This is a genomic window from Streptomyces sp. NBC_00576 (assembly GCF_036345175.1).
Classification (GTDB): Bacteria; Actinomycetota; Actinomycetes; order Streptomycetales; family Streptomycetaceae; genus Streptomyces.
In genome coordinates this window covers 5,978,331-6,093,673 of the sequence record NZ_CP107780.1, presented here as the reverse complement: position 1 = coordinate 6,093,673, position 115,343 = coordinate 5,978,331, and the positions used below count along the sequence as shown (strand labels likewise).

Annotated in this window: 103 protein-coding genes and 4 pseudogenes (2 of these 107 cut by a window edge); 45 read left to right on the top strand and 62 right to left on the bottom strand. The window is 69.1% G+C overall.

Features of this window, described 5'->3' with window-relative positions; all coding sequences use genetic code 11:
• A protein-coding gene (locus OG734_RS26390; protein ID WP_330289964.1) for a type I restriction endonuclease subunit R crosses the window boundary here: on the top strand, positions 1-1,923 show its 3' portion. 1,356 nt of this gene lie to the left of the window's left edge; the window shows 1,923 of its 3,279 coding nt (coding positions 1,357-3,279); the start codon falls outside the window, past its left edge; its stop codon occupies positions 1,921-1,923.
• 157 nt (positions 1,924-2,080) lie between these two features.
• On the top strand, positions 2,081-3,337 hold the full coding sequence (locus tag OG734_RS26385; protein WP_330289963.1) for a hypothetical protein: 1,257 nt from the start codon (positions 2,081-2,083) through the stop codon (positions 3,335-3,337).
• A 70-nt stretch (positions 3,338-3,407) separates the two neighbouring features.
• Here OG734_RS26385 and OG734_RS26380 read toward each other — a convergent pair.
• From OG734_RS26380 to OG734_RS26355, 6 genes and pseudogenes are all read right to left on the bottom strand, one after another.
• A pseudogene (locus OG734_RS26380) lies at positions 3,408-3,688 on the bottom strand (aminotransferase class I/II-fold pyridoxal phosphate-dependent enzyme); the annotation flags it as partial.
• Between the two features lie 115 nt (positions 3,689-3,803).
• Entirely contained in the window at positions 3,804-5,051 is a 1,248-nt protein-coding gene (locus OG734_RS26375; protein WP_330289962.1) for a hypothetical protein, read from the bottom strand.
• Positions 5,051-6,562, bottom strand: coding sequence for an N-6 DNA methylase (locus tag OG734_RS26370; protein ID WP_330289961.1), 1,512 nt, complete (start codon positions 6,560-6,562; stop codon positions 5,051-5,053). The genes OG734_RS26375 and OG734_RS26370 overlap by 1 nt, the downstream gene beginning before the upstream one ends.
• Positions 6,559-6,750, bottom strand: coding sequence for a hypothetical protein (locus OG734_RS26365; protein WP_330289960.1), 192 nt, complete (start codon positions 6,748-6,750; stop codon positions 6,559-6,561). The genes OG734_RS26370 and OG734_RS26365 overlap by 4 nt, the downstream gene beginning before the upstream one ends.
• Positions 6,751-7,112: 362 nt before the next feature.
• Entirely contained in the window at positions 7,113-8,435 is a 1,323-nt protein-coding gene (locus OG734_RS26360; RefSeq protein WP_330289959.1) for a 7-cyano-7-deazaguanine synthase, read from the bottom strand.
• Positions 8,432-9,220: a hypothetical protein gene (locus tag OG734_RS26355; protein ID WP_330289958.1), complete on the bottom strand. Its 789-nt coding sequence runs from the start codon at positions 9,218-9,220 to the stop codon at positions 8,432-8,434. Before OG734_RS26355 ends, OG734_RS26360 begins: the two co-directional genes overlap by 4 nt.
• A gap of 470 nt (positions 9,221-9,690) precedes the next feature.
• Here OG734_RS26355 and OG734_RS26350 point away from each other — a divergent pair, with 470 nt between their 5' ends.
• Positions 9,691-10,158: a hypothetical protein gene (locus OG734_RS26350; protein ID WP_330289957.1), complete on the top strand. Its 468-nt coding sequence runs from the start codon at positions 9,691-9,693 to the stop codon at positions 10,156-10,158.
• A gap of 93 nt (positions 10,159-10,251) precedes the next feature.
• Positions 10,252-10,443 (top strand): hypothetical protein, encoded by a 192-nt coding sequence (locus tag OG734_RS26345; RefSeq protein ID WP_330289956.1) that lies wholly within the window; start codon positions 10,252-10,254, stop codon positions 10,441-10,443.
• 88 nt (positions 10,444-10,531) lie between these two features.
• Here OG734_RS26345 and OG734_RS26340 read toward each other — a convergent pair whose 3' ends face one another.
• The 8 genes and pseudogenes from OG734_RS26340 to OG734_RS26300 all read right to left on the bottom strand — a co-directional run bounded on the left by OG734_RS26340 (position 10,532) and on the right by OG734_RS26300 (position 16,036).
• Entirely contained in the window at positions 10,532-11,002 is a 471-nt protein-coding gene (locus tag OG734_RS26340) for a DUF5615 family PIN-like protein (protein ID WP_330289955.1), read from the bottom strand.
• Positions 10,999-11,643, bottom strand: a complete 645-nt coding sequence (locus OG734_RS26335; RefSeq protein ID WP_330289954.1) for a DUF433 domain-containing protein — start codon at positions 11,641-11,643, stop codon at positions 10,999-11,001. The genes OG734_RS26340 and OG734_RS26335 overlap by 4 nt, the downstream gene beginning before the upstream one ends.
• Positions 11,644-12,477: 834 nt before the next feature.
• Positions 12,478-12,757 (bottom strand): annotated as a pseudogene (locus OG734_RS26325) (transposase); the annotation flags it as partial.
• Between the two features lie 26 nt (positions 12,758-12,783).
• Entirely contained in the window at positions 12,784-13,194 is a 411-nt protein-coding gene (locus tag OG734_RS26320) for an Imm10 family immunity protein (RefSeq protein WP_330289953.1), read from the bottom strand.
• A 94-nt stretch (positions 13,195-13,288) separates the two neighbouring features.
• Positions 13,289-13,969 carry a hypothetical protein gene (locus OG734_RS26315; RefSeq protein ID WP_330289952.1) on the bottom strand — a complete coding sequence of 227 codons (681 nt, stop codon included), beginning with the start codon at positions 13,967-13,969 and terminating at the stop codon, positions 13,289-13,291.
• Positions 13,953-14,369 (bottom strand): hypothetical protein, encoded by a 417-nt coding sequence (locus OG734_RS26310; RefSeq protein ID WP_330289951.1) that lies wholly within the window; start codon positions 14,367-14,369, stop codon positions 13,953-13,955. The genes OG734_RS26315 and OG734_RS26310 overlap by 17 nt, the downstream gene beginning before the upstream one ends.
• Positions 14,370-14,474: 105 nt before the next feature.
• Complete coding sequence (locus tag OG734_RS26305) at positions 14,475-14,873, bottom strand: hypothetical protein (RefSeq protein ID WP_330289950.1); 399 nt, start codon at positions 14,871-14,873, stop codon at positions 14,475-14,477.
• Positions 14,873-16,036, bottom strand: a complete 1,164-nt coding sequence (locus OG734_RS26300) for a hypothetical protein (RefSeq protein ID WP_330289949.1) — start codon at positions 16,034-16,036, stop codon at positions 14,873-14,875. Before OG734_RS26300 ends, OG734_RS26305 begins: the two co-directional genes overlap by 1 nt.
• A gap of 862 nt (positions 16,037-16,898) precedes the next feature.
• On the opposite strand from OG734_RS26300, the gene OG734_RS26295 reads away from it, so the two are divergent.
• Together OG734_RS26295 and OG734_RS26290 are read left to right on the top strand one after the other, a co-directional pair.
• Entirely contained in the window at positions 16,899-18,104 is a 1,206-nt protein-coding gene (locus tag OG734_RS26295) for an AAA family ATPase (protein WP_330289948.1), read from the top strand.
• A 14-nt stretch (positions 18,105-18,118) separates the two neighbouring features.
• Positions 18,119-18,700, top strand: coding sequence for a DUF4276 family protein (locus OG734_RS26290; protein WP_330289947.1), 582 nt, complete (start codon positions 18,119-18,121; stop codon positions 18,698-18,700).
• Positions 18,701-19,123: 423 nt separating this feature from the next.
• Here the strand turns inward: OG734_RS26290 and OG734_RS26285 are convergent.
• Positions 19,124-19,665 (bottom strand): annotated as a pseudogene (locus tag OG734_RS26285) (IS701 family transposase); the annotation flags it as partial.
• A gap of 214 nt (positions 19,666-19,879) precedes the next feature.
• On the opposite strand from OG734_RS26285, the gene OG734_RS26280 reads away from it, so the two are divergent.
• From OG734_RS26280 to OG734_RS26255, 6 genes and pseudogenes are all read left to right on the top strand, one after another.
• Complete coding sequence (locus OG734_RS26280) at positions 19,880-20,629, top strand: maleylpyruvate isomerase family mycothiol-dependent enzyme (RefSeq protein WP_330289946.1); 750 nt, start codon at positions 19,880-19,882, stop codon at positions 20,627-20,629.
• A 226-nt stretch (positions 20,630-20,855) separates the two neighbouring features.
• Positions 20,856-21,137 (top strand): annotated as a pseudogene (locus OG734_RS26275) (phosphorothioated DNA-binding restriction endonuclease); the annotation flags it as partial.
• Positions 21,138-21,421: 284 nt separating this feature from the next.
• Positions 21,422-22,651 (top strand): PP2C family protein-serine/threonine phosphatase, encoded by a 1,230-nt coding sequence (locus OG734_RS26270; protein WP_330289945.1) that lies wholly within the window; start codon positions 21,422-21,424, stop codon positions 22,649-22,651.
• Positions 22,652-22,813: 162 nt separating this feature from the next.
• A complete protein-coding gene (locus tag OG734_RS26265) occupies positions 22,814-23,926 on the top strand; it encodes a sugar ABC transporter substrate-binding protein (RefSeq protein WP_330289944.1) in 1,113 nt (370 codons plus the stop codon).
• A gap of 54 nt (positions 23,927-23,980) precedes the next feature.
• A complete protein-coding gene (locus tag OG734_RS26260) occupies positions 23,981-24,757 on the top strand; it encodes an ATP-binding cassette domain-containing protein (RefSeq protein WP_330289943.1) in 777 nt (258 codons plus the stop codon).
• Complete coding sequence (locus OG734_RS26255; protein ID WP_330289942.1) at positions 24,754-25,950, top strand: sugar ABC transporter permease; 1,197 nt, start codon at positions 24,754-24,756, stop codon at positions 25,948-25,950. Before OG734_RS26260 ends, OG734_RS26255 begins: the two co-directional genes overlap by 4 nt.
• Positions 25,951-26,001: 51 nt before the next feature.
• Here the strand turns inward: OG734_RS26255 and OG734_RS26250 are convergent, their stop codons facing one another.
• Entirely contained in the window at positions 26,002-27,171 is a 1,170-nt protein-coding gene (locus OG734_RS26250) for an FAD-dependent monooxygenase (protein WP_330289941.1), read from the bottom strand.
• Between the two features lie 205 nt (positions 27,172-27,376).
• Here OG734_RS26250 and OG734_RS26245 point away from each other — a divergent pair, with 205 nt between their 5' ends.
• The 5 genes from OG734_RS26245 (at position 27,377) to OG734_RS26225 (ending at position 33,121) form a co-directional block, all read left to right on the top strand.
• Positions 27,377-27,958 carry a hypothetical protein gene (locus OG734_RS26245; RefSeq protein ID WP_330289940.1) on the top strand — a complete coding sequence of 194 codons (582 nt, stop codon included), beginning with the start codon at positions 27,377-27,379 and terminating at the stop codon, positions 27,956-27,958.
• Between the two features lie 2 nt (positions 27,959-27,960).
• Positions 27,961-29,241 (top strand): peptidoglycan-binding domain-containing protein, encoded by a 1,281-nt coding sequence (locus OG734_RS26240; protein ID WP_330289939.1) that lies wholly within the window; start codon positions 27,961-27,963, stop codon positions 29,239-29,241.
• Positions 29,238-29,999: an ABC transporter ATP-binding protein gene (locus OG734_RS26235; RefSeq protein ID WP_330289938.1), complete on the top strand. Its 762-nt coding sequence runs from the start codon at positions 29,238-29,240 to the stop codon at positions 29,997-29,999. The genes OG734_RS26240 and OG734_RS26235 overlap by 4 nt, the downstream gene beginning before the upstream one ends.
• Positions 29,996-31,207 carry an ABC transporter permease gene (locus OG734_RS26230; RefSeq protein WP_330289937.1) on the top strand — a complete coding sequence of 404 codons (1,212 nt, stop codon included), beginning with the start codon at positions 29,996-29,998 and terminating at the stop codon, positions 31,205-31,207. The genes OG734_RS26235 and OG734_RS26230 overlap by 4 nt, the downstream gene beginning before the upstream one ends.
• Positions 31,208-31,501: 294 nt before the next feature.
• Positions 31,502-33,121 carry an ATP-binding protein gene (locus tag OG734_RS26225; protein WP_330289936.1) on the top strand — a complete coding sequence of 540 codons (1,620 nt, stop codon included), beginning with the start codon at positions 31,502-31,504 and terminating at the stop codon, positions 33,119-33,121.
• A gap of 78 nt (positions 33,122-33,199) precedes the next feature.
• On the opposite strand, the gene OG734_RS26220 is transcribed toward OG734_RS26225, so the two are convergent.
• Positions 33,200-33,904, bottom strand: coding sequence for a response regulator transcription factor (locus OG734_RS26220; RefSeq protein ID WP_330289935.1), 705 nt, complete (start codon positions 33,902-33,904; stop codon positions 33,200-33,202).
• A gap of 423 nt (positions 33,905-34,327) precedes the next feature.
• Between OG734_RS26220 and OG734_RS26215 the strand changes: the two genes are divergently transcribed.
• Positions 34,328-38,488 carry a WD40 repeat domain-containing protein gene (locus OG734_RS26215; protein WP_330289934.1) on the top strand — a complete coding sequence of 1,387 codons (4,161 nt, stop codon included), beginning with the start codon at positions 34,328-34,330 and terminating at the stop codon, positions 38,486-38,488.
• A 103-nt stretch (positions 38,489-38,591) separates the two neighbouring features.
• Here the strand turns inward: OG734_RS26215 and OG734_RS26210 are convergent, their stop codons facing one another.
• The 7 genes from OG734_RS26210 to OG734_RS26180 all read right to left on the bottom strand — a co-directional run bounded on the left by OG734_RS26210 (position 38,592) and on the right by OG734_RS26180 (position 45,905).
• On the bottom strand, positions 38,592-39,476 hold the full coding sequence (locus OG734_RS26210) for a GNAT family N-acetyltransferase (RefSeq protein ID WP_330289933.1): 885 nt from the start codon (positions 39,474-39,476) through the stop codon (positions 38,592-38,594).
• 245 nt (positions 39,477-39,721) lie between these two features.
• Positions 39,722-41,065, bottom strand: coding sequence for a benzoate/H(+) symporter BenE family transporter (locus OG734_RS26205; protein ID WP_330289932.1), 1,344 nt, complete (start codon positions 41,063-41,065; stop codon positions 39,722-39,724).
• Positions 41,025-42,140 carry an aminotransferase-like domain-containing protein gene (locus OG734_RS26200; RefSeq protein ID WP_330289931.1) on the bottom strand — a complete coding sequence of 372 codons (1,116 nt, stop codon included), beginning with the start codon at positions 42,138-42,140 and terminating at the stop codon, positions 41,025-41,027. Before OG734_RS26200 ends, OG734_RS26205 begins: the two co-directional genes overlap by 41 nt.
• A gap of 109 nt (positions 42,141-42,249) precedes the next feature.
• On the bottom strand, positions 42,250-43,326 hold the full coding sequence (locus tag OG734_RS26195) for an alpha-hydroxy acid oxidase (RefSeq protein ID WP_330289930.1): 1,077 nt from the start codon (positions 43,324-43,326) through the stop codon (positions 42,250-42,252).
• An 80-nt stretch (positions 43,327-43,406) separates the two neighbouring features.
• A complete protein-coding gene (locus OG734_RS26190; RefSeq protein WP_330289929.1) occupies positions 43,407-44,174 on the bottom strand; it encodes a sulfite exporter TauE/SafE family protein in 768 nt (255 codons plus the stop codon).
• A 75-nt stretch (positions 44,175-44,249) separates the two neighbouring features.
• Positions 44,250-45,245 carry a TauD/TfdA family dioxygenase gene (locus tag OG734_RS26185; RefSeq protein ID WP_443064911.1) on the bottom strand — a complete coding sequence of 332 codons (996 nt, stop codon included), beginning with the start codon at positions 45,243-45,245 and terminating at the stop codon, positions 44,250-44,252.
• 447 nt (positions 45,246-45,692) lie between these two features.
• Complete coding sequence (locus OG734_RS26180; protein ID WP_330289927.1) at positions 45,693-45,905, bottom strand: DUF397 domain-containing protein; 213 nt, start codon at positions 45,903-45,905, stop codon at positions 45,693-45,695.
• A 560-nt stretch (positions 45,906-46,465) separates the two neighbouring features.
• Between OG734_RS26180 and OG734_RS26175 the strand changes: the two genes are divergently transcribed.
• Both OG734_RS26175 and OG734_RS26170 read left to right on the top strand, forming a co-directional pair.
• Positions 46,466-47,401 (top strand): helix-turn-helix domain-containing protein, encoded by a 936-nt coding sequence (locus OG734_RS26175; protein ID WP_330289926.1) that lies wholly within the window; start codon positions 46,466-46,468, stop codon positions 47,399-47,401.
• A 173-nt stretch (positions 47,402-47,574) separates the two neighbouring features.
• Positions 47,575-47,922 carry a hypothetical protein gene (locus tag OG734_RS26170; RefSeq protein WP_330289925.1) on the top strand — a complete coding sequence of 116 codons (348 nt, stop codon included), beginning with the start codon at positions 47,575-47,577 and terminating at the stop codon, positions 47,920-47,922.
• A gap of 268 nt (positions 47,923-48,190) precedes the next feature.
• Here OG734_RS26170 and urtE read toward each other — a convergent pair whose 3' ends face one another.
• The 6 genes from urtE to OG734_RS26140 all read right to left on the bottom strand — a co-directional run bounded on the left by urtE (position 48,191) and on the right by OG734_RS26140 (position 54,437).
• Positions 48,191-48,889 (bottom strand): urea ABC transporter ATP-binding subunit UrtE, encoded by a 699-nt coding sequence (gene urtE / locus OG734_RS26165; RefSeq protein WP_330293794.1) that lies wholly within the window; start codon positions 48,887-48,889, stop codon positions 48,191-48,193.
• A gap of 5 nt (positions 48,890-48,894) precedes the next feature.
• A complete protein-coding gene (gene urtD, locus OG734_RS26160) occupies positions 48,895-49,686 on the bottom strand; it encodes an urea ABC transporter ATP-binding protein UrtD (RefSeq protein WP_330289924.1) in 792 nt (263 codons plus the stop codon).
• Positions 49,683-50,822, bottom strand: a complete 1,140-nt coding sequence (gene urtC / locus OG734_RS26155) for an urea ABC transporter permease subunit UrtC (protein ID WP_330289923.1) — start codon at positions 50,820-50,822, stop codon at positions 49,683-49,685. The genes urtD and urtC overlap by 4 nt, the downstream gene beginning before the upstream one ends.
• Positions 50,819-51,706, bottom strand: coding sequence for an urea ABC transporter permease subunit UrtB (urtB, locus tag OG734_RS26150; protein ID WP_330289922.1), 888 nt, complete (start codon positions 51,704-51,706; stop codon positions 50,819-50,821). Before urtB ends, urtC begins: the two co-directional genes overlap by 4 nt.
• A gap of 222 nt (positions 51,707-51,928) precedes the next feature.
• The gene (gene urtA, locus OG734_RS26145) at positions 51,929-53,182 is read right to left on the bottom strand and encodes an urea ABC transporter substrate-binding protein (RefSeq protein WP_330289921.1); all 1,254 of its coding nucleotides are present in this window, start codon (positions 53,180-53,182) and stop codon (positions 51,929-51,931) included.
• Positions 53,183-53,333: 151 nt separating this feature from the next.
• Positions 53,334-54,437, bottom strand: coding sequence for a substrate-binding domain-containing protein (locus OG734_RS26140; RefSeq protein WP_330293793.1), 1,104 nt, complete (start codon positions 54,435-54,437; stop codon positions 53,334-53,336).
• Between the two features lie 137 nt (positions 54,438-54,574).
• On the opposite strand from OG734_RS26140, the gene OG734_RS26135 reads away from it, so the two are divergent.
• Positions 54,575-55,228, top strand: coding sequence for a precorrin-8X methylmutase (locus OG734_RS26135; protein WP_330289920.1), 654 nt, complete (start codon positions 54,575-54,577; stop codon positions 55,226-55,228).
• Positions 55,229-55,263: 35 nt separating this feature from the next.
• Here the strand turns inward: OG734_RS26135 and OG734_RS26130 are convergent, their stop codons facing one another.
• The gene (locus OG734_RS26130; RefSeq protein ID WP_330289919.1) at positions 55,264-56,394 is read right to left on the bottom strand and encodes a HoxN/HupN/NixA family nickel/cobalt transporter; all 1,131 of its coding nucleotides are present in this window, start codon (positions 56,392-56,394) and stop codon (positions 55,264-55,266) included.
• Between the two features lie 80 nt (positions 56,395-56,474).
• Positions 56,475-57,239 carry a cobalt-precorrin-6A reductase gene (locus tag OG734_RS26125; RefSeq protein ID WP_330293792.1) on the bottom strand — a complete coding sequence of 255 codons (765 nt, stop codon included), beginning with the start codon at positions 57,237-57,239 and terminating at the stop codon, positions 56,475-56,477.
• A gap of 21 nt (positions 57,240-57,260) precedes the next feature.
• Between OG734_RS26125 and OG734_RS26120 the strand changes: the two genes are divergently transcribed.
• Both OG734_RS26120 and OG734_RS26115 read left to right on the top strand, forming a co-directional pair.
• A complete protein-coding gene (locus OG734_RS26120; protein ID WP_330293791.1) occupies positions 57,261-58,400 on the top strand; it encodes a cobalt-precorrin-5B (C(1))-methyltransferase in 1,140 nt (379 codons plus the stop codon).
• Positions 58,401-58,570: 170 nt separating this feature from the next.
• Positions 58,571-60,502, top strand: a complete 1,932-nt coding sequence (locus tag OG734_RS26115; RefSeq protein WP_330293790.1) for a potassium channel family protein — start codon at positions 58,571-58,573, stop codon at positions 60,500-60,502.
• Between the two features lie 160 nt (positions 60,503-60,662).
• Here OG734_RS26115 and OG734_RS26110 read toward each other — a convergent pair whose 3' ends face one another.
• The gene (locus tag OG734_RS26110) at positions 60,663-62,483 is read right to left on the bottom strand and encodes a S9 family peptidase (RefSeq protein WP_330289918.1); all 1,821 of its coding nucleotides are present in this window, start codon (positions 62,481-62,483) and stop codon (positions 60,663-60,665) included.
• A 128-nt stretch (positions 62,484-62,611) separates the two neighbouring features.
• On the opposite strand from OG734_RS26110, the gene OG734_RS26105 reads away from it, so the two are divergent.
• Together OG734_RS26105 and OG734_RS26100 are read left to right on the top strand one after the other, a co-directional pair.
• A complete protein-coding gene (locus OG734_RS26105; protein ID WP_330289917.1) occupies positions 62,612-63,049 on the top strand; it encodes a nuclear transport factor 2 family protein in 438 nt (145 codons plus the stop codon).
• A gap of 52 nt (positions 63,050-63,101) precedes the next feature.
• Positions 63,102-63,947 (top strand): SURF1 family protein, encoded by an 846-nt coding sequence (locus OG734_RS26100; protein WP_330289916.1) that lies wholly within the window; start codon positions 63,102-63,104, stop codon positions 63,945-63,947.
• Between the two features lie 57 nt (positions 63,948-64,004).
• Here OG734_RS26100 and OG734_RS26095 read toward each other — a convergent pair whose 3' ends face one another.
• The 4 genes from OG734_RS26095 to OG734_RS26080 form a co-directional block, all read right to left on the bottom strand.
• Positions 64,005-65,069, bottom strand: a complete 1,065-nt coding sequence (locus tag OG734_RS26095; protein ID WP_330289915.1) for a hypothetical protein — start codon at positions 65,067-65,069, stop codon at positions 64,005-64,007.
• A 311-nt stretch (positions 65,070-65,380) separates the two neighbouring features.
• A complete protein-coding gene (locus tag OG734_RS26090; protein WP_330289914.1) occupies positions 65,381-66,046 on the bottom strand; it encodes a SigE family RNA polymerase sigma factor in 666 nt (221 codons plus the stop codon).
• Between the two features lie 347 nt (positions 66,047-66,393).
• Positions 66,394-67,476, bottom strand: a complete 1,083-nt coding sequence (locus OG734_RS26085; protein ID WP_443064910.1) for an aspartate-semialdehyde dehydrogenase — start codon at positions 67,474-67,476, stop codon at positions 66,394-66,396.
• Positions 67,477-67,757: 281 nt separating this feature from the next.
• Positions 67,758-69,038: an aspartate kinase gene (locus OG734_RS26080; protein ID WP_330289912.1), complete on the bottom strand. Its 1,281-nt coding sequence runs from the start codon at positions 69,036-69,038 to the stop codon at positions 67,758-67,760.
• 202 nt (positions 69,039-69,240) lie between these two features.
• Here OG734_RS26080 and OG734_RS26075 point away from each other — a divergent pair, with 202 nt between their 5' ends.
• Positions 69,241-69,948 carry a response regulator transcription factor gene (locus OG734_RS26075; protein WP_330289911.1) on the top strand — a complete coding sequence of 236 codons (708 nt, stop codon included), beginning with the start codon at positions 69,241-69,243 and terminating at the stop codon, positions 69,946-69,948.
• Positions 69,945-71,303 carry a sensor histidine kinase gene (locus OG734_RS26070; RefSeq protein WP_330289910.1) on the top strand — a complete coding sequence of 453 codons (1,359 nt, stop codon included), beginning with the start codon at positions 69,945-69,947 and terminating at the stop codon, positions 71,301-71,303. The genes OG734_RS26075 and OG734_RS26070 overlap by 4 nt, the downstream gene beginning before the upstream one ends.
• Positions 71,304-71,377: 74 nt before the next feature.
• Here OG734_RS26070 and OG734_RS26065 read toward each other — a convergent pair whose 3' ends face one another.
• Positions 71,378-71,878, bottom strand: a complete 501-nt coding sequence (locus tag OG734_RS26065; protein ID WP_330289909.1) for an SgcJ/EcaC family oxidoreductase — start codon at positions 71,876-71,878, stop codon at positions 71,378-71,380.
• A 222-nt stretch (positions 71,879-72,100) separates the two neighbouring features.
• On the opposite strand from OG734_RS26065, the gene OG734_RS26060 reads away from it, so the two are divergent.
• Entirely contained in the window at positions 72,101-72,820 is a 720-nt protein-coding gene (locus OG734_RS26060; RefSeq protein ID WP_443065102.1) for a TSUP family transporter, read from the top strand.
• A 37-nt stretch (positions 72,821-72,857) separates the two neighbouring features.
• Positions 72,858-73,511: a hypothetical protein gene (locus OG734_RS26055; RefSeq protein WP_330289908.1), complete on the top strand. Its 654-nt coding sequence runs from the start codon at positions 72,858-72,860 to the stop codon at positions 73,509-73,511.
• Here the strand turns inward: OG734_RS26055 and OG734_RS26050 are convergent.
• The 5 genes from OG734_RS26050 to OG734_RS26030 form a co-directional block, all read right to left on the bottom strand.
• Entirely contained in the window at positions 73,492-74,073 is a 582-nt protein-coding gene (locus tag OG734_RS26050) for a Uma2 family endonuclease (protein ID WP_330289907.1), read from the bottom strand. The genes OG734_RS26055 and OG734_RS26050 overlap by 20 nt on opposite strands.
• Positions 74,074-74,123: 50 nt before the next feature.
• A complete protein-coding gene (locus tag OG734_RS26045) occupies positions 74,124-74,363 on the bottom strand; it encodes a hypothetical protein (protein WP_330289906.1) in 240 nt (79 codons plus the stop codon).
• Positions 74,360-75,376, bottom strand: coding sequence for a hypothetical protein (locus OG734_RS26040; protein ID WP_330289905.1), 1,017 nt, complete (start codon positions 75,374-75,376; stop codon positions 74,360-74,362). The genes OG734_RS26045 and OG734_RS26040 overlap by 4 nt, the downstream gene beginning before the upstream one ends.
• A 286-nt stretch (positions 75,377-75,662) precedes the next feature.
• Positions 75,663-75,914: a DUF397 domain-containing protein gene (locus tag OG734_RS26035; protein WP_330289904.1), complete on the bottom strand. Its 252-nt coding sequence runs from the start codon at positions 75,912-75,914 to the stop codon at positions 75,663-75,665.
• Positions 75,911-76,732 (bottom strand): helix-turn-helix domain-containing protein, encoded by an 822-nt coding sequence (locus OG734_RS26030; RefSeq protein WP_330293788.1) that lies wholly within the window; start codon positions 76,730-76,732, stop codon positions 75,911-75,913. Before OG734_RS26030 ends, OG734_RS26035 begins: the two co-directional genes overlap by 4 nt.
• A gap of 84 nt (positions 76,733-76,816) precedes the next feature.
• Here OG734_RS26030 and OG734_RS26025 point away from each other — a divergent pair, with 84 nt between their 5' ends.
• Positions 76,817-77,269 carry a hypothetical protein gene (locus OG734_RS26025; protein ID WP_330289903.1) on the top strand — a complete coding sequence of 151 codons (453 nt, stop codon included), beginning with the start codon at positions 76,817-76,819 and terminating at the stop codon, positions 77,267-77,269.
• A gap of 83 nt (positions 77,270-77,352) precedes the next feature.
• Here OG734_RS26025 and OG734_RS26020 read toward each other — a convergent pair whose 3' ends face one another.
• The 3 genes from OG734_RS26020 to OG734_RS26010 all read right to left on the bottom strand — a co-directional run bounded on the left by OG734_RS26020 (position 77,353) and on the right by OG734_RS26010 (position 79,080).
• On the bottom strand, positions 77,353-78,012 hold the full coding sequence (locus OG734_RS26020) for a DUF5063 domain-containing protein (RefSeq protein ID WP_330289902.1): 660 nt from the start codon (positions 78,010-78,012) through the stop codon (positions 77,353-77,355).
• A complete protein-coding gene (gene recR, locus OG734_RS26015; RefSeq protein ID WP_330289901.1) occupies positions 78,005-78,604 on the bottom strand; it encodes a recombination mediator RecR in 600 nt (199 codons plus the stop codon). Before recR ends, OG734_RS26020 begins: the two co-directional genes overlap by 8 nt.
• A 128-nt stretch (positions 78,605-78,732) precedes the next feature.
• The gene (locus OG734_RS26010) at positions 78,733-79,080 is read right to left on the bottom strand and encodes a YbaB/EbfC family nucleoid-associated protein (RefSeq protein WP_006373444.1); all 348 of its coding nucleotides are present in this window, start codon (positions 79,078-79,080) and stop codon (positions 78,733-78,735) included.
• A gap of 366 nt (positions 79,081-79,446) precedes the next feature.
• Between OG734_RS26010 and OG734_RS26005 the strand changes: the two genes are divergently transcribed.
• On the top strand, positions 79,447-80,217 hold the full coding sequence (locus OG734_RS26005) for an SLATT domain-containing protein (RefSeq protein WP_330289900.1): 771 nt from the start codon (positions 79,447-79,449) through the stop codon (positions 80,215-80,217).
• Between the two features lie 61 nt (positions 80,218-80,278).
• Here the strand turns inward: OG734_RS26005 and OG734_RS26000 are convergent, their stop codons facing one another.
• The 3 genes from OG734_RS26000 to OG734_RS25990 all read right to left on the bottom strand — a co-directional run bounded on the left by OG734_RS26000 (position 80,279) and on the right by OG734_RS25990 (position 88,383).
• Positions 80,279-80,626: a hypothetical protein gene (locus OG734_RS26000; RefSeq protein WP_330289899.1), complete on the bottom strand. Its 348-nt coding sequence runs from the start codon at positions 80,624-80,626 to the stop codon at positions 80,279-80,281.
• 660 nt (positions 80,627-81,286) lie between these two features.
• A complete protein-coding gene (locus tag OG734_RS25995; protein WP_330289898.1) occupies positions 81,287-86,143 on the bottom strand; it encodes a ricin-type beta-trefoil lectin domain protein in 4,857 nt (1,618 codons plus the stop codon).
• Positions 86,144-86,631: 488 nt separating this feature from the next.
• The gene (locus tag OG734_RS25990) at positions 86,632-88,383 is read right to left on the bottom strand and encodes a serine/threonine-protein kinase (protein WP_330289897.1); all 1,752 of its coding nucleotides are present in this window, start codon (positions 88,381-88,383) and stop codon (positions 86,632-86,634) included.
• A gap of 143 nt (positions 88,384-88,526) precedes the next feature.
• Between OG734_RS25990 and OG734_RS25985 the strand changes: the two genes are divergently transcribed.
• From OG734_RS25985 to OG734_RS25970, 4 genes are all read left to right on the top strand, one after another.
• Positions 88,527-89,894, top strand: coding sequence for an aspartate aminotransferase family protein (locus OG734_RS25985; protein ID WP_330289896.1), 1,368 nt, complete (start codon positions 88,527-88,529; stop codon positions 89,892-89,894).
• Between the two features lie 127 nt (positions 89,895-90,021).
• Positions 90,022-90,948, top strand: a complete 927-nt coding sequence (locus OG734_RS25980) for a GntR family transcriptional regulator (RefSeq protein ID WP_443064909.1) — start codon at positions 90,022-90,024, stop codon at positions 90,946-90,948.
• Entirely contained in the window at positions 90,945-93,380 is a 2,436-nt protein-coding gene (locus OG734_RS25975) for a dolichyl-phosphate beta-glucosyltransferase (RefSeq protein ID WP_330289895.1), read from the top strand. Before OG734_RS25980 ends, OG734_RS25975 begins: the two co-directional genes overlap by 4 nt.
• A 162-nt stretch (positions 93,381-93,542) precedes the next feature.
• Positions 93,543-94,193, top strand: a complete 651-nt coding sequence (locus OG734_RS25970; RefSeq protein ID WP_330289894.1) for a hypothetical protein — start codon at positions 93,543-93,545, stop codon at positions 94,191-94,193.
• Between the two features lie 60 nt (positions 94,194-94,253).
• Here the strand turns inward: OG734_RS25970 and OG734_RS25965 are convergent, their stop codons facing one another.
• The 5 genes from OG734_RS25965 to OG734_RS25945 all read right to left on the bottom strand — a co-directional run bounded on the left by OG734_RS25965 (position 94,254) and on the right by OG734_RS25945 (position 96,986).
• Positions 94,254-94,544, bottom strand: a complete 291-nt coding sequence (locus OG734_RS25965; RefSeq protein ID WP_330289893.1) for a DUF3303 family protein — start codon at positions 94,542-94,544, stop codon at positions 94,254-94,256.
• 133 nt (positions 94,545-94,677) lie between these two features.
• Positions 94,678-95,130 carry a hypothetical protein gene (locus tag OG734_RS25960; protein ID WP_330289892.1) on the bottom strand — a complete coding sequence of 151 codons (453 nt, stop codon included), beginning with the start codon at positions 95,128-95,130 and terminating at the stop codon, positions 94,678-94,680.
• Positions 95,127-95,390, bottom strand: coding sequence for a hypothetical protein (locus tag OG734_RS25955; protein WP_330289891.1), 264 nt, complete (start codon positions 95,388-95,390; stop codon positions 95,127-95,129). Before OG734_RS25955 ends, OG734_RS25960 begins: the two co-directional genes overlap by 4 nt.
• A gap of 117 nt (positions 95,391-95,507) precedes the next feature.
• Positions 95,508-96,413: a hypothetical protein gene (locus OG734_RS25950; protein ID WP_330289890.1), complete on the bottom strand. Its 906-nt coding sequence runs from the start codon at positions 96,411-96,413 to the stop codon at positions 95,508-95,510.
• A gap of 138 nt (positions 96,414-96,551) precedes the next feature.
• Positions 96,552-96,986, bottom strand: a complete 435-nt coding sequence (locus OG734_RS25945; protein ID WP_330289889.1) for a hypothetical protein — start codon at positions 96,984-96,986, stop codon at positions 96,552-96,554.
• 124 nt (positions 96,987-97,110) lie between these two features.
• On the opposite strand from OG734_RS25945, the gene OG734_RS25940 reads away from it, so the two are divergent.
• The 3 genes from OG734_RS25940 to OG734_RS25930 are packed head-to-tail and all read left to right on the top strand — an operon-like array spanning position 97,111 to position 98,577.
• Positions 97,111-97,947, top strand: coding sequence for a helix-turn-helix domain-containing protein (locus tag OG734_RS25940; protein ID WP_330289888.1), 837 nt, complete (start codon positions 97,111-97,113; stop codon positions 97,945-97,947).
• Complete coding sequence (locus OG734_RS25935; RefSeq protein WP_330289887.1) at positions 97,944-98,198, top strand: DUF397 domain-containing protein; 255 nt, start codon at positions 97,944-97,946, stop codon at positions 98,196-98,198. The genes OG734_RS25940 and OG734_RS25935 overlap by 4 nt, the downstream gene beginning before the upstream one ends.
• Before the next feature lie 28 nt (positions 98,199-98,226).
• Positions 98,227-98,577, top strand: a complete 351-nt coding sequence (locus OG734_RS25930) for a hypothetical protein (RefSeq protein WP_330289886.1) — start codon at positions 98,227-98,229, stop codon at positions 98,575-98,577.
• 192 nt (positions 98,578-98,769) lie between these two features.
• Here OG734_RS25930 and OG734_RS25925 read toward each other — a convergent pair whose 3' ends face one another.
• Positions 98,770-99,813, bottom strand: coding sequence for a HEAT repeat domain-containing protein (locus OG734_RS25925; protein WP_330289885.1), 1,044 nt, complete (start codon positions 99,811-99,813; stop codon positions 98,770-98,772).
• A gap of 392 nt (positions 99,814-100,205) precedes the next feature.
• On the opposite strand from OG734_RS25925, the gene OG734_RS25920 reads away from it, so the two are divergent.
• A complete protein-coding gene (locus tag OG734_RS25920; RefSeq protein ID WP_330289884.1) occupies positions 100,206-102,272 on the top strand; it encodes a cell wall-binding repeat-containing protein in 2,067 nt (688 codons plus the stop codon).
• 279 nt (positions 102,273-102,551) lie between these two features.
• Entirely contained in the window at positions 102,552-103,661 is a 1,110-nt protein-coding gene (locus tag OG734_RS25915; protein WP_330289883.1) for a hypothetical protein, read from the top strand.
• 124 nt (positions 103,662-103,785) lie between these two features.
• Here OG734_RS25915 and OG734_RS25910 read toward each other — a convergent pair whose 3' ends face one another.
• Entirely contained in the window at positions 103,786-104,244 is a 459-nt protein-coding gene (locus OG734_RS25910) for a PaaI family thioesterase (protein ID WP_330289882.1), read from the bottom strand.
• Positions 104,245-104,291: 47 nt separating this feature from the next.
• Positions 104,292-104,453: a hypothetical protein gene (locus OG734_RS25905; RefSeq protein WP_443064908.1), complete on the bottom strand. Its 162-nt coding sequence runs from the start codon at positions 104,451-104,453 to the stop codon at positions 104,292-104,294.
• 152 nt (positions 104,454-104,605) lie between these two features.
• Here OG734_RS25905 and OG734_RS25900 point away from each other — a divergent pair, with 152 nt between their 5' ends.
• Together OG734_RS25900 and OG734_RS25895 are read left to right on the top strand one after the other, a co-directional pair.
• On the top strand, positions 104,606-105,409 hold the full coding sequence (locus OG734_RS25900) for a hypothetical protein (RefSeq protein ID WP_330289881.1): 804 nt from the start codon (positions 104,606-104,608) through the stop codon (positions 105,407-105,409).
• Positions 105,402-105,875, top strand: coding sequence for a GntR family transcriptional regulator (locus tag OG734_RS25895; RefSeq protein ID WP_443064907.1), 474 nt, complete (start codon positions 105,402-105,404; stop codon positions 105,873-105,875). Before OG734_RS25900 ends, OG734_RS25895 begins: the two co-directional genes overlap by 8 nt.
• Before the next feature lie 98 nt (positions 105,876-105,973).
• Here the strand turns inward: OG734_RS25895 and OG734_RS25890 are convergent, their stop codons facing one another.
• Complete coding sequence (locus OG734_RS25890; RefSeq protein WP_330289880.1) at positions 105,974-106,645, bottom strand: DUF4097 family beta strand repeat-containing protein; 672 nt, start codon at positions 106,643-106,645, stop codon at positions 105,974-105,976.
• Positions 106,646-106,907: 262 nt separating this feature from the next.
• On the opposite strand from OG734_RS25890, the gene OG734_RS25885 reads away from it, so the two are divergent.
• The gene (locus OG734_RS25885) at positions 106,908-107,663 is read left to right on the top strand and encodes a GbsR/MarR family transcriptional regulator (protein WP_330289879.1); all 756 of its coding nucleotides are present in this window, start codon (positions 106,908-106,910) and stop codon (positions 107,661-107,663) included.
• Between the two features lie 13 nt (positions 107,664-107,676).
• Here the strand turns inward: OG734_RS25885 and OG734_RS25880 are convergent, their stop codons facing one another.
• From OG734_RS25880 to OG734_RS25870, 3 genes are all read right to left on the bottom strand, one after another.
• Positions 107,677-108,462 (bottom strand): hypothetical protein, encoded by a 786-nt coding sequence (locus OG734_RS25880; protein WP_330289878.1) that lies wholly within the window; start codon positions 108,460-108,462, stop codon positions 107,677-107,679.
• 16 nt (positions 108,463-108,478) lie between these two features.
• Entirely contained in the window at positions 108,479-109,414 is a 936-nt protein-coding gene (locus OG734_RS25875; protein WP_330289877.1) for a hypothetical protein, read from the bottom strand.
• A gap of 149 nt (positions 109,415-109,563) precedes the next feature.
• Positions 109,564-110,496, bottom strand: coding sequence for a LysR family transcriptional regulator (locus OG734_RS25870; RefSeq protein ID WP_330289876.1), 933 nt, complete (start codon positions 110,494-110,496; stop codon positions 109,564-109,566).
• Between the two features lie 138 nt (positions 110,497-110,634).
• Here OG734_RS25870 and OG734_RS25865 point away from each other — a divergent pair, with 138 nt between their 5' ends.
• A complete protein-coding gene (locus tag OG734_RS25865; RefSeq protein WP_330289875.1) occupies positions 110,635-111,891 on the top strand; it encodes an MFS transporter in 1,257 nt (418 codons plus the stop codon).
• Between the two features lie 137 nt (positions 111,892-112,028).
• On the opposite strand, the gene OG734_RS25860 is transcribed toward OG734_RS25865, so the two are convergent.
• Positions 112,029-113,864, bottom strand: a complete 1,836-nt coding sequence (locus OG734_RS25860) for a bifunctional metallophosphatase/5'-nucleotidase (protein ID WP_330289874.1) — start codon at positions 113,862-113,864, stop codon at positions 112,029-112,031.
• Positions 113,865-114,542: 678 nt separating this feature from the next.
• Between OG734_RS25860 and OG734_RS25855 the strand changes: the two genes are divergently transcribed.
• A protein-coding gene (locus OG734_RS25855) for a DUF2637 domain-containing protein (RefSeq protein WP_330289873.1) crosses the window boundary here: on the top strand, positions 114,543-115,343 show its 5' portion. It continues 30 nt past the right edge of the window; 801 of the gene's 831 nt are visible here — the first part of the coding sequence; its start codon is at positions 114,543-114,545; its stop codon lies off the right edge, out of view.

Here is a 115,343-nt window from a genome sequence, read left to right as displayed (position 1 = left end):
CTCGCCTTCACCGGAACGCCGATCTCCGAGGCCGACCGCAACACCCGCCAGGTCTTCGGCGGCTACATCGACATCTACGACCTCAAGAGGGCTGCCGACGACGGCGCGACGGTCAAGGTCTTCCACGAGGGCCGGGTCATCAAGCTCGTCCTCGGCAAGGACGTCGACCCGACGGAGATCGACGAGGAGGCTGACCGCATCACCGACGGACTCGACGACACCGAACGCCGCCGGGTCGAGACGGCCGTGGCCACGATGAATGCCATGTACGGCTTGCCGGCCCGTGTCAGGGATCTCGCCGAGGACCTGGTGGCGCACTGGGAGGAGCGGCGCGAGCGGATGCGGCCGTTCGTCGGCGTCTCCGAGAAGGGCGGGGCGGCCGGCAAGGCGATGGTCGTCTGCGCGACCCGCGAGATCTGTGTCCGGGTCTACGACGCCCTGCGCGAGCTGCGGCCGGAGTGGCACAGCGACGAGCCGTCCAAGGGCGCGATGAAGATCGTCTTCTCCTCGAACTCCCGCAAGGACGAGGACCACCTGCTCGTCCATGCACTGCCCGACGGCCAGCGTAAGTCGGTCATCAACAGGGCCAAGGACCCTGACGACGAGCTGGAGCTGCTCATCGTCAACAACATGCTGCTGACCGGCTTCGACGCCCCGCCGGTCCACACCATGTACCTGGACCGTCCGCTCAAGGGCGCCAACCTGATGCAGGCCCTCGCCCGGGTCAACCGCCGCTTCCGCGGCAAGGAGGACGGTCTGCTCGTCGGCTACGCGCCGCTGACGGAGAACCTGCAGAAGGCGATCGCCGAGTACACGGACGCCGACCAGGAGGACCGCACCCTCGGCCAGGACCTCGGCCGCGCGCTGGATGAGCTGCGCAACGAGTACGACATCCTCAGCGACATTCTGCGCGGCTTCAACTGGCGAGCGCGACTTGAACAGCCGACCACGAAGGCGTTCGTCAACGCCGCCGGCGGAGCCGCCGAGTACCTTAGTAACCCGCGTACCCCCGGCAATGACCCGGAGAAGCTCGACGACCCCCGCCAGACCCTCGGCCGGCGCTTCCGCGACCGCTCCCACCGCCTGGAGCGCTTCTACGCGCTGTGCGCCAGTGCCACGAACATCGGCGAGCGTTTCCCGGACCACCCAGCCTGGCGCCGGGACATCCAGTTCTTCGTCGAAGTCCGTGCCTACATGGCCAAGCTCGACGCGCTGAACCGCGAGGCGCGTGGCCTGCCTGTCGCCCGCGACGTCGAGCTGTACCTTGCCCAGCTGACCTCGTCCGTGGTCGAGACCGGCGGGATATCGGACCTGTTCGCAGAGGCCGGCCTGGAGATGGCCGACCTGACGCACCTAAACGACGCGCTCGTCGCCAAGCTCCAGGGCAGCGACACCCCGCACCTCGCGGCGGAGGCACTGCGGCGGCTCATCGAGCAGAAGATGCGTGAGGTCACGCGTCACAACATCGTCCGCCGCACGGCCTTCTCCGACCGTCTGCAGGACCTGATGATCCGGTACACGCGGCAGCAGTACACGAGTGCCGAACTCATCGCCAAGCTGGTCGAGATGGCCAAGGAAGTGGTTGAAGACGCTCGGCGCGGCGAGAAGTTCGAGCCGCCGCTGAACTGGCGCGAGCTCGCCTTCTACGACGCTGTGGCCGAGCACGGCACGGCTCAGGAACTCATGGGCGACGAGATCCTGGCGAGCATCGCCCGTGACCTCGTCGCGGAGGTCCAGAAGAAGCTCAAGCCGGACTGGATCGCCCGCGAGCCGGTCCGTGCCGGTCTCCGCAGCGCCATCAAGCGCCTGCTGGCCCGCCACGGCTACCCGCCGGACCGCCGTGCGGAGGCGGTGAAGCTGGTCCTGAAGCAGATGGAGCACTTCGCCGACGAGTGGGCCACCACCGGTATGCCCGACAGCTGAGCCCGCGCGGCCACGTCGGCGCAAGAGCAGTGCACCTACATCCCGACCGTGTCGTGGCCGAGGTCTCCCGCCCTCGGGAGACCTCGGCCACGGCCCGGCGATCACTCTGCGAACCTCGACCACCTTCGACGGCGAGAAGCCACTGCAGGAGCGGACCATGGACAACGAGATTCAGCTGATCAGCGACGGGGATGGGCTGACAGTCATCGGGAGCGCGAAGGATGTCGAAAACTTCCTCGCTTCGGAGGGACTGCCGTCCAAGAGCCTCGGACCGCGCTGGTACAAGTCCGTCTTCGCCACGGGTGCTGCAGTCACCGAGGCAGGATCGGAGATCGCCGCCAACTCCGCTCACTGGGTGAAGCTGACCCCGAAGTCGGCGCTGCTCCTCAAGAAGCATGGCCTGAGGGAGAGCGCGAAGACAGGGCTCAGCACGGGTGTGCTGAAGGGGCAGAAGGGCCAGATCAAGGGATTCCTCGAGTTCGCGCACGCGCCCCGATCGCTCCTGTCCAACCCGGCGACTCTTGCCAACGCCGGGAAGTTCATGGCGCAGGTTGCGATGCAACAGACCATGGACGAGATCACTGACTATCTCGCCGCGATCGACAAGAAGGTCGACGACGTACTGCGTGCCCAGAAGGACACTGTGTTGGCCCGCATGATCGGAGTGGGCTTCGTGATCGAGGAGGCCATGACCATCCGAGAGAAGCGGGGCAGGGTCGACGAGGTCACTTGGTCGAAGGTGCATTCCGCGCCGGCGACGATCGCGGAGACGCAGGCGTACGCGCTGCGTCAACTCGACGCGCTCGCGGAGAACATGGAGCGTCAGACCAAGATCGGCGATCTCGCCACGATGGTCAAGGAGGCTGAGGGCATCGTTCGAGAATGGCTCGCCGTTCTGGCTCGCTGTTTCCAGTTGCAGGACGCGATCGCCGTACTCGAACTCGACAGGGTGCTGGACGCGTCCCCCGATGAGCTCAACGGGCATCGCCTCGGCCTGAAGGCCGCCCGGCAAGGTCGGCTGGAGCACATCTCTCGGAGCACCGAAACTCTGCTGGCCAGGATGAACGCCGCTGCTGACTCGGCCAACGCGAAGGTGTTGCTCCACCCGACCACATCCCCGGCTGTGGTCCAGTCGAGCAACCAGGTCGCGACCGGCGTCCATGACTTTCACGTGCGGCTCGGAATCGAGTCCGGTGGCGACTCATCTGAGGCGAGGCGATGGACGGAAGCTGCCCTGGAGGTGAGGGACAGAGCGTTGGAAAAAGGAGTAAATGGTGTTGGTGCTGCCCGAAGCCTTGGCAACGAGACCCTCGACCGGGCCAACTCGGTGAAAAACAAGCTCTCCAGCGGTATCGCCGAGCGAGCGCGTCGTCTGCGCGGGAACGACGAGCAAGGCGACAAGAAGACTGAGTGAGCCCCGACCATCCCCGGTATGCCGGACGACTGACGCACCCTCCTGCCTGCCCTACACCAGAAGGACCACCGCCCGGCTCCAACAGCGCCAGCAGGGTGGCAGCGATGGCCTCGGTCGCGACGGCGGTGACCAGGATCTCGGTGTCGGGGTCGATGGAGAGGTCGTAGAAGTGCCGTTGGTAGTCGGAGATCGCGGCGCGCAGTTCCGGGATGACCGGGCCGGGCGGGGACTGGTTGCCCTTCCCCTCCTGCAGGGCGCGGACGGCGGCCTATCGGATCTCTTCAGGGCCGTCCGTGTCCGGGAAGCCCTAGCCCAGGTGATCGCGCCCGTCACTGTCGCCGGTGCCGACATCTCCGCGAAGATCGTCGTCCCAAGTCAGCCCAGCCATCGGTTCAGCAGCGGCCTGGCGTTCATATCTCCACAGTTCTCACGCGGGTGCCTGTCCGCCTCCGGGGACCATCCTGGCTCATTGCCGGTCAGCAGGAGTGCCCTGCTCTTCCGGCTCGGCTGTCGGTTCCCGAAGGACGCCGGCCTTCGCTGAGATGTCACGCAGGAGCGCGTCCCGCATGGTGTGCAGCGTCGCGATCTTGGCGACCAGGAGTCGCGCCATGGCGTGCAGGGGGTCGGCCATCGTGTGGAAGTCGGTGCGCGTGAACTGGTCCGGCCAGGTGACCTCCAGGCGCTTGAGGGCGCCGGCGGAAATTTCCCGGCCGTTCTGGCCCTGTGCCAGCCGTGCGATGTCGCTGCTCCTACTCCTGAGTTCGTGGAGCAGCCACCAACTGTCCTCGTCCTCAATAGGTCGTACGGCCACGACGCCTCTGAGAGGTGTTGCTGGTCGGCTCGGCACAGCGATGTGTGCGCCGTCGGAACGGGTGCTCAGCATCAAGGTGCCCGGAGGATGTACCTCGCCGTCGCCCACTGGGCTGTTCAGACGAAACCTCTGGACGTGGGGCACTGGGAGGTCGTAGAGATCTTTAGGGGCGATTACATCGGTTACGTCGGTGGTGGGTTCTGTGGGCAACGGGGGTAGCGAGCGTTCGGATCCTTTGCCTGTCTTCGGTTTGGCGACCTTCGCAAGCGGTCGGGTCTCCCACGACGGAATCGTCGACGCCCAGTCGTCATGGAGTGCGTCGGCCAGTTCCACGGCCTTGCGCGCGGTCTCTTGGTAGAGGGCGGTCATCTCCTCGATGAGGCCGAAGGCTCGGTGGTATGCGGTGATGACGTCTGGCGGGGGCAGCGGAAACAGCATGCGGTGGAGGGTGTCGAGACTGATGGTGGGCTCGACATGTGCCGTCACGTCCTCGTCGATGTGGGCCTTCGCCGTGGGTGTCTGTAGCCAGATACGCAGCCACCGCACTATGTGCGGTTCAGCGCGGACGATGCCGATCGACCTGGTCGCTGTACATCCCGCATGCTCGGCGGTGACCAGTGCGGAATCGCCCACCCGTCGGACGAGTACGACAGCCAGGTCGCCCTCCCTGAGGGTTGCCCGGTTGGGCGGGGACGCGCCCGGCCGACACTCGTTGGCCCTGGGCGAGAGGATCCTGCCGTCCTGGACGAACGTCGAGCTGACGACTCCTGCAGCCTGATCAGCAGCCGCGTCGTCGAGGAAACCGGAAGTGGTGTAGATGCGCCTGCGGATCCGCTCGATTTTGATGGAGGTCGTCTGCCAAGCCGCTCTACCCGAGGCGACCTGGTCGGCATTGGCTTCCATCAGATCTCCTCCAAGACGTCCAGCAGTCGGAGTTCCAGGTCGCGCATCTGATCGAACTGATCGGCCAGTTCGAGCTTGAGCTGCTCGACCCGGCTCCGTGTGTCCCGCTCGGGGCTGGGAGGCTCCACGGCGTACGAAGTCGGCATCAGGCTGGACTCGCGGTCGGCGATCTCCTTGGTGGAGCAGCTTCGGGACCAGCCAGCTGCGTCGTTGTACGGCGCGGCCGTGACACCGTTCTCGAAGATGCCACGCCAGGCCGCCAGGGTGGCCAGGATCAATGCCGTGTTCTTGTCGCCCAGCCTCCGTGCTCTCGAATCCGGGACCGGTTCGAAGGCTCGCCGCGCGTTGACGAACAGCACCTGCTCGCGACGGTCCCGGACACCCCAGCCGGGGCGCGCGCTCTTGTCCTTGTTGAGCACCCACAGACAGGCGGGGGCCTTGGTGTGACCGAACACGCGAGGCGGCAGAGCGATCACGCACTCGACCAGATCGTCACGCAAGAGGCGTTCGCGGAGCCTTCGGGGGACGGGCTGTCTGCTGTTGGCCACGCTGTCGGCCATCAGGAAGACGGCACGTCCGGCCGGAGCCAGCGCGTGCGCGATGTGCTGGATCCAGGCGGAGTTGGCGGACCCTCGGGACGGCGGTTCCTCCGTCCACCGGGGATCGACAGGCAGCGTGGGAGCCGACCGGCGGGTACTCTGCTCCGTCTTGTCGTCCGGTGCCCAGTCGCGCTGGTTGAAGGGAAGGTTAGCCAGAACGATGTCGTGGGGCTCGGGTTCGGGCTCCGCGAGGCTGTCCCCGGGCGGGAAGACGTGAGCCGTGATCCCCCGCACCGCGAAGTTCATGCGGGCCACCTGTGAGGTGTGGGCGTGCTGTTCCTTCCCTTGCAGGGACATAGTCGGGTGCAGCTCGACGCGTTCGCGGACATAGCAGTAACTCTCGACGAGCAGTCCCCCTGAACCGCAGACCGGGTCCAGCACTCTGTGCCCGTCGCGGGGGACAGCCGCACCGACCATGAGACGCGCCATGTCACCCGGCGTGAAGTAGTGACTGCCGTCAGCCTGGGTCTGGTTCGCCGAGAGGTCACGGAGGCACTGGTCGAGCAGGGGCCCGACCCGCTGGGTGGAGCCGATGGCCTGGATGAGAGCGTGCAGTGATCCTTCGGAACCGGAGGGCGGAACGGGCATCAGGCTCCCCGTGCCCGCGTCGGCGCCCTGTTCATCGGCTGCGGGAAACCAGTGGCTCAGACACTTGCTCACGGCAGCGCGGATTCCCGAATCGCGCCCTGCCGGCTGACCCAGCAACCACGACCACGTCGGTACGCCGGCGCCGGGAGCGGCGTGAGCGGTCCGGCTCAGGTACAGCAGCCCGAGGACGAGGCGAGTCGCGTCGTGGGCGTTCATCAGCCGCGAGAGGTGCGTGCGGTGTCGGCGCACCTTCGCGAGCACCTCGTCGAGCGAGGAGGCCCCCTCGGCCTGCACGTGCCCTCCAAGGGCACTCACGTCACTCACGAGCCCACCACACCCAGGGCGCCCATGACCACGATGAGGAGCGTCAGGGAGCCGGCGAAGGTCAATGCTCCGGTCTTGAAGGCCGCCGCCGGACGCACTCCCTCGAAGATAGTCATGACACTGCCGGCCAGAGCGGCGACAAGCGCCGTGAGGACCGCGATGATCACGTACATCAGCCTCAGTTGCACGTGGTTCCTTCCTGAGGTCGGGGGATCTCCCAGTGGACGAGTGAGCCGGTGATCCCTGGCTTCAGGAAGGACAGTAGAAGACACAGGCCGCGCGCTGCTGGGTGCACGCCATTTGGGATTTCCCATGGCCCAGGCCCAGGATACAAGCACTTCAGGCAAGTGCACGTCGTTTGGGAGTCAAGACAGCGAGTCGGCGAGGAGGCATGTCCGGGCCTTCGACTCACGATCCGAATGGGTAGGCGAAAAAGCCTTGACCCAGATCAGTGGACGCTCTGCGCAGGTACTGCGTCCAGGACACCTCGACGATGCCGTCCCATGACCACCAAAGCGGCCTGGTGCGAGCCGGATCTCGCCTGCGCCGCCTACGCCGCGTCAGCTGCCTCCGTCGCATCCGCAATCTGAAGCAGCCGGGCCAACTCTTCCCGCCCGCGCCTGATCAATTCGAAGGCCACCACCGGATCCGTATCCGGCGGCAGCGGAGTATCGGTGAGGAGATCCGTAAAGGTGTATCTGCCGAGCAGCCACCGTTGCAGTGCGCGCCAGTCGGCACCCCGGTCAAGCGGTAAGCCGTCCGCCCACGGCAATGCCTCGTACCGGGTGCCGTCGATGCCGTTGGCGTGGAGTAGCCCGGAGCGGCGCACGAGGCACGGGAAGCAGATGCCGCAGTTGGCGATTGGAGGGCCGCCGCTTCGGCGGGTTGGCGGCTTGCCGCAGCTCAGGGTGGACTCCAGGGCGGACGGCGTGAGCCCCGCATCACGTCCGGCCTTGCACACCTCGCCTTTCGTGAGCTGCGCCAAGGGGTTGACCACCTGTACCGCGCTCTCCGTGTCACTCACGGCAGTCACCAAGGCGTTGAGACTGGCCAGCGTCCGCGGGTGCACGGAGCGCGTGGAGCAAGCGGCCGAACGTGCTGGTGTCAGCGGCGGATTGAGGGCGAGTTGGCCGTTCTCGGGAATGTGGACGGTACCCACCCCGTGCGCGGTGGCCGCGCGGATCGCGCCCGCCGCATACAGCAGACCACGAGTGCGGGAGGAGGTCTCCAGCCGCGACCCGGAGCCGTCGCCCGCCGGTGTCTGGCTCATCGGTAACAGCAACACCGGCCGTGCTCCGTCCAGTTGCTCGACAGCCTTGTACACGCGCTGCTGGAGACGCAGCAGGCCGATCTCACGGAACATCACGAGCAGCAGCGGTCGGGAGTCATCGGCGCGCGAACGGGTAGCGGCCCAGCTGAGGGAATCCAGTCCGCCGGAGAACAACGCGACTTCCGAGGCACGCGAGTCGTCGGGAGAGACCATCGCCTCTTCGACGTAGTGACCGGTGAGGGGACGGAAGTCCACGTTCCAAAGGTCCCCGGTGAGGACTTGGAGAAGCGCGGTGAGGTGGGTACGGACCGCTGCGCTTGCCCACCGCTCGTGTTCCGTGACGGGCACGGCGAGGCTGATGCGGCGGGTCCACCTGTCCCGTACTCCGGTCCGGCGTACGTACTTGTCGGCGATGAAGGCAGCCCTGGCGACGCGGAACAGATCCTCGGCCCAGTCGGGGACAGAACCGGGCAGATGGTGCCGACCGGTGATGCGGCGCTCCTTTTCCTGGAAGACTTCCTCACCGATCTCCGTCCAACGGTCGCCACGAGGTCGGTCGCCCCGGGTGCCGCGCCACCACAGGAAGTCGTCGGAATCGGTCACGCTGCAGCTCCCTCTTCTCCGATGATCTCCTCAGTGATCAGGCCAAGCACCTTTCCGACCGCCCGCGGTACCAGCAGCTCGGCAATCTTGGGCAGTGCGGCCGAAGGATCCTGCACAGCTCCCACCACTGGCTGCGCGGTATCCACAGCCTGTGCAAGGTCCGTCGCTTCGGCGGACTCCTCACAGGGACTCGGCACCAGGTCCACCACCTTCTCCGCGACCCAGTCGGCGATCCTGCCTTCCGGATCGGTCGCGATGAGCACCGGGACCGCCAGCTTGACGTGCTCGGCGACAACGGACCTGAGGAACTCCCCCACCATGTCGGCGAAGAACACCTGGTAGAGGTCACACAGGATGTCCCAGGTGAAGCCGCCGCCGACGGCACCTCCGCCCATGGCGTCGTCCAGCTCGGGATGTCTGCTCCGGACATCGCGGACGGCCGCGGCCATCCCCCTGCGCACCGCGGCGTCGGCGAGTGTGCCACCGTCCCCACCGACCTCCGAGACGAGACGCGCGACAAGCGCGTCCTCCGACTCCGCGCCCTCTACGGCCAGCGACCCCAGGGCTCCGGCGAGTCGTTCACCGGCCGCGCAAGCCGTGTCGTACAACCCGAAAGCCGATCGATCGGCACGGAGCGTCTCGTGCAGGGCGCTCAGATGGTCCGCCGCGATCTCCTCCAGCCGCTGATCCGCGTTCCGCGAGTCATCCCGCCAGCGCGCCAGCCGCCTCCCTGCGGAGCCCCACTGATCGCCGTTCGGTCCCTTCCATCGCGTGGATGTCCCCACATCGCCCCCAACGATGGTGTCCGAACCAGCACTTCGTCCATGGCATCAGACCGGACGATCCCCAGGTAGGGCGGGACTCGGCCAGGGCCCCGCAGGCCAGACAGGTGCTGAAACAGCCAGGGGTATCACTTGCCGTGACGCCTACACCTAGAAGTGCGACCAGTCGTAGCGCTGAGTCACATACGCCACGCAAGTCCCCATTCAGGGCAGGTAACGGGCTGGCAGGATTGGCCCTTGCGTCGCATGTCCTGTTGTTCATCCCCTCTACAGAGGGGCTCACTGACGGCGTATCAAATCAACAATCGCCGACTGCCCGCACCAGACGACATCAGTCGCTTGAGGGCCGCTTGCGGTCCAGGTCCGGTCACAAGTCTTCATCCGGCACACGGGCAGCCGGCACACAGGGCGGCCACGCCAGCATGGATTCCTCGGTCGTGCACGAGAACACGGTGCAGCGAAGGGTGGAGCCCATGGCCAAGCTCACGGAGGAGCAGAAGCGCCAAAGAGCCGCCAAGCGTGCTCTGCGCTCGGCCCTCGAAGCCGAAACGGATGACCGTCGTCGCCGCGAGCGGGATGAGCGGTGGAAGCGAGAAGGTAAGCACCTCAGCTGGGCGGACTATATGGCCGGTGAGCCCTGTCGGGGCTGCGGAGAGCCTATGCACGACGGCCTGGGGGATTGGTATCCCCTCATGAAGTTGTCCGAGTCGGAGAAGCGCGAGTACGAGGAAGCCAACCAGAGGTACCGCGAGCGGCACGCCGACTGCCGGGATGCTCGGTGGTCCGTCAGCGGTTCTCGGGTGACGCGCTGCTGTTTTTGTTGCCCGCCACCGCCGATGGGGCCGAAGCAGATGGAGAAGCTCGCCAGACTGTTCTCCTCCTGGCCCTCACGGGAGGAGAGCAAGAAGGACCTCGATACTTGGGACCTCACTCTCCGTTGAGACCATATGGTGCCCCACATTCAGCATCGCGAGCACAGCCACGTTTCCACCCACGTCGTCGACTGCCCGGAACGCGGAGAGCGTCGCGGAGTAGTGAGCAGTGAGCGGGTGGGGCCCGCGTACCGCGACGACGGGACCATCCGTGAACGCTCGGCAGCTGATCGAGAGCGGCTCGCTCGGGAACTGGCAGCCGCCGAGGCGAAGCTGACCCGTCAGCAGAAGAGCGCGGCGGCAACTCAACGGCGCATCGCCGAGCTCCAGGGTGAGCTCGGCAGCGAGTCTTGATGAGACGAAGCACAGTCGGCGACGCCGCGTCATTTCTCGGCATCGCTTTCCATGGGCTGCCGGCCGGGAGCCCTCGTGTATCGCGGTGTCAGGACTCAGCGGCCGAATCACGCCTCGGCCAGTGCTTCGGCGGGGCGACGGCCGGGTCCGTGATCCGGAGCCGGTTCTGCCGGGTCGGGTCGATCGATGTCAGGGCGACGAGACGCTGGCCGTCGGCTGTTTCGAGTTCGGACAGGGCGTGGGGAAGAGCAGCGCAGACGGTGGCGATCGCCGTGCCCAGACCGACCAGGCCACCGTGCTTGTTGTTCTGGCGGTACTCGATGCGATGCAGGCCCGACTGTGCGATGGCCACCACTTCGAGTGGCCGGCTGAGTTGCTTGGTGTCATTGGTGATGACGACGTCGAAGTCCTCGGCCTGGGCCCTGGCGTACAGCTCGATGTCCTTCGTGCCCGTCCAGCCCTTGAGGTCATGGACGTGGACGACGTCGTGTGCCTTCAGCAGGATCCGGACGATCTCGGCCATGGGGCGGGGCACGTTCTCGTCGAGCAGCAGTTTCAAGCGACGACCTGCCGGGGCTCGCTGCTGCCGTAGCTGTCGACGTACTCGCTGAAGTCCGCTGCGTCACGGGCGGCCTCAGCCGTCACTCCTGGGTAGAACTCACCGATCTGGTCCGGTGCGACGCCGTCCCTCACGAGGGCTGCGACATCTGACGCGGGGATCCTGGTGCCCTGGATGACCGGTTCGCCGCCTCGGACCGACTCGTCGACTGCGACGTGCTCACGGGGGGTGAGCAGAGCGGGAATGCTGCGGCCGTCCTTGTAGAAGGGAGCGAGAACATCCACCATCTGGTGGATGACCACGTTGCCCCCCTTGATCAGGTCTACGGCGTGGTCGGGCTCGGCCAGATAGATGGTGTCCGGGCCCGCGACGAGTTTGTACGAGGAGAGGTGCTCCCACTCGCCGAGGTCTTCCCGGAGCGTGTTCAACGCACGGCGGATCTTCTGCAGCGAAGCCTCTTCGCGCAGCTGCACACAGATGCGGAGTGCGACAACGTCGCGGAACGAGTAGAGGATCGGCCTCTCGCTGGAGATCTCGGGCACGAGCACGGCGCCCTTGGGCCCGGAGGCCCGGCGCCAGTGGGACAGCTGGCGCAGCGTGGCGCCGGAAAGAGCCGCGGCGAGTTTGGGCTCGTACGACACCGCGTGCCTCCCTCCGCCCCCATAGATACGCGCCTGAACGTACCCCATTCTCCTAGAAGCCACTCGGAACGGAAGTCGATGGACCCGTTCAGGGGGAGCCTGGCACGCTCCGTTGCCACCCAAGCCGCTGTCGCCGGAACCGATACAAGCCCGGTCTCCTGCAACTGAGGAACTGAATTGCCCGAATCCTGACCTGCGGCGCATCAAGGAGAATCTGACAGACCTCGGCCTGGCCGTTGGAACGGTGGTATCCGTCATCACCATCTTGCAGTGCTCGCGGCCTCGGTGGCCGCACTACACGGGTGAGGGCCGACCAGCGGGTGGCAGTACTGGGAGCCGTCTGGGAGCCAACCCGCTCCCCAAGTCCCCTCCGGACCACCCGAGACCACTCCACCCCAACGCTCTGACCAGGCAAAACAGCAAACCACCCGGTGTCGATCTTGACCGAACCTCATTCGGGACGAAGAGGTCGTGGGTTCAAATCCCGCCACCCCGACACAGGTCAGAGGCCCATTCGCTTGATCGCGAATGGGCCTCTGTCGTGCTTGGGGGGCCAAACGGGGGGCCAAACGGATTACGTCAGACCGCCCGCGTCGCCCCCGGCCTGGTCCTCCCGGCTCTCCTCTTCCTGATCTTCAGCGAAGATCTCATCCATGGCTTCAGCCCCCTGCGTGATCACCGGACGGAGCTGTTTGCGGTACACCGCTTCCGTGGTCGCCTGACTGCTGTGACCGACCAACAGCGCGATGCGCTCCGACGGGATGCCATGGTCCGAGAGCAGCGACCAAGCCGGAGATCATGCCATTCCGTGTGTGGGTCAGCAGTGTCGGAACCTCATGCTGACTGGTCGTGCCCGTCCACACGGACGAGCCAACGGTGGCAGATGAGGGCTGCGGCCATGCCCACGAAGGACAGGAAGGGTTCGGCCTTGCGTTCGTAGCGGCGGTGCAGGCGGCGGCATCCAGCGAGCCAGGACACTTGTTCTCTCAACGACCCAGCGGTGTCTGCCAGCCGCCGTTGTGAGGACTCGATGCCTTTGCGGGCGATGCGGTGGCGTATGCCGCCGCCTGCGCAGCCAGCGGCGTAGGCGGTCGTAGTCGTAGCCCTTGTCGGCTACCGGCGGCTATGACACGGAACGCCCTATAGTTCGACGCGTCGGGGGTGAGCGTCTACCCGCCCGAACGCCAGCACTTGGGCCAGTACCTCCCGCATTCGCTCGATGTCCTCGTCCGGTACGTCGAGTTCTGCCTCGATCTCGGCGTCTTCCAGTCCCAGATCGTCCAATGAAGCGGGGTCTAGCGACACGGTGAGCAGCTGGTTGGACAGAGTGATCTCCCGGACGCAGCCGTAGGCCGTTCCCTGGTCCTGCGTCACAAGGCAATGAGTGTCCAGCCCAAGCGACACGTTCTGACGGGACGGTTCGCCGATGTTGCTCATGAACAACAGGATGAAGCCCCCACCGTCCCCGTCCTCGGCGACACCGGCCGTCATCACGTCGTTGTCGGGGTCGATCTCTGCCGCTACTGCACGAGCGGTGAACCTGTACGTCATAGCTGGGTCCTACCAGGAGATCCATGCTTGCCCGGAAGCAGGTCGAGCACCATCAGCAACGCCGTCGTAGAAACCCGCTCCCACGAAAGCGAGATCATCCCCCGTCGAGGTTCTCCCCCAGCGCGGAGCGTGTCTTGACGATCTCGGACTCGGCGAGTTCGCGAGCGTCGTGGGCCCGGTCTGCAGCCTTTTTCCCGATGGCCAGGAATCCGAACAACCCTGTGATGAACCCAACCAGAACTGCGCTGACGCTCGCGACACGGGCGGCTGAGACCGCGTAACGGAGATTCAAACGGGCTGCGACTTGCTGCCCCTGCGCCCATCGTTTCCTCGCGGAGTCGGCAGAATTGGCCGTGCCTACGGCGCAGACCTCCGCGAGAGCCGTGAACACGAAGGCCAACGGGACCAACCCACCAAGGGCGAACAGCACGGCGCCAAGGACGGCTCCGACGCCACCCCCAGCCGCTTGTGGGGCCGTGAAAGCTGCAACGACGCAGTAGGCGGACGACGCGATTAGCCAGACAGTGAGCGCGGTCCAGCCGAGCAACGCCCCGCCGGGCCTCGCCTCGTTCGCTTCTTCCGGTTGATGCCCGGCCAGAGATTCCTTCTCGTTGTGCTGGTGCTCCTGGGACGCCTGGGGCTCGTCATCTCGCCCGTGGTTCGGACGTGACGTCTGGTGGTTGTTGACGTCTCCGTACACGTTGCCCGCGATGAACACGCCGGGCCCGCGGTTGTGCTGCCCGCTCTGGCTCTGAGAGTCAGTTGTGTCTGCCATGCCCCGTGCCGTGGTTGATGGTGAGGCCGCCTTCAACATTCCCGTTGATGAAGGTGCCTGTTCCGTGGTTGTGCTGGTTGACCACGTAAGTCGGGCGGTCCTGCCGGGCCAGAGCCAACAGCTCGGCATACGCGACCGGTTCCGACTCCGCGAGTCGTACGAGCAAGGGAGCCCACGCGACTGCAGCAGCCCGTACGACAGCCTCACGATCACCCGCCGGGGCCTGTACAACAGCAGTCCGATCGCGGTCCAGACGCTCAAGCTGAGCCGCTGCCTCGTCCTCACCGCTGCGTCGGATCAGACGGCCAATGGCCTCACGGGCCCTCTGGTACCCCTCCTGGGTCGCCTGGGTGAGGAAGGCTGCGGCCATGGTGGTCGCCGCAAACGTCACTTCGTCCACTTCGTATTCCCCCCAATTGCTCGCAGCACTGTATCCACGCACACCGCGGGCGGCAGCCGGAACGGTTCATCCCGCATCCCAGGCCGACTCAAGGGGCAAGCGGACTCAACTCAGCAGTCCGCCAATGGCGTTGGCGAGTGCTTCGCCTCCCTGCTGGACTGCGGTGCCCGCAATCAGCGCGGGCAACGCCTGCGCGATCCCGCGCAGTGTGCCGACCTGCAGCTCATCGGGGCTAGCGAGCGAGGTGTCGACGGTGTCCGCCATCGCTCGCAGGACCGTGGCCTGCTGCAAGTCCGCCGCGTTGCGGTCGACGTCCGCGCGGAAGGCAGCGAGGAGGCCGCGAACAGCGTCGATGTCGACAGTGCCCTGCACCGAGGCGGACTGATGAATGTTGGAGATGTTCTGTCCCACCACGTTCTGCAACGGCGCGTTGTTGCTACCGCCGATGCTGATGCCCGAGCCATGGCCCGGGTCCGGTTCGGGACGACGTCGGCCCACAACCATTACTTGCCTCCCTGATTCTTGTTGTCCTGGCCGACGCCACTGATACCGCTGCCGGCGACGTTCTGGATGGGGGCGTTGTTGTCCCCGTAAACGAGGATGTTGTTGGTCACGGTGGCGACCTGCCGTTCGTACGCGGCCAGGTCGATCCCCTGCTCGTCGAGATACTCGGCGACGGTCCGGAAGACGCAGGACTGAATCAGAACGACGTGCCTCTTGGCATCGTCGCCCTGGTGCATGTCCGTGACCTCCTGGGTGGAGTACCGGTCGCGCAGGCTCACCGGGTCTTCTTCCTCCGCACGGCCCTCGGCCTTCTCACCGAGACGGGCGACCAGTCGCCACACGGCCAGGGGGCCCATGGCAGTGTCCAGGAGCGACTGCGCGGCAAGCCACCTGAGTAGACGCACTCCACGTGTCCTGGCCGGCGTGGCGGTCACCCGCAGCTCGTTGTAGAGCGGTGTCATCACGTGTGGACGGATCGTCAGCCGCAGCTCGCCAGCCTCCAGGGCGGCATGCACGAACACGCTCACCACAATCTGTCCGTCCCAGCTGATGCACTGGGCCCGCAGATACAGCCGGTCCGGCACACCGGAAGGGGACCTGCGTCCCAGACCGCTCAGGTCGGACAGCTCCACCTTCGTCTCACGGGTGCGCAGCAGCCATCGGGCCGCCGGAAGGCCGAGTATGCGCTCCATCGAGAACCCGGGAAGCGGATCGGTGATCTCCCTGGCACCGCGGCCCAGTTCGTTGAGGGCGGTGCCCACGCGTCGAAGAAGTTCGGCCTCCCCGAACGGTCTGACCGACTCCTCGGCGTCCTTGGGTTTCAGGGGGATGCTGATGCGAGCGGGCCCCCAGACATCACGTCCGGCACCGACGAACTGCTCCGAGGCGTCGTAGGGCAGCGCCAACTGTGACTGGTCCTTGCTGATGTCCGACATTCGGCGTCCGGCCTTTGCAGCGACCCACGGCAGGTCATCGGACGACACGCCGTCTCGCGCGAGGGCACCCAGCGCAGCCCTTGCCACAAGCCGGTCGGCCGCATACGCCAGTGCGACGACAGCCGCCAGCCCGAAGGGGAGTAAGGCCAGTTCGAGTCGCAGCTCGAACACGTCGCCGTCAACGGGACCGTACGGCAGGAGTGCGAGCAGCCACGGTGTGAGCAGCACGACATACGCCAGGCGCCGCGAAGGCGCCCACCGCGTCAGGCCGACCCTGCGGATCGCGCGGAAGGCAGCCCACCTTAGGAACAAAGCGACGATGACGGCCGCAGCCCAGATCGCGAAAGCCCATGGCACCGCATAGGCGACCAGCCCACACAGGACCAGGATGCATGCGCGCCGTGCCCACCGGCGGCGCCGCGCACGAAGGCTGTGCGCCGTCACCGGAACGAGGTCGAAGCCGTACGACGGCACAGGCAACGGCGGACCGTGCAACACATGGTCGACAACCCACTGCGCAGTCGGTTCCCCCAGGGGCGGACAGTCGTCGCTGCCCTCCAGAAAGATCGGCCGCCTGGTACTGCGCCGAGGCTTCTTGGCCTTCCCCGCTTTGCCCCGGACCCTGCGCCACCACGCCTTCCCGGCCTTCACCCGATCAGGACGCGCATAAACCGCCTGACACAGCAACCGCGTCACTTCGGACGATGTGGGGTCCACCTCCGCGGGGCGGTTGGCCCCAGAGGAAAAATTCGTCTGAACCGGGACAGCAGGCCACCCCGCCTCCTCCGCCCGCGCCCTCCCCCGAGCACGCACGCCCCACCCAACCGCCATCCCGCTCCCCCGTTCATCGACAGGCGGGCATCCTCACGGTGGACAGCAAGAACCGCCAGACCGCAAATGCGACAATGCGCGCAACCTCGCTGGATAGCAAAGGATTGGCCGAAACTGCCTCCGGTTTGCCTGACATGGAGGCCGAGCCCCTGGTGCCGCAGGAGCCTTCAGGACTGAACTTCTCGCCGCAGCTCGAGGGAACCGCAGTTCCTGCCAGCACTCATGGAGGACCTGGCTGCATTGCTGCCAGACTGATCGCATGCAGGACAACTATTTCTCGCTCACCCGCGTCCGGCTGAAGCACTATCGGAGCATCGCGGCAGCCAACGTCGAGCTGGGCAGACTGCTGCTGCTCGTCGGACCGAACGGGTCCGGGAAGAGCAACTTCCTCGACGCTTTGCGGCTGCTCTCGGAGTCTTTGCAGACGTCTCTCGACCAGGCGCTGCGGAGCCGTGGGGGCGTGGCTGAAGTTCGCAGAAGGTCTACCGGCCATCCGACCCACTTCTCGATCGACCTAGAGTTCCGAGGGCCGGAGTACCAAGGCGAGTACGGCTTCGAGGTTGCCGCAGTGAAGGGTGGCGGCTTCCGGATCTCCCGCGAGCACTGCGGCGTCTGGTACGACGCGCGACGAGACGAAGGCACCAGGTACGCCGATGCCAGGTTCCGTATTGAGAACGGCGAACTGACAGACAAGACCGAACCTGTGATGCCTCCAGTGAGCGAGCAGCGGCTGTATCTGGTGGCCGCCGCCGGCCTTGACGCATTCCGGCCCGTCTACGACGGTCTCGCTGGCATCAGCGTCTTCAGTCTCAACCCGGACGTGATACGCCAGCCTCAGACGCCCGACTCGGGAGAGTTCCTGCATCGCGATGGCTCCAATATCGCCAGCGTCCTGCATCGTCTGCAACGCAGCGCCCGCGGCCGGGACGACAAGGGCCGTATTGAGAGCTACCTGCAGCTGATCGTCCCTGGCATGCACGGTGTAGCCCGCTCCGACCTGGGCAACTGGGAAACCCTGGAGTTCGCCCAAGACGTGCCAGGCGCCAAGAACCCTTGGCGTTTTCAAGCACAGTCCGTCTCTGACGGCACCCTGCGTGCGCTCGGCGTACTCGTCTCACTCTTCGCAGGTACAGGCAGCACTCTCAGCACGGTCGGTATCGAGGAACCAGAGAGCGCCCTGCATCCAGCGGCAGCAGGCGTGCTCCTCGACGCGTTGCGCGATGCCAGCGAACGCCGTCAGGTCATCGTCACCAGTCATAGTCCTGACCTTCTCGACCGCCACGACTTCGATCTCTCCGAGTTGCGTGCCGTGCGATCCATCGCCGGCGAGACCAAGATCGGTCAGCTGGATGAGGCAGGGGTCCTCGCTCTCCGCGAGCAGCTCTACACTCCCGGCGAACTCCTCCGAAACGACCAGCTCCTTCCCGCTATCACCGAGGAATCGCAGTCGGGGTTGCGCCGATGACACTCACCCCTGTCGTGGCCCCGATCGTGGAAGGTCACGGTGAGGTCCTAGCCGTACGTGAACTCATCACCCGCATCGCCGCCGAGTTCTGCGGAGCTTGGACAGAGGTCGCACCGCCGTTCCGCCTCGATTCCGGCAAGATGCGCAAACCCGACGAGCTGGCCAAGGCCGTACGTGTCCAGGCTGCCCGTGTCAGAGGGCCCGGTGGTGTGCTCGTACTACGGGATGGTGATGACAGCGACGTCCAGTGCCCGGTCGAGCTTGCCCGTCAACTGGCCCCAGAGCCCAACCTGGTACCTGTCCCTGTTGAGATCGTGATCGCCCGTCGTGAATACGAAGCCTGGTTCCTCGCCGCAGCGGACTCGCTCCGCAGCCACCCAGCAGTTCGCGACGACGCGTCCGCACCAGCGGATCCAGAAGCCAGGCGGGGCGCCAAAAGCCAGCTGGAATCCATGATGTGCGAGTCCTACAAGGAGACCCTCCATCAGGCCAAGTTCTCCGCGTTGATCGACTTGAGCGCAGCGAGGGAGAGGAGCAGATCCTTCCGGAGAATGGTCCACGCCGTTGAGAGTCTGCTGGGGCATGCCCCCCGGTGACGATACTGGGAGCCATCTGGGAGCCGACCTGCTCCCCAAGCCCCTTCGACAGCAACCGGGACCACTCCATCCCAACGCCCTGACCAGGCAAAACAGCAAACCACCCGGTGCCGATCCCGCCCGAACCTAATTCGGGACGAAGAGGTCGTGGGTTCAAATCCCGCCACCCCGACAGTAAAACGCCAGGTCAGGCCCGGTGCTGAGAAATCAGCACCGGGCCTGACCTGTTTCTCGGGGCTTCTCTGGAGAAATCCTGGAGAAGATCTTGGGATTGTCTCCAGCCCTACGCCCTACCGACGAGCCTTCAGCAACGCATCCAGAGCAGCCACGGGCGAGCCGGGACTCATCTCCCGACGCGCGTTCAACGCTTCCTCACACATCCCGGTGAGTGCGGTCATCAGCCTCTGCCGCATGCCAGGCCACCCAGGATGCGGGGACGCCGACGTCCAGTGCGCGGCCGATCATGCGGGCGGCGAGGGCGGGTTTCGTGGCGAAGCCGACGGCGTCGGGGATCCCGGCCGCACGGCAGCGGGCTGTGTCCGCGGTCCAGGAACGCGGCAGATACAGCTCCCGGTCGATCGCCGCGTGTCCGAGCGGGGTGGAGTAGGCGAGGTAGACGGCGACCTGGCTGTTCTCAATGCGTCCCGGCGGTACCGGTGTACTGGCGCTGCACGCCCACCGTGTGCGTGCCCTTCTTCAGGTCGCCGGTCTCGTCCACGACCAGCACCGCGTCCTCGTGGTGCAGTTGCTCGACGACGAAGCCGCGGATGTCGTCGCGTACTGCGTCGGCATCCCACTTGGCTCTCGACAGCCAGGTGCTGCAGACCGTACGGGGTCGCGTCCCCGGCGTGCTCCGCAAGCTTCCAGCAGTTCTTGCGCGGCGGGTCCGACAGCAGCCCGAGCACGAACGCCCGTGCCCGGCGCCGTGGTTCCACGCGCACGAACCGCCCCGCGATACGGCCCATCAGGGCCTCAAAAACTTCCTGCCATCGAGCAGGATCTATGCGTGACCTGCGGCCACCGACTGATCTTCTGTCTTCACACACCGATGATCACCGGGTGGCCGCACCCATTCCCGGACCGCCCCCAACAGCACGGCCACGAACCGCTGTTGGAGCACTCGCGGGTCGGTGGAAAGGGCGAAGGGCCACTGTCAGCGCCGGGTGATAAGAAGCTGGGATGACCCAGACACCTGCCTTCGAAGACCTGCTGGCCCTGATCCAGAACCGCTCCGCCGCCCTGCGCAGCAGCGTCGCAGGTTCCCCCGATCTGGATGTCCGCGTCCCCAGCTGCCCCGACTGGTCGCTCCGCGACCTCGTTGAGCACCTCATTGAGGTGCACCGGTTCTGGGCGGCGGCGGTCGTGGCCGGTCCCAGTGAGAAGCCCCCGACCGTGGCACCGGCCGATGACACGCTGCCGGCCGACCTGCTGGCCCGTTCGACCGCAGCCACCCAGGAACTGACCGCAGCCCTGCGAGCCGCAGGTCCCGCGGTGGACTGCTGGACATGGTGGGGCGACTCCGATGTCCCGACGACGAGTGGTGCCGTGGCGCGCCATCAGGTCCAGGAGGCCGCTGTCCACGCCTTCGACGCCCAGTTGGCCACCGCAACTACCCAGCCCGTCCCGGCGGTTGTCGCACTCGACGGCATCACCGAGTTCATCGGCATCAGCCACGGCACCGCCGGACCCTGGCCGCACGAGCCGGCCCGGATCGGCCTGCACGCCGCCGAGGGCGAGTCCTGGCTGCTCGACCTGACGACATCGGGATCACACCTCATCGACGGCCAGCATGAAACGGACGCCGACCTCCACGGATCGGCGAGCAACCTGTTGCTCGCCCTGCACGGCCGTCTCCCCTTGGACAGCCTGCGAAGCGAGGGTAACCGCGCCACCCTGGAGAACCTCCTGAACTGGCCAGACCTGGGTTGACCTTCCAGCCCGAGAGACCCCCTGCAGGGCGGGGCGCCTACGCTCTGGCCTGCGGCCCCCGCCGGCAAGATCGCGAACTGCCGTCACACAGCCAGTTTCCGCGCCTGTCGCTCTTAACAGAGTGACCGGGCCAAATAGATGCAGGTAGGGCGCCATTCGAGCCATGCGGCTCATTGGAGCGCAGACGAGAGGGCGTGCCGGGCTCTGGAAGGCATCAGTGCTCAGCGGCACTACGGTGTTCGGCAGCGGGGTGCGGGAGTTGCGGGCCGCGGGGGCCGCTGGGCGGCTGGCGCCGGAACTGCGGGCGGCGCTGCGGCATGAGCCGGCGCTGCTCGGCCGGATGGCACGGGTCCTGCTCGACCTGCACTTCCCGCCTTCGCTCCACGGCGACCTGTGCGAATCCGTCGGTCTGGCGCTGGAGCTGGAGCCGGCGGAAGCCAGAGAGCTCTCGGGGCTCACCGGGCCCTTGTCCGCGAGGGTCCGGCGGGCCACTGACCGAAGGGGTCGGTCCCGCTCGCCGAGGCCGACCCGGTTCAGTTCCCGTCCGTCGAGTACTGCTGGAGTCTCGCGAGCGCCTCGTCCTTGGTCGTCCCCGCCACGGAAGCACCCAGACCGTCCTCGAAGGCCACCTCGGCCCCGTGGCGTAGTCAGCGACAGTGGCAGTAGCGGCGGTAGTGGCAGTAGCGGCCGACTGATTCGTAATCGCAAGAAACAAACCCTGCTGACCACCAGTTGCCTATCGTGGAACAGCGCAGCACAGCAACGCTCGGCACCGAGGCAGGCAGGCAGGACATGAGGAAACCGCAGATCGACTACGCGGCGGTCTTCCGGGCCCTGCCCGGCATGGTGGCCCTGCTCACCCCTGAGCTGGTGTACGCCGACGCCAACGACGACTTCGTGCGGCTGTCCGGGCGGACCCGCGAGCAACTGGTGGGCCGTTACATCTTCGACGTCTTCCCCGAGAACCCCAATGATCCGGCCGCGGCCGGCATGCGGGAGACAGAGACGTCGATGCTCCGGACGGTGGACACCGGTGAGCGCGACACGATGGCGCTGCTCCGCTACGACATCGAGGACCCCGCACGGCCCGGCCACTGGCAGGAGCACTACTGGAGTCCGGTCAACGCGCCGATCCTCGGCTCCGACGGGAAGGTCGCACTGATCGCGCACCGGGTGGAGGAGGTCACCGACCTCATCCGCGCCTTCGGCGGTCCGGGCGGTGACAACAGGGCCCGTGCGCTGGAGGCCGAGCTGTACAACCGTGCCCGCGAACTGCAGGAGGTCAATGAGCGGCTGCGCGCGGCGCATGCCCGTGAACGCGAAGTCGCGCTGGCCCTGCAGGCCGCGATGCTGCCTCCGCCGGGTCCCACCGGGACGCATCGTGCGGCCGTGCGTTACCAGCCCGCCGTCGGCGCGCTGAACGTGTGCGGCGACTGGTACGACCTGGTCGACATGCCCGGCGGGAGCCTCGCGGTCGCCGTCGGCGACGTCGTCGGCAACGGCCTGGCGGCCGCCTGCGTCATGGGGCAGTTGCGCAGCGCCCTGAGCGGGGCCACCCGCCTCGCGGGCAGCCCCGCCCAGGCCCTGGACGCCCTCGACCTGTACGCCCGTTCCGTCGAGGGCGCCGAGTCGACCACTGTCGTGACGACCTTCATCGACTGGGACAGCCACACCATCACCTACAGCTGCGCCGGCCACCCTCCGCCGGCCCTCATGCACCCCGACGGCACGGTCATTTTTCTCGACCAGGCCACAGATCCGCCGCTCGGCGCCCGGCCCGAGCGCGCCCCCCGCCCTCAGGCCCGTATGTCCTTCACCGAAGGCTCCATCCTGGTCCTTTACACCGACGGCCTGATCGAACGCCGCGACGAGGACATCGACACCGGCCTGGCCCGCCTCGCCGACTCTCTCGCCCACCACCGGCACACGGCTCCCGAGGCCCTGGCCGACGCACTCCTGACCGACCTCCTGCCGCCCGCCGGCAACACCGACGACACCGCCCTGATCGTCCTGCGCCTGTGAACGTCATCCTTCGTCTGTGAAAACAGGGCCCGAGCGCGACCCCCGCAGCTTGGCTACGCTTGGCCTTGAGTTCGCATAAGGCTCCAATAGGATCAAGTTCCCGATCAAGTTCCCATTGGACGATAATTGGCAATATCGTCCAAAAGTTCTAAGGAACCGAACATGGGTCTCGGTGCCGGTCTCCCAGCCATGAAACGCAGGTTCCTCGCGGTCGCGGTTGCCGCCGGTCTGATTCTGGTCGGGGCCTGCGGCGGCGGGGACGGTGGTGGCAGTGGAGGTGGCGGCGGAGGCGACAGTCTCACCGTCGGGGTCCTGCTGCCCGGAGGGGGCGCCTCTCGGTTCGGGCAGTTCGACAAGCCCCTCATCGAGAAGAAGCTCAAGGAGTTGTGCGCGGACTGCCCTGCCGCGAACGTCGCCGCCACGCCCGATCCGGCGGTTCAGCAGCAGCAGTTCGAGGCGATGATCACCCGGGGTGTGGATGTGATCATCCTCGCCGCCGTTGATCCTCAGCTGATGCGTCCGTCCGTCGAGGCCGCTCACCGGGCCGGAATTCCCGTCGTCGCCTATGACCGGCTCGCGCAGGGGCCGATCTCCGGATACGTCACCTTCGACGGGGCGGAGGTCGGGCGGCTTCAGGGTGAAGGTCTGCTCACAGCCATGGGCAGCAAGGCCGACGGTGGGCAGATCGTCATGATGAACGGGGCCACCACCGATCCCAACGCCGGTTGGTTCAAGGAGGGCGCGCTCGCCGTGCTCAAGGGCAAGGTGACGATCGGCAAGTCGTACGACACCGTCAACTGGCGGCCCGAGAACGCCTACACCAACATGACCGGTGCCATCGCCGCCCTCGGCGCGGAGAACATCGACGGCGTTCTTTCCGCCAACGACGCCATGGCCGGTGCCGTCGCCTCCGCCCTCCACGCTGCCAAGGTCAGGCCGCTGCCCCCGATCACCGGGCAGGACGCCGACCTGACGGCCGTACGGCGCATCGTCAAGGGCGACCAGTACATGACCGTCTACAAGCCCTTCAAGCGCGCGACCGACGCCACCGTCGAGATGGCCGTCGCTCTCGGTCGCGGCGAGGAGGTCGGGGCCATCGCCACCGGCAACGTCGACAGTCCCACCACCAAGGACATACCGGCGGTTTTGCTGCCGTCCGTCTCGGTGACTGTCGGCAATATCGGGGACACGCTGGTGAAGGACGGTATGTACACCGTCGAGCAGATCTGTACGCCTGCTCTCCGGTCCGCCTGCGACCGGGCCGGCCTCACCTGATCGTTCTGATTCGTTCTGATCGTTCTGGTTCTCACCCGGGGAAGGAGGTTGCCCGTGCCCGGTCAGCCCCTGCTGGCGTTGCGTGGTGTCTCCAAGCGGTTCGCCGCCGTACAGGCGCTGGTGGACATCGAGCTGGAGGTGCGGGCCGGGGAGGTGGTCGCCCTGGTCGGTGACAACGCCGCCGGCAAGTCCACCCTGGTCAAGGTGATCTCGGGGGTCGGGCCCCCCGACAAGGGAGTCATCGAGTGGGAGGGCAACGCCGTCCAGATCCGGCGTCCCCAGGACGCCGGCCTCCTGGGGATCGCGACCGTCTACCAGGACCTCGCGATGTGCGAGAACCTCGATGTCGTCGCCAACCTCTTCCTCGGCCGGGAGATCCACCGCTTCGGCGTTCTCGACGAAGTGGAGATGGAACGTCGTACCCGCGAGCTGCTGCACACGCTCTCCATCCGGATCCCCGATGTGCGGATGCCGCTCGCCGCCCTCTCCGGTGGTCAGCGGCAGGTCGTCGCGATCACCCGTTCCTTTCTCGGCTCGCCCCGGTTGCTCCTGCTCGACGAGCCCACCGCCTCCCTGGGCATCCAGCAGACCAACCAGCTCCTCGATCTGATCGAGGAGCTGCGCGACAAAGGGCTCGGGGTGCTCCTCATCAGCCACAACATGAGTGACATCAAGGCCGTGGCCGACCGGGTCGCCGTGCTGCGCCTGGGCCGCAACAACGGCCTCTTCGACGTGAACACCACCTCGCAGGAGCAGATCATCTCCTCCATCACCGGCGCGGCGGACCATGCCGTCGCCCACCGCCCGCCCCCGGACGAGGTGTGGCCGTGAACGTGAAGCCGCGTCTCGTGGCGGGCGCCGGTGCCGTGCGTCGCAGGGTGCGCGAGGGCGGGCTCGGGCCTGCCCCGGTGCTCCTCGCTCTCGCCGTGACCTGGGTGGTCTTCCAGAGCCTCAACGATCATTTCCTCTCGCCGCGCAACCTGTCCGTCCTCAGCGTGGACATCGTCGGGACGGGCATGGTCGCCGTCGGCATCGTCTTTGTTCTGCTGATCGGTGAGATCGATCTTTCCGTGGGTTCGCTCGCCGGTCTGGCGGGCGCGTTGTTCGCGTCGCTGAACGTGAACCTCGGGATGACGGAATGGCTCGCCGTGGTCATGGCGGTGATCTGCGGTACGGCCATCGGGGCCCTCCACGGGTTCCTGTTCGCCCGGTTCCGCGTACCCGCGTTCGTCGTCACCCTCGCCGGGCTGCTGGCCTGGAGCGGTCTGATGCTCTACCTCCTCGGCCCTGACAGCTCCATCCACTTCAGCGAGGACGGGCTGGTCGCCAAGCTGACCAGCCGCTACTTCAGCGCCCCCGTCCTCACCTACGGCCTGGCGACCCTCTGTACGGCCACCTACGTGCTCGTCTCCCTCCACGACCGCGGCCGCCGCGCCGCCGCCGGGATGCCGTGCCGGGCGGTGGGCGAGATCTGGACGCGTACGGTGCTTCTCGCCATCGTCGCGTTCGCCACAGTCTCTGTTCTCGGTCGCTTCGAGGGGCTGCCGCTGGCGCTCCTGATCTTTCTCGGGGTCATCGTCGCCTCCGACCTCCTGCTGCGCCGCACCCCCTACGGGCGGCAGGTCCTCGCACTGGGCGGCGGTGTGGAGGCGGCCCGGCGGGCCGGCCTCGACGTGACGCGCGTACGGATCTCGGTGTTCATGGTGTCGGGAACGCTGGCGGCGATCGGCGGGCTGTTCGTCGCCTCGCGCTTCACCTCGGCGAGCCCGGTCTCGGGCTCCGGCAGCCTCCTGATCAACGCCGTCGCCGCCGCCGTCATCGGCGGCACCAGTCTGTTCGGCGGACGCGGCTCGACCTGGTCCGCGCTGCTGGGGGTGCTCATCATCCAGTCGATCGCCTCGGGCATGGCGCTGCTGGGCGTCGAGACGGCGGTCCAGTTCATGATCACGGGCGGGGTGCTGATCACCGCCGTGATCTTCGATTCGCTGGCCCGTCGCACCCCTGCGTCGCGCGAACGGGCCTGAGAGACGGCGACTGCTACCAGCCAGGACCACTACGACCGCTACGACCACTACTCACTCTTCCGGTACGCCGTCGTCCCTCCACGCCGTCGCGTGCGGACCGAACCTGTTCTCCCTCCCGTACGCCGCCATCCGGGCGTTCCGGGCCTCGGCCTCCGGCCCGTCCGGCAGGTGGTAGACCTCGCCCGCGCTCGCCGAACCGGCCTGCACCCTCGTCGCGGTGGCGAGCCGTCGGCGTACGTACCGGGTGAGCGCGTCCGGGATCTCGGCCGGCGTCGTGTCCGAGAGGCAGTCGCCCAGGACCGCCGCGTCCATGATCGCCTGGGCGGCGCCCTGGGCCTGGAACGGCACCATCGCGTGGGCGCTGTCGCCCAGCAGGGTCACCCTGCCGATGTTCCAGCGGGCGAGCGGGGTACGGGTGTGGATGCCGTACCTGAAGACCCGCCCCGCGCGTTCGAGGGCGGTGAGCACCCGGCGGTCCCAGCCGGCGAACTCGCGGAGTTGTTCTCCGGGCTCTGCCCGGGCGGTCCATGACTCGCGCGCCGCCTCCGCCGTGAACACGGCGACCAGGTTGAGGAGCTGACCGCCGCGCACCCAGTAGTGGACGACGTGCCGGCCCGGTCCGAGCCAGCCCGCGTACTCCGGCAGGTCCAGGTCGGCCACCTCGGCGGCCGGGAGCAGCGCCCGGTAGGCGGCGGTGCCGGAGAAGACCGGCCTGTCGGCGCCGAAGAGCCACTGGCGGGCCGCGGACCGCACCCCGTCGGCGGCCACGACCAGGTCCGCGCCCAGGCGCTCACCGCCGGCCGTCGTCACATAGGCCGCCCGGTCGTCCTGGTCGATGCGGACGACCTCGGTGCCGAGCCGCAACGACCGGAGCGGCACCCCGGCGGCCAGTGCCTGGTGCAGGTCGGCCCGGTGGACCTGCAGGTAGGGCGCCCCGAACTCGTCCTCGGCCTCGGGTCCCAGCACGTAACGGACGATCTCGGCGCCGTCCGACCAGGTGCAGAAGCTCAGTCGGCAGGGGCGGGCGGCCCGGGCGGCGACCGTGTCGAGCAGGCCCAGCCGGCGCAGTACGCGGGTGGCGTTGGGCGCGAGCTGGATGCCGGCGCCGATCTCGGTGAAGCGCTGCGTCTGCTCGACGAGGGTGACCTCGTAACCTGCCGCGCGCAGGCTCAGAGTCGCGGCCAGTCCGCCGATTCCCGCACCCACGACGATCGCCTTCATATCCCGGTCGCCCCCGCCCGGCCCGATGGATTCACAGCGTTGTACTGACCGATCCTCGCCCCACGAAAGCGTGCCGTCGAGAGGGTTCGACACCGGTCGCATGGTCGGATGACAGGTTCTTCAAGAGTTCTTCATCATGTCGGTTCTACCGTCGGGCTGCCCGCCGCGTTCGTGGCCGGGTACGACAGGAGGACGGGGAGAACCGATGAGGACGAATCGGGTACTGCTGGCCGTGGCGGCCTCGGTCATGGCCTTCGCGCTGACCGGCTGCGGAGGCGACGACAGTGGCTCGAAGGTCCCCACGGCGGCGAGCGGGGGAGCGACCACGGCGTCCGGCTCATCGGCCGGGGACGGCTCCGGCGACGATGTGGCCACCTACGTCGCGGCCCAGGGCAAGTACGTGAAGTGTCTGCGGGACAACGGGATCGACGCGCCCGACCCGGACGCGAAGGGGAACATCGACTTCGGCGGCGGCGACAATCTGCGGGCCCTGAAGAAGGACCCGAAGTTCAAGACCGCCTCGGTGGCGTGTGCCGAGTACCTGACGGCCGTCCCCGAGAGCGTCGAGAAGGGCAACCAGCCCGCGCTCACGGCCGCGCAGATCAAGGTGAAGCAGGAGTACGCCACCTGCATGCAGAAGAATGGCGCCGCCGACTTCCCCGACCCGGGTGCCGACGGTCTCGGCCAGGGCGAGTGGGACCAGACGTCGGCCGGGGCCAAGCGGGCCACCCGTATCTGTGGGCCGATCGTCGGCGTTCCGGCGACCGCCGCCCCCGGCAAGGGCTGATCGTGGCGGGGACGGACACCGTGACCCACTTCGACGACGCCACCGAGCCGGCCGGCACCGGGCCGCCCCGCGGGGTACGTGGCCGGCGTACCGCGCTCATCGTCTGTGCCGTGGTCGTCGTGGCGGCCGTCGCCGTGGTCGGGGCTCTCGGGCTCGGCGGCGGCGAGGAGGAGGGCCCGAGCGCACCGCCCCGGGCCGGTTCGGTCGTTCCGGTCACCCGGACGACGCTCACCGAACGCACGGACGTGGACGGGCAGTTGAGCTTCGGTACGGAGATACCACTGCCGGTGAAGGCGACGGGAACCGTGACCTGGCTGCCCCAGCAGGGCGCGACGGTGGAGCGCGGTGACACGCTGCTGCGGGTCGACGACCGTCCCGTGGTGCTGCTGTACGGCTCGATGCCCATGTACCGGGACCTCGGCCTCACCGCCACCATCTCCGATGCCGCCCCCGATGCCGGGGCCGGAGCCTCGGAAACCGGGCAGTCCGACACCGGGACCGGCGCCACCGCTTCACCCTCCCCCACGGGAACGGGAACGGGAACGGGAGCCGGAACCGGAGCCAGTGCGCCTGCGCCGCTCACCGGCATGGACGTCCTGCAGTTCGAGACCAACCTCGCCGCGCTCGGCTACACCGGCTTCACCGTGGACGAGAGGTTCACCGACGCCACCGTCCGGGCCGTCAAGCGCTGGCAGAAGGCGTTCGGGCTGGCCGAGACCGGGACGGTCGGTGTCGGGGACGTCATCTACTCCGCCGGCAAGGTACGCATCGGCCAGCCGGGTGCCCGGCTCGGCGCGGCCGTGGGCGAGGACACGCTGACGTACACCGGTACGGCACGCAAGGTCGTCGTCAACGCCTCGGCCGCGGACGCCGGTTGGGCCGTACGCGGCACGGTCGTCGGGATCACGCTGCCCGACGGGAAGTCCGTGAAAGGCGAGGTGGCCTCGGTCGGGCGGGAGGCGAGCACGCCTGCGGGGGGCAGCACCGAGGGCGAGTCGGGAGCGGGCGCCGCCACCCTGCCGGTGACCATCACCATCGCGGACCAGAAGTCCGTGGGGCGGCTGGAGAGCGGGCCCGTCAGCGTCGAGTACGTGGGCCGCGAGGTCAAGGACGTGCTGAGTGTGCCGGTCGCCGCGCTGGTCGCCCTCGCCGAGGGCGGACACGGGCTGGAGACCGAGGACGGCCGGTTCGTCGCGGTGAGGACGGGACTCTTCGCCGACGGGAACGTACAGGTCAGCGGTTCCGGTGTCCGCGAGGGCATGAAGGTGAGGATTCCCGAGTGAGCGAGTCCGCGCCTCAGGCGGTGGCACCTCCCGCCGTGTCACCTGCGGTCGTGGAGTTCGACTCCGTCTCCAAGACCTATCCCGGTGGGGTCGCCGCCGTCCGTGACGTGAGTCTGCGGATCGGGCGCGGCGAACTGGTCGGTGTGGTCGGCCCGTCGGGGTCCGGCAAGTCGAGCATGCTGCATCTCATGGGGAGCCTGGACCGGCCCTCGGCGGGGCGGGTCCTTGTCGACGGGTACGACGTGGCGAAGCTGTCCGACCGTGAGGTCTCCGCGCTGCGGGCCACCCGGATCGGCTTCGTCTTCCAGCAGTTCCATCTGGCCGTCGGTGTCCCGGTGCTGGACTCGGTGGCGGACGGTCTGCTCTACACGGGGATGCCGATGCGCCGCCGCCGGGCCAGGGCCGCGTCCGCGCTGTCCCGGGTCGGGCTCAGCCATCGCGTCCGGCATCTGCCGCACCAGCTCTCCGGGGGCGAGCGGCAGCGGGTCGCCGTCGCCCGCTCGGTGGTGGGCGAGCCGTCGGTCCTGCTGGCGGACGAGCCGACCGGCAACCTCGACTCCGTGTCGGGGGCCGCCGTACTGGAACTGCTGCGCGAACTCCACGCGGCCGGTACGACGGTCGTGGTCATCACCCACGACCTGGAGATCGCCGCCCGACTCCCCCGCCGTATCGAGATGCGCGACGGCCGGCTGATCAACGACACCCTGCAAGGCACCACCAGCACAAGTTCGAGTACGACGATCGGGGCGCATCGGTGACGGACCCCTTGGACAGGCCCAAGCCGTTGCGCGCCGCGCGGCTGCGGCCCGCCGATGTCGTACGGCTCGGCGGGACCGGGCTGCGGACGCGGCCGTTGCGGGTGTTCCTGTCCGCTCTCGGGATCGCCATCGGGGTCGCCGCCATGGTCGCGGTGGTCGGTATCTCCGGGTCCGGGCAGGCGGAAGTGGACCGGCGGCTGGACGCCCTCGGAACGAACCTGCTGCGGGTCGCCCCCGGCGAATCCCTCACGGGTGAGAAGGCCAAACTGCCGTACGAGGCTGTCGCGATGGTCCGGCGCATCCCGCCCGTGGAGCAGGTGACCGCCACCGGCGCGGTCGGTGCCAGCGTGTATCGCAACGAGCGCATCGCCATCGGGCGGACCAACTCGCTGACCGTGCTCGCCTCGGGCACCGACCTGCTGCCCGCCGTCGGCGGGAATGTCAACAGGGGCCGCTGGCTGGACTCGGCCACGAACAAGTACCCGGCGGTCGTACTGGGCGCCACCGCCGCGCAGCGGCTGGACGTGTACACCCCGGGGACCCGGCTGTGGATCGGTGGCCGCTGGTTCTCCCTGATCGGCGTCCTCGAACCCGTACCACTGGCGCCGGAGCTGGACAGTGCCGCGCTGGTCGGCTGGCAGGCGGCCCGAAGCTATCTGCGTTTCGACGGTCATCCGTCGACGGTGTACGTCCGTGCCGAGGACAGCCAGGTGACCGCCGTACGGTCGGTGCTGGCGGCCACCGCCTACCCCGAGAAGCCGGGCGAGGTGCGGATCTCGCGGCCCTCCGACGCACTCGCGGCCCGCGAGGCCACCGAGTCGGCGCTGACCGGGCTGCTGCTCGGACTCGGCGGGGTCGCGCTGCTCGTCGGGGGTGTGGGCGTGGGCAACACCATGGTCATCTCGGTACTGGAACGGCGGCCGGAGATCGGGCTGCGCCGCGCTCTCGGCGCCACCCGGGGCCAGATCCGGACGCAGTTCGTGACGGAGTCGCTGCTGCTGTCCCTCATCGGCGGGCTGGGAGGGACGGTGCTCGGCACGGTCATCACGGCGGGCTACGCCGTCAGCCGCGACTGGCCGACGGTCGTCCCGGCCTGGGCCAGCTTCGCGGGCATCGGCTCGACCCTGCTCATCGGCATGATCGCCGGACTGTATCCGGCGGTCCGCGCGAGCCGGCTGGCCCCGACGGAGGCGCTGGCCGGCACATGACCACCACCGGGCGTTCTGGCCGGCGCTCCGGTGGTACGGAGCGGGGGCGGCCCCGAGAACCGGGACCGCCCCCGCTGTCGCGCTGTTTCAGTGCGGCGACGGACAGCGGAGCGGCGATGGCAACGGCTAATTCGGCCTCGTACGTACTCCCTGGCGAGCAGCCACTACCCCCTGTATGCGATTCGTCGGCGCCGCGAAAGGCTTTCTGGCCGACACCGCACTCTTACGACCCACCCCACCCACCCCCACCCGCATCCACATCCACATCCACATCCACACCGAAGGGTCACGCCGATGAGTTTCCGGCTCCGGGTCCTGGGCCTGCTCATGCTGGTCGCCCTGGCCGCCAGCGCCGCCACCGGCTGGCTGACGCTGCGGCAGGCGAACCGCCAGGTCCAGGAGACCGTCACGGCCGGGCGGCAGGAGGTCGCCCGGATCACCGGTGAGCTGCGGACGTACGGATTCACCCACGGCACCTGGGACGGGCTGTCGCCCACGGTCGCCTCCCTCGCCCAGGACACCGGCCAGCGCATCCGGGTCGCCACGGAGTCCGACGTCCTGCTCACCGACTCGGACGCCCTGGCCGGACGTACGCCCCGCGAACCCAGCAGTCAGCCCGCGGTCCTGGTGGACCCGCGGCCCGCACTGAAGGTTCCCGCGGGCCAGGTGCGCCGGATCTCGATGAAGCAGGTCGCCTCGGCGATCTCCGACTACCGCACCGAGATGACCTACGCGGCCTGTCTGACCCGGGCCGGAGCCGAGCCCACCGCCCGCCCCGACAACCTGGGCATCCCCCGGATCAAGGCCGACCGGCGGCCCGCGCAGTGCCCCGCGCCGAAGGACTCGGCCGATCCGCTCACCCCGGCGGATCTGATCGCCCTTCAGCCCTGCGAGGCCGAACAGCGCTTCGCCGCCTGTCTGCAGCGGGTGTTCAACCAGCGGATCGGTTCCGTCGCCCCGCCCCGTCTGGAGGTCCGCCTCGGCGTGCGGAACGAGTCGGCGCCCACCCTGGCCGCCGCGCCCACCGTGGCCGTCGCAGCAGGCGTCGCCCTCGCGGTCGTCGCCGGCGCACTGCTGCTGAGCAGGGCCGTCCTGCGTCCCGTACGGGCCATGACAGTCGCCGCGAAAGGGCTCGGCGAGGGCGACCTCGGGCGCCGGGTGCCCGTCTCCGGGCGGGACGAGATCGCGCAGCTCGGCGGCGCCTTCAACCGCATGGCCGAATCCATCCAGGCCGGCGAGGAACGTCAGCGGCGGCTCACCGGGGACATCGCGCACGAGCTGCGCACCCCGCTGGCCAATCTGCGCGGGTATCTGGAGGCACTGCGGGACGGGGTGGTCGACCCGACCCCCGAACTGCTCGACTCCCTCCACCGGGAGGCCCTGCTCCAGCAGCGGATCGTGGACGACCTGCAGGACCTCGCCCTCGCAGAGGCGGGCGCGCTCACGTATCACCCCGCCGACGTCGACCTGCGCGACCTCCTGGAGGCGGGACGGCGGGCCCATCACGCCCAGGCCGAGGCCGCAGGTGTCGCGCTGCGGGTGGAGGCGTCGGCGCCCGTCCATGTCACCGCGGACACGGACCGGCTGCGCCAGGTCGTCGGCAATCTGGTCGGCAACGCGCTGCGGGCCACTCCGGCGGGCGGCTCGGTCACCCTGGCCGTGGTCCCCCGGGGCGAGCTTGCCGTCGTGGAAGTCAGGGACACCGGCAAGGGGATATCGCCGGAGGACCTGCCCCACCTCTTCGACCGTTTCTGGCGCGCGGACGCGTCCCGGGGGCGCGCGACCGGGGGCAGCGGGCTGGGGCTGTCGATCGCCCGCCAGATCGTGACGGATCACCGGGGCACGATCGACGTACGCAGTGCGGTGGGGGCGGGGACGACGTTCACGATCGTGCTGCCGCGCTCCGCCGGGTAGGCAGTTCTTCACCGCGGCCCGGTGGGGCTGGTCGAGTCCGCGCGGCGGAGCCGCATTTCGACACAGCCCCGCGCCCCTTCAGGGCGCTGTCGAACCGTCCGCCAAGCGGTACCCCCGGCCGTACACCGTCTCCAGCAGCCGGGGTTCTCCCGGATTCTCCGCCTCCAGTTTCCGGCGTAAGTTCATGACGTGTGCGTCGACCGTGCGCTCCAGTACATCCCGGTCGTAGCCGAATACGCGTTCGATTATCTGGGCCCGAGTGAAGACGCGGCCGGGTTCGCGGGCCAGGGTCTCCAGGATGTTGAACTCCTTGGAGGTCAGCGCCACCGGCCGACCCGCCATCCGTACCTCGAAGCGTGCCGTGTCCAGCTCCACCTCGCCGACCCGCAGCACCGACGGCTGCGCCGCCGCGCCCGCTTTCCGGGACCGGCGCAGCAACGCGCGCACCCGTGCAGTCAGCTCGCGGGGGCTGTACGGCTTGGTGAGGTAGTCGTCCGCGCCGAGGTCGAGGCCGAGGAGCATGTCCTCCTCGGTGGTGCGGGCGGTGAGCAGCAGGATCGGTACGTCGGACTCGGTGCGCAGGATGCGGCACACGTCGAGTCCGTCGACCAGAGGCAGCATCACGTCGAGCACGATGAGGTCCGGCCGGGTCGAGCGAGCCCGGTCCAGGGCCGCTCGGCCGTCGGCGGCCACCTGTACCGCGTTTCCCTCCCGTTCCAGATAGATCCGGATCAGGCGGGACTGCATCTCGTCGTCTTCGGCGACCAGAATCCGAGCGCTCAACGGTTCTCCCCCAACAAGTCCCTGCGCGTACGGGCACCGTACTGCGCCCACAACGCCGTTCGGCACCGGTCCCTCCCCACGTGGGGACCGGTGCCGAACGATGGACGAGGACCCGGGAGGAGTCCGGACTGTGCCGGTTTCGCGGATCTCGGGCCCGCGTGGTGCGGCCGACACCTCCGGCTGGCGAAATCCGGCGGCATCTGGCCGAGAACGATCGGCGTCCGAGCTGCCCTGGGGATCGCTGCGCTGGTGGTCCGGTTGGACACCACGTGGCTGGTTCTTTGTTGCGTCATGATCCTGCCATCCAGGGCTTCCCGAGAGGAGGTTCCGGTGCCGGGCCGGCGGCTTAACCGCAGGTCAGCCGTATAGAGTGGGTTTTCCGGTCCGGATGACACCGGATATCAGAGGTGGGGAAAGTTAGGGGTGGAGACCTTGAGTTCCGACTCAGGGGCACGCACGGTCTTCGCGGAGCGGCTCTCGCTGTTGTACAAGGAGGCCGGTAATCCCCCCCTCAAACGGGTGGCCGAAGCCGTCGTCCAGCTGCAGCGGGTCGACGAACGCGGCCGAGCTGTGCGGGTGTCCGTGCAGCGGATCAGCGACTGGCGGCGCGCCAAGAACGTGCCCGCCCAGTTCGCCGCCCTCGCCGCCGTACTGAGCGTCCTCGTCCCGCAGGCCCGGCGCACCCGGCCCGTGCCCGTCTCCCCCGGCCTGTACGACATGGTCCAGTGGCAGCGGCTCTGGGAGCGCGCCGTCGCCGACCCGGTCGGCGGGTCCCTGGACGTCGAGGAAGCGCCCGCCGCCGAGGTCGCGGCCGTTCCGGTCGGGGTGTGCCCCTACCGGGGCCTCGCCTCGTACCGCCGGGAGGACACCCGCTGGTTCTTCGGCCGGGAGCGCAGCACCGACACCCTCGTCGCCCAGCTCCGCGCAGCGGAGGCCATGGCGGCCACAGACACCGGCGCAGACACAGCCCCAGCCCCAGACACCGCCACCGGCTCCGGCTCCGGCTCCGGCTCCGGCTCCGGCTCCGGCTCCGGCTCCGGCTCCGGCGGGCTGGTCATGCTCGTGGGCGCTTCCGGGGCGGGCAAGTCGTCCCTGCTGAGCGCCGGGCTGGTGCCCGCGTTGCAGGAGGGGGCGCTGGGCGGCCCGGGGCAGCTGGCCCGGGAGGTCCTTCAGCTCGTCCCGGGCAGTGATCCCCTCGCCGAGCTGACCCGTCGCATACCCGGGCTCTCGGAGATTCTGTCCCCCGCCGGGACATCGGCGGCCGAGCCCGGTACGCCCGAATTCGCCCATGCGGTACGGGAGACGGTCGCCGCCTGGGCCCGCCGCGACACCCCTGGCGCCCCGGATGCCCCGGATGCCCCTGACGTCGCGGTTCCCTCCCCCGCCCGCCCTGTCGTCATCGTCGACCAGTTCGAGGAAACGTTCACCCTCTGCCTCGACGAGACGATCCGCGACACCTTCATCCAGGTCCTCCACGCCGCCGCCTCGCCCCCCGGCCCCGGTGAGCGAACCGGCTGCGACGAGTCGGCCCCCGCGCTCGTCGTCCTCGGTGTCCGCGCCGACTTCTACGACCAGTGCCTGCGCCATCCCGAGCTCGCCGACGCGCTCCAGCACCGGCACATGGTCCTCGGGCCGCTGACCACCGCCGAGCTGCGGGAGGCGGTGAGCGGCCCCGCCAAGGCCGTCGGCCTGGAGCTCGAACCGGGGCTCGCGGAGCTGATCGTGCGGGAGGTGAGCGCCGACGGACCGCGCGGAACGCACGACGCGGGCGTACTGCCGCTCCTCTCGCACGCCCTGCTCGCCACCTGGCAGCGCCGCAAGGCGGGACGGCTGACGCTCTCCGGCTACCGCGCCGCCGGCGGTATCCAGGGCGCGGTGGCCGCGACCGCCGAAGACGCCTGGACCGGCCTCGACCCGGCGGCCCGTACCGCCGCGCGGCTGCTGCTGCTGCGCCTGGTGCGCCTCGGCGAGGACACCCAGGCCACCCGCAGGCGCGGTACGCGACGGCAGTTGGCCGCCGAGTCGACGGACCCCGGCAAGACGGAGGAGTCCCTCGAAGCGCTGGTGCGCGCCCGGCTGGTGACGCTCGACGCCGAGAGCGTGGAGATCACCCACGAGGCACTGCTGCACGCCTGGCCGCGGCTGCGCGACTGGATCGACGAGGACCGGGGCGGCAACCTGCTGCGCCAGCGCGTCGAGGAGGACAGCCGGTCCTGGGAGGAGTCGAAGCGCGACTCGTCCCTCCTCTACCGAGGCTCCCGGCTGGAGCAGGCGCACACCTGGGCGAAGTCCACCGGTGACACCTTCCTCACCCGCAGCGCGGTGCAGTTCCTGGCCGCCTCGGTGAAGCTGCGCCGACGCACCGTCCTGATCAGCCGCGCCGCCGTCGCCGCGGTGGTCGTGCTGGGCCTGCTGGCCGGCGGTGCGGCACTGATCGCCCGGCAGCAGCGCGACGACGCGGTCTTCGAGAACGTGCTCGCCGAGGCGGACCGCGTCCAGTCGACGGACCCGTCGCTGTCGGCGCAGCTCAGTCTGGTCGCCCACGAGCTCCGCCCGGAGGACCTGAGCACCCGCAGCCGGCTGATCTCGATCGTGAACACACCGCTGTCCACCCCGCTGATCGGCCACACCGGCGCCGTCTACCTCACCACGTTCAGCCCGGACGGGCGGCTCCTGGCCACCGCCAGCTACGACAGCACCGTACGACTGTGGGACGTCTCGGACCGGGCGCACCCCAAGCCGCTCGGCAAACCCCTGGTCGCGAACGCGAGTTGGGTGAGCAGCGCGGTTTTCAGCCCCGACGGCCGCACCCTCGTGAGCGCGGGCGACGACGGCACGATCCGCCGGTGGGACGTGTCCGACCCCGCGCGTCCGCGCTCCCTCGGCGCGCCCCTGAACGACCATGACGGCACGATCTATCTGATCGCCTTCAGCCCGGACGGCCGCACCCTCGCCTCGGCGAGCGAGGACCGCACGGTCCGCCTGTGGAACATGGCCGACCCGGCCGGCCCCAGGTCGATCGGCACCCTCACCGGCGCGGACGCCGCGGTGCGCGCGATCGCGTTCAGCCGCGACGGCCGGAAACTCGCGGCGGGCGGCGACGACAACGCGATCCGGCTGTACGACGTCTCGAAGCCGCGCGACCCGAAGCCGTACGCCACGAAACTGACCGGGCATACGGACCTCGTGCACTCCGTGGCCTTCAGCCCCGACGGCCGCACCCTCGCCAGTGGCGCCGCCGACGACACGATCCGCCTGTGGAACGTGTCCGACCCCGCGCACGCCGCCCAGCTCGGCGCACCGCTGACCGGCCACACCGACGCGATCTGGTCGGTGGCCTTCAGCCCGGACGGGAGCATGCTGGCCGCCGCCAGCGCGGACAGCACCGCCAGCCTGTGGAACGTCAGCGATCCGCAGTACCCCTCGCAGGTCGGCGAACCCCTCACGGGCAGCAGCGGCGAGATGTACGCGCTGGGCTTCAGCCCCGACGGCCGTACGCTCGCCACCGGGAGCGGCGACAGCAAGGTGCGGCTGTGGTCACTGCCGACGTCGGACATGATCGGCCGTATCGGCGTGTTCCGCCCGGACGGCAAGCTGCTCGCCACGGGCTCGCGCGACGGCCAGGTCCGGCTGTGGAACGTGGAGCGGCCCAACCACCCCGTGGCACAGGGCAAACCCTTCACGCCCGGGGAGGGCGAGGTACGGACGCCGGTGTTCTCCCCCGACGGCCGCACGCTCGCGCTGGCGGCCGGAAACAGCACCGTGCAGCTGTGGAACGTCAGCGATCCGAAGCATCCCGTCGCCTGGGCGGCCCCGATCCAACTGAAGACCCGGTTCGCGGCCACGGTGGCGTTCAGCCCGGACGGGCGCACGCTGGCCACGGCCTACGAGGACTTCACCGTCCAGCTGTGGGACGCAAGCGACCCGGCCCATCTGCGCCCGCTGGGCTCCCAGCTCACCGGCTACAAGGGCTACGTCGACTCCTTCGTCTTCAGCCAGGACGGCCGTACGCTGGCCGGCGCCAGCGCGGACGGCACGGTCCGCCTGTGGAACGTCACCGACCCGGCCAGGGCCACCCTGCTCGGCAAGGTGCTCGAGGGACACCAAGGTCCCGTCAACGAGCTGGCCCTCAGCCCTGACGGCCGTACGCTGGCCAGCGGGAGCGACGACGGCACGGTTCGCCTCTGGGATGTCACCGACCCGGCAAGGACCCACAGCCTGGGCTCCCCTCTCACCGGGCACACCGAGGCGGTCGAGTCACTGTCGTTCAGCCCGGACGGAGAGGTCCTGGCGAGCGGCGGCAACGACAACGCTGTCCTGCTCTGGAACGTCAGCGATCCGGCGAGGGCCAGGTCCATCGGCCAGTCGATGAACCCCAACGCCAAGACGGGCAACTTCCTGGCGTTCAGCCCCCGCGGCGGCATCGTCGGGGTGTCGAGCGGCGCGGACACGGTCCGGCTGTGGGATCTCGACGTCGACGCGGCGGTCACCCACATCTGCTCGACGACGCGGGGTGTCCTGACGGCGGAGAAGTGGCACGAGTATCTGCCCCGGCTGTCGTACGCGCCCCCGTGTGACGACTAGACGAGTAGCCGAGTAGCCGAACAGGGGCCAAGTGGGGGCGGGCAGGGCCCCCGCTCATCCCGCTTTGCCCCCTTCTCACTTCTCACTTCTCACTTCTCACTTCTCACGCGAAGTCGTACGCGCCCCAGACGGCGATCAGGCGGTAGCCGATGCGCTGGTAGAGGGCGTTGCTGGTGAGGTTGGCCGGGTCCGTGTACAGCACGACGTCCGTGGCACCCGCGGCCAGTGCGGCCCGGGTGACCTCGACCGTCACGGCTCCCGCGTAGCCGCGACCGCGCAGGTGGGCCGGGGTGTAGACGGGGTCCACCCGGACATGGCCGGCGACCATCGGGTTCACGCCCGCCATGGAGACGGGCGTGCCGTCCGGGGTCTCCCAGTAGGTGTAGCTCTTCTCGCCGAAGCGTGTGCCGGCCCAGGTGTCGGCGTTGATGGTGACGACTTCCCCGAAGAACTCCGCGGCCTCACGGCACCACTGCATGAGGTGCTCGTGCTCCTCCTCGCCCACGGGTCGGCCCCGGCCCGCCGGGACCGGCTCCGGCGGGGTGAGCGTGCCGAGGCGGTACAGGTTGATCGGGGTGCGGAGTGTCGGCGTCGCGCCGGTGTGCCGCTGCCAGGCCTCGGCGAAAGCGGTGGCGGTGCCGTGTTCCGCGCTGACGCCCGGGAGGCGGTGACCGAGGGCGGCCAGGTGGGCGGCGAGGGCGTCGGCCTGCTCGGGGGTGAGAGGGGTGAGACTCAGGAGGCTTTTCGGGGTGAGGCGGTAGAAGACGGCACCGACCTCACCCGATCGCTCCAGCCGGCCGAAGACGGGGGCTGGGGCGTGGGTGGCGGGGGCGTGGGTGGCGTGCGCGGCCACTCCGTCCGTCCTCCGCAGTTTCTCGAACGTGGTCAGCGCCGTGGTGTGCAGGGCGGGCCGCGAGCGCAGGAACTCTCCGGCGTGGGCAAGGAATTCGTCGATGTCTTCGGTGAGGTACCAGTCGTCCGAACGCATGCTTCATGATCCCTGAACGACTCGACGGCGGGGAGAGTTTGCTGGACGTCACGTACTCCGTACATGGAAACGGTTGTACTGAGGTATGAGTGAAGAAGAGTGATCCCAGTCACAACTGGTCACCATAGGAGAGCAGTCGACTCCCACTGAGCATGCGGTCTTGTTACCCTTGGCCAGAGCCCGATCGCTGGTGCATCCCCCGTCGCCAGCGGTCGGGTTCTTTTGTGCCCGAAGGGGCGGAACGATCATTTCCCTCGACGAAGTGGTCGAAAGGTGAGCAGTCCGTGTGTCGCCAGGCCCAGGACTAGGCCCCAGCAGGCCGAACCGATCCCGCCGAGCGTGGTGCCCGACGCCGTGGCCAGGAACGTCACCACGGCCGCGTCCCTGCCGGGCTCGTCGGCGACGGCCTGCGCAAGGCTCGTGGAGAAGGTGCCCAGGAGCGCCACCCCGGCGACGACAGCGACCAGGTCCGTCGGCAGTGTGGTGAACAGCCCCACGAGGGTGGCCCCGCAGACCCCGGTCACCAGGTAGAAGAAGCCGCATGCCACCCCCGCGACATAGCGGCGCCGTGGATCGGGGTGCGCCTCCTCGCCGGTGCAGATCGCGGCCGTGATGGCCGCCAGATTGATACCGTGCCCGCCGAACGGCGCGAGGGCCGTAGTGGTGAGCCCGGTGACGCCGACCAGCATTCGGTCGTCCGGCCGGTAGCCGAAGGCGGTGAGCACGGCGAGACCCGGGGCGTTCTGCGAAGCCATGGTGACCACGGTCAGCGGAACCGCCACGCCCACCATCGCCCGGAGCGAGAAGTCGGGAGCGGTGAACACGGGGAGGGCCAGTCCGGGGCCGCCTGCCGGCGCGGGGATACCCGGCCCCACGGCTGCCACGAGTACGACGGCAAGGAGGGCACAGGCCACCGCGTATCTCGGCGACCGCCGCTTGACCACGAAGTACGTGACAAGGGCGGCGAGCGCCGGGAGGGGGCCGCTGTCCAGCGCGGAGAACACGCCGGCCCCGAAGGAGAACAGCACGCCCGCGAGCATGGCGGCCACCACCCCGGGCGGCACCCGCCGCATCGCCCACCCGAAGACGCCCGTCACCCCGATCAGTGCCATGACCAGGCCGGTGACCAGGAACGCCCCGATCACCTCGGGATACGGATAGTCCCCGAGGCTGCCGACCAGGACAGCCGCACCGGGCGTCGAGAAGGCGGTGATCACCGGCATGCGGGTCCACCAGCTCAGGATCGCGCACGTCAGACCGCTCCCGACGCACACGGCCCACACCCACGACGACGTCTGTTCGTCGCTGAGCCGCCCGGCGTCGGCAGCGGCCAGCACGATCAGCAGCGGGCCGGAGCAGGAGACCACGACAGCCACCAGCCCGGCGAGGACCGCCGAGAGCGAGGCGTCACGGACGATTCCGCGTCGCTCACCCCCGGCGGCGTCCGCCCGGCGGTCCTTCTCGGACACCTCGGATTTCTCGGACTCCTCGTGCTTCTGGTCCTTCTCGTGCCCCGTGTGCTCCTCGTGCTTGTGCCGCTCGTGTTCCTTATGCCGCTCGTTCAGAGGCAGCGGCGAGTCGCCGGACACCTTCCGCGAACTCCTCGGGGTCGAGTGCCTGGAACGGCAGGCGCAGGAAGACGGTGCCGGCCGGCGGCGCGCAGTCCGCCGGGTAGAAGGCCGAACCGCGGGTCAGGGCGAGGCCGCCGTCCCGCGCCGCCGCCAGGAAGGACTCCTCGTCGGTACGGACCGGGAGGTGCACGCTGATGTAGTAGCCGCCCTCGGGCACGCACAGCTGGACTTCGCCGAGCGTCTGACGCACCGCCTCGACCGCCGCGTCGTGCCGGGGTCGCAGCAACTCCCGTACGCGCTCGACGTTCTCCTGTACGACGCCGTTCGCGAGCGTCCTCGCGGCGACCGCCTGGAGCAGCGGGGCCGGGGACAGATAGGTGCTCTCGGCCAGGGCCGCGAGGGCGCGGGGGGTGCCGGGCGGGCCGATGACATAGCCGACACGCAGACCGGGGCTGAGCACCTTGCTCAGCGAACCGATGGTCAGCACCCGGGCGCCGTCAGCGGATTCGGCCAGTTCACCGAAGGGCGTGGGCGCGGTGCCGCCGAAGCGGAGTTCCCGGTAAGGGATGTCCTCCAGGATCGTGAAACCGTACTCGGCGGACAGTCGCACCAGTTCGCGGCGCTTGTCCTCGCTCGTGGTCACACCGCTGGGATTCTGGAAGTCCGGGATGACGTAGACGAAGGCGGGCACCTCGGTGCGCAGGCGCTCCTTGAGGATGTCCACGTCGATGCCGTCGTGCCGCAGGGGCACTCCGGACACCCTGGCCCCGTGCCGTTCAAAGATCTGCACGGCGCGGTCGTACGTCGGGGCCTCGACCAGGACCTGCGGCCGGGCGGCGCCGCGCAGCAGGTGGGACGCGAGCAGGTCGAGGGCCTGCAGGGAACCGTTGGTGACGAACACCCGGTCGGGGTCGACCGAGTGGAACTTGCCGAGCTGCTCCCGGAGTTCCTGGTCACCCGTGTGGTGACCGATGGGTGCGTACTGGAAGACCCGGTCGGGCTCCGCGGCGAGGACCGCGGAGGTGTGCTCGGCGATGGCGGCGGAGGGAATCGCTTCGAGCGGGGGTATGCCGCGCGAGAAGTGGACGGTCACAGGTCGTCGTCTCCTTGAGCGAGTGCTGGGAGTGCTGGGAGTGCTGCGAGCGCGGAGGGTGCTGCGAGCGCTGGGTCGTGTCGTCCGCCGAGCCGGCGTACGGGGGTGTTCAGGCCCTGGCCCTGGTCGCGAAGTCGGGGCCGATGTCGGCGAGCGAGTCCGCGCCGAGCTGACGGAGCGTGTCCTCGATCTCGTCCCTGAGCAGGTCGAGGACCGCCTCGACACCCTCCTGCCCGGCGAGACCGAGGCCCCACAGATAGGGCCTGCCGATGCACACGGCATCCGCACCGAGGGCGAGCGCCTTGACGACGTGGACCCCCGACCGGATGCCACCGTCCATCAGGACGAGTCCGCGACCGGACACCGCCTCCGCCACCTGTTCGAGCGCGACCAGGCTGGGCACCGCGCCGTCGAGCTGGCGACCGCCGTGGTTGGAGACGATGACCCCGTCCGCCCCCAGGTCGAGGCAACGTTCGGCGTCCTCGGCCCGCAGAACGCCCTTGACCACCAGGCGTATCGCGGTCCGGCTCCGTATCCATTCGAGGTCCTCCCAGGTCAGGGGGAGGCGTTCGATGCGTGCGCCGTCCGGAATCGCTCCGGTGAGGATGCCCAGCGAGCGCAGATTGCCGAAGTCGACGTGTGCGGGGGTACGGAAGCCCGCGCGTCGGGTGGTGATCCGGCGGGCCGCGTGGCTGGCGTCGACGGTGACCACGAGAGCGGTCGCGCCGGCCTGCTCCGCCAGGGCGATCGTCGCGGCGACGTCCTCACGGGACCGGTAGCAGTACAGCTGGAACCACTGCCCGCCCTTGACGGACCCGGTCACCTCGGGGAAGGCGTGGTGGCTGTCGGTGCTCACGATGGAGAGCGTGCCGGCGGCCTCGGCGGCGCGGGCGGTGGCGATCTCCGCGTCGTCGTGCAGGAGCCGCTGAGGGCTGGTCGGGGCGAGCAGTACGGGCAGGGCGAGGCGTTGCCCGAGTACGGTCACCGAGGTGTCCGGCCGGTCGTTCGCGCTGCCGAGGGCCCTGGGCCGCAGCCAGACGTGGTCGAACGCCTCGGTGTTGGCGCGCACCGTGACCTGGGTGTCGGCGCCTCCCGCGACGTACGCCCAGGAAGCGGCGTCGAGCACGGCATCCGCCGCACGCTCGAAGTCGGGCAGGGTAAGTAGTCTGGACAGTTCCCTTGTCATGCAATCCCCTGTCTACAGTCTCACCCGTCGGTGTTCACCGAGGGTTCCTCTCGGAGATACATAGTTCACTGCGATTTCACTTACGCGAACTGGTCGAATCCCATCTTGATCACCATGGCGGTTACCACGAGCACCAGAACGATCCGCACGAATCCGGATCCCTTTTTCATCGCGGTTCGCGAGCCGATCATGGCGCCGGTTATATTGCCCACCGCCATACCGAGACCGATGGCCCACAGAACATTTCCCTGCCAGGCGAAAACCGCGAGAGCGCCCAGATTGGAAGAAGCGTTGATGACCTTCGCCATGGCCGCACTCTCCAAGAACTGCGTGGCCAGGAGAGTGGTGAAGGAAATGATGAGGAAGGTACCCACACCGGGGCCGAACACGCCGTCGTAGAAACCGATGACGACACCGGCCAGAAGAATGGTCCCGATACGGCGGCGCCGGGTCACGATCCGTTCCGTCTGCTGCACGCCGAAACTCGGCCTGAAGGCCACGAAGAGTGCCACCGAGATGAGCAGAGCCATGATGACGGGCCGGAAATACCCGGTGGGCACACTCGCCGCGGACAGTGCGCCCAGCGCGCCGAAGGGGACCGCGAGCGCCGCGGCCGGCACGAGGACCGACCGGTCCAGCCGGGTGCGGCGCTGGTACATGTACGCGGCGGTCGCGGTCCCCATGACGGCGGCGATCTTGTTGGTGCCGAGCGCCGTCGCGGGCGCGTACTGCGGGAAGGACAACAGCAGCACGGGGATGAGCAACACCCCGCCCCCGCCCACCACGGCGTCCACCCAGCCGGCCGCCGTCGCCGCGAGCAGCAGGCCCAGCACCTCGAACAGATCCACTTTTCCTCATCAGTGTCACGTGTCACCCACCCGCTCAGGAGAAGAACAGGAGGGTAGAGCGGTCGCGGGTGGCGGTCAGACGACCCCGCGGATGTCCGCCATCGGGGGCAGCACGCGCGGATGCCGCATCATCCGCTGAGCCCACAGCGGCGTGGAGCGCAGCGAGTAGAAGCGGCGCAGCCACCGGTCCTGCCCGTCATAGCGGGGCTCGAAGGCGCTGCGGCCGTGCACCACCACGTGGTTGTCCAGGACGACGAGGTCGCCCGGCGCGAGCACCAGATCGCGGCAGACGCTCTCCAGCGCCTCGGTCAGTGCGCGTAGCGCGTGTTCCGCGCCCTGGTCGGCAGCGCGCGTGTTGTGCGTGTTGAAGCGGATGAACGGCCGCTCCTTGGACCCGAAGATCACCGGGTGCGGTCCGGCCGGCGGCCGGGGTCCCTCGACGTCCCGGGTGAAGGATGTCGGGTACAAACTGTGGAACTGCGGTTTCCGCAACTCCGCCACCTGCTCCGCGGAGAGCAGCGGCAGCGCGTCGCGCACGGACGACACGCGTGTGGCGGCGATGCCCTCGTGGTCCCGGCGCAGACAGAGCAGGCCCAGGTAGTCCGGCCGGAGCGGATGGTGCACGTTCTCCGTGTGGAAGTCGAAGGCGACCGATCCGCTGTTCTCGATACGGTTCTCCTCCCCCCGCACCGGATGGACGTCATGGAACAGCGTCCCTGATTTCTCGTCCTGGTATCCGACGAGGGAGCCGAGGAGATCCGCGACGAGCATGAGGGTGCCATTGGTGAAATGGCTGTCGAGGATCTCCGCCCCGTGGACGACCGGCGTGTCCGGTAGATCGTCCACCGCGAGGCCGCGGAGCAGGAAATGCCCACCCGAACCGGTGTCCGCACCGAAGTCGAGGATGGACTTCCGCATTCCTTCGGGAAGGTCGAGCAGCAGCCCGGAAAGGACTATGGGGGGCGAGTTGGAGAGACGAGCCGCGAGACTGGATAATTCACGCGTCTTCGCCGCCTCCAACTCGTTTAATCGGTAGGTCTTCTGCTGTTTGACAACGGTGGTCAAATCCATCTCCTGCCTTCGCATCTGCACTTTTTGAAGACGTGGATCAAGATAGTGGGCGCGAATTCGCTCCGTCAACGAGGGATTTCGGACGGTGACTTTCCGGTAAAGCAAAGGTATAATACTCGTAAAGTTCACTCATCGAATATCAGGGTTGAAGCATGCGGAAAACTCTCAATTCACCCCACGGTCAGGAGTGTTCACGTTGTTGCGCATGACGAATTACCGGCTCTGAGCTGCTCCGATGATCGACAAGGGCGCTGATTCAAGAGGGCCGGCGGGAGCGCGGGCGGGCGCCGCCCCGGGGGCGCACACAGGGGCGCACCGGGCATGGCGATCCCTGCTCGCGGACTGTTTTCCGCCACGAGGCATTCGGGATACCGAACACGCCACGGGGATGTGGCCACCGTCACACCGGACTGAGATGGAGGGGCCCTGACCAGGGAAGCCTGTTGGTCAGTCTTGGGTGACGTACGGGACGAACTGGGCCCAGGTGGTGGGGGCGAAGGCCAGGCGGGGGCCGGCCTCAATGTTCTTGGAGTCGCGGACGTGGATGGTGCGGGGGGCGGTGGCGATCTCGACGCAGGAGTCGCCCTCGCTTCCGCTGCTGTAGCTGCTCTTGAACCACGCCAGGCCGGAGGCGCCCTCTATCGAGGTGTTGCGGTTCATGTATCCCCCAGCAGTTGTTCGATGAAGGCCGCTGAGGCCGCGCCTTCCGGCTCACCGTGTACGTCATCGGCGCCACTTTGCGCATCGAGGTGACCGACACGTGTGGTGACCGCCCGCCGTGTCCTCAACTCCCATCTGACGACGCGGAGTCCGGGCGGGGCCTCGCTCTTGTGGAGGCGCTTGCCGACCGTTGGGGGGGGGTGGGCTCCGGGGTTGCGGCCTCGCAAGACGGTGTGGGCCGAAGTCGAGGTCGCTCCGGAACCCTGCCCTCCGTGTTCCGGTGCGACCAGCGGTCTTTCCAAAGAAACGTAGGGAGAAAGAAACCAACCAAACCCCACCCCTCCCGCCCACCGGAGACGGCGACCACGGCCGCTTCCGCGCAAACTCACTCGCCCGAGTGAACATCGCCAACTCAGGTGGATTTGTGCCCGGTTGCCTGCCTTACGCTCAGCGCAGCAGCACCACCACAGACAACCGCAGACAGCGGACATACGACGGCCCTCGCCGGGAGTGCAATCCCAATGCGAGGGCCTGACCAACAAGGAAGAACCACCTTCCCGATGGACACGCAAAACCCTAGCGCGCCCTCGTGCGCCCAGACCCGTAGCCCGGGCAAAAATCACCCCCACAGGCGCCCCAATTCCGGCGTCTCGGGCGTCATCCACGACAACGCCCGCCACACCACCCGCTTCACGGTGATCGGCAACCACCTCTCCCAGCACCCCGAGCTGTCCCTGCTCGCCATCGGGCTGAGCGTCCACATCCAGTCGCTGCCCGCCGGTGCCCCCGTCGACATCAAGACCCTCGCCAAGAGGTTCCCGGAAGGGGCGGACCGTATCGCCGCCGCCCTGCGCGAACTGGAAACTCACGGCTACCTGCGCCGCTCCCGGGAACGCACCCCCGCCGGTCGCATCGTCACCCGTACGGTTTCCTGCAACCGGCCGGGCCATCACGCGGAGCGCCCTGCCGATGCCGACCCTGATGCCGATGCCGATGCCGACGCCGGGTCCGACCGTCCGACCCGCCCCGCGCACCCCGCCACCCCAGGCCCGCCCAAGAAGCGCGCCCCACGCAAGCCCCTCCCCGCCGTACCGCAGCCCGCGTACGCCGGACCGGGCATCCTCCAGGCCGCCACCGACCTCCTCGCCGGCCTCCGCCGCCTCGACCCCGACCTGCTCCTGTCCACCTGCGACACGGCCCACCTCGCCCCCGGAGTCGCCGCCTGGCTGGAGCGCGACGCGAGCCCAACCGCCGTACGGCATGCTCTGATCAGCGACCTCCCACCCGAGGGCATGCGCCGCCCGGCCGCCTTCCTGGCCCACCGCCTCGCCGCCCAGTTGCCGCCTCCGGCACCCTTCGGGGGCCCTCCCTCACAGGCGGAGACCGTCCACGTCCGGCACCCGCTCCAAAACTGCGACGGCTGTGATCGGGGTTTCCGTGGGCCCGAACCCGGTCGCTGCCGCGATTGTCGGGTTGCCGTTCCCTTGGCCGCCTGACGCACGCCTGCGCACGTCAGCGGCTGCACCGCACGAAAGACTCAGGTCCCACCATGGTCAGCTCGTCGCCCCTGGACAGATTCTCCGCCGACGCGTTTCCCACCTCCTCCCGAGGCTCGCTCGGCCGCCGCCCCGGCTCGATACCCTGGCGACGGCATCCCCAGGAGGACACGATGAGCACCCAGTCTGACCACGGACACGAGCTGATCCCCCGTCCCGAGCACACCCCTGACGCCCTGCGTGCGGCCCTCGCCGTCGTCGATCCGGGGCGTCTGGAGGAGATGCAGGCCCAGAAGGACGAGGCGTTCGCCCTGGCGGTCGAATGGCAGTCCCTCAGGCCCGTGCAGAGCTGGGTCCTGGCCTGGGCCAGGACCATCGAAATCGCGCGTCGCCCCGATCTGTCCGTCCGTTACGCCCATGCACAGAACCATCTGGAGCACGAAGATCCGGTCACTGCTCGGGAAGCGTTGCAGGAACTGAGTTCTGTCCTGGACGAGGCCATGAAGGCAGTCCGCGAGTGAGCTGGAAGTGGGAGTACGCATTCGGTGCGGAGGAAACTGCTCGTACCGCTCCGGCTGCCTGATCGAGGCGGACCACGCTGGGCGGCGCCGGACAGGCTCTGTGGCGCGTCGACATGCGGCCTGGTGCCACGGGCCCCCTTCACACGTTCGATGCCGAGCAGGTGTGGGCGGTGGTGGACGGCGGCGCGACCGTTGAGCTGGAGGGTGAGAAGCACGTCCTGGGAGGGGCCCGATCCGTCGTGCGGATCGGGCCCCTCCCGGTTTCATCTCAGACGCTCAGCGCCGCCCTCACCGTCTGCTCGGACCCCGTTCCGCCGTCCCCGGACGACGTCACCCGGCCCGCCTCCAGCACGTAGTACCGCTGCGCCGCCCGCATCGCGAACCCCACGTGCTGCTCCACGAGGAGGACCGACAGGCCGCCGCGTGCGGCCAGGGTCAGGATCGTCTCCTCTATCTCCGCGACCACCGACGGCTGGATGCCCTCCGTCGGCTCGTCGAGGAGCAGCAGGCTCGGGCGGGTCACCAGGGCGCGGGCCAGGGCGAGTTGCTGGCGCTGGCCGCCCGACAGCAAACCCGCTCTGCGGCCCGAGAGTTCACGCAGCGCCGGGAAGAGGTCCAGCGCCTCGGCGACCGCTTCCTTGCCGTCCGCCCGCCCGTCGGCGACGAGTTGGAGGTTCTCGGCCGTCGTCAGGTGGGGGAAGGACTGCTGGCCCTGCGGGACGTACGCCATTCCGCGCGCAACCCGCTGGTGCGGGGAGAGGCGGGTGATGTCCTCGCCGTTCAGCAGGACCCTTCCGGCGGTCGGTTTCAGGAGGCCCATGGCCGCCCTCAGCAACGTGCTCTTCCCGGCGCCGTTGTGGCCGAGCACGGCGGCCACACCGTCCTTCGGCACCGTCACGGTCACGCCGTGCAGGACGGTCGTACGGTCGTAGCCCGCCCGTACGTCGGTGATCTCCAGCATCGACATCGACGTCACGCCTCCTCTCCCACCGGTACGGGGGCGACAGCGGCCTCGGGCGCCGACGCCCGGCCCAGATAGACCTCCTGGACCCTCGGGTCCGCCTGGACCTCCGTCACCGTGCCCTCGCTGAGCACCTTGCCCGCGTGCAGGACGCTGACGCTGCGTGCGAACGAGCGCATGAAGTCCATGTCGTGCTCGATGACGACGACCGTGTGGTCCTCGCTCACCCGCCGCAGCAGTTCGCCGGTCGCCTCGCGCTCCTCGTGGCTCATGCCGGCCACCGGTTCGTCGAGCAGCAGCAGCCGTACGTCCTGGACCAGCAGCATGCCGATCTCCAGCCACTGTTTCTGGCCGTGGGCGAGTGCGCCCGCCGGGCGGTCGGCGAGTGCCGTCAGGCCTGTCGTCTCCAGGGCCCTGGTCACCGGCTCCGGAACTCCCTTGCGGCGGCGGAGCATCGTCCACACACCGCGTCCGGCGCCCGCGGCGATGTCCAGGTTCTGGAGGACGGTCAGCTCCTCGAACACGGTCGCCGTCTGGAACGTACGGCCGATGCCCATGCGCGCGATCCGCTGCACCGGGCGCCCGAGAAGCTCTTCGTCGCCGAAGCGGACCGAGCCCGTCGCCTTCACCAGACCGGTGACCGCGTCGACGAGTGTGGTCTTGCCGGCGCCGTTCGGACCGATCAGGAACCTCAAGTCCCCTGGCTGTACGGTCAAGTTGACGCCGTCGACCGCCGTGAAGCCGTCGAACGTGACCCGCAGGTCACTGATCGTCAGCGCCTCGCCACCGCCACCGCCGCTCATACCGCTACCTCCGATCCCGAACTCGTCGTGGCCTTACGGCGGTTGCGTGCCACCGTCAACAGGGACGCCAGGCCGCCGGGCAGGAAGCCGACCGCCACCACGAACAACAGGCCCTGGAAATACGTCCATCCGGCCGGAAACGCGTCCGACAGCGTGCTCTGCGCCCACGCGACCGCGACCGCGCCGAGCACCGCGCCCACCAGCGACGCCCGCCCGCCGACCGCCGCGCCGATGACGAACCCGATCGACGGCACGATCCCGATCAACGCCGGGGAGATGATCCCGACGGCCGGGACGAAGAGCGCGCCGGCGAGACCCGCCATACCGGCCGCGACGACGTACGCCACCAGCTTCACGTTGGCCGGGTTGTAGCCGAGGAAGCGCACCCGTTCCTCGGAATCCCTTACGGCGATGAGGAGTTCGCCGTATCTGCTGACGAACAGCTGGCGGGCCAGGGCCATCAGGAGCAGCAGGACCACGGCGATGACGAAGTACACCATCTTCTGGTTGACCGGGTCGTCGAGCGAGTAGCCGAAGAAGCCCTGCATGTCGGTGAGGCCGTTCGTGCCGCCCGTCGTCGCCTGCTGGCCGACCAGCCAGATGGACAGCGCGGCGGCGAGCGCCTGGCTGAGGATCGCGAAGTACGCGCCCTTCACCCGGCGCCGGAACACCAGGAAACCGAGCAGCGCGGCCACCGCCATGGGGAGGATCACCGTCATGGCGAGCGCGAACACCGGGTTGGCGAACGGCTCCCACCACCAGGGGAGGGTGTCCCCGGTGCCGTACAGCTGCATGAAGTCGGGGAGTTTCTCGCCGGTGTCGGCGGCGTCGGCGAGCTTGAGGTGCATGGCCATGGCGTAGCCGCCGAGGCCGAAGAAGACGCCCTGGCCGAGGACGAGGAGCCCGCCGCGGCCCCAGGCCAGGCTGACGCCGACGGCCACGATGGCGTAGCAGAGGTACTTGGCGAGAAGGGCGAGACGGAAGTCGGAGAGCGCCAACGGGGCTATGGCGAGCAGGAGTACGGCTCCGAGGGCGAAGCCGCCGGGTACGCGCAGGCGTTCCAGGAGGGGGGTTCGAGAAGAAGGTTGCGGTGGCGGCGGGGTAACTGCCTCTGCCGGCTTGGTCGTTGTCGTCATGCCAGGCTCCGGGTGCGCAGTGTGTACAGGCCCTGCGGTCGCCACTGGAGGAAGGCGACGATCGCCACCAGGACGATGACCTTCGCGACGCTCACCGTTGTCGAGTATTCGAGGACGGATTGAAGGACGCCGAGTGCGAACGCGGTGATCACGCTGCCCTTCAACTGGCCGATGCCACCCACGACTACGACCAGGAAGGCGTCGACGATGTAGTTGGTGCCCATCGTCGGGCCGATCGGGCCCACGAGGGTGAGCGCGACGCCGGCCACTCCCGCGAGGCCCGAGCCGATGAAGAACGTCATCCGGTCGACCTGGCCGGTCGCGATGCCCGACACCTCGGCGAGGTCCCGGTTCTGGACGACCGCCCGGATCCGGCGGCCCAGCGGGGTCGTACGGAGGATGAGGGTGAGGGCGAGGACGCAGAGGAGGGCGAGGCCGAGGATGAACAGGCGGCTGTTGGCGAGGGTGATCCCGCCGCCCACCGAGACGTTGTCGGTGAGCAGGTCGGGCGCGTGCGTCTGGACGTTCGGGGCGCCGAAGACGTCCCGGGCCAGTTGCTGGAGCATCAGCGAGACACCCCAGGTGACCAGCAGCGTGTCCAGCGGGCGGGTGTACAGGCGCCGGATGAGGAGCCATTCCAGCAGCGCGCCCATCAGACCCGCGACGACGAACGCCACGGGCAGCGCGACCAGCAGCGAGATGCCGGCGCTGCTGATGGACTTCTGCAGGACGTACGTCGTGTAGGCACCGGCCATGATGAACTCGCCGTGCGCCATGTTGATCACGCCCATCTGACCGAAGGTCAGGGTCAGGCCGAGCGCGATGAGCAGAAGGACGGCACCGATGCTGATGCCGGTGAAGGACTGGTTGAGGATGACCGTCACGGAGCGGCTCCTGGTCGGGGACGGGGTGCGGGGTTTCGGTGCGTGGGGGGTCCGAGCGCTCTTCTCGCCCCCGCCGCCCCTACCCGTCCCATCCCTGGGGCTCCGCCCCGGACCCCGCTCCTCAAACGCCGGAGGGGCTGGATGATGCCGGCCGGGGCGTGATCGCGCAGCTCCCAGGAACGGGATGGGACGGGTAGGGGCGGCGGGGGCGGAGAACTTCGCTCAGGAAAGGCCCGACGCCCAGTCGTAGCCCTTGAGGAAGGGGTCCGGCTTGATCGGCTTGCCCGAGTTCCACACCTCGGTGATGAGTCCGTCCGCGCCGACCTTGCCTATCCGGGCGGTCTTGTAGACGTGCTGGCTCGCGCCGTCGACGGTGACCTCACCTTCGGGGGCGGCGAAGGTGATGCCGTCCGAGGCGGCCTTCACCTTGGCGACGTCGAAGGAGCCGGCCTTCTCGACCATCTCCTTCCAGAGGTAGACCGAGACGTACGCGGCCTCCATCGGGTCGCTGGTCGGCTTCCCCTTGCCGTACGCGGCCTGGTAGGCGGCGACGAACTTGGTGTTCGCGGCGCCGGGCGTCGTCTGGTAGTAGTTCCAGGCCGTCAACTGGCCTTCCAGGTACTGGGTTCCGATGCTCTTCACCTCCTCCTCGGCGATGGAGACGGACAGCACCGGCATGCTCTTCGCGGTCATCCCGGAGGACTTGTACTCCTTGAAGAAGGCCACGTTGCTGTCACCGTTGAGGGTGTTGAACACGGCGTCCGCGCCGGAGTCCTTGACCTTGTTGACGATCGTGCTGAACTCGGTGGAGCCGAGCGGCGCGTAGTCCTCGCCGACCACCTTCATGCCCTTGGCCTCCGCGTACGCCTTGATGATCTTGTTGGCGGTGCGCGGGAAGACGTAGTCGCTGCCGACCAGGTACAGCTTGGTCAGGCCCTGCTTCTTCAGGTAGTCGAGCGCCGGGACGATCTGCTGGTTGGTGGTCGCGCCGGTGTAGAAGATGTACGGCGACTCCTCAAGTCCCTCGTACTGCACGGGGTAGAAGAGCAGCGACTTGTACCGCTCGAAGACCGGCTTGACCGCCTTACGGCTGGAGGAGGTCCAGCAGCCGAAGGTGGCGACGACCTTGTCGTCCTTGATCAGGGCCTCCGCCTTCTCCGCGAAGGTCGGCCAGTCGGAGGCGCCGTCCTGGCTGACGGGGTTCAGCTTCTTGCCCAGCACCCCGCCGGCCGCGTTGATCTCCTTGACGGCGAGCAACAGCGCGTTGTGGACGGTGACTTCGCTGATGGCCATCGTGCCGGAGAGGGAGTTGAGCAGACCCACCTTGACCGTGCTGCCAGAGGTGTCGGCCTTGACGCCCGCGTCGGAGGACGTGCCGGAACCGGTCTTGGCGCCACAGGCGCTGAGAGCGGCGGACGCGCCGGCCGCGGACACTCCGGCCAACAGACCACGCCTGCTGAAACTGAGCCCAGACATGCAGAACCGCCCTTGGGGAGAAGGGAACGAGATGGGGAGATGTGCGGTCCACAGCCTGCGAGTTCACTGTTTCCGATGCGTTTCCACGGAATTGATGAGCAGTTTCCAGCGGAACTAAAATTGTTGAATTAATACTTCCGGACGGAAGGATCTAAGAAGGATCGGTCTTCTGGAGTTGGGCGACGACGGTGAAGTCCAGACCGTCCGCCTCCGCGAGGTAGATGCGCTGGCTCACGTGCCGGTCGCGCAGCCGGAGGAGGCCGCGCGGGCCCTCGTACGACACCGCCTCGGCCGCCGCCCCGATCGCGGACACGTCGAGGGTGCGGGCGCGTTCGACGAGGGCCGCGAGCAGCAGCACGCCCTCGTAGCAGGACTCGCCGAGGCTGCCGGGGGCTGGGGCGTCGACGCCGTAGCGGGCGGCGTAGCTGCCGTGGAAGTCCAGGGTGTCCTGGTTGGCGAGGGAGGCGAAGAAGCCGGCCGTGCTGAACAGGTCGCGGGTCGCCTCGGGACCGCTGGCCAGCAGCATGTTCTCGTCCATGAGGGTGCTCAGCCGCAGACAGCGCCGGTCGAGCCCGAAGGCGCCGAAGGCACGGTTGAAACGGACCGCGTCACTGCCCACCAGCAGCATCAACACCCCATCGGCGTCGGCGTGTTCGATACGGCGCAGGACGTCGGTGAAGTCCTCGGTGCCCAGCGGGAGATACGCCTCCCCGCACACCCGGCCCCGGCTCTCGCGCGCGTACCGGCGGGCGGCGCGGGCGGTCTGCCGGGGCCACACGTAGTTGTTGCCGACGACGAACCAGCGCCGTACGCCCCGCGCCTCGCCGATCAGCCGCATCGCCGGCCGCAGCTGCCCGGCGGGCGTCTCACTCGTCAGGAACACCCCCTCGGTGCACTCACCGCCCTCGTACAGGGCCGTGTAGACGTACGGCACCCGGTGCGCGACCCGGGGCGCCACGGCCTGCCGTACGGAGGAGATGTGCCAGCCGGTGACGCCCTGCACCACACCGGTCGCGACCAGCGCCTCGACCTCCCCCGCGACCCGCTGCGGATCGGCGCCCCCGTCGACCTCCAGGAGCCGCAGCTCCTTGCCCAGGACCCCGCCCGCCCGGTTGACCTCCTCGGCGGCCAGCCGCGCGCACGCCTCGCACGCGGGACCGAAGATCCCGGCGGGCCCCTGCATCGGGTACACCAGCGCTACGTTCAGGGTCGAGTCGTCGGCCGTGAACCACTCGGGGGTGTGGAGCCGCTGCATGGGGGTCATGATTGCCTGCTCATCGGCGCCGCCCAAGGAACGGGCCGAATCGAGACCGTTTCGTACAATCACCGGCGGCCCGCAACAGGAACCCAGCAGGCAAGCAACAGGCACGCAGCAGGAACACCGACGGACGGATGAGTGAGAGCACAGTGTTCGAGACAGGGTTCGAATACGAGAAGGACGGCGCCGCGATCTACCGCCAGTCCTTCGCCACCATCCGCGCCGAGGCCGACCTCGCCGGGCTGCCCGCCGACGTCGCGCAGGTCGCCGTACGGATGATCCACGCCTGTGGGATGGTCGACCTCGCAGGCGACCTCGGCTACACACCCGACGTCGTCACCCGCGCCCGCGAGGCCCTGCGCGCGGGCGCACCCGTCCTCTGCGACGTCTCGATGGTGGCCAGCGGCATCACCCGCAGGCGGCTCCCCGCCGGCAACGAGGTCATCTGCACGCTCACCGACCCGGCGGTACCGGACCTGGCCGCGAAGCTCGGCACCACCCGCAGCGCCGCCGCGCTGGAACTGTGGCGCGACCGGCTGGAGGGCGCCGTGGTGGCCGTGGGCAACGCGCCCACCGCCCTCTTCCGGCTGCTGGAGATGATCGAGGAGGGCGCTCCCCGCCCGGCCGCCGTGATCGGAGTTCCGGTGGGTTTCGTGGGCGCCGTGGAGTCGAAGGACGCGCTGGCCGGGCATCCGTCCCGGCTGGAGCATCTGGTCGTACGGGGGCGGCGGGGCGGGAGCGCCATCGCGGCGGCGGCCGTCAACGCGATCGCCAACGAGGTGGAATGAGCGCAGGCGAGCGAGCCGGAGTCCGTGCATCGGGCTTACGCCTCCGCCTCCGCAGGCTCCCGTACCGGATTCGCCAGTCCCGACGTCCACCTCTCCTCGATCCGGCCGACCTTCCACACCACCAGGGCGACGGCCCACGTCGCGAAGAACAGCCCGACGATGACGTACCCGACGATGTTGAGGTCGAGCCCGGCGACCCGGTCCCAGAACGGGCCGTGGAGGTCCGCCTGTTCGGCGATCAGGCCGAGCAGTTCGACCGTGCCGATGATGAGCGCGACGGCGACCGACAGTCCGGTGATCGTGAGGTTGTAGTAGACCTTCCGGACCGGCTTGGAGAACGCCCAGCCGTAGGCGAAGTTCATGAACGAGCCGTCGATCGTGTCGAGCAGCGACATCCCGGCCGCGAAGAGGACCGGCAGGCACAGGATCGCGTACCAGGGCAGCCCCGAGGCCGCGCCCGACCCCGCCAGCACCAGGAGTGCGACCTCGGTGGCCGTGTCGAAGCCGAGCCCGAAGAGCAGACCCAGCGGGTACATCTGCCACGACTTGGTGATCGACCTCGTGAAACGGCCCAGGAGGCGGTTCATGAACCCCCGGCTGTTGAGCTGCTCTTCGAGGGCGTCCTCGTCGAAGTGACCGGTCCGCATCTGACGGAACACCTTCCAGATACCGGCCAGGATGACGAGGTTGATACCGGCGATGAGGTAGAGGAACGTCCCGGAGACGGTCGTACCGATGAGGCCCGTGACGTCGTGCAGACGGGAGCCGTCGTCCTGGACCGGCCCGGCGAGGGCCCTGACCCCCAGCGACAGCAGGAGGGCGAGGACGAAGACGACACTGGAGTGGCCGAGCGAGAACCAGAACCCCACGGACAGCGGGCGCTGCCCCTCGCCCATCAGCTTCCGGGTCGTGTTGTCGATGGCGGCGATGTGGTCGGCGTCGAAGGCGTGCCGCATACCGAGGGTGTAGGCGGTCACGCCGATACCGATACCGAAGGCCTTCCCGCCCACGCTGTAGTGCTCGGGCGCGACGACCACCACGAGCGTGAACCAGCCGATGACATGCAGCGCCACGATGAAGGCGGCCATGCCGCCGACCCTGATCCACTCCTCACGGCTCATCGCCTCACGACGTATCTCCTCACGACGTATCTCCTCACGACTCATCGCCCCAGCCTTCTGCCATAGACAGTTACCTGCAATCAATGTGCAGTAAAGGTCGCGACAGGTTTCGGTCAGAGGGTCGGTCAGCGGTGCTGGGATACCAGCCAGTGCAGGGCCTCTTCCGGGCCGTCGACCACCCGCACGCCCTCCGGCACCGCCGGGCGCCGTACGACGACCACCGGCAGCCCCGCCTCCCTCGCCGCCGTCAGCTTCGGTGCGGTCGCCGGGCCGCCGCTGTCCTTCGTGACGACGACGTCGATGCGGTGGCGGCGCAGCAGTTCGCGTTCGCCGTCGAGCGTGAAGGGGCCGCGGTCGAGCAGCACCGCCATGCGGGCCGGGTGCGGAGCCTCGGGCGCGTCGACGGAACGCACGAGGAACCACAGCTCGTCCAGCGCGGCGACGGCGAAGGCGGCCAGGCCCAGGCGCCCGGTGGTGAGGAACACGCGTCGGCCGAGCGCGGGCAGCAGCGCGGCGGCCTCCTCCAGGGAGCCTGTCGCGTGCCAGTCGTCGCCCTTGACCGGGACCCAGCCGGGGCGCCGGAGCGCGAGCAGGGGAACATGGGCTGCGGCGGCGGCCCGTGCCGCATGGAAACTGATCGTGCCGGCGAAGGGATGGGTGGCGTCGATGAGAACGTCCACCCGGTGCGCGCGCAGCCACTCGGCGAGCCCCTCGGCCCCGCCGAAGCCGCCCACCCGCACCTCGCCGGGCGGCAGCCGGGGCGTGGAGACCCGTCCGGCCAGTGAGTTCGTCACCCGGAGCGCGCGCAGGCCCGGCCGCGTTCCCTCCGCGGCCAGGAGCTCGGCGAGGCGGCGGGCCTCGGCGGTTCCGCCCAGGATCAGTACGTGCAGCACGAGGACCGGGTTCCCTTCATGAGCGGCAGCGAGGCCAAGGGCGGGCGCGGCGCCCAACTCAAGCACACCGGCCTGCGCCCCGGCTGGACCACCGGCGCCTGTGCGACCGCCGCCACGACAGCCGCGTACACCGCCCTGCTGACCGGGGACTTCCCCGACCCGGTGACGATCACCCTGCCCAAGGGCCAGACACCGGCGTTCGCGCTGGCCACCGAGGAGCTGACCAGCTCGTACGCCATGGTGGGCATCGTGAAGGACGCGGGCGACGACCCGGACGTCACCCACGGCGCACTGGTCCGGGCGACCGTGCGCCTCCTGCCCGCCGGGTCGGGCGTCGTCTTCCGGGCCGGTCCGGGCGTCGGCACGGTCACCCGCCCCGGACTGCCGCTGCCGGTCGGCGAACCGGCGGTCAATCCGGTCCCCCGGCAGCTGATGCGCGACCACGTCGCCCGGGTGGCGGCCGAACACGGGAACGGGAACAGGAACAGGAACGGAGGCGATGTCGAGATCACCGTCTCCATCGACCACGGCGAGGAGATCGCCCGGTCCACCTGGAACCCCCGGCTGGGCATCCTCGGCGGGCTCTCGGTCCTCGGCACCACCGGGATCGTTGTCCCCTACTCCTGCTCGGCGTGGATCGACTCGATCCGGCGGGGCGTGGACGTCGCCCGGGCCGCCGGACACACCCACGTCGCCGGATGCACCGGCTCAACCTCGGAGAAGACGGTCGTGGCCGCGTACGGACTCCCCGAGGAAGCCCTGCTCGACATGGGCGACTTCGCGGGGGCGGTACTGAAGTACGTACGACGGCATCCCGTCGACCGGCTCACGATCTGCGGCGGGTTCGCGAAACTGTCGAAACTGGCGGCCGGTCACCTCGATCTGCACTCCGCGCGTTCCCAGGTCGACAAGGGCCTCCTCGCCGAACTGGCCCGGCGCGGCGGCGCGAGCGAGACGCTGGCCGCCGAGGTCGCGGACGCCAACACGGGCCTCGCGGCACTGCAGTTGTGCACGGCGGCCGGGGTCCCGCTCGGCGACCTGGTGGCGGTGGCCGCGCGCGACGAGGCCCTCGCGGTACTGCGCGGGGCGCCCGTCGCGGTCGACGTGATCTGTATCGACCGGGCGGGGCAGGTGGTGGGCCGCAGCGGTGTGGCCTGAGGATCTGATGACCTGATGACCTGGTGACCTGACGGTTTTGATCGTTCGACGGGCCCCGGCCTGCAACCAGCCGTCCCGGTGAGGCAGTCTTTTCCCTCGTGGCGATCCTGGGGAACCTTCCGAGTCAGAGCGGGCCGAACGGGCCGAGTACGGCTGATCTCGCCGCTCATATGATCGTGTGCGGCGACGACGGGCTCGCACACCGGCTGGCCCACGAACTCCGCAACGTGTACGGCGAGCAGGTCATGCTCGTCGTCCCGCCCTCGGAGCGGAACGTACGGCCACCGGTGGTCGTCCGGGCCGCCGGGACCGCGTCGGCGCTGCTCGACAGGATGACCGCCGTCGTCAACCGGGCGGCGGGAAACGGAACCACCGGTGCGGACAGTGGTGGTGAACCCGGGCTGCGAGAAAGGGTGTTGGAGGCCGTCGAACTGACCGAGGCGGTTCTCGCCGAGGCGGGTGCGGAGCGGGCCGCGGCCCTGGCCCTCGTGTACGACGACGACGAGACCAACATCCGCGCCGCGCTCACCGCCCGCCGCCTCAATCCACGACTGCAGCTCGTACTACGGCTCTACAACCGGCGGTTGGGCCAGCACATCGGGGAACTCCTCGACCAGGCATCGGCGTTGGCGGCAGTGTCCGACAGTACTGATGACGGCGGCAGCAGCGGTTCGGGCAACCGCTCCGACGCGTCGACCACCGTCCTGTCCGACGCCGACACCGCCGCCCCCGCGCTCGCCGCCACCGCGATCACCGGTACCAGCAAGGTCGTTCAGACCGACGGGCTGCTGCTGCGCGCGGTGGAACGGCTGCCGCCGGCGCCGGGTGAGGTCGCCGACCCGGGCCTGTACACCCTCGCCCTGCTCTCCGCCACGAGCAGCGACCCGGCCGGCGCCGACGGCTCGGAGAGCAGCGGCGACCAGGGACCCCGGCTGCTCCCCGACGAGGCGGCGGTGGCGGCGGCGACCGGGCGCGGAACGGTCGTGCTCCAGCAGGTGGCGTACGCGTACTCCGGGACGTCGATGTCGGGCGGGCGGGGGCGGGGCGTGGTGCCGCCGTTCGCCTCGCTCTTCTCGCGGCGGCTGCGGTGGTCGCTGGCCGGGATGGTCGGGTGCGTGATCGCCCTCGCCGTCGCGCTGACGATCGCCACGGGCGACCATCCCCTCCACGCGACCTACCTGACCCTGCTCGACCTCTTCGCGATCAACGATCCGGCGATCGGGTCCTCAATGCCCCGCCAGATCCTCCAACTCCTGTCCGGGCTGGTCGGGTTGCTACTGCTGCCGGTGCTGCTGGCCGCCGTGCTGGAGGCGCTCGGTACCTTCCGCAGCGGGTCCGCGGTACGGAGGCCGCCACGTGGGCTGAGCGGGCATGTGGTGCTGCTCGGGCTCGGCAAGATCGGTACGCGGGTGCTGACCCGGCTGCGCGAACTGAACATCCCGGTGGTGTGCGTCGAGGCGGATCCCGAGGCGCGCGGGCTTGCTACGGCGCGGCGGCTGCGGGTGCCTGTGGTGCTGGGTGATGTGACCCAGGAGGGCGTCCTGGAGGCCGCGAAGATCAACCGTGCGCAGGCCCTCCTCGCCCTCACCAGCGCCGACACGACCAACCTGGAGGCGGTGCTGTACGGGCGTTCCGTACGGCCCGACCTGCGCGTCGTCCTGCGCCTGTACGACGACGACTTCGCCACCGCCGTGTACCGCACCCTGCGGGCGGCGCACCCCGGGGCGACCACCCGCAGCCGGAGCGTTTCGCATCTCGCGGCGCCCGCGTTCGCCGGGGCGATGATGGGGCGTCAGACGCAGATCCTGGGCACGATTCCCGTCGAGCGGCGGGTGTTGCTGTTCGCGGCGATGTGGGTGGGCGGCCATGCGCAGTTGGAGGGGCGGACGGTCGGGGAGGCGTTCCGGGCGGGGGCGTGGCGGGTGCTGGCGTTGGACACGGGGGTGAGGGCCGTCGGGGAGGACGGTCGTCCGTCGGGGCTGGTGTGGGATCTGCCGGCGACGTATGTGCTGCGGGCGGAGGACCGGGTGGTACTGGCCGCTACGCGGCGGGGGTTGGCGGAGCTGCTGGGGAGGCGGCGGGGTGAGCGGGCGGGGGTGTAGTTTCTTCGCCCCCGCCGCCCTTACCCGTCCCATCCTGTCCCTGGGGGCTGCGCCCCCAGACCCCCGCTTCGGCCCTGAAGGGGCCTCGTCCTCAAACGCCGGACGGGCTAAAAATCCAGCCCCTCGATGGGACGGGTAGGGGCGGCGGGGCGAAGAACTCCTAGGCCCCCAAATGCCGCTCCACGAACTCCATTTCCAACCGCACCTGCTTGATCCGCTCGTCCACGACCAACGACCCGTGCCCCGCGTCGTACCTGTACACCTCGTGGACCGCGCCCCGCTTCTCCAACCGCTTCACATAGTTGTCGATCTGCCGGATCGGGCAGCGCGGGTCGTTCACCCCGGCCGAGATGTACACCGGCGCCCTCACCGCGTCGACGTACGTCAACGGCGACGACGCCTCGAACCGTTCCGGAACCTCCTCCGGTGTGCCGCCCAGCAGCGTCCGGTCCATCGCCTTCAGCGCTTCCATCTCGTCGTGGTACGCCGTGACGTAGTCCGCGACCGGCACCGCCGCAAGGCCCAGCGCCCACGCGTCGGGCTGGACGCCGAGGCCGAGAAGCGTCAGGTAGCCGCCCCAGGAACCGCCGGTCAGGATCAGCCGGTCGGGGTCCGCGAGGCCCGAGGCCACCGCCCATTCCCGTACCGCCGCGATGTCCTCCAGCTCGATCAGACCGACCCGGTGCTTGAGGGCGTCCGTCCACTCACGTCCGTACCCGGTGGACCCCCGATAGTTGACCCGCACCACCGCGTACCCGTGGTCGACCCACGCCGCCGGTCCCGCCGCGAACGCGTCGCTGTCGTGCCAGGTCGGTCCACCGTGAATGTCGAACACGGTGGGCAGGGGCCCCGCCGCCCCGGCCGGCTTCTGGACGAGGGCGTGGATACGGCCCCCCGGCCCGTCCACCCACACGTCCTCCACCGGCACCGAACCCGGCGACTTCAGCCCGGGCGGGTCCAGGACCACCGCTCCCGTCGTCGAGCGCACCGACGACGGTTGCGCGGACGACGACCACAGGTACTCCACGCTGCCGTCGGGCCTGACCGTCGCCCCGGAGACCGAACCGGCGGGCGTCGGCACCTTCACCAGCTCGCGCGAGGCCAGGTCATAGCGGAACAGCTCGCTGCGCGCCTCGAAGCTGTGGGCGATCAGGAGTCCCGAGCCGTCCGGATACCACTCCGCGCTCACATCGCCCGGCAGGTCGAGGGCGAGGTCCGTCTCCTCGCCGCTCGCCACGTCCCACACCAGGGGCTCCCAGCGGCCCCGGCGCTGATGACCGACGAGCAGCCGCGAGTCCCCCTCGACGGGCGCGAAGCCCAGCACCTCCAGGCCCAGTTCCTCCGCGCCACCCTTGGTGTCGTCGAGGTCGGCGACCGTCGTACCGTCCGGGCGCAGGACACGCAGCGCCGAGTGCATCGCGTCGCCGTGCTCCGTGTGCTCGATCGCGATCAGCGAACCGTCGTGCGAGAGGTCGCCGACGCCCGCCGACTCGCGGTGCCGGTAGATCACCGCCGGGGGCGCGTCCGCCACCGCGAGGTGGATCGTCGTACCCTCCTCGTCCGTCGAGCGCCCCACGACCGCCGTACGACCGTCCCGGCCCAGTGCCAGCCCCGCCGGGTAGGAGGCCTCCAGGCCAGGGGTCGCCAACTCGTCCTCGGCGCCCTCCGCCCCTCCCCCGAAGGGCTGCCGGCGCCACTTGCCGAACTCGTCGCCGTCCTTGTCGTCGAACCACCAGATCCACTCGCCGTCGGGCGACAGCACGCCGTCCGTCGTGCCGTTCGGCCGGTTGGTCACCTGGCGCTGCTCGCCCGTGGCGCGGTCCCAGGCGTACAGCTCGTACGTCCCCGTCGCGTTGGACACGAACAGGGACCGGTCCGGCGCGTCCTCCGCCCAGTCCGGCAGCGACACCCGCGGCGCCCGGAACCGCTTCTCCCAGTCCGGCGTGGTCGTGTTCGGGGTGGACCCGTTGCTCTCAGTCATGGCCCCATACTGCCCGCCTCGCAGGACAATCCGCCGCGGAGGTCCCCAGCCTGTGGAAAACTCCTCGGGGGGTCAGACATATCCACAGGTCAGAGCCGATTGTCAGTGGCCGGGTGCAGACTTCCCGCATGACCAACACGCCTGACGCGACCGATGTGGCCGATGTGGCCGACAAGTCCGCTGCCCCCGATCTGCGCGAGACAGTCGAGAGGTTCTGGGCGACCGCCGAGGCCAGGGACTGGGACGGGTTCGCCGACACCCTCGCCGACGACGTCGTCTACACCCTGCCCCAGACGCGGGAGCGAGTCAGCGGCAAGGAGCGGTTCGTCCGGTTCAACCGGGAGTTTCCGAGCGACTGGCACCTGCGGACAGAGCGCGTGGTCGCCGAGCCGGGGCACGTCGTCACGTGGCTCCGCTTCACCGTGGGCCCGGAGGAGATGCAGTGCATCTCCTTCTTCACCGGGGATGAGAAGGGGATCATCACGTCCATGACCGACTTCTGGCCCGAGCCGTACGAGCCCCCGGCGAGCCGGGACCACCTGAGGGAGCTGACGGAGCGGTACTGACCCGGCGACCCCGCGGACCCGGCACCGACCGCCGCCCCGTACCTTGGAAGGCGTGTACCGGTTTCTGCTGACGCCCCGTTGGTGGGGGATCAACGTCTTCGTGCTGCTCGCCATCCCCTTCTGCGTGTTCATGGGGTCGTGGCAGCTGAGCCGGTTCGAGGACCGGGTGCAGGACCACAGGACCGCCACCGAGGAGGTCTCCGCCGAGAAGGGGGAGGCCGCCCGGCCGCTCGCCGAGCTGCTGCCCGTCGACAAGAAGACCTCCGGGGACCGCGTCACCGTCAGCGGGCGGTACGGCACGCAGCTCCTCGTCCCCGGCCGGCAACTGGACGACCGTAACGGCTACTACGTACTGACCCTGCTGCGCACCGACGAGGGCAAGGCCCTGCCCGTCGTACGCGGCTGGCTGCCCGGTACCGCCGACCCCGCGAAAGCCCCCGCCCCGCCCGTCGGCGAGGTCACCGTCACCGGTGCGCTCCAGGCGTCCGAGACGCCGGGGTCCAACGGTGTGAGCGCCGCGGGCGGCCTCCCGGCCGGGCAGACCGGCGCGATCAGCGCGGCCTCGCTGGTGAACCTCGTGCCGTACGACCTGTACGACGCCTGGGTGACCCTCGACAAGGGCGACTCGGGGATGAGGGCCGTACCGGCGACCGCGCCCGCGGACACCGGGCTCGACCTGAAGGCGTTCCAGAACCTCGGCTACACCGGTGAGTGGTTCGTCTTCGCGGGGTTCGTCGTCTTCATGTGGTTCCGGCTGGTGCGCCGCGAGGTGGAGTTCGCGCGGGACGCGGAACTGGGGCTCGCGCCCATCACCTCCGACACCCCCGACACCTCCGCCGCATCCGATGCTCCCGGCACGTCCACCGCGGAAGCCGCGCGGGAAGGCGCCACCGCCTGACCACCGCCCGGCCCGGGCTCAGGCCCAGGCCCAGGTGAATGCTGCCGGTACCCGGTACTACGTGGTCTCCGCCATGACCCCGGTCTTGTACACCGTGCCCGCGCACGCGTTCGACACCGTCGCCGTCACCGTGGGCGAGCCGGCCTCCGTCGTGTAGGACACCGCCACGCTGCCGTCATCCGGGGTGCCGTCCTCCGTGACCAGCTGCGGCGTGGTGCCGGTGCCGGTGTCGCCGCCGGTGGAGGTGGTCGTCGACGAGTCGGGGCTCTCGCTCGGTGTGGGCGACGGCGACTCGGTGGGGCCGCCCGTGGTGCCGCCGTCGGTGGTGCCGGTCGTGGGGCATGTCTCCGAGGGCACCCAGGCGAACTGCACCGTGTAGGCCGCGCCCGGCTGCAGCACGAGTCCGCTGACCGAGAGGGACGGGTCGGGCAGACCGCCGGCCGCGTCACCCGCCGTGTGGTCGGTGCTGGTCACCTTCGCCGGGTCGGCCGCGTCCTGCGCCAGCGTCGTCACGGTGCCGTTGCCACTGACCGTGCACGGGGTGGTGGAGACGTTGACGACCCGGAACGTGCCGTAGACGGCTCCGGTGGCGTCGGGGTCGCCGACCGACCCGGTGGCCGAGCCCAGCTGGGTCGCGTCGCAGGTGGCCGGGGGCTGGGGGGTGACCATCGGATCGGTGGCCCCGGTCGTGTTGCCGCCGGTGCCGCCCTTGTCCGGGTTCGTCGCACTGCCCGAGGGGCTGCTCGACGGCTTGGTCTCGACCGTGCCGGAGGTGCCCCCGGAGGTGCTCTCGCCGCCGTCCGGGTCGTCCTTGCCCGTGCCCTTGTCCTCCTTGGTCTGCGAGCCGTGGCCCGCGATGACGGAGGGGTCGGCCTCGGAGCCGGTGACGTTCGAGACGTGCAGCAGGGCCGGGACGGCCGTGCCGATGAAGAGCGCGGCGGCGGCCATACCGATGGCGGCGTGGCGCTTGCGGGCCCGGCGGGCGGGCACCGCGCGTCGAAGATGGTCCAGCACGGCGTCGGTCGGCTGGATTTGGCCCACCGCCTGATGCAGCATCCTCCGCAGTGCCAGCTCTTCCGAGTCGAGCCCGTCCAGGCTCTGGTCGTCGGGGCCGTGGTTCACAGTTCCGTTCCCAGCGTGCGATTGCTTGTGCTCTTGCTCGTGGCGGCTTGGTCCGTGGACTCCGGCCGGCCAACTCCCGTTGGATCGGGCCCCGTTGGAAACAACCTTACCGGCCCGGAATACCTCGGTCCGGAAACCGCCGGGCCCTGAGCCGGCACCCCCGTGCTGCTGGCTGCCGCCGGTTGCCGAGCCCTGTCCCTCGTGCCCGCGAGCCTGGCCCTGTTCCTGACCTCGGTCCCGACCCTGGTCCTGGTCCTGTTCTCGCTCCGGCGCCGGATCTCGCTCCCGTTCCTGACCCTGGTCCTGGTCGCTCATGCCGGTTCCTCCATGGCGATACGCAGCGCGGCGATCCCCCGCGAGCCGTACGCCTTCACCGAGCCGAGCGATATGCCCAGCGTCTCGGCGACCTGGGCCTCGGTCATGTCCGCGAAGTAGCGCAGGACGAGGACCTCGCGCTGGCGGCGCTGGAGGCCCTTCATCGCCTTGATGAGGGAGTCGCGCTCCAGCAGGTCGTACGCCCCCTCCTCCGCGCTCGCCATGTCCGGCATCGGCTTGGAGAGGAGCTTCAGGCCGAGGATGCGGCGGCGCAGCGCGGAGCGGGAGAGGTTCACCACCGTCTGGCGCAGATAGGCGAGCGTCTTCTCCGGGTCACGGACGCGCTTGCGCGCCGAGTGGACCCGTATGAACGCTTCCTGGACGACGTCCTCGCAGGAGGCGGTGTCGTCGAGAAGGAGCGCGGCGAGGCCGAGGAGTGAGCGGTAGTGGGCGCGGTACGTCTCGGTCAGGTGATCGACCGTCGTCCCCGCCGCCGCGCTCTCGTCGACGCCTTCGCGCTGGTTGGGTATGCGGGCCGGCCGCGCTGCGGGCATCGGCGCGATCACCGGCATGCCGCCGGGCGCCCCGGGCACGCGGAGTCGGCGCGGTGGACGCAGGGCTGTGCCACGCGTCGCCGCTCTGAAGTCAAGTACCTCTGCCACGCATGTTGGACACCCGTCCCCCCGTCAGGGTTGTACGCATCCGGCATCATTCTTGCGTCGTCCGACACAGCCACCCTCATGCGTCCCGCTCTTCCCCTAATTCCAAGGTGACCGCGCGTCCCCACGCATGGTCACGGCGTCCCCACGCCCCGGAAGGACGACCGCAAAGACGCTCCCCGCCCCCCGCATGGTTGCGGAGGGCGGGGAGCAAAATCCTCGAACGCCGAAGGGCCCGGATCACGGATGCGGACCTTTGTCCGGCCGCACCACAGTTCTCACCTAGATCCTACAAACGTTTTATGCCATCACCGGCGTGATTTCCGACAAGATCAACAGACTGGACGTCGTCAGGCCCACTCGGCCGCCACCAGCTCGGCGATCTGCGCCGTGTTGAGCGCCGATCCCTTGCGCAGGTTGTCCCCGCAGACGAACAGTTCCAGCGCGGTCGGGTCGTCGAGCGCCCGCCTGACCCTGCCGACCCAGGTCGGATCCGTGCCGACCACGTCGACGGGGGTCGGGAACTCCCCCGCCTCCGGATTGTCGAACAGCACGACCCCGGGCGCGGTGGCGATGATCTCCCGGGCTCCGGCGACGGTGACCTCGCCCTGGAAACGGGCGTGGACGGTCAGCGCGTGCGCGGTGACGACCGGCACCCGTACGCAGGTCACGGCCACGGGGAGTTTCGGCAGCCCGAGGATCTTGCGGGACTCGTCCCGTAGCTGCATCTCGTCCGACGACCAGCCGTCGGCCCGGACAGAACCGGCCCACGGTACGACGTTCAGCGCGACCGGCTCCGGGAACGGCCCCGTCCCCTCGCCCACGGCCCGCCGTACGTCTCCGGGGCTGGTCCCCAGTTCCGTACCGGCGACCAGGGACAGCTGCCGGCGCAGGGTGTCCACACCGGCCCGCCCCGCCCCGCTCACCGCCTGGTACGTGGAGACCACCAGCTCGCGCAGGCCGTACTCGGCGTGCAGCGCGCCCAGGGCGACGATCATGGACAGGGTCGTGCAGTGCGGGTTGGCGATGATCCCGCGAGGGCGCTGCCGTACCGCGTGCGGATTGACCTCGGGGACGACGAGCGGCACGTCCGGGTCCATCCGGAAGGCGCCCGAGTTGTCGATCACGACCACGCCCTTGGCGGCGGCGAGCGGCGCCCACCGCTCGGCGATCTCCTCCGGCACGTCGAACATCGCGACGTCGACGCCGTCGAAGACCTCCTCCGACAGCGCCACCACCTCGACCTCCTCGCCGCGCACGGTCAGCTTGCGGCCGGCCGAGCGCGGGGAGGCGACGAGACGGATCTCGCCCCAGATGTCCGCGTGCTGGGACAGGATCTGAAGCATCACGGCACCGACGGCACCGGTAGCCCCGACGACCGCGAGCGTCGGCCGCACGGTCGCCCGGGACACAGCCGACCCGGCGACCGCCAATCCGGTCGCGGCCGACCGAGGCGCGGCCGATCCGGTCGCAGTCGCCCGAGAACCGACGGGCCCAGGCCCGGAAGCCAACCGGGCCCCAGCCGACCGAGGACCGGACCATCCGGCGCCGACAGCTGATCCGGGCGCAGTCGATCCAATGGCCGCCAACCCGGTCGCGGCCGACCCAGAACCGACCGGCCCAAACCCAGCAGCCAACCCGGCTCCATCCGGTCGAGAACCGGACCATCCGGCGCCGGAAGCCGATCCAGGCGCAGTCGATCGGGGCGCGGCCATCAGCGGCCGGTGCCTCCGTAGACGACGGCTTCGTCGCTGTCGGAGTCGAGGCCGAAGGCCGAGTGCACGGCGCGGACGGCCTCGGGGACGTCGTCCTGACGGGTGACCACCGAGATGCGGATCTCGGAGGTCGAGATGAGCTCGATGTTCACACCCGCGTCGGACAGCGCCTGGAAGAAGGACGCGGTGACCCCGGGGTTGGTCTTCATCCCCGCGCCGACCAGCGAGATCTTGCCGATCTGGTCGTCGTAGCGCAGCGAGTCGAAGCCGATCGCGCCCTTCGACTTCTCCAGGGCGTCGATGGCCTTGCGGCCCTCGGACTTGGGGAGGGTGAAGGAGATGTCCGTGAGACCGGTCGAGGCCGCCGACACGTTCTGCACGATCATGTCGATGTTGACCTCGGCGTCCGCGATGGCGCGGAAGATCACCGCGGCCTCGCCCGGCTTGTCCGGGACGCCGACGACCGTGATCTTGGCCTCGGAGACGTCGTGGGCGACTCCGGAGATGATGGCGTGCTCCACCTGCTGGTCCCCTTGCGACTTGGGATTCTCGTTGCTGACCCAGGTGCCCGGCAGTCCGGAGAAGGACGAGCGCACGTGGATCGGGATGTCGTAACGACGGGCGTACTCCACACACCGGTGGAGCAGCACCTTGGAGCCGGACGCGGCCAGCTCCAGCATGTCCTCGGAGGAGATCCAGTCGATCTTCCGGGCCTTCTTCACCACGCGCGGGTCGGCGGTGAACACACCGTCGACGTCGGTGTAGATCTCACACACCTCGGCGTCCAGCGCGGCGGCGAGCGCCACAGCCGTCGTGTCGGACCCGCCGCGCCCCAGCGTGGTGATGTCCTTCTTGTCCTGGCTGACGCCCTGGAACCCGGCGACGATGGCGATGTTGCCCTCGTCCAGCGCGGTCCGGATGCGGCCCGGCGTGACGTCGATGATCCGGGCTTTGTTGTGGACCGAGTCGGTGATGACGCCTGCCTGGCTGCCGGTGAACGACTGGGCCTCGTGGCCCAGGTTTTTGATCGCCATGGCCAGCAGTGCCATGGAGATCCGCTCTCCGGCGGTCAGCAGCATGTCGAACTCACGCCCGGCAGGCATCGGAGACACCTTCTCGGCGAGATCGATCAGCTCGTCCGTCGTGTCGCCCATCGCGGAAACGACGACGACCACTTGGTGGCCGTTCTTCTTCGCTTCCACGATTCGCTTGGCGACGCGCTTGATGCCCTCGGCATCGGCTACGGATGAGCCTCCGTACTTCTGCACGACAAGGCCCACGTGCGCTCCTCGCTCAGTCCGTCTCGGTCCGTCTGCGGTCAGCTCAGTCTAACGAGCGGCCGAATTCCCCCTTCGGGGTATCGCATGGTGAGATGTCCCGCTCACCACAGCGATCTTCGGCCGCTCAGCGGGGCTCCTGCCCACCCACGCATGGGATACGCGTTGCCGCTGTGAATTAAGTTTCAAGGACTAAGGTTCGGCTGTGCGCGTACTCCTGGTGGAAGACGATGAACCGGTGGCCCAGTCCCTCCGTCGCGGCCTGGTGCGCTACGGCTTCGAGGTGGCGTGGGTGTCCACGGGAGGCGCGGCGCTCAGCCACACCGAACCGTACGACGTCGTCCTGCTCGACCTCGGCCTGCCCGACACCGACGGTCTGGACGTCTGCAGGGCGCTGCGCGCACGCGGTGACGTCCCGATCATCGTCATCAGCGCGCGCAGCGACGAGACGGACCGGGTGGTCGGCCTGGAGCTCGGCGCGGACGACTACGTCTCCAAGCCCTTCGGCGTACGAGAGGTCATCGCGCGCATAAGAGCAGTGATGAGGCGCGTCCAGCCGCGCGCACAGGCCGCCGAGGCCGGGCCCGACCGGTACGGCACCCGCCTGACGATCGACCGCAAGGCCGCCCGCGTCCGCCTGGACGGCGAGGAGATCGCCCTCGCCCCCAAGGAGTACGACCTGCTGGCCTTCCTCACCGAGGAGCCGGGCGCACTGATGTCGCGCGAGCAGATCATGGAGGCGGTCTGGGACGCGAACTGGTTCGGCCCGACGAAGACGCTGGACGTGCATGTGGCGGCGCTGCGGCGGAAGCTGAAGGGCGCGATCGCGATCGAGGCGGTCCGGGGGGTCGGCTTCCGGCTGGAGATCGCCAAGGACGACGACAGTGGCGACCAGGGTCCGGGCGCCTCATGAACCGCCAGCTCATCCGCAGTTACATCATGCTCGTCGCGGTCGCCATCTTCCTCTTCACCGTGCCGGTCGCCTTCACGCTCACCAAGCAACTGCGCGACGACACCAAGGTGTCCGTCCAGCGCGAGGCCCAGACCATGGCGCTGCTCCTGGGCAACGGCGACAGGATCTCGTGCGACGCCCTGGAAAAGGTGGCCGATGCGTACGACGGGGAGACCCTCGGCACGGTTCAGGTGACCACCAGCAGCTGCGCCCCGAAACTACCGAGGCCCGATGCGGACGCGGCCCTGACCCGGGCCGTACGGGACAACAAACGCACGACCGACTGGGGTTCCGACTTCATCTGGGGCAAGCATCTGACGGTCACCGTCCCCGCTCGGGGGGACGCGGCCGTGCGGATCGTGTACTCGACCTCGGACATGACCAAGCGGCTGTGGAGCATCTGGGGTTTCCGGGCGGGACTGGCCGTGCTCGTCCTGGCCGCCGCCGCCGCGATCGGAGCGTATGCCGCCCGCCGGATCACCGCTCCGCTCCGCGAACTCAACGGCATGGCAAGCAAGTTCAGCGACGGCGACCTGACCGCGCGCTCGCGGGTCACGGGCCCGCCGGAGACGCAGACCCTTGCCCGCACCCTCAACCAGGGTGCGGAGCGCCTCGACACCCTGGTCGCCTCGCAGCGGATCTTCGTGGCGGACGCCTCGCACCAACTCCGTACCCCCCTCACGGCGTTGCGCCTGTCGCTGGACAACATCGCGGACGGCACCGACGACGAGTTCGTACGGGAGGACGTGGAGCAGGCGACCGCGGAAGTGGTCCGGATGAGCCGTCTGGTCAACGGGCTGCTGGTGCTGGCCCGGGCCGAGGCGAAGGTCACGGCGGCGGAGCCGCTGTCCCTCAGGGACATCGTGGACGAACGCCTGTCGATGTGGAGGCCGGCCGCCGACGAGCGCGGAGTCACCATCGCGCTCAGGGGGAGTGGGGGTGCCGACGGCCGGCTGCTTGTTTTGGCCAGCCCCGGTCATCTGGACCAGGTGCTGGACAACGTTCTGTCGAACGCCCTGGAGGTCTCACCGGACGGCGGGACGATCACCGTACGGGCACAACCTCGGGGCGACGAGATGGAGTTGACGGTCTCGGACGGGGGTCCCGGCATGTCGGACGCCGAGAAGTCCCGCGCCTTCGACCGCTTCTGGCGCGGCCAGGGCCTCACCGGGCGCTCCGGCTCGGGCCTCGGCCTCGCCGTCGTCAAACAGCTGGTGACGGACGACGGCGGCACGGTGACCCTGGCGGACGCGCCCGGGGGCGGGTTGTGCGTGGTGATCAGCCTGCGGGCGGCGACTCAGAAGAGCACCGGCTGACCCGGCCGATCGAGACCGGTCTGGTTCTGTCCGGTCTGGTTTAGTCCGGTCTGGTTCTGTCCGGTCCGGGCTGATCAGCCCTCGGGCATCATCGAGGAGTGGTGGTTGACGATCAGCCACTTGCCGCCCCGCTTCTCGTACTCGTACGTGTAGCGGGCGTCGACCCTCTTCTTCTCGCCGGTCTTCGGGTCGGTGAGGATGAAGTAGTACGAGCCGGTGTCGATCGCCGAGTTGTTGTCCAGGATGTTGATGATCGTCTTGGTCTTCTTGCCGACCGGCTTGTTCTCCAGGAAGTGGTGGAAGTAGTCCTCGATCTCGGCGTGGTTCGTCCGGATCTTGTTGGAGACCGTCGGCAGCAGCACCGCGTCGTCCGCGTACCGGTCGGTGACCTTCTCCGCGTCGCCGGTCTTCAGGGTCTTGTTCCAGCCGTCGAAGAGGGCGGCGATCTGCTTCTTGCTGGGCTTCGCCGACTTGGAGTCGCCACCCGCCGCGCTGATCCCGACCGTCACCGTGGCTGCGGTGACGAGGGCGGTGGCCGTGACGAGGGCGGCGCGTATGCGGGTCTTGCGGGTCATCGCAACTCCTGTACGGGTGAGGTGGTTTACCTCCTCCGCATCTCCTGCGGTGGAAGTGACTCCAGCCTCGCTTTTCGCTGGTTAGCGCCCGTGCAAGGGACGTACAGGGGTCGGGAAGGACGTTTCCAATTCACGTACGGTGACGGGCGATCACGTTCTGGAGCGGCGTCCGATGTGGCGGGCTCAACGGGGACAGACAGGGGACAGACACTGACAACGACACTGATACTCACCGCCACAGTCACCCTCGCCTCGTGCGTGCAGTGGCTGACGGGGATGGGCTTCGCCCTGGTCTCGGTACCCGTCCTGATCCTGCTCCTGGGGCCCGCCGAGGGTGTCGTCCTGGCCAACTGCGCGTCCGGGGCGATCTGTCTGGTGGGCCTCGCGGGCGGCCTGCGACACGTCCGCCTGCCCGCGATGGTGCCGCTGTGCGCCGCAGCAGCGTGCACGGTACCGGCGGGCACCTGGCTTGCCCGGCGCCTGCCCGAGCCCGCGCTGCTCGCGGCGATGGGCGCCCTGGTGACGACGGCCGTCGTACTGGTCCTGCGCGGCACCCGGGTACCCGCCCTGCGCGGCAGTGCAGGAGCGGTGGCCGCGGGCGCGGCGGGCGGCTTCATGAACTCGGCGGCGGGCGTGGGCGGTCCCCCGGTATCGCTCTACGCGGTCAACGCGGGCTGGACGGTACGGGAGTTCGTACCGAACGCCATGTTCTACGGCGTCCTGGTGAACGCCGTCTCGGTCGCGTCGAACGGCCTCCCCCACCTGTCCCCGCCCCTGTGGGCGTCCTCGGCCGCGGCCATGCTGACGGGCGCCCTGCTCGGCAGAACCCTCGCCGGCCGCATCCCGGAACCCCGGGCCCGCCTGCTGGTCCTGCTGCTGGCGCTGGCGGGCGGGGTGACGACGCTGGGGAAGGGGTTGTGGGGGATGGTCATGGGGTCCTAGGGCTCTGGAGCCCCGGGTCGCTGCATAAGGTCGCCGCATGGGTGATGTGCGGGTGGTGCTGATCGGGGGCACGTCGAACGTCGGGAAGTCGGCGGTCGCCCGGGTCGTGGCGGAACGGCTGGGGTTCGCGTGCCGGTCGACCGACGCTCTGGCACGGCATCCGGGACGGCCGTGGCGTACGCCCGGGTGGGAGGTGCCGGGGCATGTCGCCGAGCACTACCGCACGCTCACCGTCGACGGGTTGATCTCCACGGTACTGGACCACTACGAACGGCTGTGGCCTCGGGTCGAGGAGCTGATCGCCGAGCACGCCGCCGGGCTGGGCGGTGGTGGGATGGGCCTGGTCCTGGAGGGCTCCGCACTCTGGCCTGCGTACGTGTCGACACTGACCGTCTCCCGTACAGCCGCCGTATGGCTCACGGCCGAAGACACCGTCGTACGCGCCCGCGTGCACAGGGCCGGCCGTTACGCGGAGGCGACGGCCGAGGAGCGGCACCTGATGGACAAGTTCCTTGCCCGCAGCGCGCGTTACCAGTCGCTCATGCGGACCGAGCTGACCAGACTGGGCCTGGACACGGCCCGCGTCGTGGACTCGGGTGACGGACGGTCCGTGGCGGAGGTGGCCGACGCGGTCCTGCGCGCCGTGGACGCGCAGGGCGGGGGCCGGAGGGTCAGTCCACGAACTCCTTGAGGGGCTCGGTGTCGAGGGTCATGCTCACCGGGTCGGGGAGCTTGACGGTGGCACCGAAGGGCAGCTTCTCCTCGTGGCGATAGCGGCCGTTCTCGGGCTGGTTGAACACCACGACCGAGCCGTCGTCCCGGTCGATGAGGAGGTAGACGGGGATGCCGGCGGCCGCGTAGCCGTCAGGCTTGTCGACCCGGTCGCGCTGGTGAGTGTCGGAGTCGTACGACGTGACCTCCACCGCCATCAGGGCGCCGTCGGCCTCGGACCACTCGCCCTGCCCCTTGAGGCCGCCCACCGGGACAAGTACCCCGTCGGCACGCGCTCGCCCTTTGCGGTAATGCTCCGTCTTCAGGCCGCTCTCCGCATGCAGCCACAGGTCAGGGCGATGCTGCATGCACATTCGTTGCAGCCAGGCGATGATCTCGCGATGGTTGCCGTCCGCCACGGGCTTGACCATGACCTTTCCATTGATGAACTCCAGCCGCACGGTCTCCGGGGCATGGCGTTCCAGCTCCTCGAAGTCCTCGACGGACATCTGCGGCCGGTGCTCAGTGGTCCTTGGGGTCATGGCGTCGCCTCCTCGACTCCATGGTGCCCTGACCGGGGCGTCCTGCACGCTCATACACCGCTCCTGTCCAGCGGACCGCCCTGTCGAGGGTCGCTGTGGTCGCCGTCAGCAGGTTCGAAGAGCCGCCCGGTCCGCGCGCCGGCCTGCACCCGCTCCACCTCAGTGAAGAGTCCGCGTTCCGCCTCGTACGCCCGCATGGCCGCGAGCCCGGCGGCGCGCCGCACCTGCTCGTGGTTCGGATGCGTGCCGAGGTCCACGGACAGATGCCTGGCCTCTACCGGCTCGTTCACCTCCGGCTCCCCAGCCTCGCCGCGCGGCGCAGTGCGTCGACGCGGTCGGTGATGTCCACGACCTCGTCGGCACCCGGCAGGCCACCGCCGCTGCGCGGGCCGGGGAGGAACGTCTCCGGGACGGGCGTGAACACCGGCCCGTCCAGCTCGCACTCCGCCAGGCATTCACGGCACAGTCCGCTGACGATCTCCACCGTGCGCTCGTCCGCGTCGCACAGACCACAGGCCATGATCACGCGGGTCACACGGGCGCGGCGGTCGGCCTGCTGTCCCGGCTTCGTCTTCTTCGGCGGCATCTTGCTCTCCAATCGCTTGCGGGCGAATCCGCCCGGGTTGGTGACGTCGGGCGGGAGGCCGTCGGTCAGGGCTCGGGTGATGTCGTCGGTGCTCGCACCACGGGTCAGCCACTCCATGGCGAGGGATTCGAGGGAACGGCAGTCGCCGTCGGACAGGGGCATACGTCCGTCGGCGGCGCGGAGTTCGGCGAGTGCCTGGTAGGCCGCGCTGGGCTGCTCCGCGGGCTGTTCGGCCGCCTCTTCGTCCGCCTCCGACCGCACGGCTTCCGGGGCCTGCGCCTCGGTTGCCTCGGTCTCTTCGGACGCTTCGGTCTCCTCGGTCTCCTCGACACGGGCCAGCCCCGGCTGATAGCGCCCGGTCACGTCCCTGCCGCGACGCTCCCGTACGAACTCCGCCCACCACTGCGCCGACCTGCGGGTACGCGACCAGTACGTGCGTGTCACCCACCGCATCGAGTTGTCCTCGGCGGTGATGTGCTCCTTGATCCAGCGCAGGTGTCCGGCGAGAGTGATGCGGCCCATCGAGACGCGTACGGCCTGCTGGCCGTAGCGAGGGTGCTCCACAGCGATGGCCTTGTAGCCCATGGCGTGACCGTCTTCGAGGTGGTCGACGAAGAGGGCGATCTCACGGTCGCGGGGGCACAGATGCGCGAAGTCCGGGTCGGCGTGCGGGTCTTCGTCACCCGTTGCGCGTTTTCCGTAGCCCGTATTGGCCATGGGGTGCGACGGGGACGGCAGGGCAGGGCTAGGGTTGGCGTAAGCCACCATCGAAGGCTCTTTTCGATGCGTAGGTCTAGGCCCTGGCATTGGTGCTCTAACACCGGCCGGGGCCGATCTATTTGCTTGTTTGCCGTGAACCTAGGGTGGCTTTACGTTCCGGCGCAAGCCGATCACGGAACGTCACCCGTTCAGGCTAAGCCGCCTCAACTCACGTACAGAATTGGTTGGTTGGGTAGGTTTTCACCCATCCCAAAACCCAGAAGAAGAGCTCGAAGCCGGAGGCTCAAGCTCCGGGCTGAGCTGCGGAAACGAACGCCGTCCAGGCGGAGGCGGTGATGCGCAGTTCGGGGCCCGTGGGGTTCTTGGAGTCGCGGAGGTGGACGGTTGTTCGGGGGGCGGGGAGGGCGACTTCGACGCAGGCGCCGCCTTCGGAGTCGCTGTAACTCGACTTGAACCAGTCGAGAGCGATCTCGACGCAGGCGCCACCCTCACCGTCGCTGTAGCGCGACTTGAACCACTTCAACTCGTCGTTCATAGCTCTGCCACCATCCGCTCGATGAAGCATGCCGACTCGTAGGGGTCGAGGGCCATACTGCGGATCATGCTAAGCCGCTCCGCCTGAGCACTCACCACCTCAGGGGCGGCGGTCAGATAACTCGCCGACGGCGCCTCCGTGTACGCGACGCGCTCGTGGTCCTGGGTTTCCAGCAGCACCATCACGCCGTGCAGGGCGGCAGCCATCGCCCTGCTGAAGGGCAGCACCTGGATCGAAATGTTGCGCAGCTTGGCGACCTCCAGGAGGTGCATCAGCTGATCCTCGTCCACGTACGGGCTACGCAGCGCCGCCTCGTACAGCACGTAGCTGCACCCCACCGGTGGCTTCCGGGTATGGATCTGCTGGCGCTCCACCCGCGCCGCCACCCGCTCCTCAATGGTCTCCTCGTCCAGCGGCGGGACGTGATCGCCGATCAACTTCCTTGCGTACAACTCCGTTTGCAGGGGGCCCGGGATGAGAACAGGCTCGTACCAACAGAGGTTGATCGCCTCTTTCTCGTACTGCATGAAGTCCTGCGCCCGAGCCGGAAACGGCTCCCTCTTCACGTACTCCTTCGCCGCACTCAACAAGCCGTCCGCGCGGCACAGCTCATCGGCCGCGTCGAGCACGCGTGGCGTCGGCATTCGTACGCCCTGCTCCATGGACTTGATGGTGTCCGGCGAGTAGTTGGCGGCGGCGCCCAGTTCCTCACGGGTGATGTTCGCCTTCGTGCGCCAGCGTTTCAGCTGGTTGCCGCTGTAACGCCAGGTGCCCGGCGACGGCTGCGAGTTGGTGTTGGAGTTGTACTGGACTGACACAGCGGCCACCTCCGACTGATACACCCCGGTGTGTATCACCTCAGTCACTACTGAGCGTAGCCCCGCACACGTCACCGTGTGACCATGACGAACGCAATCCCCCACTACCGCCCCGACTGGGTCCCCCTCGCCGGCCACCACCTCCGCCTGTCCGGCGTCCACTTCGACGCGATCCGCATCCAGGGCGTACGCGGAGAACAAGTCGCCGCCGACCTCATCGAGGCGGCCGACGGGGACGCGGGGCCCGTCGTCTGTGAACTGACCGGGTTCCGCTGGATGTACTTCCTGCTCGCGCCCGGGGAGGTACGGAAGAACAACTGGCCCTTGGGCGTACAGCGGTTCGGCGAGAAGGGATCGCGCACCGTGACGTACATCGGGATCCCGGCGCTGGACGGCAACACGTGGCCGTTGCGGTGGTACAGCGAGCCGACGGCTACGACGCCGTTCGTGGAGGCGGGGCGGTTGCGGAGGCTGCTGAAGGCGGTGGGGGCGATGGAGTCACCCGCCCCACTTCCCCCACCAGACCCGGCCACCTGAGACTGCGCCGGACGCCTCGGGCTGGTTCTCCCGCATCCGGCGCTTGACCTCTGCCCGACCGCTCAGCACAACCTGCCTGATGCCTACTTCACCGTGCGCAGCCCCAGCGGCTCCGCGATCTCCTCCACCATCACCTTGCCGGCCTCCTCCGCCAGGGTCTCGTCGCCGAGCTCCTGGTCGGTGTCCAGGCCGTCCAGTTCCGCCAGGGGCTGGTTCAGGCGGACGTGGGCGACCAGGGACTGCAGTGCGCGCAGGGTCGCGGACGCCGTCGAGCCCCAGTTGGAGAAGTACGAGAACTGCCACCACCACAGGGCCTCCGTGGTGCGGCCCGCGCGGTAGTGGGACATGCCGTGGCGGAGGTCGGCGATGACGTCGGCCAGGTCGTCGGAGATACGGGCCGGGACCGGGGCCTTGCGGGGCTCGTAGGGGTCGAAGACCTCCGAGTAGACGTCCACCGGGTCCAGCATCAGCGCCAGCCGTTCGCGGATGTCGTCCACGTCCGGTTCCGGGCCCAGGTCGGGCTCGTAGCGCTCGTCCGGGAGGATGTCCTCGTGGGCGCCGAGGCGGCCGCCGGCGAGCAGGAGCTGGGAGACCTCCAGGAGGAGGAAGGGCACTGCCGAGTCCGGCTCGTCGCCCTTCGCCACCTCGGTGACGGCCACCAGGAAGCTCTCCACCTGGTCGGCGATCTGGACCGCGAAGTCATCGGGGTCCTGTGTCGTGTTGTGCAGCGTGGCGTCAGACATCTAGGAGTCGTCTCCCCTCGAAGGCGCGGCCAAGGGTCACCTCGTCCGCGTATTCCAGGTCGCCACCCACAGGGAGGCCGCTGGCCAGGCGGGTGACCTTGAGGCCCATGGGCTTGATCATGCGGGCGAGGTACGTCGCTGTCGCCTCGCCCTCCAGGTTCGGGTCCGTGGCCAGGATCAGTTCCGTGATCGAGCCGTCCGCCAGGCGGGCCAGGAGTTCCCTTATGCGGAGGTCGTCCGGGCCCACCCCCTCGATCGGGCTGATCGCACCGCCCAGGACGTGGTACTTGCCCCGGAACTCACGCGTCCGCTCGATCGCCACGACGTCCTTGGGCTCTTCGACGACGCAGATGACCGTCGTGTCCCGGCGCGGGTCGCGGCAGATGTTGCACAGCTCCTCCTGCGCCACGTTCCCGCAGGTCGCGCAGAAGCGGACTTTCGCCTTCACTTCGAGAAGGGTGTGCGCGAGGCGCCGTACGTCCGTCGGCTCCGCCTGGAGGATGTGGAAGGCGATCCGTTGCGCGCTCTTGGGACCGACGCCGGGGAGCCGCCCCAGTTCGTCGATGAGGTCCTGGACCACGCCTTCGTACAACGGACTGCCTTTCCTGGTGCTTCAGCACAACGGTTCACGGTTCATGGTTCCGTCCGGCCTGCTGTACGTACCGTAGTTGGCCACCACCCACCTGAGGAAGGCAGGACGGGGGGCGCGCGGTGCGAACGTCAGAACGGCAGGCCCGGGATGCCGCTCCCGCCGCCGCCCAGACCCTGGGCCAGCGGGCCCAGCTTCTGCTGCTGAAGCTGCTGCGCGTTCTCGTTCGCCGCCTGTACGGCCGCCACGACCAGGTCGGCGAGAGTCTCGGTGTCCTCGGGGTCGACCGCCTTCGGGTCGATCTTGAGGGCCCTCAGTTCGCCGGCGCCCGTCACGGTCGCCTTGACCAGACCACCACCCGCCTGCCCGTCGACCTCGGTCCGCGCCAGCTCCTCCTGCGCGTTCGCCAGGTCCTGCTGCATCTTCTGGGCCTGCTGGAGCAGCTGCTGCATGTTGGGCTGGCCACCACCGGGGATCACGATCAGCTCCTCGTTGTCCGTAGTCGTCCGGACCAATGTCCGGAACCAGTGTCCGGAACCATGTCCGTACAAAAATCTTCGTTCAGCACGAGCCTACGTGGTCCGGTCGGCCGTCGCCCCAGCACTCTTTCGAGTGAGCCGGTCCTCTGGCCTATACCTGATCAAGGACCTCTTCCGAGCGGAAAAGAAACGAAAGCCGGTTACCGCCACCCATTGGGCGGTAGGAAGGGGGCGGCACGACAGCTTTACAACAGCACCAGACGTCACGCGGGCACACGTACGGTGTCACGCACCGTGATGATTGTGGTCAGTTTGCCCAGTTGTTCAGCAGCTCAGTTGCTAGTTGCTCAGTTAAGGGAGTGCCGGGTGAGCCAGCCGGAGATGCAGCCCGAGGGGCCGCCCCAGAGACCGCCCCACGAGGTGCGGAGCGAAGGTCCCCCCGGGTTGGGTTTCGCCGGGCTGCGGCCCGGGGACCTCACCGGCCGGCCCTTCCCCCTCGGCGACTGGGGCGAGCCCGCGCCGCGCCTCGACGAGCTGTACCGGTGGGTGGAGCAGGGGGCCCTGGAGACGGCGGCCTGGTACCTCGCCGACCGGGTCTGGAAACGGCGGGGCGCCCGGGCACTGCGTACGGGCGCCGCGCTCGGGGCGGTCGCCGGGGCCGCGCTGCCGCTGCTCGATCTCACCGGGGTGATGGGCGGGGTCGCCCCCTGGGGGTATCTGGCGCTGCTGATCGCGGTGTCGTGCGTGGCCGTCGACCGGTTCTTCGGGGTCACCTCGGGGTGGATAAGGGACGTCGCCACCGCGCAGGCCGTGCAGCGGCGGCTACAGGTGCTGCAGTTCGACTGGGCGTCGGAGAGCGTCCGGGAGGTACTGGGCCCGACGGAGGGAACAGCGGGCGAGGCCGCTGACCGGTGCCTCGGGGTGCTGCGGAGGTTCTCGGAGGACGTGACGGAGCTGATCCGGGCGGAGACGGCGGACTGGATGGTGGAGTTCCGGACGGGCTCCGCGCCGCTGGGGATCCAGTCGGCGGGGATGCAGGTGCCCCGCCAGGACGCGACGGTGCACCAGGGGCGCTTCGGGGTCGCCCCGGGGGCACGGCCGAACATGCCTCGGCAGCGGCCACCGGAGGCGCGGTGAGGTAGGTGGCTGCGGCCGAGGAAACCGCCCCCGCGAACAGCGACTTCACAATGCACACCGCTCACTGATGACCGGGGTGGTCCGGCGGATACCGGGAGCGGCCAGGCAGCGTCGCCGACTTTCCGCGCTTCGTGCACGTCTCGTACAGCTGTCGGAGGACCCTGGCGCCGATTCCTTCCTTTGCCAGCGGCGACAGACCTTCCAGGCTGCGTAGTGCCTTGAATGCGTCCTCGAAGCCGATGCCGGTCTTGGCAGTGGCGTCGAGGGCCTTGACGGCACGCGCGATCGGGGCGAGCAAGCCTTCGACCGGGACATACGTGGCGAGGCTCCAGGCGCAGGCGGACTTGCTGCCGTGCCAGCAGTCCATCAGGTCCTCGGCGAAGAAGGAGAACAGAATCGATCCGGCCACATCACCGAAGAGGCTCTGCCATCCGGCGCAGACGATGTCCTTGCCGGAGAACTTGTGCGTCCAGCCGTCGATCTTGATGTTCTTCAGGGTCGCTAGCGGGAGGAACTGGACGGAGGCCAGCGAGTCGCCGGCCTACGGGTGGTGGCCGCGATCGAGGAGGCGCATTTCTGGAGGAGGCCGAGGCGCGAGCGGAGTAGCGCCCCGACACTGTGCAGTGGCGGGGCGCTACTCGTTCAGGCTGGCTCGCCGTCCGCCTACGCCTGCGGGCGACTACTCCAGATGACGCTGCGGTCTTCGCTGTCGAAGTCGGATCCGACGGGGTCTTCTCCGCCGCGCGTAGCAGTAACGCTTCGGCACAGCACGAATCCGGATCCGCTTCTGGACCGAAGGACGACAGGCAGATGCAGCTTTCTGCCGGACGGGCTGATTCCAGAGAAACCGAGAATCTCTTCGGCTTCGGACTTGCTTGCGGAGCACAGATCAATGGACTTGTACTGCTGGACCAACTGCATGGCAGTCACACCTTCGAAAAGGAGGTCCAGGCAAGCAGTTTCCGTACTGTCGGGAACTGCCCGAAGGAGCAGTTGGGAGTGTCCGACCCCATAACGCCAGACTCTGAAGGTCCGATCGGATGTGAACATGACGGCGGAACTTGCGCGATCATTTGAAGGGGTTGTCATCTACCCGACCTCCCTTGTACCAGGTGATTCTGTCCCACGCCTGCGGAGACTGGCCGATTTTGTAGAGCTCCCAGTTCGTCAAGCCTTCGAATCCGGACGGATCGACTGTCTTCCCCGCACGGGCCGCGGCGAGGGGGTCAGTGATTCCGTCCAGGTTGAACGAGATCTTCGTCGTGGATCCTGAAGAGAGATACGCTTCGAACTTCTTGTACCACGGGCCACTCCCAGGCCAATCGTGGTATGTCAAAGCATCGCGTTCCATGGCGAACTCATCGAGGGCCATTACGTCGTCATCCACCGTCTGCAGGCCGAGCGCGATGTGTTCGCACACCGATGCCGAGTTGTGGACGAGGACCGACGTACTACCCGCCAGGACGTAGTAGGTGTGGAGGTTGTCGACGGTGAGGTTGTAGGCCGAGTGGAGCCGGTGGTAGGGGTGGACGCTGGCCACGGTGACGGTCCGGCCGTCGTTGGTGCCCAGGGTCTGGCCGGGCTTGAGGTCGCCGGCGTCGATCCAGCGATGCGCGCTGGGCGACCAGAAGGGATGGTGCTGGGTGGCGGTGATCCGTGCGTTGCCAACGCCGATCGTGATGTCGGCGAAGTCGGTGTCGTCCGGCGTGTAGATGGTGTCGGTGACGGTGTGGCCTTCTGTGCGGCCGCTTTCGGGATCGGTGGCAAGGACCGCGTCGCCGACCCTGACGTCCTGGATCCGCTTAGTCGTTCCGTCTGCCATCAGCACTGGTGTGGTGCCGGGGAAGCTGTTGCGCTCGCACGACTTGCCAAGGATTCTGCCGATCTTGGCTGCGATGCCGGCGAGGGCCTCATTGGACAGCCCGTCGAGGGCGCGTAGTGCCTTCCAGGCGTCCGCATAACCGATTCCGGTCTTGGCAGCGGCGTCGAGGGCCTTGACGGCACGCGCGATCGGGCCGACGGCGCCTTCGAGCGGGATGTATGTGGCGAGGCTCCAGGCGCAGGCGGACTTGTCGCCGTGCCAGCAGTCCATCAGGTCTTCGGCGAAGACGGAGAACAGGATCGCTCCGGCCACATCGCCGAAGAGGTTCTGCCATCCGGCACGGATGATGTCCTTGCCGGAGAACTTGTGCGTCCAGCCATCGATCTTGATGTTCTTCAGCGTCGACCGCTGGAGGAAATTCCACGCCTGCTTCGGGCACCCGTCGGCCGTGGCCTCGGCCTGGTCGTCGGTGCACAGGTAGAAGTCGGCCTCGTAGGTGACGACCAGGTCGTACTTCGCGTCGCAGCCCTGGAAGGCGGCCTCCGGCATTCCAGGGCAGATGCCGATCTGCTTTGAGCTGACGATCTCGACGGTGGACTCGTCCGGAACGGCGAACACACCGGGAATGCCCGTACCGGACCCCTCGGAGCGTTCCTTGTTGGCCTCCGCCCGTTCAGTCCGGTCGGCGGCGTCCTGCGCCTCCTGCGCGTACTTCAGCGCGTCCTTCGCCGCCTGTTCCGCTTCGGTGGCGGCGGCGTCCGCGCGGTCGGCGGCGGCTCGGGCGTCCCTGGCGGACTGTTCCGCCGTGGCTGCGGCGTCGCGGGCTGCTGCCGCGTCGAGGGCTGCCTGGTCGGCGGCGGCGCGCGCGTCCTTGGCGTAGCCCTCGGCGCGTCCGGCTGCCTGGTCGGCGGCGGTCGCGTCGGTGGTGGCCTGGCGGTCGTACTCGATGGTGCGGGCCAGGGACGACGATGCCTGTGAGGCCGCCTTGGCGGCGTCGGCCGCGTAGCCGAGGGCCTCCTTGGAGTAGGTGCGGGCGTTCGCAGCATGGGTGGCGGCGTTGGCCGCGTACTGGTAGGCGATCTTCGTGTCGCCCGTCGCCTGGTCGGCGAGGTTCTTGGCCGCGGATGCCTCCGCCTGCGCGTTCTTGGCGTGGGCGTCGGCGACGGCCTTCTGCTGTTCGGCGATCGACTTCGCCGCCTGACCGGCCAGCACGACCAGGCCTGCGGCCGAGTCGGTGGTGACGTAGGGGGAGCCGAGCTCGATCGCGTCGTTGGCCGGCTTGGCGACCTGGGATGCGGCGTTGCCCGCGTCGACCGCGGCCCGCGCGGTGACATGGGCGAAGCCTGCGGCCTTCGCCGAGGCTGCCAGGGCCTTGGCGGCCTCCTTGTTCGCCTCGTCCGCCTGGGACTTGGCGGTCCTGGCCAGACTCTCCGCCTCGTCCGCCAGCTCGACGGCCGTCCTGGCCTCGGAGGAGGCGTGCTGGGACGCCGTGATGGCGTCGGCCACGGCGCTGGTCGCGGTGGCGACGGCGGCGTCGGCCCTCAGCTTGGCGGCCTGCGCGGCGTCCGCGTTCGAGCGGGCGCGCTTGGCGGCCGCTTCGGCGCGGGTGGCCGCGGCGTCCGCCTCGGCTGCTGCCTGGGTGGCGGCGTCCGCTGCGGCCCGGGAACGGCCGGCAGCGGCCTCAGCGTCATCCGCGTGCGCGGCGGCCGCGTCCGCTGCCGCTCTGGACTCCCCCGCGTCGCTGTCGGACTCGTGGGCCTGGGCGAACGCCTCCTTCGCGTCCGCCTTCGCACGGGTGGCGTCCGCCTTCTGCTCGGCGTCCCAGGCGTCGTCCCGCAGATCGCGGGCCTCGTCGCGGGCCGTCACCGCGTCGTTCTTCCGGGCGACCGCGGTCGCCTCGGCGGCTTCGGCCTTCTCCTTGGCGTCCTTCGCGTCAGCGGCCTCGGCCTGCGCGGTCTGCTTGTGCTGGTTGGCCTCGATCTGCCTGGCGGTGGCGGTGTCCTTCTCCGCCTTGGCCGTCTTCTCCTCGGCCTCGGCCGCGAGCCGCTTGGCGCGCGCGTCGGCGGCAGCCGCCTTCGCGTCCGCTTCAGCCTTCACCGCGACGGCGAGCTTCGCCTCCGCCGTCTCCTTGTCCTTCTTGGCGTTGTCCCGGTGCAGCTTGGCCGCGTCCGCCGCGGCCTTCGCCTGCAACTCGGCCGCGTGCGCGGCCTCCTTACGGAACTCCGCGTTGACCTGCGCGGCCTGGGCCTGAGCCCGCTGCGCGATCGTCGCGCTGTCACCCACCGCAGCCCTGGTCGCGGCCTCGGCCGTCTCACCGGCCTTCACCGTCGCCGTCAGCGCCGCCACCGTCCCCTTGGTGACCTGCGCCTTCTGCTGACCGACCAGAAGCCCACGCCCCCGCGGCGCGCCGGCCGCATCCGCGATGCCGTACGCGGCCTGCTCGGCGGCGTCGGATGCGGTCGCCGACTTCTTGGCGTTCTCCAACTGGGTCCTGATCGTGGCCAGTTGCTTCTTCGCCGCCGCCTGGGCGTCGCTGACGATCTTCTTCGCCTTGTCGAACTCAGCCTTGTCCGGGTACGAGGGGCTGTCCGTGCCGTTGTGGCCGGACGGCTTGATCAGGAACTTCTGCGAGGCGGCGGCGTTCTTGCAGTCCCACAACCGAGCGTCCGTGCTCTTCGCGAACGCGCTCAGGTCCAGGCACTTGCCCGTGGTGACGCTCTTCAGGGGCGAGGCGGCACGGACGTCGCCCTTCCACGACTGCCCTGCGGACTTGTAGCAGTCCGATATCTGGATCTTCGTGCCGTTCGCCGCCGCGTTTCCGGCTACGTCCAGGCACCTCAGCGAGCCGACATTGCGGAGGTGGAGATCGCCCTCTTTGCCCTCGAGCGTCCACTGCTGGGACGCGCCGCCGTTGCAGGTGTAGATCTGGACGGGTGTGCCGTTGGTCTTGCCGTTGCCCGCAACGTCCAGGCAGTTGCCCCTCGCGCCCGGGACCTCGATCGTCACATAGCTGTCGTCGATCCAGCCCAGCCCGCCCGCGGACCAGTAGTCCTGCCAGCGGGTGGAGTAGTTCGCGAGCCATGACTGGCCGAGGATCTGCCCCAGGGCGAACGTGCCGTCCCGCAACGCGTTCGTGGCGTTGAGGCCGGCAGCGAGGATCTGTTGCCGCTGCGGTGCCTGCGCGGCGATCTCCTGCTGCCACTCGGCGGAGGCCTGCGCCACTTCCTTGCCGAGAACCCGGTTCGGGTCGATCGGGGCGTGCCACGCACACGACGCGAAGCGGGCCTTCAGGTCCTCGACCGCGATGCGGAACTCCGGGGTGCCCGGGGCCGGGGCTGTGCGAGGGAAGCCGCCGGAGGCCAGGAAGATACGGGCGTCATCGGCGAACACCCTGGGAACGAACAACACATTGGGTTCGATCTTCCCCGAGTTCTTCTTCCACAGCTTCCACGCCTGCTGCTCCTCCGGATTGCCCCCGGTGGTGTACAGCGGGTCGCCGATCGCGAGCGCGGCGGCCTTCGTCCTGTCGTCAGCGGTGGGCGACGGATCGTAGAACGGGGAGAACAAGTCGATCGAGCTGCTGTACGACTGCCACACCCACTGTTGCAGCCCGGTCTGCTCGTAGACCTTGAACTCGTCGTCGGGTTCGCCAGGGAAAAAACTCAAGCCGCTGACGGCGTTGGTAAGCGCGAACTCCTGGGCGAACATCTTGTCGTCCCACTGCGTGCTGCTGGCGCCGTCCGCACCGAAGGCCTGGTGCAGTGGGGTGTTGGCGTCCGAGGGATCCCGGCGGAGCTTCTGGTGGAGCTGATCGGCAGGCAGTCCGACGGCGTTCTGCGCGAGGGCGAACAGGTTGGGCCCGCCCTTTCGCAGGGCATCGACGGCCACACACTGATCCTCGCGCAGCTGCTCGGCCGCTTTGGAGTCGAAGCCGTCGTACGAGTCGCCCGCCGCAGCGACTGGTTGTGCGGCGTCCCGGTCGAGCAGGCCTGGCTGGACGACCAGACCGCCGAGGACGGCCAGGGCGGCTATGGACGTGACGGCGGAGGTGAGTGTGGCGGAGGCTCGTGCTCTGGGGTTGAACAACCCCGGTCTGAAGCGCAAAAGCAAATCCTTCGTAGCAAGCGAAGCGAATGAGGGCAGGCAGGAAGGGGTGACCGCCCGAAGAGGCGGGTGGGACACGCGAGGGTCAGCCCGCCGTCCCGTTGCGGGAACAGGGGCCGCAGACAGCAGCGGTCAAGTAGGCGTTCACAACGAGCCGGCATCGCGGCATGACGAACCAATCCCCCCGTGGCGGTACAGTCCCCCCGGCCGCCGAATGATGTGCGCGCGACACAACAGGGTGGTCAGATCCCTGCCGTCAGCGCGGCGCTCACCATAGCCATAGGCCAACAGGGCATGACAAGAGCTGCCTTCGGAGTCCGGATCGCGGATCGGGAAAACCACTTGCCCGGCGATTCACTGCACGCCACGTGCAAACGCCGTGCTCACAGCGGGAGTTACATGTGTGTGACCCGTGAGGAAAGTGTGCGTGTAGTGCATGATCTCGGCCATAAGTTGACCAGAAGTCACCTGCTTGTCGACGTGCAGGTTCAGCTCTTCTTCTCGTACGTCAGCTTTCCGCCACCGCCCGCTGTCGCCCGCTCCAACGTGCCGTCCTTGCGTAGGGTCAGCGTCGAGGCGGCGCCCGGAGTGCAGGCGGAGGGGGGTTCGCCGGTGGTGATCTGGGACGGGGAGATCCTCAACAGGGCTTCGTCGGTGGGCCGTTCGGCCAGGGGTGCGGCGAACACGCAGTGGTAGGTGGGGCCGTCGGCGACCAGGGTCAGCACTCTGTCGCCCGCCTCGCCCTGCCTGATGGTCAGCCGACGCGTGTTGTGGCCCGTGGAGTTGTCGATCGAGGCGGTCCAGGTGCCGAGGAAGCCGGACGGTACGGCGGCACCGGCCGGCGCCGAGGTCGGCGTAGGGCTCGGGGGCACGGTCGGGGTGTCGTCGTCGCCGTTCAGCAGGGTGGTGACGATGGACGCGCCGGCCCCGAGGGCGACGACCAGGGCGGCGGCGCCGAGTGCCACCGACAGGCGGGACCTCCGGGTTCGCGCCTCCCTGCGTTGCGCGCGCACCACGGTGTAGGGCAGCGGCGTGACAGCGGGCGTCGCGCTCCACTCGGCCGGTAGGGCGGGCTCTTCGAGCGCCGGGTCCCCGGGCCAGACAGGGGAACGCTGGCTGTCGCCGGGGGCGGCGGCGAAGGGCTGCGGATGGTGCTGGGGGTGGCCGTGGGCCGGATCGGCGGGCGGGCCGGTGGGTGGGGCGTGCTCGGGCGGGATGTCGTCCGGCCTCTCCACGTCGGCCTCCGCCACTGCCTCCTCATCCGCTGCCTCATCCGCCTCCGCCTCTGCCTCCGCCTCAAGCAACTGCACCGCGTGTCGCCCCAGTTGGGCGACCAGTGCGCCCGGCAGCCAGGTGTCCCGCTCGTGGCCGGCCGCGTCGGCGTCGGCCGACACCCCCGTACTCCCCGTAGGCCCTGCACTCCCCGTACTCCCCGTACGTTCCAGGATCTGTTCCGGTGTGGGTCGCTGGGCCGGGTCCTTGTGCAGGCAGTCGCGGAGGAGGGCGGCCAGGCCCTCCGGGACGCCCGTCAGGTCGGGTTCCTCCTGGGCTATGCGGAACATCATGGCGTGGGCCCCGCTGCCGACCGCCCCGAACGGCAGGGCGCCCGTGACGGCGTACGCCAGGACGGAGCCGAGGCAGAAGACGTCGGCCGCGGCGGTGATCCGGTCGCCGCGTACCTGTTCGGGCGCCATGAAGCCGGGTGAGCCGACGAGCGCGCCCGCGCGCGTGAGGCCGCCCTCCGTGACGGTTTCCAGGGCGCGGGCGATGCCGAAGTCGATGACGCGGGGCCCGTCGATGGTGACCAGGACGTTGGACGGCTTGAGGTCGCGGTGGACGATCCCGGCGGCGTGGATGTCCTGGAGCGCGTGCGCGAGCCCGGCGGCGAGGACGCGCACCGAGTGTTCGGGCAGCGGCCCGTGGTCGTGCCCGACGACCTGTCGCAGGCTCGGCCCGGCGACGTACCCGGTGGCGACCCAGGGCACGGCGGCCTCGGTGTCGGCGTCGAGCACGGGCGCCGTCCAGTGCCCCCCGACGCGACGCGCGGCGGCGACCTCCTGCCGGAAGCGGTCCCGGAACTCTTCCTGCTCGGCCAGCTCCCGCCGAACGAGCTTGACGGCGACCGTACGACCCCGCTCGGACCGCGCGACATACACATGCCCCATGCCGCCCGCGCCGAGCCGCGCGAGCAGCCGGTACGCCCCGATCCGCACCGGATCCCCGTCCCGGAGCTTGTCCATGCCTGCGCCGCCTCCCCCTTCTCCCCTCCCCCGCACCCCCCTACTTTCTCATCAGGACACGCGACAACCTGTCGTGTAAAGCGCCAGACCGCAGACAGGACGCCGATATCCCGCCGTTACCCAGGACACCTACGCTCCCCCGCATGACCCCTCAGCCCAACCCCCAGGCCGGCGCGGCCGTGAAGGCCGCCGACCGTGCGCACGTGTTCCACTCCTGGTCCGCGCAGGAGCTCATCGACCCGCTCGCCGTCGCCGGTGCCGAAGGGGCGTACTTCTGGGACTACGACGGCAGGCGGTACCTGGACTTCAGCAGTGGGCTGGTCTTCACGAACATCGGGTACCAGCACCCGAAGGTCGTCGCGGCCATTCAGGAGCAGGCCGGGCGGATGACGACCTTCGCGCCCGCCTTCGCCGTGGAGGCGCGGTCGGAGGCCGCTCGGCTCATCGCCCAGCGGACCCCGGGCGATCTCGACAAGATCTTCTTCACCAACGGCGGCGCCGACGCCGTCGAGCACGCCGTACGCATGGCCCGGCTGCACACCGGGCGGCCCAAGGTGCTGTCCGCCTACCGCTCCTACCACGGCGGCACCCAGCAGGCCGTGAACATCACCGGCGATCCCCGCCGCTGGCCCTCCGACAACGGCACCGCCGGGGTCGTGCACTTCTGGGCGCCCTATCTCTACCGGTCCAAGTTCTACGCCGAGACCGAGGAGCAGGAGTGCGCGCGGGCGCTTCAGCACCTTGAGGACACCATCGTCTTCGAGGGCGCCGGCACCATCGCCGCGATCATCCTGGAGACCATCCCCGGCACCGCCGGCATCATGATCCCGCCGCCCGGCTATCTCGCCGGGGTGCGCGCACTCTGCGACCAGTACGGGATCGTCTTCGTCCTGGACGAGGTCATGGCCGGGTTCGGGCGGACCGGTGAGTGGTTCGCCGCCGACCTGTTCGACGTCGTGCCCGACCTGATGACCTTCGCCAAGGGCGTCAACTCCGGCTATGTGCCCCTCGGCGGTGTCGCGATCTCGGGTGCCATCGCCGAGACGTTCGCCACTCGCCCCTACCCCGGCGGCCTCACCTACTCCGGGCACCCCCTCGCCTGCGCCGCCGCCGTCGCCACGCTCACCGTGATGGCGGAGGAGGACATCGTCGGGCAGGCCGCCCGCACCGGCGAGAACATCATCGGCCCGGCGCTCAGGGAGCTGGCCGCGCGTCACCCGAGCGTCGGCGAAGTCCGCGGCACCGGTGTCTTCTGGGCCCTGGACCTCGTACGGAACAAGGAGACCCGGGAGCCGCTGGTGCCGTACAACGCCGCCGGTGAGGCCAACGCGCCGATGGCCGCGTTCGGCGCCGCCGCGAAGGCGAACGGGCTGTGGCCGTTCATCAACATGAACCGCACCCATGTCGTCCCGCCCTGCAACGTGACGGAGGCCGAGGCCAAGGAGGGGCTCGCTGCCCTGGACGCCGCGCTGGCGGTCGCCGACGAGTACACCGACAACCACACCGCATAAGGGCGAATACCCGGGCAAGTCGGGTAAGCGCACGGGAAAGTATCCCTGGAACCCGAACGCGTAAGGTGACGTGCTCGTAGACATATGCGAGTAGTCATCCACACGCGTGAAGGGGGAGGGCCCGGACATGCCCGCCAGCAGCGGCAACGGCGCCGTGACCCGCAGCACCCTGCGACAGCAGATCGCGGACGCGCTCCGCGACGAGGTGCTGGCCGGCCGTCTCCAGCCGGGCCAGGAGTTCACGGTCAAGGAGATCGCCGAGCAGTACGGCGTCTCCGCGACGCCGGTCCGCGAGGCCCTGGTCGATCTGTCGGCCCAGGGCCTGCTGGAGGCCGACCACCACCGTGGCTTCCGGGTGCACGAGTACTCGCTCGCCGACTTCCGGGGCATGATCGAGGCCCGCGGCCTGGTCACGGACGGCATGTTCCACGGCTTGGCGAAGGGTCTGGCGGCCGGTCCTGCGGGTGGTGGAACAGGCAGAGGTGCAGGCGGTCGCATGGGTGGGTTCGCCAGTGACAGCCCGGGGCCGCGCGGTTTCTTCGTCCGCGTCGGCGACCCCCGCGCCGCCGCCGCGCTCGCCGGTGTCCGCCGCCGGGGCGAGGAGGCGCGCCGCGCCGCCACCGCCGGTGAGCTGAACATCCTCATCGGCTACGACCTGCGCTTCTGGCGCGAACTCGGCGCCCTGTTCGGCAACCAGTACCTCACCGACTTCCTGCACCGGCTGCGCGTCCAGTCCTGGGTGTGCGCGGTGCAGCACCTGCGCCGGATCGCCGATCTGCGCGGGCATCTGTGGTCCGACCACACCGAGGTCGTCGACGCGCTGACGCGCCGCGACCTCGCCGAGGCGCACCGGATAGTGGACGCGTACGACGCGCACTCCCTCGCCCTCATCGAAGGCCTGGCGAACGGCCCCGCCGGTCCCGCCGGCCACTCCGACCTCGCCCCCGACGGAGGCGAGGACAAGGAGAAGAAGCAGAACGAGAACGACAACGAGAAGGACGACGGCGTCACGGCGGCCGCGGGCGACGGGGGCAACGGGGGCACGGCCGGATGAGTGCTCCCACCCGTACCACCGGCACCCTCGACCTGACCGTCGTCGTTCCCGCCTACAACGAGGAGCAGCGGCTCGGCCCCACCCTCGCTGCCATCACCGGTCACCTCCAGGAGAACGAGGGCCGCTGGGGCGCCTGGGAGGTGGTGGTCGTCGACGACGGTTCCACGGACGGCACCCGCGACCTCGTCACCGGCCTCGCCGACCCCCGCGTCCAGCTCGTCACCAGCCCCCGCAACCGGGGCAAGGGCAACGCCCTGCGCCTGGGGGTCGCCGCCTCGCGCGGCGCCCGCGTCCTGGTCACGGACGCCGATCTGGCGGCGCCCATAGAGGAGCTGGAGGTACTGGACGAGGCGCTCACCGAGGGGCACGCGGCGGCGATCGGCTCCCGTTCCGTGCCCGGCGCGACGATCGAGCACCACCAGCACCGGGTGCGTGAACTCCTCGGCCGGGCCGGCAACTTGCTGATACGCAGGGTCGCCGTCCCCGGCATACGGGACACCCAGTGCGGCTTCAAACTGTTCGACGGCGACCGCGCCCGTACGGCGTTCGCCGCGTCCCGGCTCAACGGCTGGGGCATCGACGTCGAGGTCCTCCAGCACTTCCGCCGCGCCGACTGGCCGGTCGCCGAGATCCCGGTCCGCTGGGCCCACCAGTCCGGCTCGAAGGTACGCCCGCTGGACTACGCCCGCGTCCTCGCCGAGCTGGCGGCACTCAAGGCGCGCGCGCTCCGCCCGGCCGACCTCCTCGCGGTCACCCTGTTCCTCCTCATGGCGGTCGCCCTGTACGCGGGCCGCTGGGTCGACCCGGCGGGCCGCTACCTCCCGGACTCGCTCCAGGACCAGAACCAGTGGGAGTGGTTCTTCGCGGTCACGGCCGACAACATCAGCCACTTCCGCAACCCGCTCTTCACCGACCTCCAGGGCTTCCCCGACGGCGTGAACCTCATGGCCAACACGGTCATGCTCGGCCTCTCCGTCCCCTTCGCGCCGATCACGCTCCTCGCCGGCCCGGCGGTCTCCCTGGCCCTGGTGATGACCCTGGGCCTCGCCGTGACCGCGACGGCCTGGTACTGGCTGATCGTGAAAAGGGTCGTACGGCAACGGGGTGCGGCCTTCGCCGGAGCGGCCCTGGCGACCTTCGCGCCCCCGATGGTCAGCCACGCCAACGCGCACCCGAACTTCGTCATCCTCTTCATGATGCCGCTGATCATCGACCGCGCCCTGCGGCTGTGCGAGGGCGCGCGGGTCAAGCGCGACGGCGTGATCCTGGGCCTGATGGCGGCGTACCAGATCTTCCTCGGTGAGGAGCCGCTGCTGCTGGCGGCGATGGGGATGGGCCTGTTCGCCCTCGCCTACGCCGTCGTACGCCGGGAGGTGGCGAAGGCCGCCTGGCGCCCGTTGCTGCGCGGCCTGCTGATCGGTGGCGCGGTCTGCCTGCCGATCGTCGCCTTACCGCTGGCCTGGCAGTTCTTCGGACCGCAGAGCTACAAGAGCGTCCTGCACGGCGACAACGCGGGCAACAGTCCGCTCGCGCTGCTCTCCTTCGCCGAGCGCTCCCTCATCGCGGGCGACCGCGACCGGGCGAACGCGCTCTCCCTCAACCCCACCGAACAGAACGCCTTCTACGGCTGGCCGCTCGTCCTCCTGGCCTTCGCGATCGTCGTACGGATGTGGGAGCGCACGGCGGTGAAGGCGCTCGCCTTCACGGCGGTCGCCGCCGCCTTCCTCTCCCTGGGCCCCGAGTTCCGCATCCCGCTGACCGACACCGTCCTGCCGGGGCCGTGGGCGCTGCTCGCGAAGAAGCCGCTGTTCGAGTCGGTGATCGAGGGCCGGGTCGCGATGATCTGCGCACCCGCGCTGGGCATGCTCGTGGCCATCGCGGTGGAACAACTGGCGGCCACCCGCCGCCTGTCCACGCAGTACTTCGGCACACTGGCCGTCCTTCTCGCCGTGCTGCCGATCGTCCCGGCCCCGCTGAAGTCGGTGGAACGCACCGCCGTGCCCCCCTTCATCGCGGACGGCGGGTGGAAGTCGTACGTCGGGAAGGGCGAGTCGCTCGTGCCGGTGCCGTTGCCCGATCCCGGCAACGCGGAGTCGCTGCACTGGCAGACGGCGGCCGACCTCGGCTTCAAGCTGCCGGGCGGGTACTTCAACGGGCCGTACGGCGAGGAGCGCGTCGGTATCTACGGTGCCTCGCCGCGCTTCACCTCCAACATGCTGCGGGACGTGCGTTACACGGGCGTCGCGCCGACGATCGGCGCCAACTGGCAGGCGCAGGCGAAGAAGGACTTCGCGTACTGGCGGGCGGGCGTGCTGGTGCTGGCCCCGCAGACCAACGACGGGGTGCTGCGCGAGACGCTGGAGAAGCTGACGGGCAAGCCGGGTAAGTGGACGGGCGGGGTGTGGGTATGGGACCTGCACGACGGGTCGTGAGCCGCCGGGAAGCGGTCGGCTTCCTGACCTGTTCCTGACCTGTTCCTGTCGGTGTCTGGCCAGTCGTGCAGGGGACCGACCCGCCCCCGACCCATTACGCTGCCCTGACTGCTTTGCCCACGGTGCCTGACCGCCGCCTTCGACGATGCGAGGAGTCCTCCTTTGGCCTGTGACCTGTGGCTGGTCCCACTCGTCGACGTGCTGTGTCACACCCCCGACAACCCCTTCGCCGAGGAACTCGCCCTCTACGACAAGGTGCTGGGCGAGGCAGGACTGCCACCTGTGCCGGTGTACTCGTACATGCCGGGGCTGTCCGGCGACGTGGCCCCGATCGCGGGCTTCGACTACGACGCGCTGCACTTCCTGCGCCGTGCGTATCTCCTCCAGGTGTGCGGTCTGCCGGTGACGCCGGTGGGCGAACTGGGCGGCGACTACGAGCAGTTGCTGGAGATGTTCGAGGCGACCGCCCAGCAGTCGCACCTGGTCTGGCACTACGACCACGCGGGCGCCTACGTCCCCGTGGACTTCCCGCACCCACTCTCGAGCGACGAACTCCTGGCAGGGGGCGGCCCGTTGGGCTCGTCCCAAACCCTGCTCCGGGAGCTGGAGTTCGTGGCCCCCTCGCTCGGCATCAACCCGGCGAACCCCCCGCTGGCCCCGGCCCCGCCGCTGACCCCCACGTCACTGGAGGAACCGGCGGCACCGGCCCCGTTCGACGACAGCCCGTTCGCCCGGGAACGGCATGTGTGGCTGGGCCTGAACGCGGCGGCGACGCGGAGCCTGGCGCAGGGGTCGATGATCGTCTTCAGCTGAGCGGCGGCAGCCGGCGCCGCGCTCGGCGGAACCGGGCGCTCAGTGGATCTGTGCGTGCGCTCAGCGAATCTGGGAGAGACCCTTCTGCAGGTCGTCGGCGTTCATGATGGGCGTGAACGAGACCTTGGCGTTGAACTGGGTGAAGAACGGCTCGGCGGTGGGCGGGATGTCGGAGCTGTCCTTCATGTCGACGACCAGCCAGCAGGTCCGGCAACCGTCCTCGGGCCCGAAGTACGCGGCCTCCGGCTTGAGGTGGTCCAGGGTCTCCTTCATCAGCTCCGGCAGCTTGCCGCTGCGTATGGCCTCGTTGGCCTTCTCCGTGTCGAACTGCGCCTTGATCATGACGCGCATCGCACTCACCTTCTCCTCGCCTGGCACCTTGAGCGCGCATTTTGTGCTTTTCCACCCTATGCCCGGTATAGGCGGTTGTCGCGCACACGCCCGAGGCCCGCACCCCCCTCGGGCGCGGGCCCCCTGCCTGGAGCTACCTCTGACGCGGCAGCCTGAGGGTCCGCACGAGAGGCATATCCGCGTACAGATCGGGGTCGACGGTCAGCACGCGCCGCCCGTTCGGCCAGTCCACCGTCGGGCGGGACAGGTGGACCGCGTGACCGAGCCGCCACTCCACCCCGTCACGCAGCAGCGCGCCCACGGTGGACGCGCCCGCGAAGTCCAACTCGACGATCTCGACAGCCGGCAGGGCGCCGATGTGCTCGGCCAGCCCCTTGCGCATGCCATCGGCGGCGGCGAGGCAGAGGGCGGGCACGTACACGTGCCGGGTGGGCCCGTGCTCGGTGTTCGACACGAACTGCGAGGCGAGCGAGTTGCCCGACCCGAGCGCCAGCAGCGCCGACTCGTCGAAGACGACACCGGTCGATCCGGCGGGTCCGGCGGGACCGGCGGCTCCAGGACTTCCGCCTCCCTTTGTGGCGCTCACAGGCTCTCCACCTCCTGTCCGGCCTCCAGGTCCTGCCACACCTTCTCGACCCTGTCGTGGTCCTCGTCGGTGAGGGTGACACCGAAGTGCGTCTCGCAGTACGCCTTGGTCTCCTCGTACCGCTTCCGCAGCTCCTCCTGCGTGGGCGTGGCCCCCGCCAGCTCGGCGATCAGGTCGCGCATGGTCATCCCGCGTTCACGGGCGAGCACCATGAGGCGGTCACGGACTGCGGGGTCGACCTTGACGGTGGTGTCAGCCATGACGACAGTATACCGCCGGTATACCGTCGTAGGCCGCTCAAGCAATGCGGTCATCCTGTTTCCTTCCGGGTGGGTTGACCCGGCCACGCGGACGCACGGCCGGGAGTCTGCGTGCGCCTACGCGGGCGCGGGCCGCCCCTGCAGCAGCGCGCGGGCCAGCGCCCCGCCGCGTCGCGCGGCCTCGCGGTAGCCGCCGGAGGCACCTGGCTTGCGGATCTCAACGGTCGTGACAGGCACGGCCGTTGACCCAGCCGACTCACCAACGGCAGCGGCTGGATCTGCCGGAGCGGCCGGAGCAGCCGGGCACTTGCGGCGCAGGCGGTCCTCGACGATGGCGCGGGGCGAGTACAGCGGCGACGGCAACCCCTGTGTCAGGGCTGCGCGGACCTGGGCGCTGCTCGCCCCGGCCGCCCACCACTCCTCGACCAGCGGCGCGAGCCGCAACGCCTCGGCGGCACCGAGGGCCAGCCGGGGATCGGTGCGCCTGAGCGAGCCGAGCAACCGCGCGGCGAGCGCGGTGCGTTCGCCGGGCGGAGCCTCGGACTCGCCGGGTGGCACTTCGGCCCCGGCCTCGGTCCCCGCCGACGGCGCGTCGGCCGACGGCGGGGAGGGAGGTTCTTCTTCCCTGGTTTTTTCTCCCGAAGGGAGAGCTCCCGAGGCCACGGATTCCGACTCACCGGAGGCCCGGTTCTGAACTTCTTCGGATTCACCCGCAGGGGGCTCGTCCTCGTACGGAGTGTCGAACACCTCGTACACCGTGGAGAATTGCCCGGACTCCTCGTCCTTGCGCACCACCCGCCGCAGATACCGGGATTCCTCCAGCTCATGCAGGGCGGCGGCGATCCGAGCCCGCCCTTCCTTGCGCTGCTCGGCGAGGGTGCGGATGGTGGCGCGGGCGCCGTTCGGAAGGCTGAGGAGGTACGTCAGTACGCCTACCGCACACCAGGAGAGACTCCGGTCGCGGAGAAGGGCGTTGGAGAAGACTGAAAAGGCGCGCGTGGGCGTCGTACGATGAATCCGCATGGGGAGGTGCAATCTCTCGGTGCCGAGCCCCCGGGTGTTGGCGCACCGCGGGGGTCTTCTTGTTTCCGTGACTCTAAGGGCACGCAGAGCGACGAATGCAAGCTGAACGGGCTTTTCCCGGGCGGAAGTTCGCGTTCTTCACTCTTCGGGGTGAAGCGCCGCCTTCAAAAGCAACGCGTGTACGAAGTGATCTCTCCCCGTCGGCCGATAACGCCAAGTCAGCGGCCATGTCTGGCCGTTGAGCGCCGGGACGGGGATGTAGGCGATGCGGCCCGGACCGGACGCGAGACGGGTGACCCCGGGCGGCCAGATCCGGTGGGACGTCGCACCCGCGGGCACGAGGAAGTAGACGGCACGATTCCCGTTCGCCTCCTCCACGACCGGCCCGGGCGCGCCGCCGGTCATCCGCGCCAGCCGGTCCGCCGCCGCCCTGCCCTCGTCGCCGTCCACCCGTACCGCGTCGAACTGGACGCCCGCCTTGCGGAGTTGGATGCCGGTGGGCGGGACCCAGTCGGGAATGTCAGGGATCAGCAGGGGTTCGTCGAGGTTTACCTCGTCACTTTCCGTGTTCATGGGAACAGTTTGAGTGGCCGGGTCTAGCTTTTTCCATAACTCTGTGTCGAGCATACGTAGCTGTCGGAATTCGGCGCGGGTCGGTGGTGACCAGTTGAGTTCGGTTGAGTTCGGGAGTGACCGGATGGCGAGTTCGGGCAACAAGGTGGAAGCGGGCGGCACGGCACACATGGTCGCCGCCCTCGCGAAGGCCCTGCGCGAGCAAAAGGGGTACACGCAGGAGGAGTTGGGCAAGCTGATCGGCTACACGGCATCGGCGATCAGCGCGATGGAGACGTGCGCGCAGCCCGCCAGCGACAAGATGCTCGTCAAGCTGGAGGAGGTGCTCGGGGGTGGGCTGGGCGTCTTCGAGAAGGCACGTAAGTGGATGCTGCTGGAGAAGTATCCGGCTCGGTTCCGGGGAGTCGCGGGGCTGGAGCGGGGCGCGGTCACGATCTCCTCGTACGAGAGCTTCGTCATCGACGGCATCTTCCAGACCGAGCCGTACGCCCAGGCACTCATCCGGGGCGGCTTTCCGACGGTCTCCGATCAGAAGCGCGACGAACTCGTCGAGGCTCGGCTCGCCCGCCGGGCACTCTTCGACCGCGACCCTGCCCCGATGATCGAGTTGATCCTCGAAGAGACCGTGCTGCGGCGGCCGTTCGGCGACTGGGACATCATGCGCGGGCAGTTGCGCTCGCTCGCCGCGGACGCACAGAGGGAGAATGTGTGTCTGCAAGTACTCCCACTGGACCGCGGCCTGCGCGGATCGCATGCTGGTGCCCGTGGCCCTATGAAACTCCTCGTCACTGAGGACCACGACCACGTCGTCTACATGGAGATCGAGGACCAGGGCATCCTGGTCAGCGATCCACCCGAGGTGGCCCAACTCGCGCACCGCTATGCGAAGATCCGATCACAGGCCCTGAGTCCCGACGACTCACTCAGCCTCATCGAACGGTTGGCAGGAGAGGAACCATGAGCAACGCCAATGCACTGCGGTGGTTCAAGTCCAGCTATAGCGACGACGGCGGCGGTAACTGCGTCGAAGTCGCCTACGCCTGGCGCAAGTCGACGTACAGCGACAGCGGTGGCGGCAACTGCGTGGAGATCGCCCCCTGCCCCCACACCCCCACCGCCGCCATCCACATCCGCGACTCCAAGAACCCGGCCGGCCCGAACCTCACCGTCACCGGCGAAGCCTGGTCCGCGTTCGTCGCCCGTACCGCCTGAGCCACGGCAGCGTTGCTAGGTTGCCGGCATGTCTTCTGCACTCGTTGTCGGTTACGACCCGCAAGCGATACCCGGCGTCGACGGGAAGGCGCTTCGTACGGCTCTCGACGCGGAGTTGGCCCGGTTCGGCGAGCATGGCATCGACGCGGCCATGACGCTGGTCGTGTTCGATGAATCAGCCGAGTCCACTCTCGTCACATCGCTGACCGAGCGCCCGTGGGATGTCGTGGTCGTCGGAGGCGGAATCCGCAAGGCCGAGCAACTGCTGCCGCTCTTCGAGCAGATCGTGAACCTGATCCGCCGCCATGCGCCCCAGGCCGCCATCGCGTTCAACACCAGCGGCGGGGACAGCGTCGAGGCGGCACAGCGGTGGCTTTGAATTCCGCCTGTCCGACTGGCCGGGTTCGTTCTCAACACAGCGGCCGACCTGCTCTGCGATTACCACCACGCCTGGATCGGTGGTGGGAAGTGGTTGTCAGGCCGTTATCTGGACCTCTTGCGAAGATCACCCGGGCTGATCTGGTCTTCTACCTCGCTGACAGTGTCAGCACGGTATGCATTCAGCAGGAGTTCAACTGCTGCCCCCGGGGCTCCTCGGCAGGTCGGACGCGACCAGTTCGGCAGCGCGCGCTGGGTCGCCGTCCGCGCACTCGAGCAGAGCCTCGACGGAGTAGCCCGAGGACCCGAGGGTGGCGGCGAGGCCGAGGGACAGGCCGTAGTCGAAGCGCTCCATGTAAACGGCGGCGTCCAGGTCGGGGCGGAGGCGGTGGAGTGCGCACATCAGGTCCCAGGCAGAGGCGTCCAAGTGGGCCCGCCGCATCGGGTCGCAGGCATTCACGGCAGCGGTGACTCCGGCGTCTCCGGGCTCGTACCTCAGCAAAGCCGGCAGTAGTTCGGGGATGCCCATGATCGCGGCCGCGCTGAACGTGAGGACGTGCGCGCCCTCGGGGTTGTCCAACAGTTCCGCCAGCAGCGGGACGACGCGCAGGTCGTGTCGCCGGGCGAGTCCGCGGATGCCTTCCTCGCGGGCATCCGCATTCTCGTCGGTCGTCCGTTCCCAGAGCGCGGTGCGGATCGCGGGGCTGTCGACCTCGGCCTGGAAGCCCAGCGTGAACGTCGCCCAGTTGCGGACCTCAGGGTCGTCGTCGCGGGTCAGTGTGATGAGTGCGCGGATGTCCGGCCCGTCCGGCAGTCCGGTGGTGACCCCCGCAAAGGAGCTGGCCACTCGCTGGCGGACCTCGGCGTCGGGGTGGCCCGCGAGGGCGGCGAGGACAGGGACGGCGCGCTGGTCGTACGTCCTCTCGATCGCGCACACCAGGGACGACAGCACGCGGCCCTCGGTCTCCCGCTCCGCGAGCGCGACCAGCGCGGCCGCCGTCTCGGCGCGGACCCCTTCGTTTTGATCGCTCGCGTGGCCCAACAGGTCACAGCCCGTCTCACGCTCGGCCGGGTCATCCGAACCCATCAGCTCCAAGCCGAGCGGCAGCGACCTCACCCCGTCAACTGCCGCCCGCCGCAGCAGCGTCCCGTACTCGTCCCAGTCATCCGTTTCCTCGGCAACACGCGCCGCCGCCAGTGCCTGACCGACCAGTTCCGCCACCGTGCCCGCTTCCATCCGGGCATTCTGGCGCACGAGTCACGAATACGCGCGGGAGTTGTCACCAGCTCAGTCCAGCCGCCGCGCCAGCACCCCGACCGCGGTCTCATCCGGGAGGGCCAGCAGGGCATCCAGCTGACGCGGCGTCATCGCTGCCGCCAGTGGATACAACATGTTGTTCGCAAGATGTTGTTCGCAAGATGTTCGAATAGTGCTTTCCAGCGGCCCGTACGGCGTCACATAATGTTCTGCTGCCGACGAGTGATCGCTGGGGCCTGGCATCTGGGGCGCTGCGCACGGCGTGTGTGCGCCGGGGTGGCGTATGGGCTGTACACCAGTACGCCGTGATGTGGCGCGCGGGCCGAGACGCTCGGTGGCAGATAAACCATCATTCTTTGGGGGGCTTTCCATTGAGTTCTCGCACGCGCCGCAATCTCGCGGCGCTCACGTCGGCTGCCTCGCTGGCGGCCGGCCTGCTCGGTGCCGTGGCACCGGGCGCGCAGGCCGCGACCGGTGGTGTGACGCCCGGTCAGATCGGTCTGTACGGGGGTAGCACCGGCATCGCGATCGTCAACCCGGACGGGAGCGGCCTGCGTTCCGTCCCCAACATCCCGAACTACGGCTACACCCCGAACTGGGCGCCGGACGGCAGCCGCCTGGTGGCCGGAGAGAGCCAGTTGGTCACCGGCCGGGTCACCGGCAGCACCGCGCCCCTCACCCTGCCGTGGGCGACGGGGGTGCGCCCAGGTAGCGCGCCCTACGCGGACCCGACGTTCTGGCAGAACGGCCGGTACGTGGTGTTCAGCACCGGCGGCCAGCTCGTCTACGGGCCGTCGGACGCCTCATGGGCGCCGGAGCCGTTGCTGACGAACGCCCAGGAGCCGTCGACGGTCTGCGACGTGCACCCGACGGCAAGCCCCACGGGCACCCTGGCCTTCGAACGGCGCAACAACTACGGCTGCTTCACGGACAGTCCGAGCATCTGGAAGTTCGACCCCGTCACCAAGACGCTGAAGAAGATCATCACGTCCGGTTCCTCACCGGTGTTCTCGGCGGACGGCAGCAAGCTGGCCTTCACGCGCGTGGTGGACGACTGGACGCAGCTGTTCACGGCCGAAGCGGACGGCACCAACGTCCAGCAGGTGACCACCGACGCGTCCGATCACCTCGCCCCGAGCTGGGACCCCGCCGGCGGGCGGATCGCCTACGAGGCGCACAGCTCGCACGCCGGCTGGTCCGACGATGTGCAGACGGTGCGGATCCTCGACCTGGGGAGCGGGACATCCACCCAGCTCACCGGGGCGGGCAAGGGCAGCAAGCCCGCGTGGCAGCCGCTGCGGAAGAACATCCTGGCCCGGATCTACGGCACCGGCTCCATCGGTATCGACGGGGCCGCGTCCCGCTGGACGTTCGACAAGTCGGGCGGAACGCATGAGCCCGACCTGATCACCGCCCGGTCCGCGGTTCTGGTCAACAAGGGCAATGCCACGTACTCGGCCCCGGCGATCGCGCTGGCCGCCGAGAAGCAGGGTCCGGTCCTGCTGACCTCCGGGGGCCGGCTGGACTCCACCGCGGCCACGGAACTGAAGCGCTCGCTTCCCAGGGGCAGCGCCGTCTACCTCAACGGCGGCACCCGCGTCCTCGCCTCCAACGTGGCCAACCAGGTGCAGGCGCTCGGCTACAAGCCGGTGCGCCTCGACGGTACGGACCTCTCCGGATTGTCGGTCAGGGTCGCCAAGCAGATCACGACGGCCCCGAGCTGGATCTTCGTCGCCGACGGCAAGGAGTACCACGATCCGATCGCCGCCTCCGCGGCCGCCGGGTCGCTGGGGTACCGCGGCAAGGGCGTGGTCCTGCTGACGAACGGGCAGAGCGTTTCCGCCTCGGTCAGGAACTACCTGAACGCCCTGAACCCGAACACCACGGGGCTGGTGACGGTCGGCTACAACGCCGGCAAGGCGATCGAGAACGTGACCCTCAACAAGGTCTGGAACTTCTGGAAGATCGGCGGCAAGACGCACGAGGACGTCGCCGCCAACCTGGCCCGCTTCTGGTGGACCTCGCCGACGTGGGCCACCGTCCAGGACACCTGGTCCTGGCAGAACGCCGTCGCAGGCAGCGCGGTTTCCGCCGGCTACGGCCCGGTGCTCTGGTCCGCCCGGGCCACGCTCTCGGCGCCGACCGCGTACTACCTGAGCCAGCGGGCCGCGAGCATCTCGGTGGTGCAGACCTTCGGCGGCAGCACGTCGTACCCGCCGGCCAACCGCACCGGCATCGGTTCCGCGATCGCGGCGAGCAGCGCCTGGACGTCCACCATGTGGGCGGCGGGCGGTGTGGTGCCGGCGACGGCTGCCACGGCGCGGTCCTCCCGGGTTTCGGCCCTGGCCTCCTCCGTCGACAGCGCCCGCCCGACGACCACCCCCACGGTGATCCCCGGCGAGCACCTGCCGACACCCGACGCGCACAGCGCCCGCTAGGCCGACAGGGCCTGGTCAAGGCCTGGTCAGGGCGGCGACGACCCGAACACGCCCAGGAGCCCGACGGCTCCTGGGCGTGCGGCGCGTCCAGGGGCCTCGCCTCGATCCTGACCCGCTGGACCGCGGCAACGCCGACCGGGAACTCCTTGAGTGCCGCAGGGGGCAACACCGGCCTCGGGGCTGGTGAGTTCGCATGTTGAGGTGTCAGTGCTCTGTGTCATTATGCGGACGCGTCCCAGGGGAGCGGGCCGCGGTCTACTGATTGCCAGGGGGTTGGGGATGGGCGCGGGTACGGGTACGGGGCCGGACGGCTCGTCCAGGTCCGACGAGGAGTGGGAGCGGTTTCTGCGGGAGTCGGTGGCGGGTGCCGCCGACGCCCCCAAGGAGCCGTCGGCGCGGGCCCGCGACGTGGCGAAGCGGCTGCACGCGGAGCCCGACCGTGGCCCGGAAGGTTGGCGCAGCTACACGCCCGCGCAGCCCAAGCGGCGCACGGGCTGGTACGTGGTCGGGCTGCTGGCCTCGCTGATGCTGCTCGTGGTGGCGCTCGCGCCGGGGCCGATACTGGACCTGTTCGCCGGCGACGACCCTGCCTCCCCGCCGCTGGCGGCCGAGACCGCCCGCCCGACCCAGGCGCCTCCGACGGAGGCGGCTCAACGCCCCACTGTGGACAGGCCGTTCCGCGGTTCGCCGGCGGAGAGCTGGGCGAGCGGAGCAGCGGGGATCACCGTGCCGAAGGCCAAGGCGGTCGGCTGGATGAGCGCGGCCGAGGTCGAGCGGGCCCTCGCCCGCAGCCGGGACTTCCTCGTCGCGTCCAACCTGGACCGTGGGGTGCTGCGGGGTGAGCGCCCCGAGACGGCGATCGCGCTGATCAACCCGCACCAGAAGGACGTCCAAGACCTTCTGAAATCCGCTTTCCGGGCCCCGAGCGAGGAGAACGACCCCCTCCTCCTGGTCAGCCGCTTCCAGCCCTCCCGTATCCGCCTGGTCGGCGATGTCGTGAAGACGCGGGGCCTGCTCAGCTACCGGGAGGGCAAGCGCGGCGCGCTCCAGGTGACCGCCGACGTCACCTTCGTCTACCCGGTCACCCGCGCCGTCGCGGGCGGCGACGGGGACGAGATCGTGCGCACCATCGTCCGGCGCGAGCTGATCCTGAGCTGGGACGACCCTGACAAGGTGATCACCGAGCCGGGCACGTTCTCGATCGTCTCGTACAAATACGACATGACCAACGGCGGCTGCGGCACCACCACGGGCTACCTCACCCCGCCCTTCGGCACGGACCGCCAGGTGGAGGAGACCGGCACGGCGGTCGACCCGTACGACCGCAGCGCGCCGATCAGGCGGAGCGAGTCCGCTGGGGACGAGTGCGGGACGGCGACGCGGTCCTAGCGCGGCCTGGCTGGTGGCTGGTTGCCGTCCGCGCGGCAGCAGGGTGTTGGCGTCGGGGAGGGGGCGCCGCCACCAAGTCGGCCACGACGGCTGGGACGACAGGGACGACTGGGACGGCTGGGACTCACTGGGCGGGCCTGTCCACGCGTATCAGCGTCTGCTGCCCGTTGGCGACGAGCTTCCTCTCACCGCCGCCCCTGCCTCCGTACACCTCCAACTGGCAGACGGTCAGGGTACGTCCGGACTTCAGCACGGTCCCGATCGCCTCCAGGTAGTCGCCCGCGGCGGGGGCGAGCAGGTTGATCTTGTACTCGACGGTGAGGATGTCGGAATCCTCGGAGACCAGCGTGAGCGCGGCGTAGCCGCCGGCACTGTCCGCGACGGCGCTGGTGGCGCCCGCGTGGACGTAGCCGTGCTGCTGGGTCACCTCAGGGCGGGCCGGGAGCACGATGTGTACGCGGCCAGGGCCGATGTGGGTGAGGCGTGCGCCGAGGTGGGCCATGAGGCCCTGGCTGTCGAAGCTGTCCTGGACGCGCTTGCGGACCGTGGGGCTCACCTGTTCCTGCTGCGTCTGGTCTTCCACGTACGCGCTCTCCTTCGGGTCCGTGTCGGGTGGAGGGGGCGGGTTCCTCAGCCGGCCAGGCGTTCCACCAGCAGGAACCCACCGATGGCGATCATCATGGCACCGCTGCTGCGGGTGACGACCCGTGCTGCCGAGGGCCGGGCCTTCAGGACCGTGCGCGCGAGGACGCCGACGGCGAGGTGGACGACGGCGCACGCAGCCAGGTGCATCGCGCTGAGCAGGACAGGCCACCGCCCGAGTAGGCCAGACGAGCAGAGCCGTCTCTCCATACGTCGTCTTGTATCGAGCATTTGACACAAGATTCCGACCGAGGCATCTTGTACCCACCGCTTGATACAAGATGATCTGGGGGGATCTCCATATGCTCGACATGCTCGACACCGTCCCGCTCCAGTCCCGGTTCCTCGACCATGCCGAGTACTACGCCCGCTGGTCCGGTCTGGCCATCGGCATCGTGGTCGCGCAGGCCCTGTCCACGCTGGGGGACATCGAGTTCGAGCAGCGCGTCGTGTTCTGCATCACAGCCTTCGGCCTGTGCGCGGTGGCCGGTGTCCTGCTCGCCGACGCCCTGACCCTGCGCCCCCAGGAAGCCGTACGCACCGCGAGTCTCGCCCCGCGCCTGGTCAGAAACCATGTGCCGCCACGCATGGGCCCCCTGATCGCCCTCCAGGGCGTCTCCCTCGTCGCCCTGCTGGTGATCACGGCCGCCACGGCCTCCGTCGACCCCGACCGCATATTCAGCACGGGCAAGGTCGCCCACGTCACCTGCAACGGAATGCGCGCGGCCCTCGGCCCCTGGCCCGGCCTGTACTACAGCCTCCCGATGTTCGGCGCACTCGCCGTCGCCACCCCCACCTGCGTCTGGGCCCTGCGCCGCATCGCCGACGGCCCGGGCGAGGAACAGCAGCGACGCGACCGCGCGTGGGCGGTCACCGGGGCCTGGGGCCTGCTGGTGTCGAGCCAGCAGCTGTACGCCGTACTGATGGTCTCCGTCTCGCTGACGGAGACGGGCTGCGCCGGCGGGCTGGGTGCCCTCACCTTCTGGGTGTTCTACCCCCTGGCCCTGCTGAACCTGTTCACCGTCGGCTGGTCCCTGGTCACCGTGGTCGCCCCCCGCGCGGTCGAGGACGAGACGGCCAAGGGCGGGACCTACAACGATGAGTGACCCCGCCGTCCGCGTCGACACCACCAGCCAGGTCCCGCCGTACGAGCAGATCCGCGCCCAGCTCGCCGCGCTGATCGTCACCGGTCGGCTGACCGAGGGCGAACGGCTGCCGACCGTGCGCCAACTCGCCACCGACCTCGGTCTGGCGCCGGGCACCGTGGCCCGCGCCTACCGCGAGCTGGAGGCCGCAGAGCTGATCCGTACCCGCCGTGGCGCGGGCACCCGGGTCGCGGCGCTCCCGTCCGAGCCGCACCCGCACAATGTCGACCAACTCACCACCCTGGCCCGGGACTTCACCTCCGCCGCCCGAGCGCTCGGCGCCGCCACCGAGGACATCCTGACCGCCGTCCGCGAAGCCTTGGACCCGGGGCCCGCCTCCTCGTCGGCCACCGTCGGCGGCGGAGCGGGGGCCCCAAGAAGGCCGACGTCGGCGCAAGTCGCGGGAGCGAGGAACAGGCCCGATTAGCAGGCCGAGGCTCGCCCTCACCGGCAAGACCTGGGCCGCCGCGTTCCTCCCCGTACCCGTCCCTCGATCCCGACCGCCCGAACCACGGTTCCGCCGGTTCAGAGGCTGCGGGCGGTGATGTCGCCGTAGCTGGTGGTCGCCTGGATGTTGAGCTGAGCGGCGGCGCCGTCGGTGTTCTGGAGTGCGTTGCTGATGCGGCCGTAGGAGGTGCCGGCGTCCAGGGTCGCGGAGACTCCGCGGGCGGCGCCGACCGTGATCTCGCCGGACTCGGTGCGCAGGGTGACCGTGCCGCGTACGGCCTCGGTGATGCGGAGGTCGCCCTTCAGGGTGCGGAGTTCGCCGGGGCCACCGAGGCGGCCGACCGAGATGTCGCCGGCCTGGAGGGTGAGGCGGGCACTGTCGGTCTCGTCGAGCTTGACGGTGCCCTGCGCGCACTCGTAGGTGACGTCGCCGAGGCGTCCCACGCCCCGGAGTTCGGCACTGGCCGCCTTCGCCTCGACGCGGGAACCGGCGGGCAGCTGGACGGTCACCTCGACGGATCCCGACTGGCCGAGGATGCGGTTCTTCGCCGGGGCGGCCTCGATCCGCAGGACGCCGTCGTCGTAGGAGACCGCGATCTGCTCGGCCGCTTTCACGTCGCGGCTCGACGAGGCGCTGGAGGGCAGGACCTCGACGGTGGCGTCGGTGCGGTCGGCTGCGATGAACCGGATGCGCCCGGCGGGGATGTCGAGGACGGCGGTGATGGGGGCGGTGGTGTCGAACTTCTGCATCGTGCGCTCCTTGGGCTGGTTGGCCGGCCGATCGGCCGGCTTCACTCCGTCGTTTCGAACAATGGAAAAGCTACGTTGCATTCGAAGATCTAGCAACGAACTCGTTGCGCATTATTGGCATCATTGCAGCTCAAAGCCAGGATTTCATTGCAATGGTTTCCGGTTTAACGCAACAACGGAGGTCGCACTCGTTGCAATGCAATGGAGGTGAACGCTATGGTTGAGGCGCCATCGACCAGCAGCGACCACAAAGGAGACCGCGATGCCGGGAGGCAGGCTCAGCCAGCCCGAACGTCAGCAGATCGCGCTGGGGCTGGCCGACGGCCTCGCCTACGCGGAGATCGCCCGGCGCCTGGAGCGTCCGACCTCCACCGTCACACGTGAGGTGATGCGCAACGGCGGCCCCACCGCCTACCGCGCCGACCTGGCCCACCGCGCCACCGAACGCCGCGCCCACCGGCGCAGGACCACCACACCCCGGGGGCCACAGGCACCGACGCCTGCCTACGGACGTGACGCCGAGGCCGTACGGGAGTACGAGGAGGTGTTCACCACCGTCCTCACCGCGTCGGGCATGCCCACGATGATGTCCCGGGTGATGACCTGCCTCACCCTCACCGACTCCGGCAGCCTCACCGCGTCGGAACTCGTCCAGCGCCTCGACGTCAGCCCGGCGTCCGTGTCCAAGGCGATCGCGTTCCTGGAGAGCCAGGGCATGGTCCGCCGGGAACCGGGCGAACGCCGCCGCGAGCGCTATGTCGTCGACGACGACGTCTGGTACGAGTCGATGCTGGCCAGCGCCCGCGCCATCGCCCAGATCGTCGGGATCGCACAGCAGGGCGTCGGCGTCCTCGGCTCCGGCACCCCGGCCGCCGCCCGCCTGGAGAACATCGCCCGCTTCCTCGACTTCGTCTCCGAGAGCACCGTCCGCGCCGCCGAACAGGCCCGCGAGGTCCTCCACACGAAACCCGTAACGGCCTCGGGCGGCAGCACCGAGCCACCACGAGAAGACCGGTGACGAAGTCCCGTCCTCAGGCGCTCAATTGCCCTGTCCTGCCTATCGAGTGACGAGTCGTCAGCCATCCGCTCGCGCCCGGCCCGAGACGGACCTCACTCGGGCCGCGGAACCCAAGGGACCGCAGTTGGTCCCCGTGACGGGGGGACATCGTGATCGCGACGGCGGTCGCGGCCTCGTCGTCGACGGCGCGCAGGCCCGGGGCCAGCAGGTCGGCGGCCACGGTGTGGTCCCAGGCGCTCGTGTCGTCCAGCGCGCCGACGATGAACACCTTCCAGTGCGGCAGGTCGGGGCCCACGTCCTTCAGCCACATCGGCAGGACCGGGCAGTCCTTCGGGTCGGCGGCGAGTTCACGGGCGAGCAGGCTGCTGAAGCGGGTGTCAGGGGGCTCGGACCCGACGCCGGGCGGCAGCCAGACGGCCGCCGCGAGAAGCCCGCCGTCCGGCCGCTCGGCCACCCATATCCGGCCCTCTTCGAGGGCGTAGTGGGCCAGCACCAGCCGCATGGCGCTCTGCGTCCGCGCCCAGTCCGGAGCGACGAAGTCGCCCGAGGGCGAGGGCGAGGGCCGAGGCGACGCGATCATGCGCACGACTGCGGGCACGTCCACCAGTCCCGCCGCGCGCACGGTCCTCCAAGGACGCAGTTGCAGAGTCGCCGTGGCCGGCAGGGGCGCCATGGCAGGCGGAGTCGTCACGTCGGTCACAGTCGGTGCGGCGGTCAGCGTCGTCACGGCAGTCACAGTCGGCGTGGCGGCCAGCGGCGGCACGGCGGTCAGGGTCGGCATGGTCGTCGCGGTCGTCATCTTCGTGTTCTCCATTTCAGGCCGCCCGGCTGGTGCCGGTGAGAATCCGGGTGGGTCGCAGGTGCGGTACGCGTACGTCGAGGCGGACGGGACGATCGTGCCGCGACCCGGACTGGGGCTGGGACGGGGACTGCGGCTGGGGCTGGGGCTGGCTGAGCAGCACCACACCGCGGGCGGCTGTCACCGCGCCCGCCAGAGCGAGCAGGGTGCCGGTCGCTCCGTATTGGAAGCCCTCGCCGAGCAGGGCGACGCCGATGGCGGACGCGGCGACCGGGTTGACGAGGGTGAGCAGGGCGAGAGGGCCGCCGAGGCCGCTGCTGTACGCCTTCTGGGAGAGCAGCAGCCCGCCCGCGGCGAACCCGACGGTGAGGACCACGACCACCGCCGCGCTCCACGACAGCGTCGCCCCGACGGCGAGCTTCTGGGCCAGCGTGGAGCCGACCCCGGAGGCGATGCCGGAGGCCGCCGCGAAAGCCAGGCCGGCAAGGGAGGAGCGGCCCGAGGCCAGCCGTATCAGCGTCGCGATGAGGGCGGCGGCGGCGAGCGCGACCACCAGCACCTCGGTCGTACTCAGGGTGCTGTCCGGCCCGCTGCCCGAGGCGGTGACGGTGAGCAGTGCGGTCAGCCCGAAGAGGGTCAGGGCCATACCGCGCCACTGCGTGCCCGACGTCCGGCGGCGGGCGACCAGCGAGCCCAGGGGCACCGCCACCACGAGGGTCAGTACACCCAGCGGTTGTACGAGGCTCAGCGGGCCGTATCGCAGGGCGACGACGTGCAGCAGCGCGCCGCCGGCGTTGAGGAGGACCGCTCCCCACCACGAGCCCCGGGCGAGCGCCCCGCGCAGACTCGCCGTTCCGGCCGCGGTCCGCTCCTGGACCACGGCGGCCGTGGCGTAGCAGAGCGCGGAAACGAGGGAGAGAGCGACAGCCAGGAGCACTGGAGAGGTCGTCATCACATATTCCCATCGATACGAAACGGTTTCGTACCGACAAACTACGGGGGTCTCGATCGAAACGCAAGCGTTTCTTTAGTGCCGGGAGATCCCGGGAGGTGTCGGGAGATCCCGGGAGGACGACGGGAGACGGAGAACTGGCTTGCTGCTTACCGCTGTGTCCAGACGGGGGTCCAAGCCTCGCTGCCAGAGCGGCCGGACTGTGTGGAGCCGAGGTAGTCGCGGAGTGCGGTGAGTGCGGGGTGTGGATTGTCGCGGCGCCAGATCAGTGAGTGCGGGTAGACGGGCGTCGGGTCGGTCACCGGGATACGGCGCAGGTCGTGGCCGGCGGGCCAGACGAGACGGGTCTGCTCCCCCATGAAGGTGGCCAGGGCCGGGGTGTCGGCGACGGTGTCCAGGAGCGCGTCGGAGCCGAAGTTGGGGCCGGTCGCCTCGATGGTGAGACCGAACTCGGCGACGAGGTCGTCGTAGTAGGCGGCCCACTCGGTACCGGGGACGATGCCTGGCATCCAGATCCGGTGCCCGGCGAGCTGAGCGACGGTCACCGACCGGGCGCCCGCGAGCGCGTGGGCGGGGCCGGTGAGGAGCTGGAGCGGCTCGTCGAGCACCCGGACGGACTCGATGTCCTCGGGAAGGGGCCTGCCGGGCACGCCGACGGCGCGAAAGGACGCGTCGATCGCACCGGACCGAACGGCGGCGACGGCTTTCTCGATGTCGAACAGCCACACCACGTCGAGTTCGATCTCGGAGTGCGCGCGGTGGAAGCCGCGCATCAGACCCGACGCCGCACTGCGCGAGGCAAGCACGTCGACGCGCAGCGGACGGCTCCCGGTACGTACGGACGCGACCGCGCGCTCGGCGACGCGCAGCAGCTCGCGCGCGTGGGGCAGGAACGCCTGCCCGTCGATGGTGAGTTCGGCGCCGCGCGCAGTGCGGGTGAACAGCCGCACGCCGAGGTTGCGCTCCAGCGCGGCGATGCGCTTGGAGACAGCCTGCTGGGTGACCGCCAGCTCGGCGGCGGCTTCCTGGAACTGCCCCGCGTCGGCGGCGGCGACGAAGGTCCGGGCGGTGTCGATGTCCACGCCAATGCACCCTAGTGCACAACGTTTGGTTGTGACTCCCCAGCAGATTGGTTGTTTGACCTGCTGTTGTGCCGCCAGCTTTGCTCTTACCGGTCAACGTCGGTTCGTGCGGTCGGGACATCAAGGGGTGCGCTGAACGTGGTGGGCAGGAGACAGTTGGGCCGGCAGTTCGGGTGGCTGTGGGCGGCGTACGCGGTCAGCACGTTCGGCACGCGGCTCGCGTTCGACGCGTTCGCTCTGATCGCGATCCTTGTGCTGCACGCCGGGCCGACCGCGGTGTCGGGGCTGGCGGCGACAGGGCTGGCGGTGGGGGCCGCGGTGGCGGTGCCGCTCGGGCCGTGGGTGGAGTATCGCCGCAAGCGGCCGGTGATGGTCACGATGGACCTGACCCGGTTCGCGGCACTGCTGAGTGTCCCCGCCGCGTACGCACTCGGCCTGCTCAGTTTCGTCCAACTCCTGGTTGTGTCCGTCGTCGTCGGTGCAGCCGACATCGCCTTCAACGCGGCCAGTGGCGCGTATCTGAAGGCGCTCGTGCGACCGGAGGACCTGCTCGTCGCGAGCGGACGATTCGAGTCCACGGCCTGGACCGCCACCGTGCTCGGACCGCCGGCCGGCACAGCCGCGATCGGGTTGTTCGGCCCGGTGATGACCGTACTGGCCGATGCGGTCAGCTATCTGCTCTCGGCCGCGGGGATTCGTGCGATCGGCGGCCATGAGCCGCCCCCGGTGCGCACCGGTGCGCACCGGGGGCGGCTCCGGTTCGGCGACCTGCTCGAAGGGTGGCGGTACATCCTGGCCCATCCGGCCCTGCGCCCCCTGTTCTTCAACACGGTTCTGGTCAGTGGCCTGATCATGGCGACCTCGCCGCTGCTCGCCGTCCTCATGCTCGGCGACCTCGGGTTCGCCCCCTGGCAGTACGGCCTCGCGTTCGGCCTCCCCTGCGTCGGGGGCATCATCGGCTCACGGCTGGCCCCCCGACTCGTCACACGGTTCGGACGGCACCAGGTCATGCTCACCGCCGGGACACTGCGTGCGTGCTGGTCGCTCGGGCCGGCCTTCATCCGCCCCGGCGTGGCCGGGCTCGTGCTCGTCATCGCGGTCGAGTTCGGACTGATCACCTGCATGGGCGTGTTCAACCCGGTGTTCGCCACCTACCGGCTCGACCGGACAGCGACGGACCGGATCGCCCGAACCCTGTCAGCCTGGTCCGTCACCAGTAAGGCAACTGTCGCGGCCATGACCGGGCTGTGGGGCCTGCTGGCCGGCATCACGGGCCCCCGCACCGCAATCGCCGTCGCCGGCCTTCTCATGCTGGTCACCCCCTTCCTGCTCCCTCGACACGACCACACGCCGCACCACGAGCGAGAGTTGGCCCGGAGCCCAAGCCCAACGTGACACGCCGCCACCCGCCACCCGCCACCCGCATATCGGTAATGAGGCGTCGGCCGGTTCCGCAGGCGTGGAATACCGGGTTACGGGCAGGCCCCGACGGCCCCGATGCCGGGCCGCCCGAGCCACCCCACTCCCCTCCCTCAGGCGGGGAAGACCGCCGTCCCGCCCTGCGTCAGCTTCCAGTTGGTGACCGCGAAGTCGGCGGGGTTCAGGGTTCCCTTCGTCGTCACGTAGTCGATCATCAGCTGGCGGATCTCGTTGGTGGAGCTGTACGCGATGTCGGCGGCGGCGATGTGCGGGTAGCCGCTGCCGCCGTTGGCGCGGTAGTTGTTCACCGCCACGACGAACACCTGGTCGTCCGTGACCGCGTTGCCCTTGTAGCTGAGGTTCTTGATCCGGGCCCCCTCCGCCGCAGCGATGTCGATGTCGTACTCGACGCCCGCCGCCGTGTCGTACATGTAGTCCCAGAAGTTGTTGGCGTTCGTCAGCGTCGCGGTGTCGACCGCCGTGCCCGCCGGCACCTGGTGGTAGTACTTCGCCGCGAACTCCAGGTAGTCCTTGAGCTGGGCGCCGGTCAGCTTCTTGCCGTACAGGGTGTTGTCGTAGATGTAGAGCCCGGCCACGTCGCGGATGGTGACATCCCCCTTGGGGATGTCCGCGCTGCGGCTGAAGGGCGCGGCGACGGAGATGAGCGGGAGGGCGGCGTCCGCGGTCGACAGGCCGGTGGCCACGGTGGCCATCTGGACCTGGTGGATGAAGTCCATGACGGGTACGTCCTTCCAGCACGCCTCCGCCGCCGACAGGTCCGCCGTACACGTACCGACGGCGGTGTTGACGTACTTCACGACGAGATCGTGGTCGGCCTTGAGCAGCTTGGTGATGTGCTCGTCCTCCTCGACGCCCTTGGGGTCGAGGGTCTTCGCCTTCGTGCTGGTCACCTTCCACTGGCCGCGCTCGAGTTCGAGCTCGAAGTCGAAGACGGTCAGGCGCATGCCGTAGCAGTACGGCTCGGAGAGGATCACGTCCTTGCCGGTCGCCTTGTTGGTCACCGTGTAGGAGGACACTTCTGTGTGCGTGTGCCCGACGAGGATCGCGTCGATCCCAGGCACCTGCTCCGCCACCAGGTTCGACGCGTTCTCGACGTACGGCAGCTCGTTCCCGTACGACGAACTGCCGTCCAGGCCCGAGTGATCCGTGAGGAAGACGACGTCGCAGCCGAGGGCACGCATGCGCGGGACGTACTTCTTCGCCTGCTCGACGAGCCCCGTGAACGACATCTTCCCGGCGACGTTGTCCTTGTCCCACAGGGCGATTCCGGGGTTCGTGAGGCCGAGGATGCCGACCTTGATGTCCGGTGCCCCGGGGACCCGGATGTGCTTGACGGTGTACGGCTGGAAGGCGGGCCGGAGCGTCTTCGCGTCGAGCGCGTTCGCGGCGAGGAGCGGGAAACGGCACTGGCTCTCGAACTTACGGAGGGTGTCGATGCCGTAGTTGAACTCGTGGTTGCCGAGGGCGGCGGCGTCGTAGCGCATGGCGTTCATGGCGACGGCCATGGGGTGCTCGGGGGCCTTCTTGCTGGTCGCGCTGCCCGTGATGGGGTCCACGCGCGCGTAGTAGTACGCCAGTGACGTGCCCTGGATGATGTCGCCCGCGTCGACGAGCAGGACGTGGTCCGCGCCCTTCTCCGCGCGCTGCTGCTTGATGAGGGTGGCCACACGGGCGACGCCGACCGAGTTGCCGGCCTTGTCGGTGTAGGCGGCGTCCGTGTAGTAGTCCCAGTCGAAGACGTGACTGTGCAGGTCGGTGGTACCCAGGATGGAGAACGACCAGGTGCGGGGCGGCTTGCAGTGCGCGCTGTCGACACGGTCGGCGGCCTGCGCGGGGGCTGCCGCGACGGTCCCGGCGGCGGCCACGGCGGCACCGGTGACGGCCGACTTGTGCATGAACTGGCGGCGGTTCAAGGGCGAGATGGGCATGGGGGAGCTCCTGAGCAGTCGGTGGCTACACGCGTAGATCGTGGCGGCACACCGGCCCTCCAGGAACCAAGAGCAGGCCATGACAGGCCATGTCCCGGTCAATTCGACCGAAGGGGAGCGAAGGAGGCTCCGCTCAGGGGGCCTGCTCTGCGGGCACCCCTGCAGGTTCCCACCCCTCTTTGCTCATACGGTAGCCACAACAAGAAATCTTCACTCTATTTCGCAACTTCGCACATTCGCTAATCACCCAGTAGCCACAACGCGCTTTTCGTACAGGAATCCATGAGCCCGAATGGCCCCTAGATACCATGCTTATCCAGGTATCCCTTCACCCGTTTCGCCGCACATCCGTTGCAGCGAAACGACGTTAGTCGGGATATGACCGAGGCAACCATGGAAGGGCACCGCCATCCTCTCGCAGTACAAGAGAGGGAGAGCCGGACGGCCAGTAAGACGACGCTGGGGCCCTACATCTACATCCCTGCCCCCATGAACTCATCAGCCGCCACGAACGGCACTCTGACACGAGGTGGGTTTCGGGTCACCCTAGCGGTCACTGAGTCTCTTGTGCGGGAATTCCTGGACGTGATGAGCACACTGGAAGATGATTTCACTCGTCGATGGGCCACATCCCAAGGTCTGTACGCCTTCCCGGGCGGGGAATAACCAGGCTGCGTCATGCACGACGAAGAAATCGATCATCTCCGAGTGCGCTCCGCCGATGACCTGCGGATGCCCAGCAGCAGAGCCCCGGGGCGACACCGACACCGGCCCACGGCCGAGGCTTTCTCGGCACCCTTGGTGCCACCGGATGCGGGCTGGGATCCGGTCGAAGAATTGGCCTGGATGCTCCAGGACTCCATGGCGGATCAGTTCCCAAGAATCCCTGCGGCCCGCGACGAGACAGCAGTCACCATCCCGACCGCCGACACGTCCCTATGGAACCTCCAGGAAATCACGGCGGAAATTCCGCCCTTTCAAAAAATTAGCCAAAGTCACCGTAAGGTTCGTGAGCGCAATCGCCCGGGCACGCTCCAGACCGCCAGCTTCCTCATTGCCACGCTTACGGCGATCATCGCCTCCGCAGTGAGTTTTTTCAGCGGGATGGCCGCCTACGACCCTTTGCGCGTCATGGCCATGTCCCGCATGCAGGGCGGCATCGTGGCATGGTGGCCGCTGCTGGTGTACGGACCTTGGCTGGTCGCGTCGCTGTCCGTCCTTCGGGCCGCACTGCATCAGCGCCGCACAGTGCACTCCTGGTGCATGATCCTCCTATTTTCGTCGATTGCCATCCTCTTGTGCGTCGATCAGGCGCCCAAAACCTTCCTCGACACCACATCAGCAGCCTTGCCCGGACTCTCTGCTCTCGCGTGCTTCCAGCAAGCCGTCCGCCAGATCACCCTGACACGGGCACCCCGCCGAACGATGCGCCGCCATCGTTCGACTCGCTCCCCACTTCATGACCCCTGTGACGAAGAA

Coding starts and splice junctions, on each gene's coding strand:
- OG734_RS25940 (WP_330289888.1), top strand. CDS start 97,111: ATGGCGAGTTCGGGCAACAAGGTGGAAGCGGGCGGCACGGCACACATG.
- OG734_RS26195 (WP_330289930.1), bottom strand. CDS start 43,326: ATGACAAGGGAACTGTCCAGACTACTTACCCTGCCCGACTTCGAGCGT.
- OG734_RS26105 (WP_330289917.1), top strand. CDS start 62,612: ATGACCAACACGCCTGACGCGACCGATGTGGCCGATGTGGCCGACAAG.
- OG734_RS26130 (WP_330289919.1), bottom strand. CDS start 56,394: ATGAGTCGTGAGGAGATACGTCGTGAGGAGATACGTCGTGAGGCGATG.
- OG734_RS25915 (WP_330289883.1), top strand. CDS start 102,552: ATGGGCGCGGGTACGGGTACGGGGCCGGACGGCTCGTCCAGGTCCGAC.
- OG734_RS25965 (WP_330289893.1), bottom strand. CDS start 94,544: ATGCGCGTCATGATCAAGGCGCAGTTCGACACGGAGAAGGCCAACGAG.
- OG734_RS25985 (WP_330289896.1), top strand. CDS start 88,527: ATGACCCCTCAGCCCAACCCCCAGGCCGGCGCGGCCGTGAAGGCCGCC.
- OG734_RS25930 (WP_330289886.1), top strand. CDS start 98,227: ATGTCTTCTGCACTCGTTGTCGGTTACGACCCGCAAGCGATACCCGGC.
- urtC (WP_330289923.1), bottom strand. CDS start 50,822: ATGACGACAACGACCAAGCCGGCAGAGGCAGTTACCCCGCCGCCACCG.
- OG734_RS25895 (WP_443064907.1), top strand. CDS start 105,402: ATGAGTGACCCCGCCGTCCGCGTCGACACCACCAGCCAGGTCCCGCCG.
- OG734_RS26140 (WP_330293793.1), bottom strand. CDS start 54,437: ATGCAGCGGCTCCACACCCCCGAGTGGTTCACGGCCGACGACTCGACC.
- OG734_RS25955 (WP_330289891.1), bottom strand. CDS start 95,390: ATGGCTGACACCACCGTCAAGGTCGACCCCGCAGTCCGTGACCGCCTC.
- OG734_RS26350 (WP_330289957.1), top strand. CDS start 9,691: ATGGCCAAGCTCACGGAGGAGCAGAAGCGCCAAAGAGCCGCCAAGCGT.
- OG734_RS26250 (WP_330289941.1), bottom strand. CDS start 27,171: ATGAAGGCGATCGTCGTGGGTGCGGGAATCGGCGGACTGGCCGCGACT.
- OG734_RS25860 (WP_330289874.1), bottom strand. CDS start 113,864: ATGCCCATCTCGCCCTTGAACCGCCGCCAGTTCATGCACAAGTCGGCC.
- OG734_RS26375 (WP_330289962.1), bottom strand. CDS start 5,051: ATGGAAGCCAATGCCGACCAGGTCGCCTCGGGTAGAGCGGCTTGGCAG.
- OG734_RS26185 (WP_443064911.1), bottom strand. CDS start 45,245: ATGGATTTGACCACCGTTGTCAAACAGCAGAAGACCTACCGATTAAAC.
- OG734_RS26270 (WP_330289945.1), top strand. CDS start 21,422: ATGAGGAAACCGCAGATCGACTACGCGGCGGTCTTCCGGGCCCTGCCC.
- OG734_RS26070 (WP_330289910.1), top strand. CDS start 69,945: ATGAACCGCCAGCTCATCCGCAGTTACATCATGCTCGTCGCGGTCGCC.
- OG734_RS26280 (WP_330289946.1), top strand. CDS start 19,880: ATGACCCAGACACCTGCCTTCGAAGACCTGCTGGCCCTGATCCAGAAC.
- OG734_RS26035 (WP_330289904.1), bottom strand. CDS start 75,914: ATGAACGACGAGTTGAAGTGGTTCAAGTCGCGCTACAGCGACGGTGAG.
- OG734_RS25975 (WP_330289895.1), top strand. CDS start 90,945: ATGAGTGCTCCCACCCGTACCACCGGCACCCTCGACCTGACCGTCGTC.
- OG734_RS25990 (WP_330289897.1), bottom strand. CDS start 88,383: ATGGACAAGCTCCGGGACGGGGATCCGGTGCGGATCGGGGCGTACCGG.
- OG734_RS26020 (WP_330289902.1), bottom strand. CDS start 78,012: ATGTCTGACGCCACGCTGCACAACACGACACAGGACCCCGATGACTTC.
- OG734_RS26210 (WP_330289933.1), bottom strand. CDS start 39,476: ATGCGTTCGGACGACTGGTACCTCACCGAAGACATCGACGAATTCCTT.
- OG734_RS26315 (WP_330289952.1), bottom strand. CDS start 13,969: ATGGCAGACACAACTGACTCTCAGAGCCAGAGCGGGCAGCACAACCGC.
- OG734_RS25980 (WP_443064909.1), top strand. CDS start 90,022: ATGCCCGCCAGCAGCGGCAACGGCGCCGTGACCCGCAGCACCCTGCGA.
- OG734_RS26175 (WP_330289926.1), top strand. CDS start 46,466: ATGGACACGCAAAACCCTAGCGCGCCCTCGTGCGCCCAGACCCGTAGC.
- OG734_RS25925 (WP_330289885.1), bottom strand. CDS start 99,813: ATGGAAGCGGGCACGGTGGCGGAACTGGTCGGTCAGGCACTGGCGGCG.
- OG734_RS25875 (WP_330289877.1), bottom strand. CDS start 109,414: ATGACGACCTCTCCAGTGCTCCTGGCTGTCGCTCTCTCCCTCGTTTCC.
- OG734_RS26245 (WP_330289940.1), top strand. CDS start 27,377: ATGAGGACGAATCGGGTACTGCTGGCCGTGGCGGCCTCGGTCATGGCC.
- OG734_RS25880 (WP_330289878.1), bottom strand. CDS start 108,462: ATGACGACCGCGACGACCATGCCGACCCTGACCGCCGTGCCGCCGCTG.
- OG734_RS26320 (WP_330289953.1), bottom strand. CDS start 13,194: ATGACGTACAGGTTCACCGCTCGTGCAGTAGCGGCAGAGATCGACCCC.
- OG734_RS26305 (WP_330289950.1), bottom strand. CDS start 14,873: ATGGTTGTGGGCCGACGTCGTCCCGAACCGGACCCGGGCCATGGCTCG.
- OG734_RS26225 (WP_330289936.1), top strand. CDS start 31,502: ATGAGTTTCCGGCTCCGGGTCCTGGGCCTGCTCATGCTGGTCGCCCTG.
- OG734_RS25890 (WP_330289880.1), bottom strand. CDS start 106,645: ATGCAGAAGTTCGACACCACCGCCCCCATCACCGCCGTCCTCGACATC.
- OG734_RS26385 (WP_330289963.1), top strand. CDS start 2,081: ATGGACAACGAGATTCAGCTGATCAGCGACGGGGATGGGCTGACAGTC.
- OG734_RS26265 (WP_330289944.1), top strand. CDS start 22,814: ATGGGTCTCGGTGCCGGTCTCCCAGCCATGAAACGCAGGTTCCTCGCG.
- OG734_RS25935 (WP_330289887.1), top strand. CDS start 97,944: ATGAGCAACGCCAATGCACTGCGGTGGTTCAAGTCCAGCTATAGCGAC.
- OG734_RS26170 (WP_330289925.1), top strand. CDS start 47,575: ATGAGCACCCAGTCTGACCACGGACACGAGCTGATCCCCCGTCCCGAG.
- OG734_RS25900 (WP_330289881.1), top strand. CDS start 104,606: ATGCTCGACATGCTCGACACCGTCCCGCTCCAGTCCCGGTTCCTCGAC.
- OG734_RS26050 (WP_330289907.1), bottom strand. CDS start 74,073: ATGACCCCAAGGACCACTGAGCACCGGCCGCAGATGTCCGTCGAGGAC.
- OG734_RS25945 (WP_330289889.1), bottom strand. CDS start 96,986: ATGAACACGGAAAGTGACGAGGTAAACCTCGACGAACCCCTGCTGATC.
- OG734_RS26055 (WP_330289908.1), top strand. CDS start 72,858: ATGGGTGATGTGCGGGTGGTGCTGATCGGGGGCACGTCGAACGTCGGG.
- OG734_RS26110 (WP_330289918.1), bottom strand. CDS start 62,483: ATGACTGAGAGCAACGGGTCCACCCCGAACACGACCACGCCGGACTGG.
- OG734_RS26065 (WP_330289909.1), bottom strand. CDS start 71,878: ATGACCCGCAAGACCCGCATACGCGCCGCCCTCGTCACGGCCACCGCC.
- OG734_RS26025 (WP_330289903.1), top strand. CDS start 76,817: ATGACGAACGCAATCCCCCACTACCGCCCCGACTGGGTCCCCCTCGCC.
- urtA (WP_330289921.1), bottom strand. CDS start 53,182: ATGTCTGGGCTCAGTTTCAGCAGGCGTGGTCTGTTGGCCGGAGTGTCC.
- OG734_RS25885 (WP_330289879.1), top strand. CDS start 106,908: ATGCCGGGAGGCAGGCTCAGCCAGCCCGAACGTCAGCAGATCGCGCTG.
- OG734_RS26120 (WP_330293791.1), top strand. CDS start 57,261: ATGAGCGGCAGCGAGGCCAAGGGCGGGCGCGGCGCCCAACTCAAGCAC.
- OG734_RS26040 (WP_330289905.1), bottom strand. CDS start 75,376: ATGGCCAATACGGGCTACGGAAAACGCGCAACGGGTGACGAAGACCCG.
- OG734_RS26115 (WP_330293790.1), top strand. CDS start 58,571: ATGATCGTGTGCGGCGACGACGGGCTCGCACACCGGCTGGCCCACGAA.
- OG734_RS25950 (WP_330289890.1), bottom strand. CDS start 96,413: ATGCGGATTCATCGTACGACGCCCACGCGCGCCTTTTCAGTCTTCTCC.
- urtE (WP_330293794.1), bottom strand. CDS start 48,889: ATGTCGATGCTGGAGATCACCGACGTACGGGCGGGCTACGACCGTACG.
- OG734_RS25905 (WP_443064908.1), bottom strand. CDS start 104,453: ATGCACCTGGCTGCGTGCGCCGTCGTCCACCTCGCCGTCGGCGTCCTC.
- OG734_RS26295 (WP_330289948.1), top strand. CDS start 16,899: ATGCAGGACAACTATTTCTCGCTCACCCGCGTCCGGCTGAAGCACTAT.
- OG734_RS26180 (WP_330289927.1), bottom strand. CDS start 45,905: ATGAACCGCAACACCTCGATAGAGGGCGCCTCCGGCCTGGCGTGGTTC.
- OG734_RS26135 (WP_330289920.1), top strand. CDS start 54,575: ATGAGTGAGAGCACAGTGTTCGAGACAGGGTTCGAATACGAGAAGGAC.
- urtD (WP_330289924.1), bottom strand. CDS start 49,686: ATGAGCGGCGGTGGCGGTGGCGAGGCGCTGACGATCAGTGACCTGCGG.